This window comes from Lysinibacillus sp. FJAT-14745 (assembly GCF_001275675.1).
Lineage (GTDB): Bacteria > Bacillota > Bacilli > Bacillales_A > Planococcaceae > Lysinibacillus.
Genome location: NZ_LITM01000010.1, coordinates 1 through 97,624 on the forward strand (window position 1 = coordinate 1; position 97,624 = coordinate 97,624).

Genomic DNA, 97,624 nt, shown 5'->3' on the forward strand with positions numbered 1-97,624 from the left:
TTTCGTTCACCAACTCAAGGTTAGCTACTAAAAACTTTATTGATTACGTTTTGCTTGTTCAGTTTTCAAGGTTCATTGGTTCGTCACATTTAAGTGACTTTCTATACTTTAACACAAACGTTAACTCTATGTCAACTCTTTATGTTAGTATTTTTAAGTTGTTGTTTATGTTTCGTAACAACGTGTTTAAATATATCACTAATCTTCTAGTTATACAACCATATTTAAAAAGAAAAATAATTCCGTGAAATAAAATTCATAGAAAAATGAATCCTTTCCTATATAAATGTTTCTGTAAAAAAATTATTCTTCCCAACAAAAAAGCTGCTCACAAATATCGTCGAATCGAATTTGTGTACAGCTTCTATTTTATAAAGTTGCTAGATACAATAAGAAGATTACCGCGAAGACATACATAATCGGATTTACTTCTTTTGCTTTTCCTTTAATAATCATTGTTAATGGATAGAAAATGAAACCTACTGCAATACCAGTTGCAATTGAATATGTTAATGGCATCATGATCATCGTTAAGAATGATGGTACTGCGATTTCAAAACGATTCCAAGCAATTTGACCTAAAGAAGAAACCATTAAAACTCCTACTATTATTAATGCTGGAGCAGTAACAGCTGGAGTAACAACACCTAACAACGGTAAAAAGAATAGTGATAGTAAAAATAAACATCCAGTTACGATTGAAGCGAAACCTGAACGTGCACCAGCTGCTACACCCGAAGAAGATTCTACATAAGATGTAATAGTAGATGTACCCATAATTGAACCAATAATCGTTGCAATTGAATCAGAAATTAAAGCTTTACCCGCGCGTGGTAAACGATTATCTTTAACCAATCCTGCTTGGTTAGCTACCGCAATTAATGTCCCTGCATTATCAAAGAAGTCAACAAATAAGAAAGTTAAAATTACCGACAGCATTGATAATGTATAAAAGCTTGGGTCAGAGAAAGAACTGAATAGCGCTCCAAATGTTGGTGAAATGCTAGGTGGTGTTGATACAACTTTTTCAGGCAAATCAACTAGCCCTGTAAACATACCAACAATTGATGTTATCACCATACCGTAGAATACGCCGCCTTTAATACCACGGACCATTAAAATAACTGTCACTATAATACCGAAAATTGCTAGCAATACTTGTGGTTCGTGTAAATTACCGATACCAACTAAAGTTGCATCGTTTTTAACTATAATATGTGCATTTTGCATCCCGATAAAAGCAATGAATAAACCGATACCAGCACCTACTGCTAATTTTAGTTCCATAGGGATAGCATTAATTAATTTTTCACGTAAGCCCGTTAATGTTAATAATAAGAAAAATAGACCTGAAATAAATACTGCTGCTAGTGCATGCTGCCATGGACTACCGTTTACTAATACTACTGTATAAGCAAAAAATGCATTAAGCCCCAAACCTGGTGCTAAAGCGAGCGGATACTTTGCCAAGAACCCCATAATAAAACAACCAATTGCTGCTGACACAGCAGTTGCAACAAACACTGCTCCATAATCCATACGTAAAGCGTCTGGTAAATCCTTTACATTCGCTAATGTCAATGTTACTGGGTTTACCACTAAAATGTAAGCCATTGCTAAGAACGTTGTAAAACCACCAAGAACTTCGCGGCGATAATTAGTTCCTAATTCATCGAACATGAAATACTTTTTCATTTTAAAGAAATCCTCCGTATGGTCGTCTTCAATATCGAAAACAAAAAAGACACGCTGACTACTCTACTAGTCGCATGTCTACGATACATTTCATCACCGTTTTTGTGTGAAATTAATTAGTGTCTATACATTGATATATATATAACTAAAATCGTAGTCAAGTTATTTACGGTAACTTGGTAGAAACTCACGGGCCTTATCCCCGACATTATACGACGACTTATTTAATTTACAATCGTAATATATCATTTCACTTTTCAGATTTCAACCCTATTTCCGAACATTTTTTATAAATGTTACACGAAAGTTCGTGTAAAATTCTTATTTAATGTTCACATTTTAAGAAATCGTTGCATAAATAGGCCAAGACTGAACGTTTTAAAATAAAAAATCCCCTAGAATCCATTCGAATTCTAGAGGATTTTAACTTCTTTCAGCAGTGTTTTATGTAACGTAAGTGAAGGGGCAGTTACAAATGTTTTCTGTAACGAAAGCAAAGCGACAGTTACAATTATGCCGAGGCATAATTAATTACAGCGATTACAGGAGAACTCCCTTGATCGACATATGTTTAATTCATCACTTTACTTTGTAAGAGTTGAATTCTTTTTTCTAATTTTTGTTTCCAATCTTCCGCTAATGCATCAACCGCCTGTATATGTTTCATCGCAAGTGCGTCTTGGTTTTTAAAATACACTTCGTTGCAATGCAAAACCGAAACACGTGCAGGGTGTTTTTCCACTAATTCAATTTTTGAATCTGCACAGATTGTCCCTTCTTCCAGTACACGTGCAAGGAAGCCTGTATAACCTGTTTCAATTAAACGTTTGAGTAATATGTTCGCCTCAGTATATTTATCAATCGTACTACAAGGTACACGTCCTTGGGTAACTTGGATGACAGCATCACCTATTTTATAAATATCACCAATACAAATATTCGCTTCCAACATATTCGTTACTGTTAAGTTTTCACCGAATGCTGCTGTCGGCAACGGTTTACCAAGTTCCTGTTCCCACTGTATGTAATGCTCCGCAGGATATAAACAAACGGCACGGTCAGGACCACCATGATGTTTTTTATCTGCTACATCATCCCCCTCAAATCCATGAGCAGACAAATAAACTTCTTGTACTTTTCGTTTTTCAATTCCTGTAATCATTGAGCGCCCATTACTATAATGCAATTCTTTCGGCATACCAATAGCAAGCGTATGAATCATCGCTATATTTTTTTCCATTTCCATCCCCCTAAACTAAACAACGACATAGAGTCTTATTTATATTCATTAGTTTACTATATCTAACGCTTCGCAAGTATTACCTTTAAAAAAAGAATTTCAGTCCTCTACTTTCTAAACCATACCACCACTTTAACTTCTTTCAGCTACAGAAGTCTCCCACCTTTATAGATGATGAGATGAATGCGGTTTAAAGTCCCTTTTCATCAGGTATTCAAACATCCGCTGAAATAGACGAACTCAGTCTAAGAACGCCACGTCCTGTGGCAATTTATCTGTGCGAAAGCGCAGCGACAGCAACAACAACACCCAACATCATGCTGCTGTCGCTCCGTTTCACTACGCTTTCGCGCAAAAAAACATCTGCAGGCCTAAGCACAAAGCCGATTCCGGACGCAATTATGCCGAGGCATAATTGATTCGATAGGTACATAAATCGATGAATTCTTATATTCTCTCTTGAATTTACTGATTCAAACGAAAATCATCTATTAGTTCTATAATTTTAGATACAAAAAAACCCCCTTTCATTCGCAAAAACACGAATAAAAGAGAGTTTAATTTTCGTAATAAATAGTTGCACGTTAGTAATTTATTTCACTAACTAAGAACACACGTTAAGTATTGAGATAACAATATTTAAGCATGTGTTAGACCTCAACAATTCACAAGGTCTATTCCCACTCAATAGTTGCAGGTGGCTTAGATGTAATATCGTACAGTACGCGGTTCACGTGTTTTACTTCGTTTACTAGGCGTACAGAGACTTTCTCTAATACATCCCAAGGAATGCGTGCCCAGTCAGAAGTCATACCGTCGATAGATGTTACCGCACGGATACCGATTGCATAGTCATACGTACGTGCATCGCCCATTACGCCAACTGAACGGATGTCAGGTAATACCGTAAAGTATTGCCAGATGTCGCGATCAAGACCAGCTTTTGCGATTTCTTCACGTAGGATGAAATCAGATTCGCGTACGATTTCTAGTTTTTCTTCTGTTACTTCACCAAGTACACGGATTCCTAGACCAGGACCTGGGAATGGTTGACGCCAAACGATTTTTTCGTCTAGGCCAAGCTCTAATCCTAGTGCGCGCACTTCGTCTTTAAATAATGTGTTAAGTGGCTCGATTAATTTGAATTGCATGTCTTCTGGAAGACCACCAACGTTATGGTGTGATTTAATAGTTTGTGCAGTTGATGTTCCAGATTCAATGATATCTGTGTAAAGCGTACCTTGTGCTAAGAAGTCCATTCCTTCAAGTTTAGCTGCTTCTTCATCGAACACGTAAATAAATTCGTTACCGATAATTTTACGTTTTTGCTCTGGATCAGAAACGCCCGCAAGTTTATCCATGAAACGTTGACGTGCATCAATTTTAATAAGATTCATGTCGAAGTCTTCAGTGAATGTTTTCATAACTTGCTCAACTTCACCTTTACGGTTTAAGTTGTGGTCAACGAACATACAAGTTAATTGGTCGCCAATTGCTTTATGAATTAGAACTGCAACAACTGATGAGTCTACACCGCCAGAAAGCGCACATAATACTTTTTTGTCGCCTACTGTTTCGCGGATTTTTGCGATTTCAAGTTCAATGAAGTTTGCCATTGACCAATCGCCTTTTGCTCCACAAATGTCGAATACGAACTGACGTAATAAGTCGTTACCATATACAGAGTGACGTACTTCTGGGTGGAATTGTACTGCATATAGTTGACGTTCTACATTTGCCATTGCAGAGATAGGGCAAGCAGCACTTGTTGCGATTACTTCAAAACCAGCAGGTACTTCTGTTACATGGTCACCGTGGCTCATCCAAACGATTTGTTCAGTTGGTAAGTTACCGAATAACTTGCTTGAAGCTGTTACGTTAATTTCTGCTTTACCGTATTCACGTGTTTCAGCACCTTCAACTTTACCGCCTTGCGTGTGTGCCATTAATTGCATACCATAGCAAATACCTAAGATTGGTAAGCCTAATTCGAAAATAGCTGGGTCTACATGGAAGGCTTTTTCGTCATAAACAGAGTTTGGACCACCTGAAAAGATAATACCTGCTGCGTTCATATTTTTAATTTCTTCTGCTGTAATCGTATGAGGATGTAACTCACTGAAAACACCAAATTCACGGATACGACGCGTAATCAATTGGTTAAATTGGCTACCGAAATCAAGAACGACGATTTTTTCTTGCTCTAATAAAGGGCTAGCTGACAATATTTCCACCTCTTCTACTATTTTTAAAGGACTTTTCATATGTTCAAAGAAAAACGCGTATGAAAGTAAAAACTTCCTACGCGTTCATAAGCTCTTGATTTATAAAGGCGAATGCGTAGTAAAGAAAAGTGATTTACTACCCTTCTCACCTAACCAAAACATCCACCTTCATAGAGAAATCATTTACGGTGATCTCGTAGAAACATCCGAACCTTATTATCGAACTTATATGAAAGCAATCCTCATCATATATAATTTTTTTCATTTTACTCTTTGTACCCATCAAAATCAACTGATAGTGCGATTGATTAAATTTTCCCAACTTTCTTTCAGTTTCATAAAATCAACCTCTTGTTTGTCCTTACCATAAATATGTTGTTCATATACAGCGGTCAGTTTTTGCATCTCCTCTGTCTCTAGCGATGCATCTACTCTTGTAGCAAACGCTCGTAAAGTTTCACCATCTTTCCGGCGTAATCCAATACGAGATAATTGCTTCGTTAAAACATGATATGAAGCATCAAAATTTGTCCAGTCCGCTTCTTTTTTACGAAATGCTCGTACTTGCATTTTAGGTATCCACGTTTTACGTTGCATAAACAAAGCAATGCTACCGATGATCATCAAAATGACTAGCGCAATCCATACATAAGTAAGCTTTTTCACCCATGTCCATATAGAATCAAAGCTAGAAGACGTCGAGCTAGAAGTTTCTTTCTTCGGCGCTTGTTCTTCCTTCTTTGGTTGCTCTTGTTTTTTTTCTGGCTGCAGTACTTGCTCCTGCTGTGTAGTGTCCTGCTCAATATCATAATTGATATTCATATTTCCTGTAAAACCAATTGTCGGTTCAAACTCCATCCAGCCTGTTCCAGGTACATATGCTTCGACCCACGAGTGTGCATTATCATTTGTAATTCGATACTCTTGTAAACCATCTGACATTCGACCAGGCTTACCAGGCGCAAAGCCTTTCACCCAACGAGCAGGTATCCCTGCTGAACGTAGGAGGACAACCATTGATGTTGAGAAATTATCACAATAACCAACTTTAGTATCAAATAAAAACTGATCAACATAATCTTGACCCTCAGCCGGGATTGCTACTTCTTTTTTATCGTATCTAAAGCCATGAGATGAAAAATATCTTTCAACTGCTTTTATTTGATCATAAACCGAAGCTTTATCATGTGTGATTTCTTTCGCTAAATTCACTACACGTTGTGGAAGTGTGTTTGGTAATTGTAAAAAACGATCAAAAGACGAATCTAATGTTGCTAACGTGGATGTTTTAGACATTTGAAGCTGCTTCATGCTATATTCTGGCTCACTATAAGAGATCGTATAGTTAGATAATAATTTCGACTCGCCATTCTGTTGTTCTATTGCTATTTTTTCAGTGTGTTCATCCTGAATAAACAGCGGTGAATCTTGGGCAGAAACAGATATCATGCCATACGTTTGTAATAAAAATGGCATTGGAGTAGCAATGTCTATTTGAATTTGACGTTCTTTTTCAGGAGATCCAACTTGTAACGAAGTTTGGATAGGGGTATTGGTTTGGTAGACATTTTTGCCAAAGTTCCCCTTCGAAAGTATCCAGCCCTTCGAAGTATACGTATCCTTTGTATCTATACGCCAATAATGGCGATCACGGGAAGTTGCTGTAAAAATTAGTGTATTATCACCTTGAAACGGTCCTCCTAATCGGCTATCATCCTCGCTGTAACCAACTGTTTTTGTACCTGTTCCAACATTTCCTTGCCCTGCAACCCCTTTAAGAAAAGGCACTGGATCAGCCCAAGTCGGCCCTGTCTTAGGTAAAAAGAATGCCACTGAACTTACAAGCATTACCGAAACAATCATCGGAATAACCAGTTTCCACTTTCCTATTGCATTGCTCGGTGCATCTGTTTGAAGCCATAAGCGCTTAACAAATAGCAAGCCAGTCATGATTAATCCAAGCACGATAACTTTAACAATTGCTACCTTGCCATCATAGTCACTAAACGTATCTAGTGTAGCAATAAAGAATACAGTTAACGCGAAGAAATAGAATATATTTTTCCGCACAGTAATCCAGTGATGAATTAGGTATATTAACATCCAAATAAGCGCAAGGAAGAGCACCGTTCTAAATGAATCCGATACTTGTCCAAAATCGCCCGAAAGAATGGTCGTCATATTCCATTTCCATTCATGCATTAAAAATGGTAATGTCTGCCCTGAGAAAAAGGGACTTTCACTATTAACAAATACTATAAACCAAGTAATATAACCAAATTTCACTAACCCCGACAACAATGGATGTACTTGAAATAAGCTGAGTACCAATGATAGACCGATAAACACTAAAAATAAATGAAACAAGCCTGTATTTGTTAGCTGCATTACAGGAATAAGCCACTCACGTAAAATTAGAAAAATTATTACGTATGATATTGTTAATTCTATAAAATCTCCTAGTGATTTTTTCACGGCTTCATCACCTCCGTGAATAGATGGTAATAATCTGCTGGATTTACATGCACAACTTGAATTTGCTTATAACGCTTCGCCAGCTCTGTTTGCATAGGTGGTTGCTCCGCTACTACAAAACAAATACAGCTTTTCACCATATTGGCTAGAGAATGAAGTAATTCATCTGATACTTCACTCGTAACATATAGTAGTGTTGCAATATGCTTAAACACTTGCTGATCTCGTAATTGGAATTTAACAGTTTCAGCAGGTTTTATAGCAGCTAAATGATACATTACTTGATCTAGCTGCTTATTACCTTGGATAATCGGAAACACCTTCGTTTTAGAACCAGCTGAAACAAATGAAATATCTCCACGTTCTCCGACAATTGTTTGAAGCATCGATGCTACAAGCTCAATTTTTTCTTCAAATAACGGAGACTTTCCGGCATGGAGTGCCAACATTAACTCCTGTGATTGACGATCTTCAAATTCCTTAGATTGCAACGTTTGTGTTTTCGCAAATGATTTCCAGTGAATCCACGAAAAACGGTCACCTGGAACATACTCACGTAAACCAACAGCCATTGATGTATCCTTAACAATCGAATAAGGTGACATCATTGTACCAACATCAAATTTTGTTTGAAGTGCGGCATACCTCATCTCCCGTACTCTCGGGTAAACTAAAATGACTTGTTCCTTTTTTGCCGCAACTTGCTTTTTTGCCCAGCCAAAAAAATCACAGAAAACTATATTAACACCTAAGTAACGATGTTCGCCACGAGACATATTTTCCAATACGTAATCCCAGCTAAATTTTTTCCTGAAGCCAACGAACTTAATAACATTCGTTCCTTGCACCCTCGATTGAACAAGAGCTTCGCTGTTTACAAGTTCCTCCATCATCATATAAGCAAACGGAAAGCGTGTTTTTCGTGCTACCGTAATGGAAACCTTAGCAGATTGTCCACTCTCCACATGGGAGGGCTCAATTTTGCGTTCCACTAGTAAAATTTCTTCTTTCACCAGTAAGAAAATAAATGCGTATAACAAAAACGGACTAACCGAAAAAAATACAAACCAGCTGACAAACCCGCCTTGGAACATGGCATAACAAAACGTTATGATGATTAACAAAAATACTAATAAGAAATGTTTACTTTTCTCAATTAAAGCTCGCAATTTCTTCATTGCTCTGCAAACCTCTTTGTCGGCACAGGTGTTTTCGCAATAATACGCTCAATAATTTCCTGCGCCGTTACGTTATCATAACGGGCATCTGGTTTTAATACTAAACGATGGCTAAAAACAAATGGAACTAAATATTGAACATCATCAGGAGTAATATAATTACGTCCTTTTATAAATGCATAAGCTTGTGATGCTTTCATTAAAGCAATCGTTGCACGAGGACTTACGCCTAAATGTACATAGCTATTTTCCCTTGTTTGAGTCGCTAGTTCGACCATATAGTTTTTGACCGAATCTTCAACATGCACACCCTGTACAAGCTCTTGCAATTCATTTAATTGCGCAACTGTTAGCACCGCTTCAATTTTTTCAATTGGTTTACCATGTTCAGCGCGACGAAGAATTTCCACTTCTTGCCCTCTTGAAGGATAACCCATTTTTATTTTTAGTAAGAAACGATCCAGCTGTGCTTCCGGTAACGGATATGTTCCCTCATGCTCAATCGGATTTTGAGTAGCCATAACGAAAAATGGTTGATTGATTGTTAAGGTTTTACCATCAATCGTGACAGATGCTTCCTCCATCCCCTCAAGTAAAGCAGATTGTGTTTTTGGAGACGTACGGTTAATTTCATCAGCTAAAATGACATCTCCCATGATTGGACCCGGTCGAAACTCGAATTCCAACGTTTTTGGATTATAGATAGATACCCCTACAACATCTGACGGTAATAAATCAGGTGTAAATTGAATCCTTTTAAACTGTGCATCAAAGGATTTTGCCAGCGCTCGCACCATCATTGTTTTACCGACACCTGGTACGTCCTCAAGTAAGACATGTCCCCTTGCCAGCAAAGCTACTATGCTGAGTTCTGCAACCTCTCTTTTGCCTATCATTACTTTTTCTATATTTTCTAATACATCTTGTATTTGTGAATTCATAAATCAAAAAAACCTCCTATTTCATTCACAGCAATTGTTTGAATTGCATGATAACTTCTTTAAGAATAACGAAATATGTTTAGTAACACAATTATATGAAACGTTCCTCCATTGCTTTATCCCTATAGTTCGAGCACTTAGCGAGAAAAGTAGTAATACTTCAGCATGAAAAAGAAGGCTTGCCTGAATACAATTCAAACAAACCTATCTTTTAGTATAACGTCATTACCTATCAAAATGTTACAGATTTAATTTTTTTAACCATAAATTCTCTAACGAAGATGAATTTTCTTGTAAAAGTATTTCCTCTAATTCTCCGGAAATAAGTATGTTTCCTTCATGTAAAACTAACACATCGTCTGCTACTTCCTCCGCAAAAGCAAGCAAATGCGTAGAAAAAATTACAGTACAGCCCCTTGTTTTTTCCTCTAGCATCATTTTTTTTAGCTCTGCAATCCAAAAAGGATCAAGACCATTCGTAGGCTCATCTAAAATAAGCAAAGAGCCTTCACCAAGTAAACTTTGAGCGAGATTCAACCGTTGACGCATCCCCTTAGAGAAATGCTTCACTTTTTGCTTTCGAACATCCCATAAAGCAACGCGTCTCAGTACATCTTCCTGTTCCTTTTTGCCAATTTGCTTTAAAGAGGCAAGTAGCTGCAAAATTTCTGCAGCTGTTAACATAGAAGGAAAGTCCACATCGTCAGGCATGTATCGAATAGCTTGTGGCTTATGCCATATTATTTCTCCTGATTTTTGCTTTTCTTGCCCAGTTAGCAGGCGAATTAAAGTACTCTTTCCAGCACCATTTCCTCCTACAAGCGCTAAAATACGCCCAGCCTGTAAAGAAAAGGAGGCTTCATGAAGACCTCTATTATTATCATAGATATTCGATAACTGCTTTGTTTCTAATAGCATCATCTTCTATCCCCTTTCTTTAATAGTGAGCTAGTGTAAGCTAACGGACATACTATCCAAAGCAGTGTCACAGCTAAGTATACTACGTAACCTAGTGGTGACGAATAAAACTGCGTTACTTTAAAAAATGCTGGTCCAAGTACACTAGCCTGATCTGTAAAAATAAAGTAACCAAAACGCAGCCACTCCACAGGATTAATATGTATCGCTACAATCGTCAATTTTTGAAGAATATGCCCCGCCACGACAGTGCCAATAGCCATTAAAGCGTAAGAGATTAGCAATAAAAAAACGGACCACAAAACAAGTGATAACGACAATGCAAATAATCTTGTTTTTGCAAAGGCTCCCACTGCAATGGCCAATGACGCAAAGATGAAGATACATAACAAAGTTAGAACAATGAAGATAAATGGTAAACGCACGCCACCAAGAAATCCACCAAGCGCTAATATGACGCCAAACGCCACGACAACGACCAATAAAAAGGCAAGCACTGTGGCAATATACTTCCCTGCAATATATTGCGTACGTGTCATCGGATATGTCTTTAATAATGAAAACCAGCCTGATTCCACATCACCAGCAACACTCATACTACCTATCGTTAATATAAATAGAGGCAATAAAAACAACAATACATTTAAAAACGAGGCTGTCTGTCTTGTAAAACCCTCTACATCAGGTAATGCCATTTGCTGAATGACAATGATAGCTGTAAAAACGAATGTGAAAAGTATGCCTACAAGTTGCATCCAACGACTTCTAAGCATTTGCTTTAATTCTAGTTTAATAAGCATGCTATACATCACTTATGGATCCCCCATTTAAAATCGTGTAAATCCTTATAGGCAAGCAGCTGACCTTCTCCCTCTTTAGTCATCCACTCCTGTGCAGCTTCCTTCGAATCGAATGCAACCACCCCATAATTCATCGGAGTCCAATAATCCTTGTTGTATACATAAACAGCGTTAAAAACGTCAATCCATTCATTTTTTGCTGCATCTTTAATATAGGCTGCGCCAATCTCATCTTCTCCATTTGCTTTAATATGTTCCATTAGACAGCCAATGTCATCAAAAATTTCATAATCACCATTCTTCAACGCAATCTCACCAGCATATGCATTGTGAACTATACTCATATTGCAAATTTTACAAACATCGGTTTCACTAACGATTTCACGAGGCTCATAGTTTTTTTCACTACAGCCCATCAAAGCACCACAACATAGCATTACAATCATCATCCATTTTTTCATTCTGTTATTCCTCTTTTCCATAGCCATAAACTACTTAATGTCAAGAATAAGCCTACTAGCATTTGCACTACATTCATCCGGTTCTTCTCTTTTACATGCGTTATTGCCAATTTTGGCGTATTATCAACAAGCATGTTCTTTTCGATTTTATTGATTTGCTGATCTAGCGATGTTAGTAAAATGACGCTTGGAGATGCCACGAAATATTGATAAACAGGTTGGCGTACCATCCATTGACCAAAGCTCGACACAGCCACATATGGGACATCACCGATACCATTGTCTTTTAAGTCAATCCCTGAATAATCATCATAATAATTATTTACTAGTTGAAAGCCTTGCTTATCGGAGCGAGCCGTTAGAATATTACCTGTAAAGTTATTACTACTAGCCACCGTGTCGTCACTTACCTTTGTACCTTCAATGGCTGTTTGGTTCATTTGAAAATCATTTGTTTCAATTCGGATATTTGCACTTTTCTGCATGGCAATACCAGTTCGGTTATTTTTGATTGTGTTATGTTTAATTTTGGCTTGCTGCACATCATACAGCAGCATACCGTAGCCATTAAAATCAACATTATTAGTCACTCTATTATTCTCAAAGAATATTTCTGTTGTCATCATAACCATAAGGCCAGTCACATTCTGATCATATGTATTAAAAAGTACTTCAGCATCACTCGTATACATAAAATGCGTACCGTAACGACTACTCGTTACCTTATTATGTTGAACAACAATATGTTTGACCTCTTCTATATAAATTCCGTCCTGCACTTGCTCAATAGTATTGCCTTCGACGGTGATGTCCTCACTCTTAAAAACAGCCACCCCATTACCTTTTTTGGAATAATGACCTTCGATACCGGTCACATTGATATCTTGTATGCGTACATTTTTAGCGTGTTGTATATGGACACCTGTATGAACATCTTTAATTTTTAACTTCCGTAGCTCCAGTCCATCTACAGTACTAGCAACAATCGCTTGATTTTTCCCTGATAACGTTATATTTTCCACAGTGACATTAGCCGTGTTTTCAATTCGGAGTGCGGGGTTGTCTCTTTTACTGATAAGTTCCGTTCCCTCTTCACCTTGTAGCGTTATCGGTTTTGTCACAATAAAATTACCTTGGTAACGACCAGCAGGAATATGAACGACCTCCCCTGGATTTGCTGCATTAATGGCCTCCTGTACATCAAAATCGGCGTGCACTGTCTGACTCATAAATAGAAAAAATAATAAGGCAAACCCTATTTTTTTCACCAATCCTTACCTCCCAGTTAAGCGCGAAAAGACTAGAGGAATTTCCCCTAGTCCATTCTATTAATGACCATGTCCCTCAGGTTTCTTTTCTTCCATATGCATAGAATCAGATTCACCTTTGGCTTCTTTTTCAGCTTTTTCTTCCATTTTCTTTTTACGACGCTCTAATGCATCGTCTTTAATTTTTTGTAATTCCTCTACATGTGCAGTTGGATTGTCGGCGATATATTTGTCTGCATCAGCTTTATCTTTAAAATAAACATATCCCCAATTCATCGGAGATTTTAGGTCTGTTTTGACGATAGTTGCATCATCAACCTTTACCCAATCTTTTGTATTAAAATCACGTACAAATTTTTCGTTCTTTTCATTATTTGCAACCTCGGCATTTACTAAACAGCCGATGTCATCATAAAAGGCAATTGTTCCATCCTCTTTTATTGCTTGAGTAGAGAATTCACCCATATCTTCATCCTTCAAATACACTTTCATATTACACATTTCACACATTGTACCTTCTTTTGGTTCTTGTAAACGTGGATCCACTAAAGAAGCGACTTGTGTAGTTTTATCCTTTGCTTCTGCTTCACTTGTTGTAACCTCTTGCTTAGACTCTTCTTTCTTAACTTGATCTTTTTCTGTACCACACGCCGCGAGTAAAAGTAATGCTGCAAGTGAAGGTAACCATATTTTTTTCACAATTGCTTCCCCCAATATTTCTTTTTTCTTTTACTAATAACTACTTTACAGGCAAATTGTGAAATAAGTTAAAAATCGCTGTGAAGTATTGGAAAAATTACCTTGAATATTCATTGAACATCTTGAATTCAAATATTTTGAATAAAAAATATATAATTTCCATTTTCTATAACTTACATTCAGGATCAACGAAATTAAGGGCCTATTAATAGCTCTTCGGCACAACGAGGGGTTGATTCCCGTTCATGATTTCTTGGTCCACAAGAAAACGAATAGCTTGAAACGGAAACTACCCTCATTTAAAGTCCAATAAAAAACTCTCTACATCCAGAATAATGTAGAGAGCTTGATTTACGATATTATATAGAAGAACGGTAACTATTGAGAAGCTTCTTTTGCTTGCTGACAAGACTTAGCTTAACGGCAGTTTCATTTAATTCATTGCGTATTTGTAAATCGTAATCACCGTCCACATAGCTAGCCGCTATTTTATTTGGACGTTGCTGTTGAATTTGTCTAGTTTTACTAATATGCTTTTTATCTTTATTCTTTTGCAGACTATTTTTAAACTGTTGCTTCGGATTTTGTCCGAAATTATGGCTTAAATCCCCCGCATGTAGATACTGTTGTTCGTTACGAAATATACTACTAGTCGTCGCACTTACTCTAGAAGTCCTCATAAATAATTACCCTCCTTTACTTTTCATCTTCTTTATAGGTATATATATCGACATTATATGTTTGAACTTAATAATACAGAACCAAATTGCTTAAAAAAATAGAAAAGAGTTATAAGAAAAAGTGATAAACACTATTTCTTGTAACTCTTTCCCTAAATATTTGTTTACTCGCAACCATAAGTTGGAGATGATAATTCCATTGTATATAAGTTGATTGGAGTGGAGGCTGGGCGACTCCTCGGGGATCAGCAATAGAGGAACGAAGGCTAAAACCATCACATCCTGTGATAACGCCTTCGTGACCAACATCGGTGCCCAGCCGGAACGGAAATCAACCCCACGTTATGATGATAGCTAAACATCACTTCCAAAAATCATCAAATATTGTAATTGGCATATGACGTTTATGCTGTGAACGTAAATAATACCCTTCTAATGTTTTACGAGCATCTTCAGGGATTTCCTTGCCCTCTAAATAATCATCAATTTGGTCATACGTTAAACCAAGGGCTACTTCATCTGGTAATGAAGGACGATCTTCCTCTAAATCTGCAGTAGGTATCTTTAAATATAAGTGCTCCGGGCAATCAAGCGCAGCTAGCAACTGTTTACCCTGACGCTTGTTGAGACGGAAGATTGGCATTAAATCCGCACCACCATCCCCAAATTTTGTGTAAAAACCTGTAATTGCCTCTGCAGCATGATCAGTTCCTAGCACAACAGCAGTATTCATAGCAGCAATAGAATACTGCACCTTCATTCGCTCACGTGCCTTTTCATTCCCTTTAGCAAAATCACTTAGTTCAATACCCGCATTCGTTAAGGCTCTAACACTTGCATCGACTGCATCTTTAATGTTGACCGTATAAGTTTTCGTAGGTTTTATATAGCCGATCGCTTCCTGACAGTCCTTTTCATCTGCTTGCACACCATATGGTAAACGAACTGCCCAAAACGAGTATTTCGCTTCTCCCGCCTCAGCATTTAACTCGTCAACCGCAAGTTGCGTTAATTTTCCAGTTAACGTCGAGTCTTGTCCACCTGATATCCCGAGAACAAATCCCTCTACAAAGCTATAGCGACGTGCATATTCCTTTAAAAAATCAATGGATTTGCGAATCTCTTCCTGCGCATCAATAGTAGGTAATACACGTAATTCCTTAATGATTTCTTGCTGTAGTGTCATTTTGTCCTTCACTCCTTACGCTTTATAATCGATTGACCATTTCACTTACTTCTTCAATATTACGCATTTTATTATCCCAGCATTTTTGGCTTAAATCGACTGGGTATTCCTCAGGATTCATGGCACGTTTATATTCATCCCATAACAACTCTAAATTACTAGCTGCATAATCGCGCATTTCTTCCAAAGTAGGATTTTGATAATGTATTTCACCATTTTTAATCACATGATGGTGTAAATTCTTAGCTTCAAAGTTCGTTACAAATTTTGATACGAATGTATGGACAGGGTGGAACATTTTAATTTTTTCCTCTGATTTGGGATTTTCATCTTGCATCGTAATGTAATCCCCCTCCGCCTTGCCATTCTTTCTATCAATAATGCGATATACATTTTTAAGACCTGGCGTCGTTACCTTTTCAGCATTCGCTGAAATTTTAATCGTATCTTCTAATTGTCCATCGTTATTTTCAATAGCGACCATTTTATAAACAGCACCTAAAGCTGGTTGATCATACGCAGTAATGAGCTTTGTACCAATTCCCCACACATCAACTTTTGCACCTTGAGCCTTTAAGTTTAAGATCGTGTATTCATCTAAGTCATTTGATACGATAATTTTAGCGTTCTGGAAGCCTGCCTCATCTAACATACGACGTGCTTCTTTTGACAAGAAGGCTATATCCCCACTGTCTAGACGAATTCCAATAAAATTAATGTTGTCACCAAGCTCTTTAGCCACTTGTATCGCTGTTGGCACACCCGATTTTAACGTATTGTAAGTGTCTACAAGAAATACGCAATCACGATGACGTTTTGCATAGGAGTGAAAAGCATCATAATCATTTTTATAGGCCTGTACAAGAGCATGTGCATGTGTACCTGATACTGGTATATTAAAGAGTTTACCTGCTCGCACATTACTAGTTGAAGCAAAACCACCAATAAACGCCGCACGCGTTCCCCAAATTGCTGCGTCCATCTCCTGAGCGCGTCGTGTACCAAACTCCATCGCCACTTCATTTTTTATAATTTGTTTAATACGACTAGCTTTTGTTGCAATTAAGGTTTGGTAATTCACAATATTAAGTAATGCGGTTTCAATTAGCTGCGCTTCCACTAACGGCGCTTCAATGCGGATAATTGGTTCATTAGCGAAAACCGTTTCTCCTTCCACCATAGAGTACATATCCCCTGTAAAACGAATATTTTTTAAATACTCGATAAAATCCTCTTTATAACCAACCTCTTCACGTAAATACGCGATGTCTGAATCAGTGAAACGGAAATCACGTAAATACTCAAGAATTCTCTCTAATCCCGCAAAAATTGCATAACCATTGCCAAAAGGTAGTTTTCTAAAATATAATTCGAAAACCGCTTTTCTATTATGTATACCATCAGCCCAATATGATTCTGCCATATTGATTTGGTACAAGTCCGTGTGTAGCGCTAAGCTATCATCTGCATAATTTGATCTCACAAGAAACCCCTTCTTCCGCTTTGATAATTAGTCATAGTATACACTATATACCCAGATTCTTGCGTTTGAACATTCTCCCGTTTTAATGTTAGATTTCCTCACATTAATAATCAGAAAATTTCGAATCGTACACATTTTAGACACATTTTTTAGTACCGCTTTCATTCCTTCTATAAAAACCTTTTTAGCAAACTATTACGAAACGCGAAATATACGATGTAACAAAACGTAACATGCATTACAAAAAAATAATTGCACTGTTTTTTATGCCGTTTTAACATGTAAATTAAAATTACGACAAGGAGCTGGTAGTGATGAAAAAAATAGAAGCAATCATTCGTCCCGAAGTTTTCGGTGCTGTTAGGGACGGACTGGCACAGGAAGGAATTGCAGGACTGAGTGTTTCTGAAATTGCTGGTTGCGGAAGGCAATTAGGTCGGACTGGGTTATTTCGTGGAAATACCTATGAAATTGAATTTTTGCCGAAGTTGAAATTAGAAATGATTGTGGATGACGAAAAAGTAGATCCAATTGTAGAAGTTTTATTACGTGATGCTGCAACCGGCGAAGTTGGAGATGGTAAAATCTTTATTTATCCTGTAGAACAAGCAATTCGTATCCGCACTAAAGAAGTCGGATCAATTGCAGTAGAATAAGGGGGCGATATATATGGATGAAATAACATTATCTATAAATTTAGTTTGGATGATGCTCGGTACGATTTTAGTCTTCTTTATGCATGCAGGATTTGCGATGGTTGAAGCTGGCTTTACACGCTCAAAAAACGCAGTCAATATTATCATGAAAAACTTCCTAACTATTTCACTTGGCGGCATTGTCTATTTTCTCTGTGGTTACGCTATTATGTTTGGTGATTCAGTTGGCGGTATCTTCGGTACAAGTGGCTTCGCTTTAAACGGTGTAGATGATTTTTCTTTCTTTATCTTCCAAACAATGTTTGCAGCAACTGGAGCAACAATTTTATCTGGAACAGTGGCAGAACGTACTAATATCTTCGCTTATATCGGCGTTATTATTCTCATGTCATCACTTGTTTATCCTGTTGTCGGTCATTGGGTTTGGAGTGGTCAAGGTTGGTTAACAGATCTTGGCTTTGTTGACTTCGCTGGATCTACGGTTGTTCACTTATCAGGTGCAGTTGCAGCATTTATAGCAGCGATTATGGTCGGCCCCCGTCTTGGTAAATATGAAAATGGTCGTGTTAACGTTATTACAGGACATAGCATTCCACTAGGAGCTTTAGGCGTATTTTTACTTTGGTTTGGTTGGTTCGGCTTCAATGGTGCCTCTACATTAGCTGCCGATCCTAAACTTGTTCCTATCGTAATCGCAAATACATTTTTTGCAGCGGCTGCTGGAGTTGTCGCTACTGCCTTTTATACACAGTTTCGATATGGTCATATTGATGGCTCACTAACATTAAACGGTGCTTTAGCAGGGCTCGTAGCTATTACCGCCGGTGCTGCTAATGTTAGTATTATCGGTTCAATCATTATCGGTATGATCGCTGCTCCATTATTAGTTGAGGGCGTCCGCTTTATTGAATGGAAATTAAAAATTGATGATCCTGTTGGTGCAATTGCTGTGCATGGTATCTGTGGTGCTTGGGGTACTCTTGCAGTTGGCTTGTTTGATATTGGTGGTCAAGGATTATTTTACGGAGGAGGCTTTGGCCTATTAGGTGTGCAAGCCATTGGGGTTATCGCTACAATTGCCTGGGTTAGCGTTTCAGTAACAGCAGGTTTATTTATAATAAAAGCATTTGTGCCATTACGAGTTTCCGCTGAGGAAGAAATCGCTGGCTTAGATGTCATCGAACATGGCGCCCCTGCTTATGAATTTCAGGATATTTTCAAAGGTTCTGCTGTACGAGGAGAAACATTTGCTCAGCGTCTAACTCATTTCGGTAAAACACACACCAAGGTCCAAGAAGAACATGTATAGTGTTCAATGAGCTTTTATTCCTGTGCAACAAAGAACAAGAATCTGCACACGCCTTAAGCAGCATATGCAGATTCTTCTTTTTAGGCTCTCTCTAGCTCAAGTAAAAATTCTTTCATAGCTAGCCCACTACGAAAACCTGTTAGCTTACCATCTTTTCCAATTACACGATGACATGGAATAATCGCCAATATTGGATTGGCACCGATCGCACTCCCTACAGCTCTTACTGCTTTCGGATTACCGATGCGGTGTGCAATATCTGAGTACGTTGTCGTTGTACCATATGGTAGCTCCTTCAACGCATCCCATACTGCTAGTTGAAACGGTGTCCCTTTGACATGTATCGGCACATCAAATTCAGTAAGCTCTTTATTAAAATAAGCCGTTAATTGCTTAACATATTGCTGTAACTTTTCTTTATTCTCTTCAAAGCGATAGCCTTTAAATGACTTTTTTGCCCACACTTCCACCTCTTCAAATGGTGCTTTTGGTGTTCCGATATATACAAGTCCTTCATCTGAAGCAACGATATACATATTACCCTGTGCATTTGTTAATGTATCTACATATAATACATCCATTCTCTATCCCCCTTAGCTTAATTATTTCCTACTGTCTGTTAAATGTCTTTAGCTTCCCTTTGTTTCATGCTACAGTTATTTTACCTATTAGTATAAAGGAGTTTTAACTTTATGAATACATCATATGAGCCTGCTATTCATTTTCAACAAGTCACCTTTTCATCGAATGACAAGATGATATTAAAATCGATTACTGGTTCTTTCCCAAAAGGAAAAATCACTACATTAGTCGGCCCTTCAGGTGCTGGAAAAACCACTCTACTTAAATTGTGCAATGGACTACTATCCCCTACAGATGGTCAAATATTAATTGATAATCAAGGCATTTCTACATACGAGCCAACCGCTTTAAGAAGGCATGTGAGTATGGCTCTTCAAGCGGCTCCTATGATAGAAGGTACTGTATTTGACAATCTTGCACTTCCTCGTTCATTACAAGGAGAAAAGCTTACAGAGCAAGAAGCCATCCAATATTTACAAGATGTCGGACTCGATCAAAGCTTTTTACAACGCCCTACGAATAAATTATCAGGTGGACAACGACAAAAAGTTTCTATAGCAAGAACACTTATTAATCAATCCTCCATTTTATTGCTAGATGAAATCACATCTGCACTAGACCGTCAATCTGTGCAGGAAATTGAGACACTTATTGCTACAATCAATAAAAAGTTTAATGTCACAATCATTTGGATAACTCATAATTTACAGCAAGCGCTGACAATCGGACACTATACATGGGTCATGATGGACGGGGAGCTTATCGAAACAGGAAAAAGCTCCTTACTTAATGCACCTAAAAATCCACGTGTCGCTGAATTTGTACAGGGGGTGAATGTATGACGTATGCTTCGCTTTCCTTAACGTTAATTTTTGTGTTAATTCCTCTTCTATTGTCAAAAACCTTAAAGCTAGGACTTGAAAAAGATACACTCATCGCTACTATTCGTTCTATTATTCAACTACTTGCCGTCGGTTACATTTTAAAATTTGTCTTTGATGCTCAAAGCTATCTTTATATTTTCCTTATGGTTGCATTAATGATTATAGTAGCAACACTAAATGCTCGTAAAAAAGGGAAAGGCATTAAAGGTATTACATGGAAAATAGCACTGACTCTCATTGTAGTAGAATTTGTTACGCAAGGAGTATTGCTTGGTTTTGATATTGTACCTGCAACAGCGCAGTATATTATTCCAATTAGTGGCATGATGATTGGTAATTCAATGGTATTATCGGTTCTATTTTTAAATCGTTTTACATCGGAAATTGCAAGTCATCAGAATGACATAGAGTTAATTTTATCGCTTGGCGGCACACCAAAGCAGGCCATTCATCGACAGCTAATGAATGCGATAAAGGCAAGTATGATTCCTACAATTGAAAGCCAAAAAACAATTGGTCTTGTTCAATTACCAGGTATGATGAGTGGCCAAATAATCGGCGGAGCAGACCCTATTCAAGCGGTGCAATTCCAACTATTAATCATTTTCGCCCTGCTTACAGCAGCGACATTATCGAGCATAATGATAGGTTTTTTAAGCTATCCTGCACTTTTTAATGAGCGCATGCAACTACTTGAAGGGAAATAATTGTTATAGTAAAAACAATTATTTATTTTCTAAATTGTGCTATAATATAGAAAAAAGAAATGCAGTGAGGAGAATGACCATGTTATTACGCGATTTTTTCATCCATTTATCTGAAAACCAACTATTAAATAGTACTGCTAAAAAATACGGACTAAAATTAGGAGCACAAAGTGTAGTAGCTGGTACAAATATTGAAGAAACGATTGCGAGCATCAAAGAGCTTAACGCACATAAAATCTCTTGCACAGTAGATAATTTAGGGGAATTTGTTTCAACTGAAGAAGAAGCAACAAAAGCTAAAGAACAAATCCTTGCTGTTATCGAGGCTATTCATAAAAACGACGTTGATGCACATATTTCATTAAAGCCATCGCAATTAGGTTTAGATATTGATGTTGATTTTTGCTACGATCAGTTATATGAAATTGTAGAAAAAGCAGCAGCATATGATATATTCGTTAACTTTGATATGGAAGACTACGGTCGTTTACAAACATCCTTTGATATGGTAGAAGAGCTATCCAAAACGTTTAATAATGTGGGCACTGTTATCCAATCTTATTTTTACCGTGCTAAAGACGACATCGAAAAATTCAAGGACTATCGCCTTCGTATCGTAAAAGGTGCTTATAAGGAGCCTGTCGAGGTTGCTTTCCAAGATAAATTAGATATTGATTTAAATTTCATCGAGTTAATCGAATATCATTTACTACATGGTAAATTTACGTCCATCGCAACACATGACCATAATGTTATTGCACACGTAAAACGTTTTGTAGCTGACAATAATATTCCACTTGATAAATTCGAATTCCAAATGCTTTACGGCTTCCGTACAGAAATGCAAAAAGAGCTTGCAAAAGAAGGCTATAACTTCTGTGTATATGTACCATTCGGCGAAGATTGGTACGGCTACTTTATGCGCCGTTTAGCGGAGCGTCCTCAAAATCTTAATCTTGTTACAAAACAAGTATTTACGAAAAAAACGAATACAGTTCTTGCTGTAGCAGCAGGTGCATTCGTTCTTGGACGTTTAACAAAACGTAAAAAATAAGGTCCCACATAAAGAAGCCAGAAGCTTTATTGAATAAGCTTCTGGCTTTTGTTATGGATTTTCAAACTCTGATCTCTCAAACACTATTAAAAACGTGTCATAAAAATAATCAGTGGGGATGAAAAAAAGCCCCCACTGATTACAGTTTTATATTATTCGACATGTAAAGCGATGGCTGACACAATTGCTTCTGCTGCATTCTCCCATTTACCGTCAATAAGACTACCTAATTTTTGCCCAAGTTCTTGTATCATTTCGAGCGTAATCGGGATATCATTCTTTTGTGCTAATGTAGCAAGAAACGGAGCAGATAAACTTGTCCAACCTCCACGGTCAATTTTAATATCTACTTTCTTCACTTCTCCATTTTCTATATCAATACGGTAGTATAACTGATCATCCGGACGCCAGCTTAAGTGATGGGAAATCTGCCCATTTACAACTGTTAGATCATTCTTTTTCGAAATAGAAGCTGGTTTTACATTAAATTCATGACCTAGTACATTTAATTTTTTGATTTCAGGACCGACTAATGCCGCCTGAACAGCTAGATCCATACCACTTTGTGATGGGATAGATGTCTCCGTCTCAACTACTGGATTAACCATATCGTTGCTTGCAGCAAAAACAGCTGAAGGATATGCGCTAGTCACGGCAAAAGTTGTTGCTAATAATGCTGTTGAAGTAACTTTCATAATTTTTCCCATAATCATTGGCACCCTTCCTATTAAAATATTTATAGTTTTCTAAATATTATCATTAGTAGTCTAAAAAGACAATACCCTAATGTCTTTTTATCATGACAAAAGGCACTGAATTTTAAATTATCCAATGCCTTTTGTCTATATTCAACCCATACACGTTCTTAGGTATAAAGGTATTCATTATTTATTCCAGCCTTTTTCTTTAAAGCGTGCAATAGCTTCAATGCGATTCCCAACATTTAATTTTTCTAAAATTGTTGAGATATAGTTGCGAACAGTCCCTGCCGATAAAAATAATTCTGCGGCAATTTCTTTTGTCGTCTTCCCCTCTGCAACAAGTGTCAGTACTTGGCTCTCACGGTCAGTTAAAGGATTTTCACTATCATCCTCATAAACAAAATCAACGAGTTCAGGCGCATAAATTCTTTTGCCATCCATAATCGTGCGAATGGCACTGACCAATTCTTCTATTGGACTATCCTTTAATAGGTAGCCTCGAACGCTAGCCTTTCTTGCACGCTCAAAATAACCCGGCCTTGCAAATGTCGTTAATATAATTACTTTACAATCGGAATCAGAGTTATGCAGCTCCTCGGCAGCATCCAAGCCTGTTTTCAATGGCATTTCAATATCCATAATACAAATATCAGGCTGATACTCTTCTACAAGCGCCAATGCTTCCTCACCATTTTTCGCTAAGCCGACGACCTCCATATCATCCTCCATACTAAGTAAAGAACGAAGTGCACCTAATAGCATACCCTGATCTTCAGCAATTACAATTCGTATCATGTCACAATCCTCTTTTCTATATGTTCTTCAGATTTTCTTTGACCTTCTGATGCGTAATCGCCACTGGAATCGACACTGTTAATGTAGTACCCTCTTCACTTTCGATTTTAAAGGAACCGTTTATAAACTCTAAGCGTTCACGCATTCCCTTCAATCCGTTACCAGTCTTCCAAGCTTGTTTTTTCGTGATTCCATGTCCATTATCACGAACTACTAAATATACTTCCTTAAAATTTTGATGGAAGGCTATTTCGCATTTTGTAGCACCACTATGCTTAACGACATTATTAACGGCCTCTTTTAAGCACATGGATAATACATTTTCTACAAGTGGTGGAACTTGCAGTTTATCTTTATCTCCATCAAATACGAATTCCATTTCGGCCGCCTTTAATATTTGAGAAATACGCATAAGCTCATCCTCAAACCTAGCTGTTCGCATATCTGATACTAATTCACGCACCTCTTTTAATGCGATACTCGCCGTTTGACGAATATCCTTAATCTCTGTTAGAGCCTGCTGTGGATCACGTTCAATCAATCTTGAAGCTAAGTCACTTTTCAAGCCTATCATCGATAATTTTTGACCGAGCGTATCATGTAAGTCACGGGCAATACGTTGTCTTTCTTCAAAAACAATTAACTCAGCTATTCGTTCATTAGCAGTCTCAAGCTGACCCTCTAAATTTTCACGTTTATTTTTTGAATAAATCGTTAGTGGCATAAGCACCACCACTAAAATCGTTAAAACAACAAATGGTAGTTGTGATAAAAATAATTGTAGCTCAATAAAGAAGCCAACACCTGTCGAAATAACCGTAAAACCAATATGTAATCCATATATAATATAGAAGCCTACAGGTTTACGAATATTTCCTATGAAGAAAGCTGTAAAAATTGATAAATACACATAGCCATACAATATGGTCATAACGATATTTATGGCCATCCCAAAGCTAATCCACATATAAACAAGACCGCTTTTCGAATTCATGGAAAACCGATAAAAAATAAAATAGAGCATTAAAAATGTAATACCTATTGATATTTCTATATAGGATGATTTTCTAAAAATAAAGAAAAACGGCAGAAAACAAAAAATAATCCATAAATATATACTGAGCATTGGACTATTCGGAACAATACTATGCCATTTCCTCAACATAATCTCACGCTCTTTCCTACTTTTCCCTCATTATAACAAGAAAATTAATTTTGTGCCCAAACATGGTTTTAAGCGTGACAGCTGTACAATCGCATTTAACATAGTAATTACTTCATCTGCCATATACAACTCATTTATGTAAAACAGCCATCCCTTAGAAGAGATGGCTGAAAATTTTTTTACTAAGCAGCAAAACTGCCACTTGCTTTTCGTTTGATTATTTCATTAATGTCTTTAAAGGATACAAACCTACCTTGATCTTCATCATATAACTTGAAGCGTAATGATTCTAAGCTTTTACGTAATGTAATAGTCGTTGCAGTGTGTAATGGCGGTATTTCATTATGCGCCTGTTCAAGATTATAGTTCGGTACACGTGGAGCTAAATGATGTACATGGTGGAAGCCAATATTGCCTGTCATCCATTGTAATAGCTTTGGTAATTTATAATACGAGCTACCTTCAACAGCAGCCTTTACATAATCCCACTCTGATTCATGCTCAAAATAAGAATCTTCATACGTATGTTGGATAAAAAATAACCAAATGCCAAGAGAAGCAGCAACATACAATGTTACACCGTGTACTAATAAGAATGTTTGCCAACCCATAAAGTAAATTAACGCAACACAAATTCCTGTGATGACTACATTTGTTAAATAAGTGTTAAAACGTTCTTTCTGTTTAGCGTCATTACGATTACGACGGTTTAAAATTAACACCATAAATAGTGGTCCTAAGCCAAACATTACGAATGGATTACGGTAAAAACGATACCATAAACGTTGTCCTTTAGATGCTTGTAAAAACTCTTCCACTGTCATCATATCAATATCACCAATACCACGCTTGTCTAAGTTCGAGCTAGTTGCGTGGTGAATTGTATGCTCACGCTTCCATTTTTCATATGGGAATGATGTTAACACCCCAGTTACAAAACCAACCCAGTCGTTTGCTTTTTTATTTTTGAAAAATGAACCGTGTGTACAATCATGGAAAATGATAAATGTTCTTACGACAAAACCAGCAGAAATTATACTTAAACCAACTGTTAACCATGGTGAAATATCCACTAACATATATCCAGCTACCCATAGAGCGATTAACGGTACAATTGTATTGACCATTTGAAAAATACTTTTAGCTGTATCAGATTTCGCAAATGGTGCAACATCTTGGCGCAGCTTTTTTGTTTTTTCTTTATCTGTTGCCATCGTTTTACTCCCTCGTTTCCTTTTTCTTATGACCTCATCATAAAACAAGAATATAATCAAACACAGACGCAAACATCATAAAAAGGATATGACATTTGTCATATCCTTTCTACGCTTTTGGTCCAGTTAAATGTAGCTGATAGAACACAAGGTCTAGCCACTGTCCAAATTTATAGCCCGCATTTTTAATTGTCCCTGCATATTCAAAGCCTAGTTTTTCATGTACTTTAATGCTGTCAATGTTTTCACCATCAATGCCCGCTATGAGTGTCTTCACACCTTGCTCTTCTGCAATTCGAATAAGTTCATGCATTAACTTTGTAGCAATCCCCTTTTGATAATGATCTTTATGCACATATACTGAGTGCTCCATAGTGTGTTTATAGCCCGGATATGGACGGAACTGACTATATGTTGCGAAGCCAGCTACTGAGCCGTTTTCGTCAAAGACAAGTAGAGGATTGCTAGCTTTTCCCTGCTCCTTGAACCATTGCTTTTTTTCTTCTAACGATTGTGTTTCATATCGATAAACGGCTTTGCTTGTTAAAATAATGTCATTGTAGATGGTTAAGACCTCGGGCAAATCTTTCTCTTCCATTAATCGAATCATCATACTCACGTCCCAACTTTAAAAGGGCTAATTACTAATTACTATTACATAAGTTTACTACTTTTTCTTGCATCATACATTAAAATATCGAGCATCTGGATGTGCAAAGACGATTGCTGAAACAGAAGCTTCTGGTTCCATCATAAAGCCTTCCGTTAAATGCACACCAATGTCCTCTGGTTTTAATAAGCCAAACAATTTCTCTTGATCTTCTAAGTTCGGACATGCTGGATAGCCGAATGAGAAGCGCTGTCCTTGATATTTTGCCGCGAAACGATCGCGCATCGTAAATTCTGTCGCATCTGGGAAGCCCCACTGGTCACGAATTTCTTGGTGCATACGTTCCGCAAAGCCTTCCGCAAGCTCAAGGGCTGTAGATTGTAATGCATGACTTTCAAGGAATTTCCCTTCTTCTTTTAGCTGACGAGCCTTCGCCATAACCCCTTGTCCTGCCGTTACCACCATTAAGGCAATATAGTCCATTTCACCGCTTTCAACTGTTTTTAGGAAATCTGCAAGACATAAAAACGGTTCAACTTGCTGACGCGGGAAGGTAAATCGTTCAATTTCTGTTTTGCTATCCGCTGGATCATAAACGACTACATCATCCCCATCGGCTTGTGCAGGGAAAAACTGATACATACCTGATGGTTTCAATAGGTCACTTTTTAAATAATCGTCGACTAAATCTTTTAACTCCGTTGCTCTTGCATCGCCAGCATCAAGTAATTGCTGTACTTGACCCTTTAAACCTAGATGATGTCCTAGTAATGTCCGCATATTAACATATGGATATAAATGCGAAACAGCATATTCTCTTTTTACATGGCGTCGCACATCAGCTGGAAGATAGACAGACGCTCCCTTTACTGTGCGTACAGGCTTTATAATTACTTCTTTTGCAGGGCGAGCCGCTCTTTTCTCGTCGGCCTCTAAGCGTTTTTCCCGAGATTCCTTAATTTCAGCTAAGAAATCTGCACGTGTATCTGTCCCCATTAACCGATTTGCCTGTTCTAATCCTTGCATCGCATCCTTTGAATAAATGACAGGTCCATTATATTCGTCGGCAATTTTTGTTTCCGTAAAGCGACGAGATAATGCCGCTCCCCCTACTAAAATAGGTACGTCAATACCCGCTTCCTTGAAATCTTGAGCTGTAATAACCATTTGCTGGGCAGATTTTACAAGTAAGCCTGAAAGCCCGATGAAATCTGGCTTTTCTTTGCGAATAGCTTCTATTAATTGGGCAGGTGTTACTTTAATGCCGAGATCAACAACCTTATAGCCATTATTACTTAAAATAATATCGACAAGGTTTTTCCCAATATCATGCACATCACCTTTGACAGTAGCAAGTACCATTTTCCCCTTGCCAGCACTCTCTTCATCTTTCTCCATAAATTGCTCTAAATGTGCTACTGCTGCTTTCATAACCCCTGCTGATTGTAATACTTCTGCTACGATCAGCTGATTATCGTTAAATAAGCGGCCAACCTCTGCCATTCCATCCATTAAAGGTCCATTAATAATAGCAAGCGGTGTTTCGAAAATTTCACGAGCAGCCTCTAAATCCTCAATAAGCCCTTCCTTTGTACCTTCTAAAATATAGTAAGCTAAGCGACCTTCTACTGTTTTCGGAATATCTGCCTCTGTTTTTTCTTTCTTTTTATCACGATAGAAATCCGTGAAGACCGCTAATGTTTCATCATTTGTATGGAAGAGCAAATCATTTGCTAGCTTAATCTCTACCTCAGGAATGGATGCATAACGTTCTAGCTTCTCCGTATTCACAATTGCATAATCTAAACCAGCCTGTGTACAGTGATATAAATACACAGCGTTTAATACTTCACGACCTACTGGTGGTAATCCGAACGAAATATTACTTACACCAAGCACCGTTAATGTACGTGGCATTTTTTCTTTAATAAGGCGAATTCCTTCCACTGTTTCAAGCGCTGAGCCAATATACTGTTCATCTCCAGTACCTACAGGGAACATTAATGGGTCAAAAATAATATCTTCTGGAGCAATACCCCATTTTTCTGTTAACAATTGATATGAACGTTCAGCAATCTCTAGCTTGCGATGTCGATCAACTGCCATGCCTTGTTCATCAATTGTTCCTACAACTAAAGAGGCACCATATTTTTTCACTAACGGTAAAACTGCGTCAAAACGCTCTTCGCCATCTTCTAAGTTAATAGAATTAATGATAGCTTTCCCTTGAGAAAACTTAAGTGCTTCCTCAATTACTTTTTCATCTGTCGAGTCGATCACAAGAGGTACTTTTACTTTTTTTACAACCTCCTGCATAAAACCACGCATATCCGCTAGTTCATCGCGGTCAGGATTTGCTAAACAAATATCGATCACATGTGCTCCATTTTTCACCTGAGCGCGCGCGATTTCTGCCGCTTCCTCAAACTTCCCATCAATAATTAAATTTTTAAACTTACGAGAGCCGATTACATTTGTCCGTTCCCCAATAAATAATGGACGCATAGAATCGTCATACACTAACGGCTCTATACCTGATACTACATGACCATGTGTTGCATCTGGTAATTGGCGAGGCTTTTCGTCCTTTAGCACTTCTCGAATAGCAGCAATATGTGTCGGCGTTGTACCACAGCAGCCTCCAACAATATTCAACCAGCCCTTCTCTGCAAAGCCTTTTAGCTTCTGCGACAGTGATTCAGGTGACTCATGATAGCAGCCTTCCTCGTCAGGTAACCCCGCATTCGGATAACAGCTAATATAGCCTGTTGAAAGCTCTGCTAGTGAACGGATATGATCAGTCATAAACTCTGGTCCAGTCGCACAGTTTAAGCCCACTGACAATGGTTTAATATGCTCGATAGAAATGTAAAAAGCATCAATTGTTTGACCAGCCAGTGTCGTTCCCATCGGTTCAATTGTTCCCGATATCATCACAGGTAGCTCTTTTCCAGTTGCTTCAAAGGCACGAGATACCCCCAATGTTCCTGCCTTCACATTCAGCATATCCTGACTAGTTTCTAACAAGAGAACGTCTGCTCCGGCTTCGATTAATGCCTTTGCCTGAACATAAAAGTTTTTCTCTAACTCATCAAATGTAATACCACCCGTAACCGACAAGGTTTTTGTAGTTGGTCCCATAGCCCCCGCAACAAAACGGGGCCAATCGGATGTAGAAAACTCATCTACCGCTTTGCGTGCAATTTCCACAGCACGTCTATTGATTTCTTCTGCCTTCGCACCAAGATCATATTCATTTAATACAAGTGGCGTCCCTCCAAATGTATTTGTACAAATAATATCTGCTCCAACCTCTAAATATTTTTTATGAACTTTTTCAAGCACATCTGGTCTAGTTAGCACAAGATTTTCATTACAGCCATCGTAGTCCTCGCCGCCAAAATCCTCTGCTGATAAATTTTCATTTTGTAGCATTGTTCCCATTGCGCCATCAAGAATTAAAATTCGTTGCTCTAGTTGCTCTTCAATCAAGTGCTTAGCCATTTATACTTACCCCTTTTTTCTGTTCATCAAATTGCTCAATAAATTTCATTAATTCTAGTGTCATATCGTAGCGTAAAAATGGTGTAATAAGGTAAATACCATTGAAATATTCCGCTGCTACTTCTACTAATTCCTTAGCAATTGCAATTCCTTCTAATGTTGCGCGTTCCTTATCATCACCACAAGCCTTCATACGTGCTAACGCATCATCCGATAGTTTGATGCCTGGCACTTCATGATGTAAGAACTCCGCGCTTTTATAGCTCGTCACTGGCATAATACCTATATAAATTGGTGTTTCTAAATGCTTTGTCGCCTCGTAAATTTCCACGATTTTTTCTTTTGAATAAACAGGCTGTGAAATAAAATAATCTGCCCCATGTTCAATTTTCTTTTCTAATCGAGAGACCGCGCGATCCAGCACACGTACATTAGGATTAAAGGCAGCCGCTACAGAGAAATTCGCCTTTTTACGAAGTGGTTTCCCTGAAAACGATACACCTTCATTTAACTGTTTTATTAATTGGATGAGTTCCATTGAAGAGACATCATAAACGCTAGTGGCCCCTGGGAAATCGCCTACCTTTGTCGGATCTCCAGTAACTGCTAAAATATCATGAATCCCTAATGCATTTAATCCCATTAAATGTGATTGAAGACCAATTAAATTACGATCTCGGCACGTTATATGAGTTAATGGTCGTACCCCGTGCGTTTCTTTTAGTAAAGCACCCATTGCGACATTACTAATTCTTGGAGAAGCAAGTGAATTATCTGCCATCATGACTACATCTGCGCCAGCCTCATATAATTTTTTTGCACCTTCAATAAAGCCTTCGATTTCTAAATGTCTTGGTGTATCTAACTCCACTATTACTGAGCGTTCACGTTTTACTTTTACATGTAATGGCTCATAATTTGGTGGCTCTGCCTCACGTACAACCGCTACTTTTTCTGGTTTTGCATACTTTTCCTCAACCGGGGATAGCTCCTCTAAGTACTTTTTCGCTGCAGCAATATGCTTTGGTGTTGTACCACAGCAGCCACCAATTAAACGTACCCCCTGATCACGAAGCTCTACAGCTGCTCGACCAAAATAATCTGCCTCTGACTCATAAACGACACGGCCATCCTCCAAATCAAGAAGAGATGCGTTCGGATATGCTGACATAAATGCCTTCTTAGGAAGCTCTACACCTTCAAATGCTTGTATAGTATGGTAAGGGCCTAAGCGGCAGTTAACACCTACGATATCAGCACCTAGCGCTTCAAGTTCATGTAAGGCGTTATTTAAGCTCATTCCATTTTGCAAAACCCCAGGCTCGTGCATAGAAACTTGAGCAATAATCGGTAATTTCGTTTTACCTCGTAGCATTGTTAAAGTCGCTGTTAGCTCTTCAAAATCATAGTAGGTTTCAAGTAAAAGGCCATCTGGATTTCCTGCAAGTAAAACAGTTGCTTGCTCATCAACTGTTGCTAAAATTTCCTCTAACGTTGCGTCACTTTTACGAATACCACGGATTCCCCCAATAGTACCTAAGACAAATTGTCCACCATCTGCCGCTGCTCGTTTTGCAATCGTTATAGCAGCTTCATTAAACTGCTGCACACGAGATTCTAATCCATAGCGGGCTAATTTTATGGCATTAGCCCCATAAGTGTTCGTTTGAATAATATCAGCACCAGCTGCTATATATTCTCTATGAATCTTTTCAATTAATTCAGGTCTCTGTACATTCATTTCCTCATGGCAGTACTCCAAACCATAGCCATATAAAACCGTACCAATTGCACCATCTGCTGTAAGAACATGCGTTTTTAACCTTTCAAGCAATCCCATAAAACTAGCCTCTCTTCCATTATCGTTAAAATAAAAAAACCTTCTTTCACAAAAAAAGAAGGTTTTAACGTTTCGTAATTGTTTTCCTTCTCATCTTCGACACAACGGTCTTCTGGATTTAGCACCTGACAATAAGTTGGTTGCTGAAGCTTCATAGGGCCAGTCCCTCTGCTTCTCTTGATAAGAATTTAGTATGAATTTTTCAAATAATTAAAAGAATCATATCCTTTACGAACGATTGAGTCAAGACTATTTCACCGAACAAAGGGTAAATTTCACGAAAAAAATTTTTATATCAAACAATTACGATAGTTTTTCAGCAAGTTCCTCACCAATTTTTTTACCATTTTGAATACATGCACCTATGCCCACTCCAAAATAAGAGCATCCCGCTATTGATAAATTTGGATAGTTTTTCTCAAGCTCTTTTACGAGACCTTGCAACGCTTCACGATGTGCCAAGTCGTACTTCGGCATCTGGTCGATCCATTTAGTCACGTCAACAACAGTTGGTTTTTCCTCAATCCCCAAGCTTTTTCTTACATCATCTAGAGCAACAGCTGCTAATTCTTCATCTGTCATCATACGCAATCTCTCATACTCAGGGTTAATGCTCTTATAAAAAAGCCGTACAAGTAATTTCCCTTCAGCTGAGGTGTGTTTCCACTTGCGACTTGTCCACGTTGCTGCATTACAAATAACACCCGAATTATGTGACACAATATAGCCTGTTCCATCTGCTGGTAATCTATTATCGGGTACATCAAATCCTAAGTATATTGTAATTGCGGATGCAGTATTGAATTGTTCAAAATAATCGTTTAAAGATTCATCATGCAATAAGCTTTGTACCGATTCATTTGGCAGAGCCATTACAACATGATTTGCTTCCATCACTGTACCGTTTTCTAATGTAACAGAATATTGATTCCCCAGCTTTTTAACACTAGTAGTGGCAACTCCTTTTATAATTTCTACATCCGTTAATGTTTCTTCAAGTCGATCTATTAGTGATGATAAACCATTTTTAAATGAAATAAATTTTTTATTGGCCGCTTTCACAAATTGTTCTCTGTTTGCATCAAAACCTTTAATAATACTACCGTAATCATTTTTGTAATCGATTAAATAAGGTAAAGTGGAAGCAATTGAAAGTTGATGTAAATCTCCAGAATATACACCTGTAAGTACGGGCGCAATTTGGTTTTGAACAAGCTCCTCACCTAAATAATACGTTAAAAATTCTCCAATTGAACTTTCCTTTGTAAACTCTTCATTTGGCATTGTTAAATCCTTTAATGCTTCTTTTTTACCTTCCTCTGATACAAGCGTGCTTTCCTCAAGTGCTTGTAAGCTCATAGGAATACCGAACGTTGAGTCTGCTGGGATGGCATGTAACTCGTTATTTGTGTAAATATACGAAATACCTGTTTCGTTGTACACAAGATTATGTTCAAAATCAAGCTCCTTTACTAACTCCATGACACCTTTATGACGCGCTACAATAGAATCTGCCCCTGTTTCCATGATGAAGCCTTGTTCATATGCAGAGTGAAGCTTGCCACCAAGGTATGTATTTTTTTCAACAAGTACAAGTTTTACATCTACGTTTTTCTCCTGAACTTGTCGCTGTAAATAATGCATCGTACACAATCCCGTAATTCCGCCACCTAATACAACAACTGTTTTCATATTAACCGCCCCTATTTTTAGTTCTTTACTCAGTATAAACTTTTTTTCTCGAAAATTACGTTAAACCCTTTACAAATTTAGCAAAAATGGAGCTATCCAACGCATTGGATAGCTCCATTTTTTTCTATAGTATATATTCGCTAGAGGCTTTAATCTATCTAACGGAAATTATATATTAACAGTTGATATAGTGCTATTTGTGCCTAAAAGTGAGTAGCGCCTAAAAAAATAGGAAACAACAAATTTCTTTGCCTTTTGATTAGCTCTCCATTAATTTAAATTTTGTGCAAAGCTAGCTAATTTTTCAGCAGAATTTTTCACTTCATTAAAGGCAATACCTAATTCACTTAGTACTTCTACTATTGCTTGTACTTCTTTTTCCATCCGACCATTTTGATCTTTGGCTTCAGTCATAGCATCTAATATGTTAGTAAATTGTCCTTCTGTTTGAACCATATTTTCCTCACCAGAAGCTACCTCTTCTTGAATATTACTAAGCGAATGAACTAGTTTATCTGTTCGCTCATTCGTTTTATGTAGTAACGTTGCTACCGATGTGACAGATTCCTTTGTTTGAATCGATAGTTTCCGTACTTCATCTGCAACAACACTAAAGCCTTTACCCGCTTCTCCAGCACGAGCTGCTTCTATTGCCGCATTTAATGCCAACAAGTTTGTTTGATTAGCAATATTTGTCACAACATTCATAATCGATTCCATTTCCTTTGACATATCTGTCAACTGTGCAATATTTTCCGCTATATCATCAAGCGAATAAATAATATTACTCATATTTTGCGATTGACTCTTTAACCGTTCACGACCGTCTAATGCCTGACTCTCAGCCATAGTCGAAACTTGAAGTGATTTTTTCGCTAGTTGTTTAATCTCTTCTGATTGTCCACTTAAGCGATGAAATGAATTGTTCGTTTCCTGAGATATTGTGGCAAGACCTTCCGAAGACTCTACGATTTCTTGCTCTATCGCTTCTTTCCTACGTTCCATTTTTTCATGAAGTTGCTCAATTGTGTGCTCAAACGCCTCTAAAACTAACTGTTGCTCAAAATTAGAAATTTTTGAAATGGCTCGAATTGTATTAAGCTGATCCATTGGATGATTAATATGTTCTTCAACCAAATCAATAAATGATGCTGTTAAATCTTGAAAAGCACAAATATACCATTGTGTTTTAAGCCCGATATGGACATGTACTTTAGCAATTTTAACTCGCCTTTGATAAAAATCATCATCAATCGTACCATTAAACATTTCAATAATATGACGTCGTAAAGTAATTTTCAGCTTCTCTACAGAACTATGTTTATTAATAATGTCTACTAGGGTACGCTCAGTTACAATCATTTCATAAAATCGATTAACAATGTTATCAATATTGCCTTCTACAAAAGGTTGAAAGGCTTTTAAATATTGTAAATCCCGTTTTGTCAATTTAAGCAAATCAATTTGCTTTTTTATTGAATGGCGATTCGCTATATCCATTTTTACAATGAATTGCTCTAAATCTAACGCCGTTGTCTTTCTCTGTTTTTGAAAAATCACACATTTACCCTCTTTCATGCCGTGTACTTTTGAAAAGCTGAGAAAAATCTAATTCCGTTCATAAAATATAAGAGATCAGGAAGGCTCATCACATAATGTGGAGTTGATTTCCGTTCCGACTGGACGTCCCAGCCTCGACTCCAATCAACTTATATAGTATATGTTTATAAAATGTCATCCCCAACTTTTAGGATGTTGGTTAACCATTTTAATCTATTACCTAAAAATGGGCGTACATAAGCAAAAAATCCTTTTATCGGTCAAAATTAACCCTGTATTTCCCTATTTAATACCCGAGAAGAAAAGCACCATTATTTTCCAAAATATTGCGAAAAAACGGTATAACAAAATAACCTTATAATTAGCTATGGCTACTAACTACTCTTTCAAAATCCCACATATACCTTATACATTTTATAAATAGCTGTCAATTTTCATTTATACATTTTTTACCATAAAATGTACGAAAGTACCTATTATCTTATTTATTGTCCAAAGCAAAAAAAAAGCTACCACAATACTTTTGGGTAGCCAATTTACATCATCTCTGTTTTTTTTATGCTTATTTTTTCCTTGTTTTAGTTTGTAGTACTATCGCTTTATTATATTAATATTTTTACAATCAGTTAATTATAGTAATACACACCTATCCCATGTCCGAAAAACAGAACCTAAGATCTATACAGAAAAAGTTAATAATTGAATCTAAAAGCCTAGTATTTTTTAATAAAAAACACCTACATCCCTTTTAATTCTTGCAGTAAATTTGCAGCTTCCTCACTTCCCGCATTTGCTGCAAGTCCATACCACTTTATAGCCTCTTTAATATTTCTAGCTATTCCTTCCCCTTTATTGTATATGTGCCCTAGTTGTAATTTAGCCTCCAAATCACCTTGAAGAGCAGCCTGTTTAAACCAATGAATACCCTTTTCAATATTTCGTATACCTGCTAACCCTTGGCTCCAAATAAAGCCCAAATCATAAAAGGCATCGACATGATATTGCTCTGCAGCTCTTTCATACCAATATAATCCACGGTTCACATCTTTAGGTTGCCCTAAGTGTCCCTCTAAATAGATTCCTCCGAGCCTGTATTGTGCCTCAACATAGCCTGCTTCTGCAGATTTTTTATAGTAGCTACATGCTTGTTCCTCGTCTTTGTCGATTCCTAATCCCTGCTCGTAAATAATTCCGAGTGTAAACATGGCCTCTGCCACACCTTTTTGAGCGGCGAAGTCGAACCAATTCTTCGCAAGTACCAAATTTTCTAGTACCCCCTCACCGTTAAAATACATATCTGCTAAATTATTTGCAGCATCTGGATGCCCTTGCTTCGCTGCAGCTTCATACAATAAAAAAGCTCTATTATAGTTTTCTTGAACACCTATACCTTCAAAATAAAAATTACCAAGTGCATATTGTGCATCGGCATTACCTTGTGATGCTGCTAACTCAAACCATTTTACTGACTTTTCTGGTCGGAAATATTCGCCGTCAATTGCACTATAATATTCTCCAAGCTGAAATTGTGCATCGGCATCTTGTTCCTCGACGGCATCTTTGTATAAGTCAATGATTTCTTCATGATCTAGATCTTCTTCATCAAACGCCTCAATCTGTTCATTTTGGTGAACAAAATACCATTCCAATATATCAAGTACATCATCAACAACTTCATTGCAATTGGATAACTTCTCCAGCGAAGAAACTTGCCAAATGAAAATATAGATAGGGAGTGGAATTGCTTCACGCAATAAATCATCATATTCAGCTAAAAGTGTCAGCACATTCTCCTGTACAGACTGTGTCTGTTCTGGATGAATAATTTGCAAATGTCGTTGCTGATTTTTTTTCAAAAGTCCTCGCACAACTTGATATAATATTTTGTGCAAGGCTGCTAATTGTACTTCTTCGACTGTTATCAAATTAATGTTTTGTGCAAACCACGTATCTTGTGTTTGCGTGAGCTTTTGTAGGGCTCCAATTCGCTCTTTATTTTGTTTTGCTAAAAATTGCCCATACATACGTTTCCCCCCTTACACACTATCAATTTCGCCTTGGCGTAATTGTTGTTGCTGTCGCACAGACAAAAACTTTGTTGCTGTCGCTTTGCTTTCACACAGATAAAAACCTTGTTGCTGTCGCTTCGCTTTCGCACAGATAAAAACCTTGTTGCTGTCGCTTCGCTTTCGCACAGATAAACCTTGTTGCTGTCGCTTCGCTTTCGCACAGATAAACCTTGTTGTTGCTGTCGCTTCGCTTTCGCACAGATAAACCTTGTTGCTGTCGCTTTGCTTTCGCACAGATAAACACCTTGTTGCTGTCGCACAGATAAACCTTGTTGCTGTCGCTTTGCTTTCGCACAGATAAACCTTGTTGCTGTCGCTTTGCTTTCGCACAGATAAACCTTGTTGCTGTCGCTTCGCTTTCACTGCAAAAAACATTTACTAAATGAAGAAAAAAACTGCCTCACCACTATTATATGGAAGACAGTTTGAAATTGGTTACACATATGCTCTCAAGATTAATCCAATGAACAATGTAATGAACAAAAAGACAGTGACATGAATCCATTTATACATTTCTAATAAGCCGATAAATTCCCGAGTAAATGCATTAGGTACATAATAAAAGGCAGTCTTCGAACCAACACCTTGTGCATCAAGCTTCGCCTTTTTAGCATAAATACTTGCACGAAATACGTGAAAATTATTCGTTACAAATAAGGATCGATATTTTTTCCCTTGAGCATGCTTATCCATAATTTTTTTGGAGAATGCCATATTTTGTTCAGTATTTGTAGATTGATCTTCCATTAATACTTTTTGAGCAGGTATTTGATGTACGTCAACTATATATTTTTTCATGGCATATGCTTCTGATACTTCTTCATCATTTCCCTGTCCACCTGAGACGATAATATAAGGTCGTTCACCATATTTTTGAAATTGCTTTACTGCCTCGTCTAAGCGGCTAGCTAAAAGTGGTGGTACTTTATCTCCAATTAGTCCTGACCCTAACACAATAATATAGTTAGGCTCATAAAGGATCGGCGTAAAATGATATAGAGTAGCATAGGCCATTATGCTTGTATATAAAAACATTGTATAGCCAAAAACTAAAAACGCACCAAATTTCATGTTCGATATTCGTAAAAATTATAAATACATACCAAATCATCATGATAAAAAAGCTCAAGCCAAAAATAGCTAACAATAGATTACGAACTTTACGCCCTTCTTTTTCAAGTAAAACTTTACTATTAAAAAACGTAGCTATCGATAAAATAAACATCATACTCGGGAAACTTCCAAGTATGATGACTATACCCATTTTCGACACAATCCCCTGCTCATTCGGGAGAAATAAAGGATGACTAATTATTGTGCTTAAAATATACAACCCTAAAAAACCGAGAACTGCTGCATTGAGAAAACGCCTTTTTTCCATTATATATAACAGTAAAAAAATTAAAATTAATAGGAATAATGTTGAAATTATCGTCTCACTTCTTTCTTTTCATATACCCTGTTAAGCGCTTATCATCATAACGTGGGATTGATTTACGTTCCAACTGGGCGCATTTCTGGGGACGTCCAATCTTCATTATTAATCAACTCTATACAGAGCATACGTTATAAATACATGCAGCCTAGCTTTCGGTTATGGGCTCTGACACTACTTGTCCAAATTTGTCGATATACCTAAATTGATGGAAGCGTTTATTTTATTTTTCGAGATAGTTCATGTAAAATTACAATTAAGAACTAGTTTATGATAAAAACTAAAAATTATATTGGAGGAATGTCAGTAATGAAAAAAATCCTTGCTGCTCTTTTTGCAGCGACACTTATGTTTGCGTCTGTTGGTGCAACTTTATTCATCTCAGATACACCCACTGCAGAAGCTAAATCCTATAAGTCGGGTAAAAGAGGCTTCTCAAACAATAATCATAACAATAACTCAAATTTCCAAAAATCTCAGGATACAACTAAAGACCAAAATAATACAACAACAAATAAAAACAAGACAACTTCTACAAACAAAACGGATTCACCAGCTAAGAAAGGTGGCTTCTTCTCAGGCGGCCTTATGAAAGGCTTAATGCTTGGTGGCTTAGCTGGTTTATTATTCGGAAGTCTTTTCAGTGGTATGGGTATGCTTGGTAATATTTTAGGCTTATTAATTAACGTTGCAGCCATCATGGTTATCATAATGCTAGTTGTAAAAATTGTTAATATGTTTAAAGATAAAAAACGTAAAGAGGAAGCACAATGGCACAAATAATTAATGAGCAAGATATTATAAATGCAATTTGCTTATCACAGGCCTACTATAAAAACATCCGCCCTGAGGATGTACTTGTAGAACTAACATACGATGATGACACAGGCTTTGGTGCAGAAGTTGAAGTTAATGGTCAAATCGAAATGTTCAATACAGCAGCAATGATTGGCGCACTACGTGTATGGATTAAAGATGTCCTAAATGGTGACCCTTTTTCAACAGGCATCGAACTCGTCCTAGACGATGAGGAAGGCATTATTGCTAAACTATCGTAAAATAAGTAAAGAATAGCAGATCAATAAATCTTAAAGATTTATTGATCTGCTTTGTTAATTTTCGAGACGTTTTTTTACAGATATTCATCGCAATAAAAATAACATAAGTAAACGTTAAAAGGTAGAGGTGTCTATACACAACCTCTACCTTGAATTATTTCACTTTTTTAATAGACTACTAAAATTCACAAATATTTTTGCTGCATGGCTACGTTTTGTAGGAGCCTCAGGTGAAAATTTCCCTTCGTTACCTCTAACAATATCAAGCTCATATAACATTGTTATTGCATGTTTTGTTTCTTCATTGTAAGAGGTGATATCAGAAAATGGTGCTTTTCCTTCTACAGCATAAGGTTGCTTTTGTTGATGCTCATAAGCACGATTAATCATTAATGCTAATTGAGCGCGAGTAACCGGTAGTCCTGGATTAAACTTCCCATTCGTTCCCTTAACTAGCCCATATGCATAAGCTGCTGCAATTTCTGACTGAGTTCCGATATCATAGCTTGCTATGTCAGTAAATGGTGCATGTTCCTTCGTTGTTAAGCCTAGACTTCTAACAAGCATCGTAGCGGCCTGTGCACGAGTAACATTTTGCTCAGGTCTAAACGTACCATCTGCGTAACCTTTCATAATACCTTCTTCAGCGGCCTTCAGAATATTGTCCTTTGCCCAATGATTTTCTATATCTGTAAAACTTAAAGTTCTCCCTGTAGTAAAAGTAACTGATGGACTTTGAACACTTTCATTACCAGCTGCATCAACCGCTTTAACAGCTACCGTGTATGCTGTATTCTCTGTTAAATTATCCAAGGTTATCGCCGTTGTCTTAGCATTTTGTGTAAATGATAGCTTACCATTAACATATACTTTGTAATTAGCGACACCTATATTATCTCTCGCCTCCTGCCAGCTTATTTTTACAGTTGTACTATCTTTCATATTTGCTTGAATAGTTTTTGATACATCCCATAAAGAACTTGCTTTAATCGCTGGTAAAAACGCCTCGTTCGCTACTGCTAAATAGCCTGCTTCACTTAAATGAATATTTTCGGGATTTGGTAAATAGCTTGGAACATCTTTTGCTACAATATCGTAAGTCGGTACAAAAACGGCACCCGCTTTTTCAACAGTTGTTTTTATCGTTGCATTCATAACCTTTAATAGCATTTTAAATTGTGTTTGCAAATCCTCACTATAATACGGAAAAGAATTATAATACCCCATCACGTAAACTTGAGCATTCGGATTAAGCTTCTTCATTTCTTCTAAAATAGCAGCAATATTTTTTATTGCCTCTTGGGAAGCTTTTAACATCGCTGCTGCACTAATACCAGTTGTCTGAGACTCTTTTAAAATAGGTATTAAATCATTGGCACCAGCAGTTAAAGTAATGATTTCAGCCTCTTTAATAGATGTGCGAAGCTTTACTTTCTCACTTTGATAACCGAATCCTACCACTGGCTTTTCCACATTATTTTGTATATCTTCTAATACATCTTTCGTTGTATAGCCTGAATAAGCAAATCCTTTATTATAAGAAGTGATGAAACCATCTTGCTGTAAAGCTTGTGCAACAAAATCTGTGTAACCTAAGCCGATTATGCCAACGTCATTCATACCATGTGCTAAGGAATCACCCAGTGCTACATAATCTGCTTGAACTACCCAGCTTGGCGCTATGTAGTCTCTTTGTTCCTCAGCATTTACACCTATTGGTACTACTAGTTGTACTGCCAGAACGCTAGCCGCTAAAAACCGAAATTTCTTTGATAATTGCATACACTCTCTCCTCCAATTTTTACTAATTACTAGTTTAATATAAGGAGGATAAAAACGGGTTAAATAAGCTCCTCACCATAACGTGTGGTCGATCTCCGTTCCGAATGGGCGCTTTCCTTACGCTTTAACAAATTTCATCCACGACTTTGGTGATGAGCTAAAAACCGTGTTTTATTCCAGTTGAACCTTCCCATAAATGCCGCCACCACCAACTTCGATTGCCAATTGCCCGGTTCTTGCTAAATTGATCATCTTGGCAATTTTATGCGGCACGATTTGTTCGAGTTGTTCTAGAGTAACTCGATGCAAGATGTTCATCTCTGTACCGAATGCTTGTACTAATCGTTCCATCATTTTTGGCCCTAATCCTGGAATAAAGTCTAGTGGTACTTGATGAATATATGGTGGTCGTGCACGTTTATCTGTAACTTGCTCTGATAGCTCCTTAATACGTGTTGCAACACCTTTTATAATTTGCGTGCTTTCACAGTTTGTACAGATTGTGGCCGAATTGCTAAGCTGCTCGCCACATTTTGCGCAGACAGTCTGATGATATTTACCAAGTAAAGGATTTAAGCCATAATTGGCTGTTACAGCTCGACCCTGCTGTTCATGTAGCGCCATCTTTAATTCTGTAAAATTTGCATTAGATAGTCTTAATTTTTGATACTCACGTGCAATTTTCCCAAGTGAATGTGCATCAGAGTTGCTGACAAATGTATATGCTTGCAGCTCTTTAATGTTACTCACCATATCGGTATCAGAGCTCAAACCAAGCTCTATCGCATCTATCAGCTGCGGGTCAAATACTTCTGTTAAACTACGCTCTACGCCTTTACCGAACAAACTTTTAAACGGTGTAAAAACATGAGCAGGAATAAAAAGCCCACCTAATTCATGAACCTTTTGCTGGAGTGTTCGACCATCGCAATAAATTCGCTGAGAGCTTAAATGAATATTTTTCAAATGATTAGACATCCAATTTGAAAATTCCATCATGAGCAAAAGTGTTGGAAAATAAGCCAGTACATGAATTGGTCCAAGGCAATGATGATCATAAATCTCAATTTCAGTACCTGGAATAAGTGTTGTTTCTTGAAAACGAAGCCCTCCCTGTTCTAGCTCCTTCAGTTCTCCTTGTACTATCATCTCTGCCATTTCATCCATTACTTCTGGTGAATGACAATCAATAATACCGATAATATCTAGTCCCTTTCTTGCACTTGCAGTCTCTAAAACTCTTGCTAACGTTAACGTTTTACTGCCAGTAATTTTTACAGCACGTCCACTTGAAGTACGTCCAATATGAATATGTAAATCTGCATAGAAATCTTGCATCACTGTAACCACTCCTATTTTTTGATGACATAAAAAAGCCTCACATTGCTGCAAGGCATTTTATTCTTAATTATGATGGACGATTGCTATGAGTACTATTAATTGACTCAAAGGCACCTGAACCCTGTGATGGCATTGTCGAAGAATCGTATGCCACTAATGTCACTCCAATGTTCTTTTCTAGCTCATTAATTTTTTCAAGCTGTTGCTGATCTAGTTGTGCGATTTTTATCTCTTCCATTTTCATCAAATCCTTTCACGAATAAAGTTCCCTAAATAAGAAACATATATACAAGAAAAAATAATGACTGATTGTCAGTCATTTTCTTTGACTTTATTACAGCTATTTTGTAACATATTAAATAAGCAGGCCAAAAGCGAGGGATTTCATGTCAAAAGAAGAGAAAATTATTCAAGCTGCAATTGAAGTTTTCCGTGAAAAGGGAATTGAAAAGACAAAGGTTTCTGATATCGTAAAAGCTGCAGGTATCGCCCAAGGGACATTTTATCTTTATTTCCCATCACGTCTTTCAGTTATGCCAGCCATTGCAAAGGTTATGGTTGAGAAAATTATTGCTGCTATTAACGATGGTATTTCAAAACAGGAACCTTTTGCAAAGCAGCTAGAAAAAGTAGTAGATATTGTTTTTTCTCTAACAGAGGAATATCGAGATGTATTTGCTCTTATCTATGCCGGTATTACACAAACTGAACATATGAAAGAATGGGAAAATATATATGCTCCCTATTACGAATGGATGAATCATTTCTTAGATGAAGCTCAACAACAAGGAACGATACGCGCTTCTCTAAATACTACACGTTCTTCTAAACTTATCATCGGTCTAGTAGAATCTGCCGCTGAACAAATTTATTTGTATGACGACAGTGAAGAAGAAACAATTAGACTTCAAAAGCTTGAGCTCCTCGACTTTTTACATCATGCACTCGATTTACGTCACACATAAGTGACGTTCTCTTTTACATTAAAAATGACTGATTGTCAGTCATAATGAAAGAAAGGAATTTAACTATGCAAAAAGATTGGATTTATGTTGGATTAACTAGTTTGTTTGAATTATTTTGGATATTTGGTTTTAATGTTGCGAATTCATGGTGGCATTGGATTATTATTGTGACTCTAATTGCGATCGATTTCCATTTCTTATCGAAAGCTTGTGAGAACTTACCTACTGGCACAGTTTATGCGACTTTTGCTGGGGTCGGTACAATTGGTACTACATTAATGGACATTTTTATTTTTGACGGTGAGTTTAATGCTATTAAAGGAATTTTCATGTTTATTTTAATACTAGGTGTTATTGGTCTTAATTTAGCTGATAATCCTTCAAAAGATCATGTTGAAGAGAAAGGAGCTAATGCATAATGGGTTGGATACTTGTTTTATTAGCTGCAATTTCAGAAATTGTCGGTGTTGTAGGTTTACGCTTTTATAGTCAGGAAAAAAATATACGAAATTTATTAATATATCTAGGCGGCTTTGGGATGTCCTTTGTGCTTTTATATGCATCCTTTAACTATTTACAGTTAAGCATTGCCTATGTTGTTTGGGTTGGTATTGGTACAGTTGGTGCTGTTCTCGTGAATATTATATACTTCGGTGAATCTAAGAACCTGACTCGAATTATTAGTATCATCGCCATTGTCATTGGTGTGGCAGGATTAAAAGCAGTATCTTAATTCGGTTTGATTTCATTTCTTTATATTGTGGATATACCTTTTGAAATTAACTTTTTCGTTGAAACTTTATTTTATAACTATAGGTGTCTATTAAATAAAGTAGCTCTTCGGCAAAACGAGGGGTTGATTTCCGTTCCGACTAGGCGCTTTGTTGCTCCGCTACGTTAGCACTACGCTTTCGCACAGAAAACATTCGCTACGCTGCAGGGTCTCGGGCCAACACGATGTTGGTCACGAAGGCGTTATCACAGGATGTGATGGTTTTAGCCTTCGTTCCTCTATCGCTGATCCCCAAGGAGTCGCCCAGTCGTAACGAAGATCAACCACTTCGCTTAGCGTGTATCTTCTGGCATATCACTATAATTTATAGTGATAAACAATCCTCTAGATGCATTTATTTAAAAACTTATTTCAATATGTATCAATCATGTAGTTTCTAAAGCTTGCTTCGTGAATTGCTCTGGGATATACATTAAATATGGTTTACCTGTAAGTGGATGTGTTTGAATATCGGCATAAACACCAAATACATCTTGTAATAATGCAGGTGTAAGTACTTCTACTGGCGTTCCAAAACAAACAATTCGACCTTGCTTTAAAACATAAATTTGATCGCAATACATAGCTGCAATGTTTAAATCATGTATAGCAGCAACAACTGTTAAATGTAAGGTTTGGATTAAATCCATGAGCTGTAATTGATGCTGAATATCTAGATGATTTGTTGGCTCATCTAAAATCAGCACCTGCGCTTGCTGAGCGAGGGCACGAGCAACCATCACACGCTTTTTTTCTCCACCCGAAAGAGAGCTAAAGCTACGTTTCTCTAGATGAGCGATACCTGTTTGGTTCAGTGCATCTTTTACAATTTGAAAATCTCGTTCTTGATCAAGCTCCAATAATTTTTTATGGGGAGTTCTCCCCATACTCACTAAATCATGTACTGTAAAATCGAATAAGACTGGTGTTTCTTGACTCACAACTGCTAAATTTCGAGCAATGCTTTTACTCGATTGCTTTAAAATATCCTGTTCATTTAATAATACTGTTCCACTTTCTGGTTTTAATAAACGATACATATTCTTTAATAGCGTTGACTTCCCACTACCATTAGGACCGATTAGACCCACAAATTGCTTGTCCTTTATTCGAATACTTACTTCATGTAATATACGTGCATCAGAAATGGAGAATGATACTTGTTTCGCTTCTAATGTCATATGCTTTAATCCCCTTCACCGAATGAATAATTGTTACTACGGAGCAGCCAAATGAAAAATGGACCTCCGCAAAAAGCCGTAATAATTCCAATTGGCATTTCCTCAGGAGCAATTAAAATTCGAGCAAGTGCATCTGCCCAAACTAAGAATATCCCCCCTAATAATGCGCTAATCGGTATGACATATTTATGGTTTGAACCTACAATTAGCCGTACAATATGTGGAATGATTAAGCCGACAAATCCTATTGAGCCACTTACAGCAACAATCACACCCGTTAATAATGAAACTAATAAAATAAGCTGTATACGAAATTGTTGTAAGTTAACCCCTAATGTGACTGCTGCCTCTTCCCCAAGCAGTAATAAGTTTAGACTTCGATAGTGGAGCCATAACAAGGCAAATACTACAATAAAAATAATGATAGGAATTAAAAGATTACTCCACTTCGCGCCAGCAAGACTTCCTAGCATCCAAAACATGACCGCCTTCATTCCGCCCTCTTGCTTCGACATCATTAAAATAAAGTTTGAAATAGCAGATAAAATAAAAGACACCGCCATCCCTGAAAGTAAAAGTCGAAAGACGGAAATCCTACCTCCAACACGTGATAAGAAGAAAACTAACCCCATTGCTGTGAGCGAACCTAAAAATGCAGATACGGAAAGAGCATAAACGCCTAGAAATGAAAAAGCACCTAAAATGATGACGGCTGTAGCACCAACCGTCGCTCCAGAGGAAATCCCTAAAATATATGGCTCTGCAATTGAATTACGAACAAGTGCTTGAATGGCTGCTCCAGCAATTGCCAAGCCTGCTCCTACAATAGCGGCGAGTAATACACGCGGAGCTCGTATTTGCCAAATGATAATTTCCTGTGAGCGACTCCAATCTTCTTCGATTGAATTTTGTATAATCGGGATTTTAGAAAGGATAACCTTCCATACATAAAATGGCGTAACGGAAACTGATCCAACCATAATCGCAATTGTCATTGAAATGATAAGTACTAGGAAAAGAGTCATTGAGAGTAGCATAAATTTTTTATTCATCTGTTTATTTACTCCTAATCATTAAGATAAATGAAAAAAAAAGGGTATTCTATGCAAATGCGCATAGAAATACCCTAGATTAAACAACATCAGAAAGATTTCCTTCTACTATTGTCCGTAATTGCTTTCATCCTCGTGGGCATTACAGGAATTACTAATTGGCAGGTCTCCTGGCTTCGAATCAATGTACCTATGATTGCCTTCCCATTCTAGAACAGTGGCAAAATCATCATAGAACTCCTCTTTACAGTTGCGGGACAGCGTCGGATTTGCACCAACTTCCCTTTTAAGTGACACATTTACAAGATGTCACACCATTAGCATCGAATATTTAAAATTATGACGATTCTATCATATATTTTAATAGTTAGTCTATAACTATCCATTATTTATCAAGTTAAGTAGGAAAAACATTTTTACGTTAACCGTCAGTTATTATTAAGTTGACACAAAATCATTATTTTTTTACACTAATATTATCAACATTACTTTTTTAGGGGTGAAATAATGACAACAGTTACGGAACATACTCATCACAAATTAAGAACAGTCGATCTTGCATACATTGGACTATTTTCAACATTGATGATGATAGGCGCTAATATCACGTCTATTGTACCTTTCATGATGATTGGTGGAGTACCTATCACAATGCAAACATTTTTTGCTATTTTAGCAGGTCTTATTCTTGGTAGTAGAAAAGGGGCACTCGCTTGTACTGTTTATATGTGCATAGGTTTAGCAGGTGCACCTGTATTTGCCCGTTTCAACGGAGGCTTTGGACAAATTTTAAGCCCTACATTTGGTTTCATTGTTTCTTTTATAGTAGCTGCATTTGTCGCAGGTCTTATTGTAGAACGCAGTGGAACGAAGAAAAGCTATGTAGTTGCTGCATTAGTTGCAACTGCTATTAATTATTTACTAGGAACAAATTGGATGTACTTTGCCTACAAGCTATGGGCTAGTGCTCCTGATGCTTTCACTTATAAGATAGCGTGGCTTTGGATGATGCCTCCTTTACCAAAGGATATTATTTTAGCTATATTTGCGGGTATTTTTGCACACCGCCTTCAAAAGGTATTGAAAATAATTCCAATTAAATAAAGAGATAAAAAAACTGTCCAAAAGTATTTAGCATACTTAATTGGACAGTTTTTGGTTCATCACCAAAAGTTGTGGATGACTTTTGTTAAAACGTTTACTATGCAAATAGTTGATTGTAGTGGAGACTGGGCGACTCCTCGGGGATCAGCGTTTCAGATAAGACCCTGCAGCGAAGCGAAGCGGCTTATCGAACGCCCCCAGGAAGCTTTGCTCTGTGCGAAAGCGTAGTGCAACGTAGCGACAGCAACAAAGCGCCCAGTCGGAACGGAAATCAACCACACGTTTCGGTGATGATCCCATTTTTTTATTTTTAAACGTATTTTTTCATCCAGTTTAAGAAGTTATCAATAACTACATCTAGGAATTTGATAGTACCCTCATCTGTTAAATTGCCTTCTGTATCAAATTTAGTGTGTACTGCTCCAATATAAACATCATTACCATTAAGTAATGGTGAATTTACTCCAGGTGAGAATAAAATATCTCGTAAATGTAATTGTGCTTTAACAGTACCTAAGTTACCCATTGATGCTCCCATCATGAATGATGGCTTACCAATCATTACTTTATCAACGCGAGATAACCAATCGATGGCGTTAACCATAACACCTGGCACTGTACCATTATATTCTGGTGTTAACCATAGTACTGCATCTGCCGCTTTTACTTTTGCTTTAAAATCAAGCACAGGTTGTGGTGCTTCATTTTCGATATCTTGATTATACATTGGTAAATCTTTTAAGCTTAAGATTTCAAGATCAATTTTCTCTGCATAACGCTTTTGAACAAATTTCGCTAATTGCATATTATAAGATTCTTTACGGATACTTCCTACGATTACTATTACTTTCACGTTGTTTCCTCCTAAATGTACATTAACTTTAATATTTGTAAAGCAATTTTATTTTATACTTTACTAATAGTAGGTTGCAAATTCCTCAACTGGTTTACGATAACCACGTAAACGGCGACTACTTTCTTTTTCCTTACCTATTGTCATCATTAGTGCAATTTCATGTGTTTCTGGCACGTTAAAAAGTGCTCTCATTTGTTGTTGATCAAAGCCGATCATTGGACATGTATCCCATCCACGATTTTTGGCTGCCAGCATAAATAACATAGCCGAAAGTGAAGCGTTACGAATGGCTTCCTCCTTCATAAATTCCTCGCCACGTTCTTCATAAAATTTAGTATTTTCATCGACAAGATTTTCTAACTCACAAGCATTAATAATGCCTAAGTCTAGCATCCCTTGACTAAGGTTAGCTGTCTTTTTATAGGCCTCTTTATCTCCTAAAACAAGTATAACTGCTGAGGCAGAGTGCACTTTATATTGCCCGTATGCCGCTTCTCTTACTTTTTCTTTTTTTTCTTCATCTAATACAACGATGTAATTGGCATGTTGTAAGTTAAAGGCTGATGGAGCAAGCTTAACATCCTCCAAAATGGGACGTATATCTTCTTCGCTCATCTGGATACCCTCAATAAAATTATTTGCAGAACGTCGCTTATCTATTAGCTTTGTAAATTCCAACTAACTGACCTCCAATCATTTTTCTGTTAAGAGTATGTAATTTCCATTCGGGCAGAGACTTGTATATCTCTGCTGAATGGAATGAAAGGTATTACTCATATTCTTTAACGAACGTAATCGTACTTCTTACAGTGTCAATAGGGCGAACAAGCTTTTCAATTTGTGCACGCTTTGGCTCTAAAAATGGTGGCAACGATAATTTTTCACCTAAAGTTTCATAAGGCTCATCCCCCATAAATCCTGGGCCATCAGTAGCTAGCTCAAATAGAATTTGTGGTGCTACTCGTGTATAAAGTGATTCAAAGAAATGACGATTTACGTAACCAGAAGTATGGAAGCCAAAGCTTTCAAATCGTTCAGTCCATTCATTTAGTACAGCTCGATCCTCTACGCGGAATGCAGCGTGATGTACTGTACCGAAGCCTTGACGAGCTACTGGTAACACTGTATTAAGTTCTACAACGATTTGTGCACCGTTTCCGCCTTCACCAACCTCAAATAGGTGGAAATCCCCTTCTTCTGAAATTTCTTTAAAGAGCATCACTTTTTCTAGCATCTCTTTGAAATATTTAAAATTAGCAACTCTTATAAAAATCGGACCTAAGCCTGTAATTGCATATTCAAGAGGAATCGGTCCATCTTGCCATGGAGTGCCTGATGCAACACCTGTATTGTTTTCATCAGAAATAAGTTGGTATTGCTGATCGTCAAAATCGACGAAAGATAAAGTTTTCTTGCCAAATTGCTCTTTAATACTTGTATGTTTAACATTTAATCGATCAAAGCGTTTTATCCAATAGTCTAATGCTGCATCTGTTGGAACGCGGAATGATGTTTTGGATATTTCATTTGTTCCATGCACACCTTTTGGAATGTTTGGGAAATCGAAAAATGTCATATCGGTACCAGCGCTACCTTTATCATCTGCAAAGAACAAATGGTATGTTTGGATATCATCCTGATTAACCGTTTTTTTTACTAATCTCATCCCTAACACATAAGTAAAAAATTTATAATTCTCTTCCGCACTGCTTGTAATAGCAGTAACGTGGTGAATTCCTTTTAAATGATTCATTTTTTGCCCCTCCTATTTATCTCGATTTCGAGATATTTGTGTAAAATTTTTTATTTATTAACTGCGTTCAAACCAACCTTTTTCAGAAACATAATCATTGTGTCCATCTCCTGTTGATCTAATACTTCAAAAATCTCGTTAATTTTTTGTTCATGCTTTGGAAATATTTCTTCCATCAACGTCTGTCCTTCACATGTTAATAAAACATATGTGACACGACGATCCTTCGGGCAAGCACGTCGATACACAAAACCTTTTTGTTCGAGCTTATCAATAACATACGTAATACTACTACTTGCGATTAAAATTTTCTTTCCAATCACTTGAATTGGCTGCTCACCATGGTGATATAAAAACTCAAGTACCGAAAATTCGGTTTGATTTAATTCATATTGAAGTAGATCTCTCTTTGTTGCATCCTGAATCGTTTGATACGCCCGGAACAAGACCGTAAAAGCTTTTAAATTACGATTGTCTTCCCTCATACGACTCCCTCTTTTCATTTACTTCGAATTCTATTATCTTCAATTCGAGATAATAATAACATATAAAATTCTAAACAGCAATCCTTTTGTTTTTTACTGTAATCACAAAAAGGGCATCCCCTAAAATAGGAGATACCCTTTCATTTATAAATGATCGATTAATACTAGTAATTGCGGCCGCTGTTTTGTTCATAGGCAGCCTTTGCTAGACGAACTGTAGATATAGCCAAATCTGCATACGTCACTTTCTCAGTAGCATTGAATTTATTTTGCTGTCCATCAATTAGTCCCATTGCACTCGCTAAAGCAGCAAAACCTGCGTACGCTGGGTCAATTGAGCTTGCATCAGCAAAGTTTAATTTGTAAATGTCACTATGCTTAGCAGCATTCTCTAATTTTAGTACACGTACTAACCATTCTGCAAGCTCTTGACGAGTCAATGTTGTATCTACTGCAAATTGATCCGCCGGTTGTAAAATACCCATTCTTACAGCTTGTTCAACGATTCCGTATAATGGATGCTTTTTGTCAATATTCTCGAAGGATTGCGTATCGTTGCCTCTTCCATACGGACCACCAAAATCATAATATCCGTATGATAGTGACTTAACTAAGATTTTCAAAGCTTCTCCCTTTGTTACACCTGCATCAGCATTAAAGTTTGCTGGGTCTTTAACCTCTAATATATTTTGGCGTAGTAAATAAGTTAATTCTCCACCAGCTGTTGGATGTGAAATGGCTGGTTTTTCTTTAGAATCATCAATTTTGTGAAGCCATTCACCAGTGGTTGCATCAATACTATTGAACAAGATTCCATTATAAACTGGCGAGTATACTAAATCATATTGGTGATTATCCTCTCCATCCTGTTTTGCATACTGGAGCCCCAATTTTATCCCCTCATTAAACGTTGCTTTAGCTTTATCAGCAGGAATAGCTTTGTTTACAGAAGGCCAATTATCAATCTTGCGATTATTAATACCTAAAGAACCTAATTTCCCATCTGCATTGATACTAACAGAAATATCATCCCCTACTACGGCTATGCCATTGACAACACGTGGGAAGGAGAAGTAATACTGTTTGCTGTATTTGTCATATACTGTATCTTCTATTGGTTTTGAATAATTATGAATATATGACGGAGCCCACTCTTTTAAGTAGTCTATTGCCTTTGCTAACGCAGCATCTTTTGAAATTGGTTCTACTTTATCACCTGTCTCCATGAAGTCTCTACGCATATCCCAGTATTTTGTAATTTCACCTGTTGCCTTGTTCACTTCAAATGATGTGCCTGAGCCATGATCTCCAAAATCATACATATAATTCACTTCGTAAATTGTCTCGCCATTTTCATTTTCTCTTTCATTAACCGAATCAATTTGTAGCTTTACTTTGTCTGAATCAACTTTTAAGAAAGACTTAGCTAACTCTTCAACTTCTGCTAATGTAATATCCTTCTTTCTAGGCGCAAGTGGTTGCGATGCAAGTTTTTCTACACCTTTTGCCTTTGGTACTTGTGAAGTGAAACCATTCATTGTTTGCCACTGCCCATTTATTGCATGTACTCCATTGAAGTTTGTTGGCGGCATATACACAAGCTTAGCACTAGCTTCACCTGTCTGGAAGTTATAGTCAACCATGTAACGTAAATCAACTGACAAATTTTCGCGAACTTGTGTAAGTATATCTGACTCATTCTTTTTCTGTTCTAAGTTATCAAATGTTGCCTTACTAGTTGACTCAGTATTACGATACATACCTGTAACTTCACCATTTGCTAGAACTTCAATATTGATTTGCTGATTACTAAATGGCACACCATTGTGTGTAGGCGAATACGCGAATGAATACGTAATTGGCTCAGATAAAGGTCTACTAAAACTAAAACCAAAATCACTATAAATATTGTCTTCACGTAGCTTGTAATTCGCAGTATCCGGCAATTTCTTTAGGAAGTCTTGGGCAATTTTTTTTGCTTCACTCTCTGAATACTTCACTGGGTACAATGCATCCGCTATATTGGCAGGCTGATAGTGAAAATTCTCTAATTCTAAATTTTCGCCTTTAAAAGTAAAATCACCATAAACGTCTTTACCATTGATTGTCTTATGGAAGCTTAAATTATAGCGTATCGTTTTATCATCATTAAAGTAATGCGCTTCCCCCATTGAGAAATCTTTCTCTGTTACAAAATTGAACTTGTCTGGAAATAGTGTATTCAATTGCTTAATAAGCATACTTTTTGTTACTTTTGTTTCTGTTGAAGAAACTTGAATTGCAACTCTCTCTTGTGGTTCTTTTACATTTGCTGAAGCTTGTGCCATTGGTGAAAGTACACCAACAGAAAATGCAGTAGATGTTAGTATGATACCTAACTTTTTAAAGTTTACCAAAATATACCTCCTAGATTATCATTTGCCATAATTATAATATAGATTACCAGAAATGGAAATGATGTTTTCGAATTATTTATTTTTATTAGAAAATAGAATGGACATAGAGCTTCCTTTATTGCTCCTGAAGATTCTCATTTCTTTACTACATCAAAATTTGACCCGATTAATAACCAATTTTGCGGGAATGGTAGACCCAACTTCCAATAGCCTACCCCTCGAAGTTTGTACTGTTTGATTAAATTGAACTTCGCTTGAATGGACCTTGCATCCTCGAACCACACCACATGTGCTTTACCTTGCTCATCATAGTATTCAAAGAATGGTGCTTGAGATCTTAAATCAAACTGAATAGCAGCATTATATTTCTTAGCAATCTCGATAGCCGCTTGTGGACTAACTGCTTTTGCATATGGTCCCCCTTGTACAAAAGGCAGTGTCCAGTCATAGCCATATAAATTTTGTCCAAGTAAAATTTTGTTCCGAGGTATCTCACTAACTGCATATTTTACAACTGCCTCTACCTCTGGAAGTGGCGATACTGCCATAGGGGGCCCTGCAGAATATCCCCATTCATAAGTCATTAACATAACAAAATCCACTATTTCTCCATGTGCTTTATAATCATGCCCCTCTGTCCACGGACCTCGCTGACTAGCACTTGTTTTAGGAGCTAGCGCTGTCGATACGGTATATCCCTGTGGATGGAATCGACTCACAGCTCTCCTTAAAAAGTTGTTATACGCTTGTCGTTGATCGCCCGGCAAATTCTCAAAATCAAAATGAATATCTTTAACGGTTCCTAAGCGCTTGGCCTCTTCAAGAATATTGTTAAAGAGCAGATCCTGTACTGCTGTACTTTGAAAAATATCTTTCGCCAAATCACCACTAAAACTAAAATTCTCCAAATTTGAGACAACCATCGCTAGAGAAGCACCTGTATCATTTGCAATTTGTGCCACACCTTGACTCGGAGGTATCTTAAGCGTCCCATCTCGCCTTGCCTCATAGCTAAATAGAGCAAAATAAGTTAAAAATGGACCGGCTTCTCTTGCTTGACTCAGTAATGCCTCACTAACGAATGTCCCTTTCGGTTCTAAATATGCCAATGTTTCTGCCCTTGTTTTTGGTTGAGGTGGAATATAAAGTCGCATACCAATCGATAAAGGTTGACTCGGACTAATATTGTTCACCTGAGCAAGTGTTAAATAATTAATGCCAAAGCGTTGGCCAATTGAATATAGACTATCTCCTGACTGCACATAATAGAAGTTTCCGACAATCGGTATCACAAGCGCTTGCCCTATAACTAATCGATTTGGTTCAGGAATTTGATTGGCATCTACAATACTTTGAACTGTTGTCCCATATGTCTGCGCAATACCCCATAAGGACTCCCCTGCCCGTACAACATGTATTTGAATGTCAGTGCCTCCTTCTAGCTTGATAAAATCACACCTGTAAAGCTTATGAATTAGGCAATGAAAAGATGTCATTGCTCAGTAAGAACAGATTCCCTGTAAACAAAAAAGGTCCATCGCTTATTCTAGCGAATGGACTTTATTTTCTTTGATTTTCTTAAAATATTCATTACATGTTCGACAAAGGTTTATAAATAACAAAGATGAAAGCAACTGAAATAAAGAACCTATAAAATGAACATTTCCCCGCATACTCGCATCAAAGTTTATTGAAAATGCCTGTATGACGAAGCCGCAAAGCATAAATGCCATGAACTTCTGGTATGTTTTAAATGTTTTAGCTTCAAGAGGTTTATTATTATGAATGTGTAATAATAGTTGAAAAACCCAATACATAAAGACGATGAATAAAAATTGCATAAACTGTACACCAATTTCCCCTAATATCTGATAACCTAGCCATTGATATAGCTCCACGAAAAATGACATTATCATTAAAATAATGGCAAAATTCTTCGACCAACGCTTTAAGTTATGAAAAGACGGCAACAGATGGATACCGTATGCAAAGAGTAGATAGCCAATGAAATCTGGTAATATATCAGGTAATCCAAAAGCATTTAAATCTATAAAAACAAAACCCATGCCACTAAGTAAATACTCGTAAGGATTTTTCATTACTTTATACCTCCCTCATTTGTTTTCATCAAGTAACTATCCTGTTTCTGTTGAATTTCATCGATATTGTCTCGCTTACTCTTATAATCGTAGGATTCGCTATAGCTTGGTTGCACAATAGTTTCATCAATGTTTCGATGCTCTGCATATACTAAGTTCCCTATCCATGCAAAAAAAGACAAAGAAAAAGTCATGTAGACAAGTCTTCCCTTCGTAAGCCCCTTGAAATAAACGAACAAAATAAATGACGAGAGCGCAAGCATGAGGAAAATGCACACTATAATGGTAAGGTCTTTTTCCCATTCGGTAGTTAATTGTGCTGCATTTTTCAATTCGAACGATTGCCCCGTTCCAATCATAAATACAAATAGAAGAACAGCCAGTGTCACCGGAACGGTTAGTATTGTTGCAATAGAAAATCTTGTTGTCTTCTTTAGATGCGTCTTTTGGAGTTTTTGACGTATTTCATTTGAGAAATCTACATCTGGCTCTTTATCAGGGCGTTTTTTTAGTGCGTCAAATAGATCGTAATCACGTTCTTCCATCAATCATCCCTCCCTACCTTTTTTCGAAGCCTCGCCATTGCTCGGTGAAAATCAACACGTACCTTGACTTCCGAGATACCTAAAATCACAGCTGTTTCTTGTATCGTGTAGTCTTTTAGCATTCTGCAAATAATGATTATCCGATCATGTGATTTTAATGTCATTAATGCTTCTTGTACTGTTTGCCATTGCTCATTTTTCTCCACAATCTCTAAAGGCTTTGGCACTTCTTTCAATACGGGCTGCCAGCTAAGTTTTTCTGTTATTAAACGCTTTATCTTCTGTCTTCTATGTATATCTACTGCTGTATTCCGTGCAATTGAAAAGAGCCAAGTTTTTACTTTATCGTTATCCTTTAATTTATCTAATTGCTTCATCGCCTTAAAAAACGTTTCTTGCGTAATATCCTCTGCCTCTTGTTTACTATTTGTATAATAAAGCGCAAAATGATACACATCTCGATGATAACAATCGTACAAATGTTCTATTTTCGGTATATCTTGATGCAAAACTTCACCCCACTTTCTACACTCACAAATAAGTCGTCGTAACCAATTATTTGTTACACTTTTCCCAATTTTTTTTACGCAACTAGCGTAAAACGCCTCATTCTTTTCACTGTTTACTCTCTTGTATAATGAAATTACTGTAAGGAGGTGTTCGATTGCGTTTATTTTACCAACAGAAGACAATCGGCAAAAAATCGCGTAAACTTCAAAAAATCCCATTTACGATTGAAGAGCCTGTCCATACTTTAAAAGATTTGCTTACGCAACTTGTTACACAAGAGGTCCATAATTATAACGAAAAGGCCTTGGATACTCCGCTTCATATTTATATAACTGATCAGCAGCTAGAGGAGGCAGCACAGCACGGCAAAGTACATTTTGGTGAGAAACAAAATGCCACAAAGCAGTCTGTAGAGCAAGCAATAGCCACAGTTCTTCAAGCCTTTGAAGACGAGCTTTTTTTAGTATTACAGAACGAGGAGCAGTTAAATTCACTAATTGCACCTTTAGCAATACGAGAAGATGATGTTTTTACATTTATTAAACTGACAATGCTAGCAGGACGCATTTGGTAAGGAGTGATTCCCATGACACTATCAAACGATCAAAGAAACCATTTTCAAAGTACAATAGATACTGCACCAATAGCTATTCAAGCAATAGCTACAGCATTACTTCAATATATGGATAAACGCGATTATGCCATTGAACAGCTAATTGCTGATTTGAAGATCACGACACTTGAGGAGCTATTTACTGGACCTCTTTTCGATGTACTAACACTATTTTCATCACAAGAGCGTGCTTTGAACATTAAGAAATTGGCATTACATTACGATCACACAATGTTTCAGACTGACATTATGCGTAGATCATTTCGATCTGCACAACCCGTACAGGACCACCTTTTTCAATGCTTACAATTAATTGAAGAAATGCTGACATTTGAAGAAATGAATCTACAGGAATTATTGATGAATCACAATCAATATGAGCATGGTTCATACCCTAACTACAGCTCCTTTGTGGTTAAAAATGAAAATATGAAGGTAATGTCTTTTCATGTTTTTGAACAAATGCTTGCTGAAGAACTGTCATTAGAAAACTCTGCTATGGAAGAAGCCGTTGAACATATATTATTTGACGAGCATCAAGGTAGCTTTTTTGGATATCCACTAATAAGAGGGATTTTCAAATCGACGAATGCTCGTCTACATGAGGCACTCGGTAAACTATTAGTTGCTGCTGCACGACAAGAGGGACTACGCCAAGCCATTGTTGAAAATATTGACCATGGCACATTAGAGGCACAGCTTACCATTATGAAGCTTATTCAGGAGCATCAGCTAACTCGTTTCTCCTCAGTTATTCGCGCAATCGATACATGGATGGGGCTTGGCTACAATAGCTTTGAAAATCAAAAAGTAACGGAGGAAGTATTGTCGTTAGCCATTCGAGCAATTGAAGACGATTATTTCACCCTTGAGCTATTAAAAAGTGAACGAACGATTGATATTTACGTAGCACTATGGACAATTTCAACGAAGGATTATTCGAAGCTCGATACAATTTTGCCAGAGTTATTACAACGCGAAAAGCATATCCAGCTGACAACGCTCGCATTTTTGAAAAATCTAGGGAAAGTTTCCTTCACTGCTCCGTTTGTTAAGGGTATCATTTTAACAACGAAGGATATTGAGCTATTTACATTTGCTTGGGGAAATTTCCTAAACGCAAATAACTATATTAATAGTGAATATGCTTGGGATAACGATTGGATAACGGATTTACAAAAGTTCTTGCAGGAAAATACCCAGCTACAAGGCATTGAATACCTATTATTTGAACAGCTTGAATGGGCAAAAAGTGAGCTTCCGAAAGATGGTATAACGATTGCAGGAAAACCTTTATCATTCGTCTATGCACACTTGTCATTAGAAGATTTAATTTCCACACAAATAATTTTGTCCCATCATTTACAAGATGAAGAGCTATTTCAACGTATAATTGCGAATGCAGATTCTTACTCTCCTACAAGTAGAATCGGCCTTCTTAATATTTATTGTCTTGATAATACTACGCAAGGAAAACGTGATTTTCTATTTTGCGCTTTACGAGATCGAAGCTCCATTAATCGTTCCCTGGCATTGAAAAAGATACAATCACTAACACCTACAGACGATGAAATTTTAAAAATTGAGGACCTTTTAGCGAATAAATCAGGTTCACTTCGTAAAGAAGCTATTTCACTCTTAAAGCTACAGTCGCAAGAGAAAACATTGCAAAGTTCCGAGCGACTTATACAGGACAAGAAACAGTTGAAGCGACTTGGTGGACTAGAACTATTACTGGAGGCCTCTAAAGAATATCACCTAACTAGTGAGCAAATAACCGCATTATGCAACCAGCTTCCAAAAATAACGAAGACTGAGCAAGTGCTGTTAGATCAATTGTTAACAAGTGATGTTCCAGAATATAACGAGGACAATGGCTTTGGTTTATATACGCCACACCCTCCTATTCAATACGACAACATCACTAATATTGATATAAAGATGAATGACGTGGAAGCATGGCAGCAGCTTGTTCCATTATATTTACAAGAAACAATGCCGCTAGAAAAATTCTTTGCTTATGATGTAGAGAAGCTTTTGTTAAAGCTTGAGCAGCTTATTCAGCTATTAGATGTGAATGCCCACTATGAATACGAGACATATCGATGGGATGATACGCCGTTCACAACAACATTAGGACAAACATTTAATATCGTCGCTTCGAAAACAGAAAATAATCGAAATGCAAGTCTCGATGTATATCCGATACCAGATGACATTCTCCAGTGGATAAAGACGTCCAAATTCAGTGGAGAGGATTTAGCTTATTTTAACTTTTATAACAATCTATCTGAAACGGTACATGAACTGAGCGAAGCAGCACAAGCTTTAATCGCTCCACTCTTTAATTATGCAGAAATAAAAGAACGTGTTACTAAGTTTAAAAACTTAAAATATCAGCGAACATTGGAACGAATTTTCACTGTACTCTCGCAAGATTTAGCTAATATTTCTGGTGAGCAGGAGCTTCATAAAGAGGCTGTCGCATTACTAGAACAGCATGCTCCAGAGTTTAATGCTTTTGAACAGGTAATCGGTATTATGCTTCAACTTTTAACACAAATACCAGCAGATCAGTGGAAGCTTGATGTACGAGAGAAGGACTATTATTATTATCGCTCTACTTCAACTATAGTAGATTTAGATGTTATCGATGCTTTTGTAGATTTATGTTTCTCTCACTATACGACTTACGGTGAATATGTCAAAATGCTTGCCATCAATGAAGAGTTAACAAAGAGAATGCAGAAAGAACAATATAGCCCAACTATATACAATCTAAATCTATTCCAATATTTAGATGCTTTTAATGCAGGTTTATTCACTAAGGATCATTTATTTGAAACCATCTTCACGAATACATTAGCCTCTGAGATACTTGTTGCACCAAACAAATTAACGGAGCGTTATCAAGAGTCATTTGAAGACTTATCGAATTTCTTTGCTGTTCGTGAGCAGGCCATTGATCGCATTTTAGAAATAGAGCTTATGCGTGGTGATATTCCTACAGCAGTAACGAAACTCGCTAGTAGTATTTCTTATATAGAGGGTATTGATTATTTCTTAAAGATTTTACAAGCACTAGATGGTGAAAAGCTTGCTCGTGGCTATATTTGGCAAGCGGAAACGAAGAAGGATGTTTTTTCTCGTCTGCTCGCAAGCTGCCATCCTAAAAAGGATGAAACTGCTCAGCAATTAAAAAATGCATGGGAAAAAACAGATATTTCAAAAGAGCGCCTAATTGAAGCAATGATGTATAACCAGCATTGGTTAGACCTTGTTAGTGAAGTGATTGGCTGGGAAGGATTAAAAGAATCCGCATGGTACTTTATCGCCCATACAACCGACTATTTATCAGACTTTGCTAAAGATCAGATTGCTCTTTTCTCAAGTATTACTGCTGATGATTTCCGTGATGGTGCCTTTGATTTAGCTTGGTTCCAAAGTGCATATCAAACACTAGGTGCTAAACAATTCAAACTCGTCTATGATGCAGCAAAATACGCATCGGAGGGAGCTAACCACCGTCGAGCACAGCTTTATGCAGATACAGCAATAGGTAAACTTAGCCCTAAACCGTTAATGGAAGAAATTCGTGATAAACGTAATAAAGATAAATTACGCGCACTCGGACTTATTCCATTGAAAAAATCGGATCCAAAGGATGCATTAACACGCTATCAATTCATCCAGCAATTTGTAAAGGAAAGCAAACAATTTGGCGCACAGCGTCGTGCGAGTGAAGCACGTGCAGCCAGCATTGCGCTTGAAAATTTAGCGCGAAATGCAGGAGATGGCGAAACAACACGCTTCACATGGCGTATGGAGCTAGCAGCCTTTACAGATATTAAGCATTTATTCGATGCACAACAGATCGAACATATTACTGCACAGCTACAAATTGAAGAAGATGCAAGTGTCACGATTATCGTTGAAAAGGATGGAAAACGACTGAAAAATATTCCTGCTGCACTGAAAAAGCAGGAGCAAGTTTTAGCATTACAAGAGGCGAGAAAAGAATTGCTGGAGCAATATAAACGAGCACGCCCAGCTCTTGAACAGGTGATGGAGCTTGAAACTAAATTTTCTGCCGAAGAGCTGATCAATTTATTAGAGCATCCGATTTTAGCACCGCTTCTTCAAAAACTCGTCTTTAAAAATAACGAGCATTTCGGACTACTAACTGAGGATGGTTTAAAGCTACTATCGAATGAGATAGTATCACTTGCTCCGACAGCAACATTAACGATTGCCCATCCTTATCACCTACTTGAAAGCGGTCAATGGCGTCAATGGCAAGCTTCTATGTTTGAACAGAAAATAAAACAGCCATTTAAGCAAATTTTCCGCGAGCTGTATGTGATGAATGCGGATGAAAAAGGGCAAAAAAGATCATTGCGCTATGCGGGACATCAAGTCAATCCATCCCAAACAGTTGCACTCCTAAAAACACGAGGATGGCAAATTAGTTATGATGAAGGACCACGAAAAGTGTATTACAAGGAAAACATCGTTGCCTCGTTGTATGCGCAAGCAGATTGGTTTACGCCAGCAGAAATCGAAGCACCAGCTATTGAAGGCGTCTATTTCTATAATCGTTTAACAGGTAAAGACATAGCATTAGACGATATTCCTGCAATGATATTCTCTGAAGTGATGCGGGATATTGACCTCGTTGTAAGTGTTGCACATGTTGGTGGTGTCGATCCTGAGGCAAGCCATTCTACAATTGATATGCGCAGTGTCATTGTGGAAGAATTAGCGAAATTATTAAAGCTAACGAATGTTGAAGTGAAAAAACAACATGCACTTATTGAAGGCAAACTTGCTAGCTATACACTGCACTTAGGTAGTGGTGTTGTCCATCAAGTGGGCGGCTCAATGATTCCAATAATCGCCGTACCATCTCAGCATCGTGGACGCATTTTCTTACCAATGGTAGATGACGACCCACGCACAGCCGAAATCATGTCAAAACTTTTACTGTTAAGTGAAGATACAAAAATTAAAGATCCTGCTATTTTAGGACATATTCGCAGCTACGAGCAAATGCGCTAAAGACTCCTGTGCATAAAAAACGGGAAAGTCGAAGAGTTATACTATGACACCTTAATTTCAGTGAAATAATAGTCAACATCTATGCCCTCCGCTAAGAACCGGAGGGCATTTTAATGTACATCTGATTTAATCATTTCAAATAATAACGGTACATTCGTTCCGCGCTGTAACGAATTACAGCCCTCCATTAAAAATGACCAGCTCATTTTCATTTTTTCTTTATACGAAAGCTCTGAATTAACTGGGAGATATTCTTTTAAAAATTCTTCTATGGAACTCGGTAAACTTTCCATAAATTCATCAGCCTTTTGTACCTTTTCCGTTGCTACTTCATTGCGCTCATTCCATAGTACATGCTCTAAGTTTGTAGAAAAGTAGAATAGCTGATACGGTATTTTTAATCGATGAATGCTAAAATGATCATTCGCCATAAGGATTTTGGCATTATTGGCCTTCATTTCATTTCTTTGTTCGATTTGCTCCTTACGCTTCTCTGATTTCACTAATATTGCATCTTCTGTATAGAATAAATTTTGCTCAATATCCTCCTTCACTTGGACAAATTCAGGAGCAATAAAACAGCCGTCTGCATCAGTAATATGAACGACTGCGGTTAAATCCTTCGCTAAAAACTTATACTTCTCCAAATAGCTCTGAATCACTCGCGTAACACTATTTTTAATATTAGGTATCCGTTTATTAGCATCCCACTTCGTTAAAATATCCTCCCGTTGTACATCGAAGCGAATCGTAGAATTTGCAAAATGTTCATCTAGATAATCTTCTAAAACAATTTGCTCCGTCTGCCCCTCTACAATGATTAAAAGAACCTTTTTAGTCATGCTTGACACCCGCTTTTCTAAAGGCACGCTTAATTTTAAAGATCTTCGTTTCCTTATAAACCTCTTCATCCTGTCCGCCCAACTGAATGGCACGTAAATAAACATCTCGAGCATTGTTTACCTCTTTAATACCCTTTAGCTGCATATAACGACGATCCTCATTCGTTGTCGTAAACCATAAGTTTTTAATAGCTAGCACCTCTAACACACGTAAATTGTGAGACGTGAAAATAAGCTGGCCTTTTCCGTCCTCATCAATCACTGTTAACAACTCGCCTAACAAATATTCAAAAACACCAGAATCTAATTCATCAATCACTACACAAGCATTTGGGTTATTATAAACTGCAATGAGTACACTAAGTACAGAAATAATTTTTAAAATTCCTTCTGACTCTGTCCGTAATGGTAATTCGCGTTCCCCTCGCTGCGATAAAAATTCGAAACGGATTCCTTTTTCCCCATTATCCATAGTTTGTTTTGTTAGTACATTAATCTTTATAGACAGACCTGGAATAATCGCTGATAATACTTGATTACTTTGCTCTATTACTTCACATAACACGTAAAACGCGTCCTCTGGCAATAACGCTGGCCCCTTCAAATTGTAAGGGATAGAACCACGAGTTTTTTCAAGATGGATACTAAAGGGCATACTGCGCTCTTCAAACAATGGTGCGATATTTTGATTATTAACGACATGTAAATCTCGATTAAAATCTATTGCTAAATTATGAAGCAATTGCATTTCTAGCTCTGACAACCTGTCCTGTAATAATGGCTTTAAATCTTTGTGAAAGACAAAGGACATATATTGTTTTTTAGATAATTGATGAATGACTAATAATTGGATACGCGTTTTTTCATTCATATCAGAAAGATTTGCTTTACGTAGTTGTATGTCTTCCTCTGTCACATTAATTAGAATCTTTGAACGCTTCCCTTTCTCGTTTTCTCTGTAGGCTATACGTTCAACCGTTGTGTACAGTCTATTTTCATCTTCTTGTAACTCTACATAATAATTGAGAAAAAATGTGCCAAATTGATTTTCTACAAGAAACTCGAACTCAATACTTGCCGTATCCTCCCCTGCCATAATTAATCTCTTTTCTTGAGATGGTAATTTAATTTCAGCAATCCAGCCGGAGATCAGTGCCTTTAACAAGCCAAATGCATCAACAATAGTTGTTTTCCCTGAACCGTTTTGTCCGTATAAACCTACAACATTTGCCTTGAAAAACGTCTCGAAATTCACCGCTAACACAATTTCACCATGTCGTACATTTCGTAAATTTCGTACTTTTATTTTCTTGATTTTTATAATGGCCATTTATTTAAACACCCTTCAATGATATTTCCTTCTATTATAATTAAATTTGATATATTTTATAACATTTTCTATTTTAATAAATTATACCCTTATCAATCATTCAGCTAGTTTAATGCCTATGACAAACATAATAGTGGGCATATGTTAGAAAAGAAAAAGAAGAAAGGTGTGTTTCATTGTTCAATCCTAGATTAAATCCCGAAGATGTAGATGTTAACATTCCGTTCCACCCTACCATGCCTTCAGGTAGCCCGTATCCACCACGTCCTCCGCAGCCATATCCACCACAACCATATCCGCCGCGCCCTCCGCAGCCATATCCGCCACAATCATATCCACCGCGCCCTCCGCAGCCATATCCACCACAACCATATCCACCGCGTCCTCCGCAGCCATATCCGCCACAACCATATCCACCGCGCCCTCCGCAGCCATATCCGCCACAACCATATCCACCACGTCCTCCGCAGCCATATCCGCCACAACCATATCCACCACGCCCTCCGCAGCCATATCCGCCACGTCCTATGCCATTTCCTGGCGGGCAATATCCCGGCTTACCAGGTTTACCAGGCTTCCCTGGATTAAATCTACCTGGAATGTAGTTTTGTCACCTGACATATTTGGAAGTCCAAAATAAAAGACCTTAGCAACAAGGCTATCCAGAAGTTCAAACACGAACTAGTGGATAGCCTTGTTATTGTTAAAACTAAGGAAGTGGAAACATGTCTATAAAATTTTCAGCAATGCTACATATTTCCTCATTTAATGAGCAAAGTATATAGAGAGGTGAATCTATGTGTAACGTAAAAAAAATAACTTTATGTATGATTAGCCTAATATTAATTAATTTGAGCATTGTATCTTCTTTCGATGCAAAAGAATCAAATAAAGTTAATGGACTTAAAGCACAAATAAAAGGCTTAGAGAATCGTTTGAAAAGCCTTGAGCCGATAAAACCCCAAACAATTGCTGACCCTCCTTTTCCAGAATTATCTCTCCCATCAAAATTTGTTACACTTTCACAGGTGATAGAGAATGGCACTACTATTCCTTATGACGTTATCGTCAATAATCCTGGCTATAAGAGACCTGCTTATGAAGTATATTGGCATAGCACAATCGGTCGGTGGAGCTATGTTCCAACTAGAATTCATTATGCACTGCATCGACTATTTACGAATTACGATGTTGCTCTTTCTGAATGGTACGACTTTGAACAAAATATGGGGTTCACGATTCCAATGTTTCAAAATAAAACTGATTTAGATTTATATATTGTCGCGTTCCAATCTGATATTACAGCAGTTTACACATTGGGGAATCAGGTGGTCGTTGTTGGAAATCCAAGAAGAACCGGTGTTCAAGTGATTACTATAAAAACAAGCGCTATACATCCCACAAATACCGAAGAATCTTTACTTGTGCAATTATCAACTCAAGCAGGAGAAGAAATGGATTATGCTCTTATCTCTTATATTTCTCCTGATTTTAGATTGAAGCAAAAAGAATAACTAAATAGCTCCATTTTCGAAGGTTTTTATTAGCGGGTTTGTTATCTTTATCAGCGGTTATTGGAGGTTTATCAGCGGTTTTGCTACTTTTATCAGCGATTGTTGGAGGTTTATCAGCGATTTTGCTATTTTTATCAGCGGTTATTGGAGGTTTATCAGCGATTTTGCTATTTTTATCAGCGATTGTCCATGTTTTATCAGCGACTCACAGAAAATTATTCGCTAAAGTATAAAAAAACCACTTCTCAAATTTAATTAGAGAAGTGGTTATTATTTGGCTGGAGCCGTGGATTACATCATTCCGCCCATGCCGCCCATACCGGACATATCTGGCATTGCTGAAGCTGGTTCTGGAATGTCTGCTACTACTGCTTCTGTTGTTAGGAATAGAGCTGCGACAGATGCTGCGTTTTGTAGAGCTGAGCGAGTTACTTTCGCTGGGTCTACTACGCCCGCTTCCATCATGTTTACCCATTCGCCTGTTGCAGCGTTGAAGCCTACACCGATTTCTTCGCGTTTTAGGCGATCCACGATAATTGAGCCTTCAAGACCAGCGTTGTTTGCGATTTGACGAACTGGCTCTTCTAAAGCACGTAGAACGATTTTCACACCAGTTGCTACGTCGCCTTCTTCTGCATCTGCAACTTTTTCAACTGCTGCATATACGTTAAGAAGTGCCGTACCACCACCTGATACGATGCCTTCTTCAACTGCTGCACGAGTTGAGTTAAGAGCATCTTCAATGCGTAGTTTGCGTTCTTTTAGTTCTGTTTCTGTTGCAGCACCAACTTTGATTACTGCTACACCGCCTGCTAATTTTGCAAGGCGCTCTTGTAATTTTTCTTTATCGAATTCTGAAGTTGTTTCAGCAAGCTGAGCACGGATTTGACCAATACGGCCTTCGATTGTATCTGCACCGCCAACACCTTCTACGATTGTTGTATTGTCTTTTGTCACAACAACTTTCGCAGCGCGACCAAGTGATGTAATATCAGCTGATTTAAGGTCTAAACCTAATTCTTCTGTAATTACTTGACCACCTGTTAAAATTGCGATATCTTCAAGCATTGCTTTACGACGGTCGCCAAATCCTGGAGCTTTAACCGCTACAGCATTGAATGTACCACGAAGTTTGTTCACTACAAGTGTTGCAAGAGCTTCACCTTCAACATCTTCAGCGATGATTAATAGTGGACGACCTTGTTGTACCACTTGTTCTAATAGTGGTAATACTTCTTGGATGTTTGTAATTTTTTTATCAGTAATTAAAATGTATGGGTTATCTAATACCGCTTCCATTTTATCTGTATCTGTTACCATGTAGTGTGATGCATAACCACGGTCGAATTGCATACCTTCAACTACATCAAGCTCAGTTGTAAAGCCTTTAGATTCTTCAATTGTAATAACACCATCGTTACCCACACGTTCCATTGCTTCTGCAATTAATTGCCCTACTTCATCATCAGCTGCAGAGATTGCCGCAACCTGTGCGATTTCCTCTTTATTGCTTACTGGGCGAGAAATAGCGTGTAATTCCGTTAGAGCTGCTGCAACTGCTTTGTCGATCCCTTTACGAATGCCTACAGGGTTTGCACCAGCTGTTACGTTTTTCAAGCCTTCACGAATAATTGCTTGCGCTAATACTGTTGCAGTTGTTGTACCGTCACCAGCGATTTCGTTTGTTTTAGAAGCAACTTCTGCTACTAATTTTGCACCCATGTTTTCGAATGGATTTTCTAGCTCGATCTCTTTTGCAATTGTTACACCATCATTTGTAATAAGTGGTGAACCGAATTTTTTTTCTAACACTACGTTACGACCTTTAGGCCCTAAAGTAATTTTTACTGCGTTTGCTAATTTATCTACACCTTGTAGCATTAATGAACGCGCGTCTTCTGAGAATTTAATATCTTTTGCCATTTGAATTTACCCTCCTGAAATGGAATATTCGTTAAGCTTCATCAATATATTTATAGAAATTTCGCCTTACCGTCATTGCCACCTATCTATTTGTTTATCTATGACAATCACTAAAGGCATTTATTTTAAAAGTATTAATTTATTCAATAATTGCAAGAATATCGCTTTCGCGTAAAATTAGGTATTCATTACCTTCATATTTAACTTCTGTACCAGAGTATTTAGAGAAAATAATGCGGTCGTCAACTTTTACGTCAAGCTCTACACGTTGTCCGTTCTCTAAAATACGACCCGTCCCAACTGCTACAACTTTACCTTCTTGCGGTTTTTCTTTTGCAGAGTCTGGCAGTACAATACCGAATGCAGATTTTTCTTCTACCTCGATTAGTTCGATTACAATACGATCTCCTAGTGGTCTTAACAAGTGAAACAACCTCCTATTAATAAAATATATGTTGATACTTTATTAGCACTCTATCTAGTCGAGTGCTAATACAATTATTATGATAATCAATCACACTTTCATTTGCAAGTCAGAACTACGAAAAATTTTGTTTTCTTTCCATATTCCTCTACAATAGAAAGGTAGCATAATGAATGGAAAGGATTTTGACTGTGAACAATTCTCAAAAAATAATTAAACATAAAAAAACAGCCCTTTATATTTTATTGATCTATATCCTCATGCAACTATCAGGGAAATGGCTGGCACAACCGTTTCACAAGTTTGTTATGAGTACAACTGGTTTACCTAGTGAGCAAGCTGCCCCACTTACGCAAGGCTGGTATATTGCACTTAGCTTTGCTATTGCATTAATTCTAAGCTTAATCATAACATCTCGCGATAAAGCGTTTTGGGATATTTATCAAGGAAAAAAAGAAACGATACCATTGTCAATTATGTGGGGAATTATCGGTTTCTTCTTAGTTTTCATTGGCCAAATGATTGGCGCAGCTATCGAAATGGGTGTATTTGGTATCCAAGGTGGATCGCAAAACACAGCTGATATTGTAGCTATTGCAAAAGGTGCTCCTATTGCGATATTAGCGATTGTCGTATTTGGACCAATATTAGAAGAGTTCGTCTTCCGCCGTGTTATTTTTGGATCGCTTGTCCAAACAACCAATTTCTGGGTAGCCGCTATAGTAAGCGCCATTTTCTTTGCACTTATTCATAACGACTTCTCACATATCCTGCTTTATACAATTTGTGGCTTGATTTTTGCCTTCTTATATCACAAAACAAAACGCATTTGGACGTCCATTATCGCCCACGTTATGCTGAACGGTTTTGTGACACTTGTACAATTGTATGCAGAACCATTGCAAAAGTTTCTTGAACAACTAGAAAAAATGCAATAAAAATTCAGTGGGAGTTTTTCTTCCCACTGATTTTTAGTTGAACCTCTATATACGACGAAAAAGCCCGATGCTAGTAATATGCATCGAGCTTCTATTATTATTGATTTGATTCTTCGATTTGACGTCGCTGTTGTTCAAGTGCCTCTTCGACCTGGCGTTTTTGCTCAGCTTCTTGTTCTTCCTTCATTCGCATTTCCTCTGATTTTAAGTATTTCTTATAGCCAATACGGGAAATCATAATGCTAATTTCATAAAGCATAAATAACGGTACTGAAACCATTAAGTGTGAAGCTAATTCAGGCGGCGCAATTAGAGCTGCACATACAAATAAACCAAAGTATGAGTACTTACGAATACGAATTAGTAACTCAGGCGATAGAAGCCCAATACGCGAAAAGAACAAGACTACTATCGGCAATTGGAAAAGGAAACCAAAAGGTATTGTAAGCTTAAATAAAAACGAAAAATATTCATGTATTCCAATCGTTTGTTGAATTTCCAATTCGTTTGATAAATTCATCATAAACTTTATGACATAAGGGAATAGTAAAAAGTATGAAAAAGACAACCCTGCTAAAAATAATAAAAACGAATACGGTATATAACTTAAAGTTGCTTTTCGTTCTACTTCCCTTAATCCCGGGCTAATAAAAGCCCACAATTGATACATCAATACCGGCGAAGATAGGATAAATGCTATTAAAAAAACGACTTGGATATAAATTGCAAGCGGTGTTACTACATCAAACGCATGAAGTGTTATATTGTAAGACTCTCCAGTAATTTGAAGGTATTTAACTAGCGGCTTCGCAACAAAAAAGCCACCCGCCATAGCGAGAACAAAGAAAACGGCAACAATGAAAAGCCGTTTTCTTAATTCTTCTATATGCTCAATGACAGTTAGATCTTTTGGATTCATCCTCAAACATCCTAACTTTACTTATCTAGTTCTTTCTTTTTCTTGTCATCATCATCTTCGTCGGCTAATCCTTTAGTAGCATTTTTAAATTCACGTAATGTTGAACCAAATGCCTTACCAAGCTCTGGTAACTTCTTAGGACCAAAAATTAGTAATGCGACAATTCCGATAATAATGAGGCTCATAGGACCTATACCACCCATTACAGCCACCTCCTCTTTATATCCATCATTTTAACGCATATTTCGCCATTTTGCTAACTAATAATATGTGAAAGTTTTTCGTCACTCTCTCATTTTACTTCATACTTCTATTTGACAGAAACTGTGAGCTATACTTAAAGTATGTACAATTATCACTCTTCCTGATTACGAATTAAATAAATGAGTGCCTGCAATTCTACCGACAAATCGATTGTTAAAAGTTGCATTTTATCTGGTACAGTAATACGCTCCGGTGTAAAGTTCAAAATTCCTTTTGCATTCATTGCTGCTAATCTATCAGCCATTTTCTGTGCAGAGCGTGGTGAAACTGTTAAAATCGCAAGCTCTGCTCCATATTCTGCATACTTTTCTTCCAATAAATCAGGATGAAAAACAGGAATATTGCTAATCATCTTCCCGTCCTTTGGGGCCTTTGAATCAAACGCCACAACGATATGGGTATTATGATTTTTTTGGAAATTATATTTTAATAAAGCACTACCTAAATTCCCTACCCCAATTAACGCTACTTTTGTCGCTTCATGTTGATCGAGCGTTTGACTAAAAAATTTTAAGAGATGCTGCACATCATAGCCATATCCCTTTTTCCCTAGAGCACCAAAATAAGAAAAATCACGGCGAATAGTTGCAGAATCAATTTTCATCGCTTCACTCAGTTCTTTCGACGAAATACGTTCCATTCCTTCTTGTGCAAAGTTTTGGATAAATCGATAGTAAAGAGGAAGTCTTTTCGTAGTGGCTTGTGGAATTTTTAATTCTTGTTTCAAACTTTTTCCTCCTTATAGAGTATCAAATCTATTTATGATACACGCTTAATTCACTATTTCTAATTTTATAATTTTCACTGGAGTATTTCTCTTTAGTTAATGGCGCTTTTACGCCACTAACTAAAGAGAAATCGTTTCAATCTTACATGACCGCTTGGAATAAGTAAAGCAACGACATTGCAAGCCAATCGCTCTTCTATTACACTAAGGAAGAATTGAGGTGTCAAGAATGATTGTTTTACAGGTCAATCAACTATATAAATCCTTCCTTGCAGATGAAATTTTAAGTGGCGTAAAATTAGAGATTCAACATCGTGACCGCGTTGCATTAGTAGGTCGTAATGGTGCTGGTAAGTCTACTTTACTTAAAATAATTGCTGGTCAAATGTCATATGACTCTGGCGATATTATTATCCCTAAAGGTATACAAATTGGGTATTTAGAGCAGCATGCTGGATTAAACTCAACATTGTCGATTTGGGATGAAATGATGACAATTTTTGAGCCACTTATTGCCCAAGAACAAACAATCCGATCATTAGAACAACAAATGGCAGATCCAGCTGTTTATGAAGATCCTACTTTATATGCAAAAATAATGTCCGAATACGATCATTTGCAGCATAATTTTAAGGATGCAGGTGGCTATCAATATGAATCGGATACACGTTCTGTGCTTCATGGCATGCAGTTTTATCCTAATGATTATGAAAAACCAATTAGCTCACTATCAGGGGGACAACGGACTCGGTTAGCGCTCGCTAAGCTTCTGTTAAGTAAACCTGACCTATTAATACTCGATGAACCTACTAACCATTTAGATATTGAAACCCTCTCTTGGTTGGAATCATATTTAAAAGGCTATGAAGGGGCTATTCTAATTGTTTCCCATGACCGCTACTTCTTAGACCAGGTTGTTTCCATTGTCTACGAAGTCTCTCGTCATCGCGTCACAAAATATACAGGCAATTATAGTGCCTATTTAGATGAAAAAGCGAAAAATTATGAGCGTGATTTGAAGCTTTTTGAACGTCAGCAAGATGAAAAGGCAAAACTTGAGGAATTTATTCAAAAAAACATTGCTCGTGCTTCTACTACTAAAATGGCACAAAGTCGTCGTAAAATGCTTGAACGAACAGAATGGATGGAATCCCCTGATGGTGATGAAAAGTCAGCAAGCTTCGGTTTTACAATTGAGCGTCAAAGTGGTAACGATGTATTGTCTGTTGATGACTTAGCAATAGGTTATGGCGATAGGAAAATATCAAGCGGCATCACATTACGCACTTTCCGTGAAGACCGTATTGCACTTGTTGGACCAAATGGCGTTGGTAAATCAACTTTATTAAAAACCATCGTCAAAGATTTGCTACCACTCTCAGGAGAGATTCGCTATGGTACAAATGTTCAAATCGGTTATTATGATCAAGAGCAGGCAAAGCTGTCTAGCAATAAAAGTGTGCTAAAAGAGCTATGGGATGAATGGCCTTTAATGAATGAAAAAGATATTCGCACGGTGCTAGGCCGTTTCTTATTCAGTGGCGATGATGTAGATAAAATCGTGTCATCTTTATCTGGTGGAGAAAAGGCTAGACTTGCATTAGCTAAGTTAATGATGCAAAAGGCCAATTTCTTAATTCTCGATGAGCCTACCAATCACTTAGACTTAGATAGTAAAGAGATACTGGAAAACGCACTGATTGATTATCCTGGAACGCTCTTATTTGTATCGCATGACCGATATTTCATCAATCGAATCACTACAAAAGTAATCGAACTATCTGGCGATGGTTCCTTTGAGTACTTAGGTGACTATGATTATTATCTTGAAAAGAAACAAGAGCTATTGGAACTTGCGCAAATGAAGGCTGCCTCTCAACCGCAAGTACAAGCTGATATACTTGAGAAGACCTCTACTTCTAAAATTGATAAAGAGGCTAAAAAACGGGAGCGCCAAATTAGACGTGTACTTGAGGAACTAGAAGGGAAAATGCAGCAAGTAAATCTTGAAATTGCTCGCTTAGAAGAAGCTCTTTGCGATCCCGAGATTTTCACAGACCACGAAAAAATTACACAGCTTCAAGAGGAATTATCAACTGCTAAGGAACAGTATGAGTTATTCGAAATGGAATGGCTTGAGCTAAGTGAAGAACTTGAAAATATTATTTTATAACATCCTCTTGAGGTGGAATAAAACTTGTAAAGCCATGTGCCTTGTCGCATGGCTTTTTACTTTACTCGCGTTTATTTTTCATATATATTGGTCAAGTGCTATTTTTCGACAAAAAATGCCCACAACTTTATACACACTATAAATCTAGTAATACCAACATATCAACAGACTTTTCCACATTGTCCACAATTCAAAAATATTTTATTCACATCATCCTGTGCAAAATAGGCTACTATATATTGAATAATCACAAGTTATGCACAAGTTATCAACATTTTGTGCATAAGTACGGATGTTCGCTGTTTTATTTTTACCTTACCTGTGGATAATTTTCTGAAAAATTTGTCAACTGATCGGATTCAAATTTTCTTATAGACACTGTTTTCTCAACAATTTTTTCACAAAAAGCAAAAAAGAGGTATTTTAGAATCAAATCTAAAATACCTCTTTTTCTATAATCAATTATGCCTCAGCATAATTACGTCCGAAATCCGCTTTGTGCTTAGGCCTGCAGATGTTTATTGCACGAAAGCGAAGCGTCAGCGGCAGATGTTTTTTGTACGAAAGCGCAGTGCTAACGTAGCGTCAGCAGCAACAACACGAGGGCCAACACGATGTCGGCCATTTCGATAATGCCACAGGACGTAGCGTTCTTAGACTAAGTTCCTCTATTTCAGCGAGTGTTTGGACACCCGCTGAAATAAGTTAAACCCAGGATTTTAACTCCATTCCAGGGCGACCATTCATAGATAAATTGCCTCGAATGCCTGCTTCAAACATAGTCGTTGCTACTGCCCCAATCATAGCAGCATTATCTGTACATAGCTTTAATGGCGGCACGAAAAATGGGATGTCTTCTTCAACAAATACCTTCTCAAGTGATGTACGCAAGCCCTTATTAGCCGCTACACCCCCAGCTGCAATAACCTGTTTCACTTTATATTCGCGAGCTGCCCGTAATGTTTTCGCTGTTAACACTTCCACTACACTTTCCTGAAATCCTTTGGCAACGGCAGTCGGACAAATTTCTTCACCACGTTGGTCCATGTTATGTTTATAATTAATAACCGCTGATTTCAAGCCGCTAAAGCTAAAATCATAAGAATCTTCCTCTAACCACACTCTTGGGAAGGATACAGCCTCATCTCCCTCATGTGCTAATTTATCAATTCGCGGACCACCTGGATACGGTAAGTCTAAAACACGCGCAACCTTATCATAAGCTTCACCAGCTGCATCATCTCTCGTCTCACCGATCACTTCAAAAGAGCCATGTTCTTTCATATAAACTAGCTCTGTATGGCCACCTGATACAACAAGCGCTAACAATGGAAATTCCATTGGCTGCACAAGTGCATTCGCATAGATATGTCCAGCTATATGATGTACACCTATAATTGGTAAATTATTAGCAAATGCAAAGGCCTTCGCGGCATTAATCCCGATTAACAATGCACCCACAAGACCAGGACCTTCAGTAACTGCTACAGCATCTAAATCATCTGGTGTCATATGTGCCTGTGCTAATGCTTCTTCTATAACCACTGTAATTTGCTCAACATGATGACGAGATGCAATTTCAGGTACAACCCCACCAAATCGTTTATGACTTTCTATTTGAGATGCAACCACATTTGAAACAATTTCAGAGCCATTTCGAATAATCGCTGCTGCTGTTTCATCACAGCTCGATTCTATTGCTAATATCATTCGATCTTCCATCATAAATTCACCCACATGACAAGGGCATCCTCCCCGTTATCTGTATAATAGCCTTTACGTATGCCACCATCTTGGAAATCAAGTTTTCGATAAAGATTTTGAGCAACTGTATTTGTTACTCGTACCTCTAAACTCATGACTTCCATACTATGCTCTCTAGCAATACGCATTGCCTCTCGCATTAAACCTTCACCAATTCCGCGACCTCGAGCAACCTCTATAACGGCTACGTTCGTAATTTGCGCCGCGTCTATTACCATCCACATTCCACAAAAACCGATTATGCTATTATATTCATCTATAGCTAGCACATAATGTGCATACTGATTTTCATGCACTTCATAATAAAAAGAATCTAACGTCCATGGTGTAGGAAATGTAGCAAGCTCAATTTCATATACTACTGGAACATCATCAGATACCATTTTACGATATGATACATTACTACTCATGTGCCTTCTCCTTTTGTTCCTTCAGCCAATTCGCCTCCGCCTCTGCAATACGTTTGTATTGCGGGACAAAATGATGAACTGCATCCACACTTGGTAGTTCCACTTTCGTCGCTAATCGAACCGTTTCACTTGCTCGTGGCAAGTCATGACTATATGGGATGCGTAGCGCATAATCACCTAGCACCTCTACGATTTTATGCCAAAAAACATCTACATCTACTCCAACAAATAAAATCGGTGCTTCTAAAGCCTGTAAACGCTCTAACAAGCCATCAATATGATCGTGATAATCATCTATAATTGTTTCAAGTTCACAACCTTTATAAACGGCCGTATAAACATTGCCTCTTCGCGCATCAAAAATAGGACAAATAAACCCATCATATAGTGCTGCATTTGCGGCCAATGACTTTAAACTAGAGATTCCAACTAAAGGCTTTTTCAACGTCCATGCTAATGTTTTAGCAAGTGTCACACCTATTCGTACACCGGTATAAGAACCAGGTCCTTCTGATACAGCAATCGCATCCAACTCACTTGGCTTGATGCCTGCCTTTGCTAGCACTTCTTCAATGGCTGGCATAGCACCTGCCGAATGCGTTAATTTTATATTTTGTACAATCTCTGCGATCACTTTTCCATCTCTGATTACAGCTATAGAAAGTGGTGCATTCGCTGTTTCAATTCCTAACCAAATCATTTCATTAGCTCCTCACATAATGCCTCATATCGCTTGCCAAGAGGTGTTAATACAAATCGTCGTTGATTTTCTCCGATTCGGTAAATTTCTATTCCAAGACGCTCCTGTGGTAAATCCTGTTCAATCAAATGAGCCCACTCGACAACTGATACCGCATCACCATAAAATAGTTCGTCCCATCCAAGATCCTCATCACTTTCTGCTAAGCGATAAACATCTAAATGATTAAATGGTAAACGCCCCTCATATTGCTTTACAATCGTAAATGTCGGGCTATTGACCGTTCTCTTCACGCCAAGTCCCTTCGCTAATGCTTTCGTAAATGTCGTCTTACCGGCGCCCAAATCACCCTCTAATGTAATTGTATCCTGGGCTTCTAGTAAGCTTGCTAGCTTCAACGCAAAATGCTCAGTATCTTCAAGTGAATTCATTATTTTTTCATACATCATCTCTTTTTCCTCTCCTAGCTCCATTACCTCTAGTTTACCGAAACAAGCGTAAATGTTCAAAACATCCAATGTATTTCAAAAAAACAATTACACCTTGGTGTAATTGTTTCAGCTTGTCGATAAAATATTAATTGCTGTGTATCTAATAAACAAAGGTATTTTCGCTCCAAGTAGGTACTCGTTATGGGGTGAATCGTAAGTTGAATCTACTAATCAATTATGCCTTGGCTAAATCGCCGTTAGCGTTATTAAACTATGTCCTGAATAAAGATAAAACACGCTTATTTTTTATGCCCCTTTGCCTCAACAACTTTTTTATCAACCAATTTATCATCTTTAAATCGTATTAAATATGTTTTTGTCATAAGTATTTCATCATTCCAGCTGTATTGATCTTTTTTTACTATGTGCCCTGCTCCTCCTGCAATTTTTACCACTTCCATATATGACATACCTTCTTTTAATTCCCCAAATTCTGCTTCATTCATATTTTTCTGCCAGTGGTACGAATTGGACTCCTCTATGTCTAAAATAGGATCTCCACAGCCTGCTAGTATTACTATAGCACCTATAAGTAAGCTTATATTCAGACGTTTTATGTAAAAATAATTTCGCATGCTAACACCTCCAAATTCTTCATATGAGAGGAATCGATAATATAGTCTCTCTCATTAACGAGCAGTAGTGTATCTGTACCAAAAGCGAAGCGTCAGGTACAAGACTAGTTCAGCGAAAGCAAAGAAAGTTAGATGGGGGATTAATCGCCCGTAAAACCTGAATATTAATCTTTATGTTTACTGCTCTACTTGTTTCCTCAAGCGGTCTGGTAACTGACTGCAAGCCTTCTCAGTTTGTTTACACATACAGCTAGGGCCTTTGCTAACGAGTTTTCAATATGAGTGTTGGGGCATAAACTTTAATCTAAAAATCTATGGATACCCCCAACAAATATTATAGAACCAATTTTATTGATATCCACTTTTTTCCTTATATTAACAATAAAAAAAGTTCTTATGATTTAAAAGCATCATAAGAACTATATTATCGTTTATAATGGCGGTCCCGACCGGGATCGAACCGGCGATCTCCTGCGTGACAGGCAGGCATGTTAACCGCTACACCACGGGACCTCTTTAAGACATTTATAAATATATCATAAAAAACTGTAACATGCAATATTTTTTTCATATTTTTTTAGATTTCCACCAAAAGTTGTGGATACATTTGTTAAAACGTATGTCATGTATATAAACTGATCTTCGTTCCTGCTAGGCGACTCCAACTCCTTGAGGATTAGCAATAGAGGAACAAAGGCTAAAAGCATCACTTCCTGTGATAACGCCCTCGTGACCTACATCGTGTTGTTGTCGCTGTCGCTACGTTAGCACTACGCTTTCGCGCAAAAAACATCTGTCGCTGTCGCTTCACTTTCGCACAAAGAACATTTGCTGCTGCCGCTACGTTGGCACTTCGCTTTCGCTCAAAAAACATTTGTTGGCCCAGGCAGCTCATCTGACGCCCCCAAGAAAGCTCCAGTCGGAACGGAAATCAACCAAACGTTATGGTGATGAGTCAATTCTTCAATTATCTCCCTTCTTTTGGCATCGATTTTGCAAATAAATTAAATAGATTTTACAAACTATTTCATAAGGAGGTCGTTTCAATGATTCGGTACATCTTTACTCGAATCGGCTACATGATAATTACGTTATTTATTATCATTTTGCTTTCATTTTTGCTAATGAAGGCATTACCCGGTTCTCCATTTAATGATGAACGCTTACCTGAAACACAAAAAGAACTACTTTACAAAAAATACGGGTTAGATAAGCCGGTACCTATTCAATTCGGTATTTACTTAACAAATCTTGTACAAGGAGATCTAGGTATTTCATTTGTTTTGGATAATCGTCCGGTTACTAAAATTATTCAAGAGCGTATCGGTGCCTCTGCCATTCTCGGATTTCAAGCTGTTACTGTCGGTACTTTAATAGGCTTACTATTAGGTATCGTGGCGGCGCTAAGGCATAACACTGTTATAGATTACGGTGCTACTGTTTTAGCTGTGCTCGGTATCTCCATTCCATCCTTTGTATTTGCAGGTTTTTTACAATATTGGGTTGGTGTCAAACTAGGCTGGCTACCAATCGCCTTTTGGAATGGTTTTGAATACTCAATATTACCAACAATCGCGTTAGCGGTCGGTGTTGTTGCAACAATTGCCCGCTTTACACGGATTGAAATGTTGGAAGTGCTCAATCAAGAATACATCTTAACAGCGAGATCAAAAGGACTGTCGAATTCCGTTATTATTACAAAGCATGGTATTCGAAATGCACTAATCCCAATCATTACAATTATCGGACCATTAACTGTTAATACGATTACGGGCTCACTAGTTATTGAAAAAATTTTTAGTATCCCTGGGTTAGGAGAGCAATTTGTTAACTCCATTATTACGAATGATTACCAGCTTATTATGGGAACAACAATCTTTTATGCTGTTTTATTTGTAAGCGTTATCTTAGTTATTGATATTTTATACGGATTCATCGACCCTCGGATTCGTGTCATAGGAGGCGAGTAATTTATGACAACAGAAGTAACCGACAATGCGACGGTAAAAAAATATCCTCCTGATTTGTTTGAGCCTGCCTCTCAAAGTGAATTTGTTGATAATTTTACGTATCGTCCCGAACAATCATTTTGGCAAGATGCATGGCTTGGTTTACGCAAAAATAAAGCAGCTATTGTTGGCTTATGCATTATTATTCTAGTTATTTTACTAGCTATTTTCGGTCCATTTATGAACAGTCATGGCTACGATGAACAAAATCTTGCGCGTACAAATTTACCACCAAAAATCCCTGTTCTTGAGAATATTTCATTTTTAGGTTTGAACGGTGTTGATAGTCGTGGCGTTGACCAATACGAAGCAAAAGGTATAAGTGAAGATTTTTGGTTTGGTACAGATGAATTAGGTCGGGATTTATGGACACGTATTTGGCAAGGTACACGTATCTCTCTTTATATTGCTTTTTTAGCGGCAACGATTGATTTAATTATAGGGGTTGCTTACGGTGCTATTTCAGCATTTTATGGTGGTCGCACTGATAATATCATGCAACGTATTATTGAAGTGTTAGTTGGTATCCCTGGGCTAATTATTAATATTCTTCTCATTCTTATTTTAAAACCAGGAATCATTTCTATTACTATTGCGATGGTTATCGTCGGGTGGATTAGTATGGCTCGTATCGTACGAGCACAAATATTAAAGCTAAAAACATATGAGTTTGTTCTTGCTTCTAGAACGCTCGGTGCTAGTAACCAACGCTTGATTTGGAAACATTTAATTCCTAATACACTAGGTCCGATTATTGTAGCTACTACTTTTACCATTCCAGGAGCTATCTTTACTGAAGCATTACTAAGTTTTATCGGCCTAGGCCTACAGCCACCAACTGCTTCCTTAGGAACGATTGTTAATGACTCTTATAAATTATTACGTATTTATCCACATGGCATGATTTTTTCATCCATTGTCATTAGCTTAATTATGATTAGCTTTAATCTACTAGGTGATGGACTGCGTGATGCATTCGATCCAAAAATACGTAAATAAGGAGGGGTGCGAATTGAAAAAAATATTAGAAGTTAAAAATTTAAGTATTTCATTTAATACGCAAAATGGTGAGGTTCAGGCTGTACGCAATGTATCATTCGACTTATTTGAAGGTGAAACACTAGCAATCGTTGGCGAGTCGGGCTCTGGAAAATCAGTTACTTCTAAAAGCCTATTACGATTAAACCCTGCTGAAACAACAATGCTGAAAAACGGTCAAATTTTATACAATGAAAAAAATATTTTAACGTGCAGAGAGCAGGAAATACGTGCAATTCGTGGGGCTGAAATCTCAATGATTTTCCAGGATCCCATGACTGCATTAAACCCCACGATGACAATCGGTAGTCAAATTGCAGAGAGCATAAAAAAACATTCAACATTACGTGGTAATCAAATAACAGAACGAGTGCATGAACTATTACAACTTGTTGGCATTAAAGAAGCAGATAAACGATATAAACAATATCCTCATCAATTTTCTGGAGGAATGCGTCAGCGTATCGTTATCGCGATGGCACTTGCTTGCGAGCCTCGTATTATTATTGCCGATGAACCTACCACAGCTCTAGACGTTTCGATTCAAGCACAAATTCTAGAATTGCTAAAAAACATTCAAAAAAAGATGAATCTTTCAATTATCTTTATTACACATGATTTGGGTGTTGTAGCAAAAATGGCTGATCGCGTTGCCGTGATGTATGCTGGAAAAATTATTGAAATTGGCTTAGTTGATGAAATTTTTTACCATTGTCAGCATCCATATACACAAGGTCTACTCGCTGCTATGCCAAACCCAGATATTGAAACCAACACACTGTACGCTATTCCAGGAACACCACCAAACTTACTGCAACCGCCGATTGGAGATGCCTTCGCTGCTCGTAATAACCAAGCACTCAAAATCGATTTTTTAGAGGAGCCACCAATGTTTAAGGTCAGCGACACACACTATGCAGCTACTTGGTTATTGCATGAGCAAGCGCCTAAAATGATACCTATTCATCAACAGTTAGCCCAAGCTGAACGCAAGGAACGTGAAAAAGCACCTGTATTTGATACAACCAAACCGTATTTAACATTACAAGGAGTAAAGCAGCATTTTAAATTAGATAAAAACGCTATAAACAAAGCTGTAGATGGCATTACTTTTGATATTTATAAAGGAGAAATCTTCGGTTTAGTTGGAGAATCTGGCTGTGGTAAGTCCACGACAGGGCGCTCGATTATCGGACTCAATATACTAACAGATGGGGATATTCACATCGACGGTAGGAACATTAATGAAGCAAAGACGAAGCAAGAAAAATTAGCCTTTAATCGCAAGGTGCAAATGATTTTTCAAGACCCTTATTCTTCCCTAAATCCACGTATGAAAATTGCTGACATTATTGCAGAAGGTCTTGCTATTCATGGCGTACCGAAAAGCGAATGGAGGGCAAAAATTTATGAGCTATTAAATATAGTAGGTTTAACGAAAGAATATGCGAATCGCTATCCTCATGAGCTTAGTGGCGGGCAACGTCAGCGTATAGGTATTGCACGCGCACTTGCTGTAGAGCCTGAACTAATCATTGCTGATGAACCGATTTCTGCATTAGACGTATCGATCCAAGCACAAATCGTTAATTTATTGAAAAAGCTACAAAAGGAACGTGAACTGACATATCTATTTATAGCACACGACTTGTCGATGGTGAAATATATTAGTAACCGTATCGGCGTCATGTATCGCGGGAAAATTGTCGAGCTTGCAGAAAGCCATGAGCTCTATGATCACCCTATTCACCCTTATACAAAGGCATTATTATCTGCTATACCACTGCCTGACCCAAAACTAGAACGTGAACGACAACGTATTATTTTTAATGAAGCTGAATATAACGCTACTAATAGAGAAAGTGAAAGCTTTACTGAAGTACGCCCGGGCCATTTTGTCATGCTAACAGAAGAGGAGCTTACCCAATACGATCAAGTAAACAGTGAGAGCATACCACTATGAAATTAAAAACAACTATATTGTTTACTGGTTGCATTTTAATATGTTCCCTTCTCTATACATTACTCTTAAAACAATCGATGACCATGCTGACAATGATTAATCATACTTTTCTTGCTTCACTTGCTTTTACAATCGTTGGAGCAATATTGTTTGTTGTGCAAGGTGGGCTTTTTAATGGTATCGCTTATAGCTTTAAACGCTTTTTTGCACGTGTCACTAAAAACGGTACCTACGCATATGAGTTAGATGGTGACTTGGAATTCGTACAAGCGCCATCCTATACCTTTACCTATCCACTGCTACTTGCAGGTTTGATTGGCTGTATTATCACCACGATTTTATCTCTTGTTTTCTATTTATAGATGGCTTATTTCAACATAACAAGGAGTTGATTTCGCCTTGTCCCAACTTTTGGTGATATCCTTATAGAAAAAACAGATGCTGCCTATCAATGTAGGCAGCATCTGTTTTTACTTTACAATTTCAACCCATTTATAGCTAATGTCCGCTGAAAACGGATGTTCATATAAATTTTTTACATATGGCTTCGTCAAACGACTTATACCTTTTTGGAAGGTCGGCGCAAATGCAAAATCATCCATCATAATCTTTTCAGCTTGTTGCATTAATTTCCAACGTTCAGAAACATCAGAAGTTGTTTTAGCTTTTTTAATTAATGCATCAACCTTTTCATTTTTATAGTGAGATTGATTGTAGTACGCAGTTGATTCAAATAACTCAATATATGTCATAGGATCTTGATAGTCTGGTCCCCAACCGCCATAGTCTAAATCATAGTCAACAGCCCCTTCTAATGCTAACTTTTGCTTATTAGGCTGCATATTGATTGTTAGCTCTAAGCCTTCAAGATTTGTTTCTAATTGATTTTTAATAAATTCTGCAGCTTTTTTAGATTCTGCACGGTCGTATGTTAAAAACTCTAGTTTTACTTTATCTACCCCTAGCTCCTTTAAACCAGTAGCCCATGCTTCCTTCGCCAATTCAACATTAGTTTTATTCATATCACCATTACCTTCACGGAAATCAACACCTTTTTCATCTGTTGATAATCCAAGTGGTACTAAATAATAGGCTGGAATAGAGCCATCCTGTAAAATCACATCTGCAAAGCCTTGTTTATCCCAAGCCATATCGATTGCTTTACGAATGTTCTTATTCGATAGAATTTTATTTTCATGGTTCATTCGAATAAAATACGTATTTGGTTTTAAGAATGTTGAATACTCTGGGCTATCTTTGTATTGAGCTACATACTCACTTGAAAGCTCAGCAGTGTCGATCTCTCCCGCTTCATATAGATTTACTGCTGTTGCTGTATCTTTCACGATTTTTTGTGTAATTTTTGTAAGCTTCACACTATCTTTATCCCAATATTTTTCATTTTTTACGAATGTCCAGCCTTGACCATGCTGCCATGATTCCAATACGAATGGACCATTATAAATCATATTTGCTGCTTCTAACGCATATTGATCACCTTGTGCTTCTGTAAATTCTTTGTTTAGTGGAAAGAACGGTGCATACGTTGTTAAGCTTAGGAAATATGGAATTGGAGCATTTAGTTGGACTTCCAATGTGTAATCGTTTAGCGCTTTAACGCCAATTTCATCTACCTTACCATATAGTGGATCGCCCTCTTTTTGAACACTAGCCGCATTTTTTATATCTAGCATTAAATAAGAATAAATTGCTTGCGTTTTAGGATTGATAGCTCTTTTCCAAGCATATTCAAAGTCATGTGCTGTAACAGGTGTGCCATTGCTCCACACAGCATCTTGGCGTAACTTAAATGTATATACAGTTCCATCCGCTGAAGCTTCATATGACTCTGCTATTCCTGGCACTGGTGTATTTTCTGGTCCGATACGGTATAATCCCTCAAATACAGAGTTCATTGCTGTAATTGCAAGTGCATCTACACTCCCTAATGAACTCATTGTTGCTAAATCCCCTCCCGCTACTAAATGTAGTTCCTGTCCAACAGTTGTGTTACCGTCAGTAGTAGACTCTTTGTCCGTACTATTGCCACCAGTTGGGCTACCAGAAGATTTATCCTCCTTGCCGTAGCAGCCAACTAATACAACTAGCATCAGCCCTAATAACACGACTAACCATTTTGTCTTTTTAGTCATTGTCATTTCCCCTTTGATTTTATTGCACGATAGCTACCGTGCAACAAAACATATATGCAATATTCATGCCGACACCATATTTGCTCTAAAATTTTGGCACAAATCTTGCAGTATATTAAAAAAGGGGGAATTATAACATGTCACTACTAGAACAATTACGTGTAGCATTACGAGCTCAACAATCGGATGTACTCATCATAACGAGTAATCAAAACCGTCGTTATTTAACAGGATTTACAGGCAGTGCAGGTACAGTAGTAATTACACCAACTCAAGCACTTTTACTCGTAGATTTCCGTTACACACAGCAAGCTACAAACCAAAGTAAAGAATTTGATGTTCGTGAAATCGATCGCAGCCGTTTATATGAAACTATCCAAGAAATTTTAGACACAGAATCTATCCAAACAATTGGTTTTGAGCAACAACATGTTACTTATGAGGTATATCAATTAATGGCTAGTAAATTAACAGCAACATTAAAGCCGCTATCTAATATTGTGGAAAATTTACGCATGATAAAAACACCAGAAGAAATTGAATTGATTAAGAAAGCAGCGTGGATTTCAGATGAGGCATTTAAGTATATTTTGACATTTATTAAACCAGGAGTGTCAGAAATTGATATCGCAAATGAATTAGAGTTTCATATGCGTAAAAACGGAGCTACTGGAGCTGCATTCGATATAATTATTGCTTCTGGCCATCGTTCTGCACTTCCGCATGGTGTTGCATCTGACAAAATAATTGAAGAAGGCGATATGCTGACACTTGATTTTGGCGCCTATTATCAAGGCTATCGTTCAGATATGACGAGAACAATTGCAGTTGGCGAACCACCTGGTAAACTAAAGGAAATATACCAAATCGTTTATGACTCATTACAAATAGCTCTATCTAATATGAGGGCTGGTATGACTGGAAAAGAAGCAGACAGCTTTTCACGAGAATTCATAAAAGCTAAAGGCTATGGAAAAAATTACGGACACGGTTCGGGGCACGGTATCGGCTTAGATATTCATGAAAATATTTTTATGTCTCCAGTATGCGAAGACATTCTAGAAGAGAATATGGTGCTTACTGTTGAGCCCGGTATTTACATTCCTAATTTAGGCGGAGTACGTATAGAAGATGATGTCATCGTTACAAAAAACGGTGTTGAAGTTATCACACACTCACCAAAAGCGCTTATTATTTTATAAAGTAACAGGCGTGTTGATTAGGAAAAAACAAGTTTATTATTGAGCGATAAAAGGATTTTTTCGTTACCACTTTGCCAATATATTTCCATTTTAACTGATTGTAGCGTAGGGCTACTCGACTCCCGCGGGAAAGCGAGACAGACGAGACCCTGCACGGAGCGAAGCGGAGGAAGCGGCTCGACGCTCGCCCGCAGGAAAGCGAGTAGCCCGTAGCGGAAATCAGCCTCTTTGGATGTATAAAAATGGTTAATCAACACACCTGATAAAGTAACCTTTTAATTTTGAAAAAGTGTATTGTTGGTATGAAAGCCTATGGAGCGGAGGGAGGCTCGGACCACGTCAAAGGAAAGCGTCTCCCGGAATGAAATTCGTAGTCAAGTACATATATTGGTGAAGAGCCCTTTTTCATTATTTATACACACTCATAATAATGTTCATTTTTTTGACACATTTTAAATATCTTTATATTAGACATTTATCACTAAAGCTCCTTTTTACTTTAGTGATAAATGTCAAAAATTATTGTCACTATTACTCAATAGCATCATTTTCTATAGATTTAAGTACTTAAATGGAGAATGGAGGTTTTAAAATGCAGCTTTCTATTAAACAAACTCAAGATTTGAATTTAGTGATGACTGCACAACTTCGTCAAGCCATCGAGTTACTACAATATTCTACACTAGAATTAGAACAGTATATTCGTGAACAAGAGCTCGAAAATCCATTAGTAGAGTTAAGTGAACCGACATTTCAAGAACGTACACATTTTTCAAAAGGTGTTAGCCGTCACACAAATATTTTGGAACATGTAACTAAATATGAAAAAAATATTCGTGATGATTTATTTGAGGAAATTAAGCTAACCTTCCATAAAGATCAGGACATTAAACTGCTTAAACATATTATTTATCATTTGGATGACAACGGCTACTATGAACAACCAATGACACCGACTTATCAAGATCACGAAATCGAAAAAGGCATTCACTTATTACAAAACATTGGGCCACTTGGTGTTGGGGCACGGAATTTGAAAGAATGCCTGCTATTACAAACAATGTATTGTAAAAATAGCCCTGCTCACGCAGAAACAGTAATTTCCTTTTATCTTGATGAACTCGCTAATCAAAAATGGAAGCGTATTTCCAACGAGTTAGATATATCACTTTATGAATTACAAGGAATTTATCAATTCATCCAAACTTTGCAGCCTAAGCTTAGCTCACTTTTTCATCAGGAAGCTATACATCATCATACACCGGATATTATCGTTGAGATTGTTGATGGCGCCATCACTTTTTCATTAAATGATTATTATTTACCTAAAATCAATATACATGCGGACTATGCACCCTATATTACTGCCCATTCCTCTGAAAAGAGTTATTTTAAAAAGTATTTATCAGACTATCAATGGCTAGTTAACAGTATTGAGCAGCGCCGAAATACAATTATTAAAATCACGAAGGCACTTATTGAAAAGCAAAAAGCCTTTTTTACACATGGCTTTGATGCTATAGAGCCTCTTACTTTGCGTGAAATTGCTGAACAAATTGAAGTACATGAATCGACAGTTAGCCGAGTGACAACAAATAAATATGTACAAACGGCTTTTGGGACATTTGAACTTCGAGATTTATTCACTTCTAAATTACAAACAGCAAATGGTAACAGTGTTTCACAAATAAAGGTAAAATCACTTTTGTCAGACTATATTAAAACTGAAAATAAAAAGAAGCCTTTCTCAGATCAAAAAATTGCCGAGCATTTCAACATCACACTTGGTATTGAAATATCACGTCGTACAATTGCAAAATACCGTGAAGAAATGAACATTCCGTCATCTGCAAGACGCAAAATGATTCAATTTAATTAACTATTTTAAAAGGAGCTACTCTTAATTTGGTAGCTCCTTTTCCTATAGATGAAGGCTTACCAGGTTGATTGCCGTTCTGACTGGGCACTTCCCTAAGGCATACGATGAGCCCAAGGAATCGGCTTAGTTTTGCTTCATATTTACGAAGACACTTTTAACTTCCGTATAGTTGGACAAGCCATATTCGCCGCCCATTTCGCGACCAACACCCGATTGCTTGTAACCTCCGAATGGCATCGTTTCCCATTCTAAACCAAAATCATTAATCCATACCGTTCCTGCTTGTAGCTTACTAGCGATATAATGTGCTTTTTTCACATTTTCAGTCCAGATACTTGCTGCGAGTCCATACTTACTATCATTTGCACGAGTAATCACCTCTTCTACTGTGTCAAATGACAAAATAGACATAACCGGTCCGAAAATTTCTTCACGAGCAATTGTCATATCATCCTGTACGTCAGCAAATACAGTTGGTTGTACGAAATACCCTTTGTTAAATTCACGCTCCCCGCCTGCTACTAGGCGCGCACCTTCTTCTTTTCCTTTTTCAATGAAACCAAGTACTGTATTCAATTGTTTTTGTGAAACAAGTGGCCCCATATCTGTTTCTGAATCTAGCCCTGGTCCTAATTTTAATGCTTTTGCTTTTTCGGCAAGTCGCTCAACAAACTGATCGTATAAGCTACTGTGTACAAAGACCCTTGTACATGCACTACAATTTTGTCCGTGATTGTACATTGTCCCAGCAAATGTTCCTTCTATTGCCTCTTCTACGTCTGCATCTTGTAAAACGATTGCTGGAGATTTACCCCCAAGCTCCAATGTTACACTTTTCACATCGTCTGCTGCTTTTTTCATAACGTGAATTCCAGTTTTTGTGGATCCAGTGAATGCTACCTTGGCTACACCTTTATGTGTAACAACAGCCTCACCTGCTTCACCCGTGCCTGGTACGATGTTCACAACACCATCTGGGAAGCCAGCTTGTTTCATTAATTGACCTACGTACAATAACGATAATGGCGTTTCCGCTGCCGGCTTAATAACAACTGTACAACCTACCGCTAATGCCGAGCCTAATTTCCAGGCAGCCATTGCAAGTGGAAAATTCCATGGAATGATTTGCCCTACAACCCCTACTGGCTCATGGACAATGTAGTTTAAGTAATCCTTTGATACTTGCACCGTTTTTCCTGTTATTTTTGTTGCCCATCCTGCATAATAACGGAAATGTTGAACAGTACCGTCCACATCATCAGCTAAAGCCGTTTTGTATGGCTTACCGTTATCTAATGATTCTAGCTGTGCAAGTTCTTCTCGATGCTCCTCTAGTAAATCTGCAAATTTATAAATAATACGTGAGCGTTCTGCTGTATCCATGATGGACCATTCATTATCAAATGCTTTTTGTGCAGCCAGTACAGCTATATCGATATCTTCAGCTTGTGCTTCATGTACTGTTGCAATGACCTCTTCGTTTGCCGGGTTTAATACTTCAAATGTTTTACCCGATTGAGAATGTACATATTCACCATTAATATATAAACCAATTGTCGATTGTAAAAATTCCTTCACCCTTGGTTTCAATGTTAATAATGCCTCCATATTTGACACTCCTTTTCTCATAAATATTATTTATGTTCCGCTATCAGTACGTCTAAGTCAGCCATGATTGCTTTTAGTTGTGCATCTTCTTCCTCTGTTAATGGAAGACGCGGTAAACGGCAAGGTCCGCCCGCCCAGCCCTTTAATTCCATTGCACGTTTTGCAATTTGTACGTATTTACCTGATCCTTCTAAAAACGCACATAATGGTAATAAACGATCATAAATAGCCCACGCTTCATCCAGATTGTCGTCCTTTACATTGTTATACAATTCCGTTACAAGTTCAGGCACGATGTTTCCTGATACAGAAATCCAACCAACACCACCAACAAGGAATGATTCAATTGCTAAATCTTCTGAACCACAGAACACTTTAATGTTGTCTCGTCCTTGACGCACAATATCACGCGCTTTGCCGATGCTACCGCTTGATTCTTTAATATGTGTAATGTTTGGTACGTCTCGGCCTACTTTTAATATTGTTTCTAAGCCAATATCCACACCAGAAGTGAATGGATTATTATAAATCATAATTGGGAAGCTTACTGATTCTGCAACTGATTTAAAATGTAAATAGATTTCTTCATCTTTTGGATGTGCGTAATAAGAGTTAATGAGCAAAGCTGCATCCGCTCCTGCTTGTTCAGCCTGTTGTGTATACGCGATTGCCTCCGCTGTTGTTTCTGCAGCCGTACCAACAATTAATGTAATACGACCTTTAATTTGATCAACCGCTACTTCTACTGCTTTAAAGCGCTCTTCTTTAGATAAACTTACGAATTCGCCTGTACTACCGTTAATGGCAATACCTGTTACGCCAGCTTCAATAAAACGCTCGATGTTTTGACGGAAGCCATCCCAATCGATGTCTGTTTGGTTTAACATTGGCGTTACTAATACTGGAAATGAACCTTCTAATTTTTTCATACTTCTTTCCTCCTAAGTAATTCAATTATATTTACACAATGACAAATCCTTGTTGTAGCGGATCTTCACTGTCTACTACAAATTGATGGTTTCCTGTGATATATCCTGTTAATGCAATTTCGTAGCCAACCTCATGTTTGTTGACAATTTCAATACTGCTGCAAAAAATACTGTTATTTTTTTGAACAGCCTCATCGCCTAAGACTGCTAGTAATGCAAGTGTACTATCTACACTTGGCGAGCGAAGAATATAGCCATCACGTTCAAATGTTACTGAACGTACTTCACCGTCTACTTTTTCATACACAATGACACCATCAGCTGCACTATATTTTGTACTTTCGTTTACTCCCCAAGTACTAATATCTGCTAACTCATCAAGGACAAGTGCCTTGAATTGTTGTGGCTTTTCTAAAACAATATAACGTCGCTCACCATCTACCACTACAAACTCCTCTTCTACTAGCGCTGGCTTCACTGTCAGTTGAACTGATAGTACTTCATCCTTTTTCTCCGAAAGTTGTACATTTACTTTGTAAATACCTTTTACTGTTTCAATCGTATACATATCATTCTCTGATACTTCAATTGTTCCAAGCTCTATTAATGCTGTCGTCGTAGCTACAAGTGCCTCATACTTAAAATCTGTAGAGGCATCGTGCTGGAAAAATAATAAACGGAATGATGCAACAGTTGATGGCAAGATAATGCATCCGTTCATACCACGATGCCCACGTGGTTCGTTTAATAGAAGTTGTTTTGTATTTTCAAATTGTGTATTTAATGCATTAGCCGCTTCCACAATATTTTCCTGAGAAATTGCGATAGGCGATTGCACGACTATGCGAAAAGCTTCTCCAACTACCTGTGTATCAATCGTTTGAAAAGACTTATGATAGTTCATATATCTAACCTCCTTTAGTGATTCATTGGTGGAATCATCAGGTAGCCTTCTTTTAACGGGTCCTGATCATTGTAAAAGAATCGATGCATCCCCATTACCCATGCAGATCCTGTTATTTCTGGGATAACGGCTGTTAAATCGCCAACAGCTACTTCCTCTAGTACACGCGCTTGAAACAATGTACCTACAATACTTTCATAAATGAACGGTTCATTAATAGAGAGCTCATTTTTCGTGTACAGTGTCGCAATTTTTGCTGAAGTACCTGTACCACATGGCGAACGATCAATGCCGCCCGGCGGTACAACGACTGTATTTTTTAAATCTGCTAATTCATTTACTGGATCTGTATAAAACTCGATATGCGTTAACCCATGAATAAACGAAAACTCAGGATGTACGATCTCTTCCTTGGCATTCACGGCATTGCGAAGACGAATACCTGTATTAATAATATTCGTAGCATTTTCTACTGATAAATCGAGATCTATTTTTCTAGCATCAATAATGCCGTAAAAATTACCTCCATACGCAATTTCACATTCAACAATACCGAGTGCAGGGTCTTCAATTTCAACTGTCTTTAATAGAAAAGAAGGGACATTTTTAAACGTTACTTCCTTGGCCATGCCCTCTTCTACTTTAATCTTTACATCAATTAAACCTGCTGGCGTGTCTAATTTAATATGAGTATAAGGGGTTTGAACCTCAATTAAATTCGATTCAACAAGTGCTGTGCAAACGCCAATTGTGTCATGCCCACACATCGGTAAGTAGCCACCAGTTTCAATATAAATCACACCTAAATCAGCTTCTGGATGGCAAGGGTCCGTAATAATAACGCCTGACATGACGCTATGTCCTCGAGGCTCGTTCATAAGAAATTTTCGGATCCAGTCAAAGTGCTTTTGCATATAAAGCATTTTGTCAGACATCGTTTCACCTTCAAGCTTCGGCATGCCACTAATGAGTGAACGCGTTGGATTTCCACCTGTATGGGTATCAATTGTTGTAAATAACTTTTGAAATTTCATTTGTGGAGTACCCCTTTCTTAAATCTATTAATATTTACTGGCTCAGTAGGAATACATGTATCTTTGTGTTGTAGCAATTCTTGCACAAGCTTTCCTGTGACTGCCGCTAAGCTAATACCGTCCCCTTCATGGCCTGCCGCTATGTAGAAGCCTGGTACCTCTGCTACTTCACAAATAATTGGTAAATGATCCTCTGTCCATGGTCTTAGCCCCGCATATGTACGAATAACCGACATATCAGCGATTTTCGGATAAAAGCGCACTGCACGTCTGGCAATCATTTTCACGACATCATGATTTACTTTCGTATCAAAGCCAACAAATTGGCGACTACTCCCTATTAAAAAGTTTTGTGCTTCTGTCGGTTCAAATACTAAAGCAACCCCATATTTTTCGATATCCGCATCCACCATACGCTCTCCACCGAATTTAGAAATCAAATAACCGAATTCCATTACCTTTCTTAGACCTACTGGTTGCTGACGTGATGCAACGATAATATGACCTTTACGTGGTTTAATAGGTACGTCAACGTCGAGCATTTGTCCAATAATCGGTGCCCAAATACCACAAGCATTAATAACTTTATTGGCTGTCATTATCCCTTCGTTAGTCTCGATTAAAAACGTGCCACTTGGTTGTTTCTTTATGTTTTTTACTTCTGTATGCTTTCGTATTTTTGCACCAAATTTTTCTGCTGAATGGAACATAGAAAATGTCAGCATATAAGGATTTACTGTGGAATCTGTTTTACACTCCAATCCACCATACAAATCATCTGCAAAAAATTTTGACTCGTTACGCAAGTCTGCGCGATCTAACATATTAAAATCTAAACCCGCTTCTTGTTGACGAGTTACCCATTGCTGAGCGGCTTCCATTTCTACATCACTTTCACAAACAAGAATACTTCCAGGGTTGCGATATTCAAATTTAATGTCCAAATCTTTATCTAACTCATGTACTAATTGTTGGCTTACTAATGACATCTGGCTATCAAAACCCGGATCCTTATCTATAGCTAAAATATTGCCATCACAGCGAGAAGACGTACCACTCGCCAATTCATTTTTTTCGAGTACCATTATTTCTAGACCCGCCTTTGCACAATAATAAGCAATTGCCCCGCCAATAATGCCACCGCCAATAACTACGATATCATGATGAGATTTCTGCAAGACTCTCCCCCCCTTTTGCTAGCACTTAACATTCTGCAAAAAACGTGCCAATCTATCTATTCGAAATTTGTTTGATAAACTATGTAGTATGTGTCAAAATTATTTATATTATTCAAAAAAATTGGACGAATGATTGACGAATGATTAATGAAGGGGGCCTTATTTTGCATCCATACCATTTAATTATGAATAAAATGTTAAAACGGAATTTGGCTTTTATCCCAATAGAGAATGTTGTGACTATACTTAACGATGACAAGATACAGTACTTTGTCATTGAAAATGATAAACCTTATGCAGTGAAACGAGGGAAAAGAAAAAGTGATTTTGAATATATAGCCTGTCAAATTGTCCGCACGGATTGTCCAATCAAAACAGCACTTGATTATTTGGAGGAATATGAATTCTTACTTATACGTGATGAAACAAAACAATATATAGGATATTTATCGAAAGATTCCTTGATGTACGATCTCGCGTATGAATTAGAGTGTATAAACGCTTATTTAAACACCATTTTAGAAACGATTAATGAATCGTGTACTGTCATTGATCGTCAGCAAAACGTGATTTATTGGACTAAAGGAGCGGAAAGTATTTTTTCTGTATCTGGGGAAAATATTATTGGAAAGCCAATTACAGATTTCTTTAAAGAAGATCAACTTGAAATTTTACATACATTGCAGCATAGAAAATCCGTTTATCAACAACAGCATTTTCCGCGTGAAGATCTAGTTGTAATGATTAATTCCAACCCTGTTATGTTAAACGATCAAACGATAGGCGCAGTCGTTGCCGAAACAGACATTACCCATGTAAAAAAATTAAACGAAGAGCTTCATATTACTTCTGAAAAATTATTGAATTTAGAGAAACAGATGAATACGAACGGCTTAGCCTTTGACCCATTTACACTTATTCGTGGTAATAGCCCCACACTGAAAAAGGTGCTCGAAAAAGTAAAAAAGGTCGCAAAAACCGAGGCAAATATTTTAATCTATGGAGAAAGTGGTGTCGGGAAAGAGCTTTTCGCACGAGCAGTCCACGCAATTCGTGAAAAACCAGATGCCCCATTTGTAGCCATCAACTGTGGGGCCATTCCAAGTGGCTTATTCGAAAGTGAGATTTTTGGTTATGAAAAAGGAGCCTTTTCTGGAGCACATCAAAAAGGAAAAAAAGGAAAAGTTGAGCTTGCACGAGGAGGTACACTGTTTTTAGATGAAATTGGAGAAATGCCTTTAGATATGCAAGTAAAGATTTTACGATTGCTGCAAGAAAAAACATTTTATGCAGTAGGCGGCACAAAAGAAATGGATGTCGATTTTAATTTAGTAGCCGCTACTAACAGGGATCTGAAGCAATTGGTGGAAGAAGGGAAATTCAGAGAAGATTTATATTATCGTTTAAATGTCGTAAATTTCACGGTGCCACCACTACGAGAACGGGCTTCAGATATTTTGGAGATTAGTAACTACTTCTTATATGAAAAATCCATTAAGTACAATCGGCCCATTCAAGGAATTCCGCCTGAAATTTCACAGATTCTTTTGCAGTATCAATGGCCAGGAAATGTTCGTGAACTAGGTAATGTTATAGAACGCCTCGTTGTTTTTTCTGATGAAGGGGCAATTCATATAGAAGATTTACCTGCAGATATTTTAGCAGCTGTTCCAAAAAGTGAAAAGCTTGATGTACGAAAGGATTTTCCACAAGGGATGGAACTAAGCAATCAACTTGAGCATTATGAGCGTGAAATTATTTTAGAGCAGCTTGCTTTAGTAAATGGCAATAAAAAAATATGTGCCAAAAATTTAGGCATTACTCGAGCAACATTATACAATCGATTAAAAAAATTAAACATCGATGTCTAATTTTTTGAAATGAGTGTCAATGTTTTTATACACTTTTCTTTCAATTTGCATTAAGCCATTAATGTACTTCTAAAAACACTTCATGGCACAGTTTTTGCAGTAACTAATATGTAAATAAAATTCCTTACTTAGGGGTGTAGTTATGCAAAATAAATCTATGATTGTATGTCGCTGTGAAGAAGTTAGCTACGATGAACTCGTAGAAGTAGCATCTAAAAATAATTGCTCTGCTCGTGAACTTAAGCTACGAACGCGGGCAGGTATGGGCTATTGTGGTGGTCGTACTTGTCGTACAATGGTTGATCAAATCGCACACAAACATCACCCACGACCAGACTGCGAAATTTCATTAAAATATCAGGCACCCATTCGTCCTGTGCGGTTTGCCGATCTAGGGGAGGTTTAATAATGACTGATCGTATTTTGAGCCACCCTGTTTTAGGAGTTTTACCTTCAAAGGAAAAAGTGTCTTTCACTTTTGATGACCAAGAATATGAGGGATACAAAGGTGAATCCTTAGCAGCTGCCCTACTTGCAAATGGTATTCGCATCTTACGTGTCCATGAAGAAACAGGTCACCCCCGTGGCATCTACTGTAATATTGGTCACTGCTTTGAGTGTCGCGTCAATGTCAACGGTTTAGAAGGAGAGCGTGCATGTATAACACCTGTCTCTGATGGCATGGTTGTGAAAAGTGGTAAGACACTTCCTACGTCGGTCCGTGACTGGAGGAAAAACAATGGAAAATAAAGTGATTATTATTGGTGCTGGTCCTGCTGGGCTCTCTGCCGCTATTACATTAGCAGAAAAAAATATAGCTGTTCTTGTCATTGATGAATACTTATATGCAGGAGGACGCTTACTTGGACAATTATATGAAGAAAGTCCAGGAAAATGGTGGAATGGCATTGTAGAATCCGAGCGTTTATTGGAACGTGCAAAAGCTCTCGATGTCGAACTTTTACTACAAACGAGCGTTTCAGATTTAGAAAAAATTGAGCAAGAGTGGGTCGTCCATACAAATAAAGGTGTATTTCGTACAAGGCAGCTTCTGTTAGCTACAGGTGCCGCTGAATCGCCATTCCCAATTCCAGGATGGACCCTTCCTGGCGTAATGTCTGTAGGGGCTGCACAAGTAATGACAAATGTACATCGTGTAAAGCCTGGCAAACGTGGGGTCATTATTGGCGTTAACGTACTTTCCTCAGCCATCGCGATGGAATTACAAATCGCAGGCGTTCAAGTAGCAGCTATCACATTACCCGCTACTAACTTATTAACAGCGGATAGCGGAAACCCTCTAGAGGTCATGAATTCACTACTACATGTATCTCATATGGCCCCCTCTCCCCTTGTTAAAATCGGAAGTAAGTTTATGAAAAATGAATTTATGAAAAAGTTAGGCATTACCTTCTATCCAAAAAACGGAGTAAAAATGTGGGATATTCCAATCATGTTACGAAAAGCAGTCGTTGAAATTGTTGGCAAAGATCAAGTGGAAGGTGTAGTCATTGCAACAGTAAATACTGACGGCTCCATCGTTCCCGGCAGTGAAAAACGCATAAAAGCGGATTTCGTTTGTATCGCCGGCGGATTATACCCTTTAGCAGAACTTGCTTCTTTAGCAGGTTGTCCATTCCATTATATTGAACAATTAGGTGGATTCATCCCGTTACATAATGAGCAAATGAAAACCAACTTAGAGGGGCTACATGTTGCAGGCAATATTACAGGAATTGAAGGAGCGAAAGTTGCGTTAGCACAAGGGAAAGTTGCTGCGCTTACAATCGCACATAAATTAGACACTGGCACTACAAAGCAAGAAATTCAACGCGCTATTAAAGATGTCGAGACAACAAGAGCAAACGCACATATTCAATTCCATCCAGAAGTTTTAGCAGGTCGCCAACAATTGAAAAAAATCTGGATAGAGTCATATCCAAAGGTTACCAAATAAAACTGTCAGTATTTTAGACAAAACAAAAAAGTGTATAACATTTGGAAATAAGTAATATTACACACTACAAGCATTCGAGTCAGCATAAACAACAGAACAACCTAAGCAATTCTGCCAAGGCATAATTGCTTCCTTAACGGCTTTGTGTTTGCACAAAGCCGTTTCCGTGACATCTGCCAGAGGCTTTAGGCCAACAGATGGTTTTTGCGCGAAAACGAAGTGGCAGCGGCAGATGGTTTTTGCGCGAAGCGAAGCGGCAGCGGCAGATGGTTTTTGCGCGAAAGCGAAGCGGCAGCGGCAGATGGTTTT

The 97,624-nt window shown here is 37.6% G+C and carries 87 protein-coding genes, 1 tRNA gene and 4 riboswitches; of the genes, 27 read left to right on the top strand and 61 right to left on the bottom strand.

Features of this window, described 5'->3' with window-relative positions:
- Positions 1-369: 369 nt before the first annotated feature.
- The 14 genes from AMS59_RS18010 to AMS59_RS18075 all read right to left on the bottom strand — a co-directional run bounded on the left by AMS59_RS18010 (position 370) and on the right by AMS59_RS18075 (position 17,249).
- Positions 370-1,695: an NCS2 family permease gene (locus tag AMS59_RS18010; protein ID WP_053485125.1), complete on the bottom strand. Its 1,326-nt coding sequence runs from the start codon at positions 1,693-1,695 to the stop codon at positions 370-372.
- Between the two features lie 134 nt (positions 1,696-1,829).
- Positions 1,830-1,931: riboswitch (purine riboswitch) on the bottom strand.
- Positions 1,932-2,266: 335 nt separating this feature from the next.
- Positions 2,267-2,935, bottom strand: a complete 669-nt coding sequence (locus AMS59_RS18015) for an MOSC domain-containing protein (RefSeq protein ID WP_053485126.1) — start codon at positions 2,933-2,935, stop codon at positions 2,267-2,269.
- 674 nt (positions 2,936-3,609) lie between these two features.
- A complete protein-coding gene (guaA, locus tag AMS59_RS18020; protein ID WP_053485127.1) occupies positions 3,610-5,160 on the bottom strand; it encodes a glutamine-hydrolyzing GMP synthase in 1,551 nt (516 codons plus the stop codon).
- A gap of 151 nt (positions 5,161-5,311) precedes the next feature.
- A riboswitch (purine riboswitch) is annotated at positions 5,312-5,413 on the bottom strand.
- Positions 5,414-5,448: 35 nt separating this feature from the next.
- Complete coding sequence (locus tag AMS59_RS18025; RefSeq protein WP_053485128.1) at positions 5,449-7,635, bottom strand: transglutaminaseTgpA domain-containing protein; 2,187 nt, start codon at positions 7,633-7,635, stop codon at positions 5,449-5,451.
- Positions 7,632-8,813 (bottom strand): DUF58 domain-containing protein, encoded by a 1,182-nt coding sequence (locus AMS59_RS18030; protein ID WP_053485129.1) that lies wholly within the window; start codon positions 8,811-8,813, stop codon positions 7,632-7,634. The genes AMS59_RS18025 and AMS59_RS18030 overlap by 4 nt, the downstream gene beginning before the upstream one ends.
- Positions 8,810-9,754: a MoxR family ATPase gene (locus tag AMS59_RS18035; RefSeq protein ID WP_053485130.1), complete on the bottom strand. Its 945-nt coding sequence runs from the start codon at positions 9,752-9,754 to the stop codon at positions 8,810-8,812. Before AMS59_RS18035 ends, AMS59_RS18030 begins: the two co-directional genes overlap by 4 nt.
- Positions 9,755-9,994: 240 nt before the next feature.
- The gene (locus AMS59_RS18040) at positions 9,995-10,675 is read right to left on the bottom strand and encodes an ABC transporter ATP-binding protein (RefSeq protein WP_053485131.1); all 681 of its coding nucleotides are present in this window, start codon (positions 10,673-10,675) and stop codon (positions 9,995-9,997) included.
- Positions 10,672-11,481: an ABC transporter permease gene (locus AMS59_RS18045; RefSeq protein WP_234007845.1), complete on the bottom strand. Its 810-nt coding sequence runs from the start codon at positions 11,479-11,481 to the stop codon at positions 10,672-10,674. Before AMS59_RS18045 ends, AMS59_RS18040 begins: the two co-directional genes overlap by 4 nt.
- Positions 11,481-11,933, bottom strand: coding sequence for a nitrous oxide reductase accessory protein NosL (locus AMS59_RS18050; protein ID WP_053485132.1), 453 nt, complete (start codon positions 11,931-11,933; stop codon positions 11,481-11,483). The genes AMS59_RS18045 and AMS59_RS18050 overlap by 1 nt, the downstream gene beginning before the upstream one ends.
- Positions 11,930-13,201: a right-handed parallel beta-helix repeat-containing protein gene (locus AMS59_RS18055; protein WP_234007840.1), complete on the bottom strand. Its 1,272-nt coding sequence runs from the start codon at positions 13,199-13,201 to the stop codon at positions 11,930-11,932. Before AMS59_RS18055 ends, AMS59_RS18050 begins: the two co-directional genes overlap by 4 nt.
- Before the next feature lie 60 nt (positions 13,202-13,261).
- Positions 13,262-13,900 (bottom strand): nitrous oxide reductase accessory protein NosL, encoded by a 639-nt coding sequence (locus AMS59_RS18060; RefSeq protein ID WP_053485134.1) that lies wholly within the window; start codon positions 13,898-13,900, stop codon positions 13,262-13,264.
- A gap of 359 nt (positions 13,901-14,259) precedes the next feature.
- A complete protein-coding gene (locus AMS59_RS18065) occupies positions 14,260-14,580 on the bottom strand; it encodes a hypothetical protein (RefSeq protein WP_053485135.1) in 321 nt (106 codons plus the stop codon).
- A gap of 361 nt (positions 14,581-14,941) precedes the next feature.
- The gene (gene nadE, locus AMS59_RS18070; protein WP_053485136.1) at positions 14,942-15,766 is read right to left on the bottom strand and encodes an ammonia-dependent NAD(+) synthetase; all 825 of its coding nucleotides are present in this window, start codon (positions 15,764-15,766) and stop codon (positions 14,942-14,944) included.
- Positions 15,767-15,788: 22 nt separating this feature from the next.
- Entirely contained in the window at positions 15,789-17,249 is a 1,461-nt protein-coding gene (locus AMS59_RS18075; protein ID WP_082337571.1) for a nicotinate phosphoribosyltransferase, read from the bottom strand.
- A 314-nt stretch (positions 17,250-17,563) separates the two neighbouring features.
- On the opposite strand from AMS59_RS18075, the gene AMS59_RS18080 reads away from it, so the two are divergent.
- Together AMS59_RS18080 and AMS59_RS18085 are read left to right on the top strand one after the other, a co-directional pair.
- The gene (locus AMS59_RS18080; protein ID WP_053485137.1) at positions 17,564-17,905 is read left to right on the top strand and encodes a P-II family nitrogen regulator; all 342 of its coding nucleotides are present in this window, start codon (positions 17,564-17,566) and stop codon (positions 17,903-17,905) included.
- Positions 17,906-17,918: 13 nt separating this feature from the next.
- Entirely contained in the window at positions 17,919-19,214 is a 1,296-nt protein-coding gene (locus tag AMS59_RS18085; RefSeq protein WP_053485138.1) for an ammonium transporter, read from the top strand.
- Positions 19,215-19,294: 80 nt separating this feature from the next.
- Here the strand turns inward: AMS59_RS18085 and AMS59_RS18090 are convergent, their stop codons facing one another.
- Positions 19,295-19,795 (bottom strand): methylated-DNA--[protein]-cysteine S-methyltransferase, encoded by a 501-nt coding sequence (locus tag AMS59_RS18090; protein ID WP_053485139.1) that lies wholly within the window; start codon positions 19,793-19,795, stop codon positions 19,295-19,297.
- 111 nt (positions 19,796-19,906) lie between these two features.
- Between AMS59_RS18090 and AMS59_RS18095 the strand changes: the two genes are divergently transcribed.
- The 3 genes from AMS59_RS18095 (at position 19,907) to AMS59_RS18105 (ending at position 22,441) form a co-directional block, all read left to right on the top strand.
- Entirely contained in the window at positions 19,907-20,638 is a 732-nt protein-coding gene (locus AMS59_RS18095) for an ATP-binding cassette domain-containing protein (RefSeq protein ID WP_053485140.1), read from the top strand.
- Entirely contained in the window at positions 20,635-21,387 is a 753-nt protein-coding gene (gene fetB / locus AMS59_RS18100; protein WP_053485141.1) for an iron export ABC transporter permease subunit FetB, read from the top strand. The genes AMS59_RS18095 and fetB overlap by 4 nt, the downstream gene beginning before the upstream one ends.
- A gap of 79 nt (positions 21,388-21,466) precedes the next feature.
- A complete protein-coding gene (locus tag AMS59_RS18105) occupies positions 21,467-22,441 on the top strand; it encodes a proline dehydrogenase family protein (RefSeq protein ID WP_053485142.1) in 975 nt (324 codons plus the stop codon).
- Between the two features lie 152 nt (positions 22,442-22,593).
- Here the strand turns inward: AMS59_RS18105 and AMS59_RS18110 are convergent, their stop codons facing one another.
- The 12 genes from AMS59_RS18110 to AMS59_RS26425 all read right to left on the bottom strand — a co-directional run bounded on the left by AMS59_RS18110 (position 22,594) and on the right by AMS59_RS26425 (position 38,662).
- A complete protein-coding gene (locus AMS59_RS18110; protein WP_234007841.1) occupies positions 22,594-23,148 on the bottom strand; it encodes a methyltransferase in 555 nt (184 codons plus the stop codon).
- 177 nt (positions 23,149-23,325) lie between these two features.
- Positions 23,326-23,937 (bottom strand): response regulator transcription factor, encoded by a 612-nt coding sequence (locus AMS59_RS18115; RefSeq protein WP_053485144.1) that lies wholly within the window; start codon positions 23,935-23,937, stop codon positions 23,326-23,328.
- A 16-nt stretch (positions 23,938-23,953) separates the two neighbouring features.
- Positions 23,954-24,904: a sensor histidine kinase gene (locus tag AMS59_RS18120; protein WP_053485145.1), complete on the bottom strand. Its 951-nt coding sequence runs from the start codon at positions 24,902-24,904 to the stop codon at positions 23,954-23,956.
- 380 nt (positions 24,905-25,284) lie between these two features.
- Complete coding sequence (locus AMS59_RS18125; RefSeq protein WP_053485146.1) at positions 25,285-26,316, bottom strand: fatty acid desaturase; 1,032 nt, start codon at positions 26,314-26,316, stop codon at positions 25,285-25,287.
- Between the two features lie 109 nt (positions 26,317-26,425).
- A complete protein-coding gene (locus AMS59_RS18130; RefSeq protein ID WP_053485147.1) occupies positions 26,426-26,926 on the bottom strand; it encodes a GNAT family N-acetyltransferase in 501 nt (166 codons plus the stop codon).
- A gap of 72 nt (positions 26,927-26,998) precedes the next feature.
- Positions 26,999-30,430 (bottom strand): methionine synthase, encoded by a 3,432-nt coding sequence (gene metH, locus AMS59_RS18135; protein ID WP_053485148.1) that lies wholly within the window; start codon positions 30,428-30,430, stop codon positions 26,999-27,001.
- On the bottom strand, positions 30,423-32,270 hold the full coding sequence (locus tag AMS59_RS18140) for a bifunctional homocysteine S-methyltransferase/methylenetetrahydrofolate reductase (RefSeq protein WP_053485149.1): 1,848 nt from the start codon (positions 32,268-32,270) through the stop codon (positions 30,423-30,425). The genes metH and AMS59_RS18140 overlap by 8 nt, the downstream gene beginning before the upstream one ends.
- An 87-nt stretch (positions 32,271-32,357) precedes the next feature.
- A riboswitch (SAM riboswitch) is annotated at positions 32,358-32,457 on the bottom strand.
- A gap of 116 nt (positions 32,458-32,573) precedes the next feature.
- Positions 32,574-33,962 (bottom strand): protoporphyrinogen oxidase, encoded by a 1,389-nt coding sequence (locus AMS59_RS18145; protein ID WP_053485150.1) that lies wholly within the window; start codon positions 33,960-33,962, stop codon positions 32,574-32,576.
- Between the two features lie 270 nt (positions 33,963-34,232).
- Positions 34,233-35,522 (bottom strand): methyl-accepting chemotaxis protein, encoded by a 1,290-nt coding sequence (locus AMS59_RS18150; protein ID WP_053485151.1) that lies wholly within the window; start codon positions 35,520-35,522, stop codon positions 34,233-34,235.
- A gap of 737 nt (positions 35,523-36,259) precedes the next feature.
- On the bottom strand, positions 36,260-37,546 hold the full coding sequence (locus AMS59_RS18155; protein WP_053485152.1) for an SEL1-like repeat protein: 1,287 nt from the start codon (positions 37,544-37,546) through the stop codon (positions 36,260-36,262).
- 12 nt (positions 37,547-37,558) lie between these two features.
- Entirely contained in the window at positions 37,559-37,954 is a 396-nt protein-coding gene (locus AMS59_RS18160) for a hypothetical protein (RefSeq protein WP_234007842.1), read from the bottom strand.
- 72 nt (positions 37,955-38,026) lie between these two features.
- The gene (locus AMS59_RS26425; RefSeq protein ID WP_234007843.1) at positions 38,027-38,662 is read right to left on the bottom strand and encodes a YdcF family protein; all 636 of its coding nucleotides are present in this window, start codon (positions 38,660-38,662) and stop codon (positions 38,027-38,029) included.
- Positions 38,663-39,335: 673 nt separating this feature from the next.
- Here AMS59_RS26425 and AMS59_RS18170 point away from each other — a divergent pair.
- Both AMS59_RS18170 and AMS59_RS18175 read left to right on the top strand, forming a co-directional pair.
- Positions 39,336-39,809: a hypothetical protein gene (locus tag AMS59_RS18170; protein ID WP_053485154.1), complete on the top strand. Its 474-nt coding sequence runs from the start codon at positions 39,336-39,338 to the stop codon at positions 39,807-39,809.
- Positions 39,797-40,084: a DUF2653 family protein gene (locus AMS59_RS18175; RefSeq protein ID WP_053485155.1), complete on the top strand. Its 288-nt coding sequence runs from the start codon at positions 39,797-39,799 to the stop codon at positions 40,082-40,084. Before AMS59_RS18170 ends, AMS59_RS18175 begins: the two co-directional genes overlap by 13 nt.
- Before the next feature lie 159 nt (positions 40,085-40,243).
- On the opposite strand, the gene AMS59_RS18180 is transcribed toward AMS59_RS18175, so the two are convergent.
- From AMS59_RS18180 to AMS59_RS25945, 3 genes are all read right to left on the bottom strand, one after another.
- Entirely contained in the window at positions 40,244-41,866 is a 1,623-nt protein-coding gene (locus AMS59_RS18180; RefSeq protein WP_053485156.1) for an S-layer homology domain-containing protein, read from the bottom strand.
- A gap of 171 nt (positions 41,867-42,037) precedes the next feature.
- The gene (locus tag AMS59_RS18185) at positions 42,038-43,204 is read right to left on the bottom strand and encodes an endonuclease Q family protein (protein WP_053485157.1); all 1,167 of its coding nucleotides are present in this window, start codon (positions 43,202-43,204) and stop codon (positions 42,038-42,040) included.
- Positions 43,205-43,274: 70 nt separating this feature from the next.
- A complete protein-coding gene (locus AMS59_RS25945) occupies positions 43,275-43,445 on the bottom strand; it encodes a hypothetical protein (RefSeq protein WP_199777786.1) in 171 nt (56 codons plus the stop codon).
- A gap of 148 nt (positions 43,446-43,593) precedes the next feature.
- Between AMS59_RS25945 and AMS59_RS18190 the strand changes: the two genes are divergently transcribed.
- The 3 genes from AMS59_RS18190 to AMS59_RS18200 all read left to right on the top strand — a co-directional run bounded on the left by AMS59_RS18190 (position 43,594) and on the right by AMS59_RS18200 (position 44,905).
- Positions 43,594-44,172, top strand: coding sequence for a TetR family transcriptional regulator (locus AMS59_RS18190; RefSeq protein ID WP_053485158.1), 579 nt, complete (start codon positions 43,594-43,596; stop codon positions 44,170-44,172).
- A 65-nt stretch (positions 44,173-44,237) separates the two neighbouring features.
- Positions 44,238-44,591: a multidrug efflux SMR transporter gene (locus tag AMS59_RS18195; RefSeq protein ID WP_053485159.1), complete on the top strand. Its 354-nt coding sequence runs from the start codon at positions 44,238-44,240 to the stop codon at positions 44,589-44,591.
- Positions 44,591-44,905, top strand: coding sequence for a multidrug efflux SMR transporter (locus AMS59_RS18200; RefSeq protein ID WP_053485160.1), 315 nt, complete (start codon positions 44,591-44,593; stop codon positions 44,903-44,905). The genes AMS59_RS18195 and AMS59_RS18200 overlap by 1 nt, the downstream gene beginning before the upstream one ends.
- A 425-nt stretch (positions 44,906-45,330) precedes the next feature.
- Here the strand turns inward: AMS59_RS18200 and AMS59_RS18205 are convergent, their stop codons facing one another.
- Positions 45,331-46,125: an ABC transporter ATP-binding protein gene (locus AMS59_RS18205; RefSeq protein WP_053485161.1), complete on the bottom strand. Its 795-nt coding sequence runs from the start codon at positions 46,123-46,125 to the stop codon at positions 45,331-45,333.
- A gap of 5 nt (positions 46,126-46,130) precedes the next feature.
- Positions 46,131-47,177, bottom strand: a complete 1,047-nt coding sequence (locus AMS59_RS18210) for an iron ABC transporter permease (RefSeq protein WP_053485162.1) — start codon at positions 47,175-47,177, stop codon at positions 46,131-46,133.
- 142 nt (positions 47,178-47,319) lie between these two features.
- A riboswitch (cobalamin riboswitch) is annotated at positions 47,320-47,511 on the bottom strand.
- 173 nt (positions 47,512-47,684) lie between these two features.
- Between AMS59_RS18210 and AMS59_RS18215 the strand changes: the two genes are divergently transcribed.
- Positions 47,685-48,281 (top strand): biotin transporter BioY, encoded by a 597-nt coding sequence (locus tag AMS59_RS18215; protein WP_053485163.1) that lies wholly within the window; start codon positions 47,685-47,687, stop codon positions 48,279-48,281.
- Between the two features lie 310 nt (positions 48,282-48,591).
- Here AMS59_RS18215 and AMS59_RS18220 read toward each other — a convergent pair whose 3' ends face one another.
- The 9 genes from AMS59_RS18220 to AMS59_RS18260 form a co-directional block, all read right to left on the bottom strand.
- A complete protein-coding gene (locus tag AMS59_RS18220) occupies positions 48,592-49,134 on the bottom strand; it encodes an NADPH-dependent FMN reductase (protein WP_053485164.1) in 543 nt (180 codons plus the stop codon).
- 63 nt (positions 49,135-49,197) lie between these two features.
- Positions 49,198-49,815 carry a nitroreductase family protein gene (locus tag AMS59_RS18225; RefSeq protein ID WP_053485165.1) on the bottom strand — a complete coding sequence of 206 codons (618 nt, stop codon included), beginning with the start codon at positions 49,813-49,815 and terminating at the stop codon, positions 49,198-49,200.
- Between the two features lie 91 nt (positions 49,816-49,906).
- Positions 49,907-50,890, bottom strand: a complete 984-nt coding sequence (locus AMS59_RS18230; RefSeq protein WP_053485166.1) for a ring-cleaving dioxygenase — start codon at positions 50,888-50,890, stop codon at positions 49,907-49,909.
- 50 nt (positions 50,891-50,940) lie between these two features.
- Entirely contained in the window at positions 50,941-51,375 is a 435-nt protein-coding gene (locus AMS59_RS18235; protein ID WP_053485167.1) for a MarR family winged helix-turn-helix transcriptional regulator, read from the bottom strand.
- 164 nt (positions 51,376-51,539) lie between these two features.
- Complete coding sequence (locus AMS59_RS18240; protein ID WP_053485168.1) at positions 51,540-53,771, bottom strand: YcdB/YcdC domain-containing protein; 2,232 nt, start codon at positions 53,769-53,771, stop codon at positions 51,540-51,542.
- Between the two features lie 134 nt (positions 53,772-53,905).
- Complete coding sequence (locus AMS59_RS18245) at positions 53,906-55,195, bottom strand: glycoside hydrolase family 18 protein (protein ID WP_053485205.1); 1,290 nt, start codon at positions 55,193-55,195, stop codon at positions 53,906-53,908.
- Between the two features lie 117 nt (positions 55,196-55,312).
- Complete coding sequence (locus tag AMS59_RS18250) at positions 55,313-55,870, bottom strand: hypothetical protein (RefSeq protein ID WP_053485169.1); 558 nt, start codon at positions 55,868-55,870, stop codon at positions 55,313-55,315.
- Positions 55,870-56,415: a hypothetical protein gene (locus tag AMS59_RS18255; protein ID WP_053485170.1), complete on the bottom strand. Its 546-nt coding sequence runs from the start codon at positions 56,413-56,415 to the stop codon at positions 55,870-55,872. The genes AMS59_RS18250 and AMS59_RS18255 overlap by 1 nt, the downstream gene beginning before the upstream one ends.
- Complete coding sequence (locus tag AMS59_RS18260) at positions 56,415-56,924, bottom strand: RNA polymerase sigma factor (protein ID WP_053485171.1); 510 nt, start codon at positions 56,922-56,924, stop codon at positions 56,415-56,417. The genes AMS59_RS18255 and AMS59_RS18260 overlap by 1 nt, the downstream gene beginning before the upstream one ends.
- A gap of 155 nt (positions 56,925-57,079) precedes the next feature.
- On the opposite strand from AMS59_RS18260, the gene AMS59_RS18265 reads away from it, so the two are divergent.
- Positions 57,080-57,499, top strand: coding sequence for a hypothetical protein (locus tag AMS59_RS18265; protein WP_053485172.1), 420 nt, complete (start codon positions 57,080-57,082; stop codon positions 57,497-57,499).
- A gap of 12 nt (positions 57,500-57,511) precedes the next feature.
- A complete protein-coding gene (locus tag AMS59_RS18270) occupies positions 57,512-62,596 on the top strand; it encodes a DUF4132 domain-containing protein (RefSeq protein ID WP_053485173.1) in 5,085 nt (1,694 codons plus the stop codon).
- A gap of 110 nt (positions 62,597-62,706) precedes the next feature.
- Here AMS59_RS18270 and AMS59_RS18275 read toward each other — a convergent pair whose 3' ends face one another.
- The 3 genes from AMS59_RS18275 to AMS59_RS25950 form a co-directional block, all read right to left on the bottom strand.
- Positions 62,707-63,438, bottom strand: coding sequence for a hypothetical protein (locus AMS59_RS18275; RefSeq protein ID WP_053485174.1), 732 nt, complete (start codon positions 63,436-63,438; stop codon positions 62,707-62,709).
- Positions 63,431-64,768, bottom strand: coding sequence for an AAA family ATPase (locus AMS59_RS18280; protein ID WP_053485175.1), 1,338 nt, complete (start codon positions 64,766-64,768; stop codon positions 63,431-63,433). The genes AMS59_RS18275 and AMS59_RS18280 overlap by 8 nt, the downstream gene beginning before the upstream one ends.
- 231 nt (positions 64,769-64,999) lie before the next feature.
- Positions 65,000-65,281 (bottom strand): hypothetical protein, encoded by a 282-nt coding sequence (locus AMS59_RS25950; protein ID WP_053485176.1) that lies wholly within the window; start codon positions 65,279-65,281, stop codon positions 65,000-65,002.
- A gap of 284 nt (positions 65,282-65,565) precedes the next feature.
- Between AMS59_RS25950 and AMS59_RS18290 the strand changes: the two genes are divergently transcribed.
- Positions 65,566-66,282, top strand: coding sequence for a hypothetical protein (locus AMS59_RS18290; protein WP_053485177.1), 717 nt, complete (start codon positions 65,566-65,568; stop codon positions 66,280-66,282).
- A gap of 38 nt (positions 66,283-66,320) precedes the next feature.
- Positions 66,321-66,515 (top strand): hypothetical protein, encoded by a 195-nt coding sequence (locus AMS59_RS25450; protein ID WP_156304713.1) that lies wholly within the window; start codon positions 66,321-66,323, stop codon positions 66,513-66,515.
- 58 nt (positions 66,516-66,573) lie between these two features.
- Here the strand turns inward: AMS59_RS25450 and groL are convergent, their stop codons facing one another.
- Both groL and groES read right to left on the bottom strand, forming a co-directional pair.
- On the bottom strand, positions 66,574-68,205 hold the full coding sequence (groL, locus tag AMS59_RS18295; RefSeq protein ID WP_053485178.1) for a chaperonin GroEL: 1,632 nt from the start codon (positions 68,203-68,205) through the stop codon (positions 66,574-66,576).
- Between the two features lie 139 nt (positions 68,206-68,344).
- A complete protein-coding gene (gene groES, locus AMS59_RS18300; RefSeq protein ID WP_049667833.1) occupies positions 68,345-68,629 on the bottom strand; it encodes a co-chaperone GroES in 285 nt (94 codons plus the stop codon).
- Positions 68,630-68,802: 173 nt separating this feature from the next.
- On the opposite strand from groES, the gene AMS59_RS18305 reads away from it, so the two are divergent.
- A complete protein-coding gene (locus tag AMS59_RS18305) occupies positions 68,803-69,567 on the top strand; it encodes a CPBP family intramembrane glutamic endopeptidase (RefSeq protein WP_053485179.1) in 765 nt (254 codons plus the stop codon).
- A 97-nt stretch (positions 69,568-69,664) separates the two neighbouring features.
- Here the strand turns inward: AMS59_RS18305 and tatC are convergent, their stop codons facing one another.
- The 3 genes from tatC to AMS59_RS18320 form a co-directional block, all read right to left on the bottom strand.
- Positions 69,665-70,486: a twin-arginine translocase subunit TatC gene (gene tatC, locus AMS59_RS18310; protein WP_053485180.1), complete on the bottom strand. Its 822-nt coding sequence runs from the start codon at positions 70,484-70,486 to the stop codon at positions 69,665-69,667.
- 17 nt (positions 70,487-70,503) lie between these two features.
- Positions 70,504-70,689 (bottom strand): twin-arginine translocase TatA/TatE family subunit, encoded by a 186-nt coding sequence (locus AMS59_RS18315; RefSeq protein ID WP_010857065.1) that lies wholly within the window; start codon positions 70,687-70,689, stop codon positions 70,504-70,506.
- A gap of 152 nt (positions 70,690-70,841) precedes the next feature.
- Entirely contained in the window at positions 70,842-71,477 is a 636-nt protein-coding gene (locus AMS59_RS18320; protein WP_053485181.1) for a redox-sensing transcriptional repressor Rex, read from the bottom strand.
- Positions 71,478-71,706: 229 nt separating this feature from the next.
- Here AMS59_RS18320 and AMS59_RS18325 point away from each other — a divergent pair, with 229 nt between their 5' ends.
- Complete coding sequence (locus AMS59_RS18325) at positions 71,707-73,650, top strand: ABC-F family ATP-binding cassette domain-containing protein (RefSeq protein ID WP_053485182.1); 1,944 nt, start codon at positions 71,707-71,709, stop codon at positions 73,648-73,650.
- 705 nt (positions 73,651-74,355) lie between these two features.
- Here AMS59_RS18325 and tsaD read toward each other — a convergent pair.
- The 6 genes from tsaD to AMS59_RS18355 form a co-directional block, all read right to left on the bottom strand.
- Positions 74,356-75,372: a tRNA (adenosine(37)-N6)-threonylcarbamoyltransferase complex transferase subunit TsaD gene (gene tsaD / locus AMS59_RS18330; RefSeq protein WP_369814339.1), complete on the bottom strand. Its 1,017-nt coding sequence runs from the start codon at positions 75,370-75,372 to the stop codon at positions 74,356-74,358.
- Positions 75,372-75,824 carry a ribosomal protein S18-alanine N-acetyltransferase gene (gene rimI, locus AMS59_RS18335; RefSeq protein ID WP_053485183.1) on the bottom strand — a complete coding sequence of 151 codons (453 nt, stop codon included), beginning with the start codon at positions 75,822-75,824 and terminating at the stop codon, positions 75,372-75,374. The genes tsaD and rimI overlap by 1 nt, the downstream gene beginning before the upstream one ends.
- Complete coding sequence (tsaB, locus tag AMS59_RS18340) at positions 75,817-76,524, bottom strand: tRNA (adenosine(37)-N6)-threonylcarbamoyltransferase complex dimerization subunit type 1 TsaB (RefSeq protein WP_053485184.1); 708 nt, start codon at positions 76,522-76,524, stop codon at positions 75,817-75,819. Before tsaB ends, rimI begins: the two co-directional genes overlap by 8 nt.
- Positions 76,521-76,970, bottom strand: a complete 450-nt coding sequence (gene tsaE, locus AMS59_RS18345) for a tRNA (adenosine(37)-N6)-threonylcarbamoyltransferase complex ATPase subunit type 1 TsaE (protein WP_199777790.1) — start codon at positions 76,968-76,970, stop codon at positions 76,521-76,523. Before tsaE ends, tsaB begins: the two co-directional genes overlap by 4 nt.
- Before the next feature lie 284 nt (positions 76,971-77,254).
- The gene (locus AMS59_RS18350) at positions 77,255-77,590 is read right to left on the bottom strand and encodes a hypothetical protein (protein WP_053485186.1); all 336 of its coding nucleotides are present in this window, start codon (positions 77,588-77,590) and stop codon (positions 77,255-77,257) included.
- Between the two features lie 437 nt (positions 77,591-78,027).
- Positions 78,028-78,103, bottom strand: a tRNA-Asp gene (locus AMS59_RS18355).
- A gap of 533 nt (positions 78,104-78,636) precedes the next feature.
- On the opposite strand from AMS59_RS18355, the gene AMS59_RS18365 reads away from it, so the two are divergent.
- From AMS59_RS18365 to AMS59_RS18380, 4 genes are read left to right on the top strand one after another with little or no spacing between them, the layout of a single operon-like run.
- The gene (locus tag AMS59_RS18365) at positions 78,637-79,560 is read left to right on the top strand and encodes an ABC transporter permease (protein WP_053485188.1); all 924 of its coding nucleotides are present in this window, start codon (positions 78,637-78,639) and stop codon (positions 79,558-79,560) included.
- Positions 79,561-79,563: 3 nt separating this feature from the next.
- Complete coding sequence (gene opp3C, locus AMS59_RS18370) at positions 79,564-80,598, top strand: oligopeptide ABC transporter permease (protein WP_053485189.1); 1,035 nt, start codon at positions 79,564-79,566, stop codon at positions 80,596-80,598.
- Positions 80,599-80,611: 13 nt separating this feature from the next.
- Positions 80,612-82,600 (top strand): ABC transporter ATP-binding protein, encoded by a 1,989-nt coding sequence (locus tag AMS59_RS18375; protein WP_082337572.1) that lies wholly within the window; start codon positions 80,612-80,614, stop codon positions 82,598-82,600.
- Positions 82,597-82,962: a DUF3899 domain-containing protein gene (locus AMS59_RS18380; protein WP_234007844.1), complete on the top strand. Its 366-nt coding sequence runs from the start codon at positions 82,597-82,599 to the stop codon at positions 82,960-82,962. The genes AMS59_RS18375 and AMS59_RS18380 overlap by 4 nt, the downstream gene beginning before the upstream one ends.
- A 108-nt stretch (positions 82,963-83,070) precedes the next feature.
- Here AMS59_RS18380 and AMS59_RS18385 read toward each other — a convergent pair whose 3' ends face one another.
- Positions 83,071-84,753 carry a peptide ABC transporter substrate-binding protein gene (locus AMS59_RS18385; RefSeq protein WP_053485190.1) on the bottom strand — a complete coding sequence of 561 codons (1,683 nt, stop codon included), beginning with the start codon at positions 84,751-84,753 and terminating at the stop codon, positions 83,071-83,073.
- Between the two features lie 137 nt (positions 84,754-84,890).
- Here AMS59_RS18385 and AMS59_RS18390 point away from each other — a divergent pair, with 137 nt between their 5' ends.
- Together AMS59_RS18390 and rpoN are read left to right on the top strand one after the other, a co-directional pair.
- On the top strand, positions 84,891-85,955 hold the full coding sequence (locus tag AMS59_RS18390; protein ID WP_053485191.1) for a Xaa-Pro peptidase family protein: 1,065 nt from the start codon (positions 84,891-84,893) through the stop codon (positions 85,953-85,955).
- 592 nt (positions 85,956-86,547) lie between these two features.
- Positions 86,548-87,834: an RNA polymerase factor sigma-54 gene (rpoN, locus tag AMS59_RS18395; protein WP_053485192.1), complete on the top strand. Its 1,287-nt coding sequence runs from the start codon at positions 86,548-86,550 to the stop codon at positions 87,832-87,834.
- A 123-nt stretch (positions 87,835-87,957) separates the two neighbouring features.
- On the opposite strand, the gene AMS59_RS18400 is transcribed toward rpoN, so the two are convergent.
- The 5 genes from AMS59_RS18400 to AMS59_RS18420 are packed head-to-tail and all read right to left on the bottom strand — an operon-like array spanning position 87,958 to position 93,487.
- Positions 87,958-89,442 (bottom strand): aldehyde dehydrogenase family protein, encoded by a 1,485-nt coding sequence (locus AMS59_RS18400; protein ID WP_053485193.1) that lies wholly within the window; start codon positions 89,440-89,442, stop codon positions 87,958-87,960.
- Positions 89,443-89,468: 26 nt separating this feature from the next.
- Positions 89,469-90,371, bottom strand: coding sequence for a 4-hydroxy-tetrahydrodipicolinate synthase (gene dapA / locus AMS59_RS18405; protein ID WP_053485194.1), 903 nt, complete (start codon positions 90,369-90,371; stop codon positions 89,469-89,471).
- A 31-nt stretch (positions 90,372-90,402) separates the two neighbouring features.
- Positions 90,403-91,275 carry a proline racemase family protein gene (locus AMS59_RS18410; protein WP_053485195.1) on the bottom strand — a complete coding sequence of 291 codons (873 nt, stop codon included), beginning with the start codon at positions 91,273-91,275 and terminating at the stop codon, positions 90,403-90,405.
- A 14-nt stretch (positions 91,276-91,289) separates the two neighbouring features.
- Positions 91,290-92,309: a proline racemase family protein gene (locus AMS59_RS18415; RefSeq protein WP_053485196.1), complete on the bottom strand. Its 1,020-nt coding sequence runs from the start codon at positions 92,307-92,309 to the stop codon at positions 91,290-91,292.
- Positions 92,306-93,487 carry an FAD-binding oxidoreductase gene (locus AMS59_RS18420; protein WP_053485197.1) on the bottom strand — a complete coding sequence of 394 codons (1,182 nt, stop codon included), beginning with the start codon at positions 93,485-93,487 and terminating at the stop codon, positions 92,306-92,308. Before AMS59_RS18420 ends, AMS59_RS18415 begins: the two co-directional genes overlap by 4 nt.
- Before the next feature lie 164 nt (positions 93,488-93,651).
- On the opposite strand from AMS59_RS18420, the gene AMS59_RS18425 reads away from it, so the two are divergent.
- The 4 genes from AMS59_RS18425 (at position 93,652) to AMS59_RS18440 (ending at position 97,315) form a co-directional block, all read left to right on the top strand.
- Positions 93,652-95,358, top strand: a complete 1,707-nt coding sequence (locus tag AMS59_RS18425) for a sigma-54-dependent Fis family transcriptional regulator (protein WP_053485198.1) — start codon at positions 93,652-93,654, stop codon at positions 95,356-95,358.
- A gap of 142 nt (positions 95,359-95,500) precedes the next feature.
- Positions 95,501-95,764: a (2Fe-2S)-binding protein gene (locus AMS59_RS18430; RefSeq protein ID WP_053485199.1), complete on the top strand. Its 264-nt coding sequence runs from the start codon at positions 95,501-95,503 to the stop codon at positions 95,762-95,764.
- Positions 95,765-95,766: 2 nt separating this feature from the next.
- A complete protein-coding gene (locus AMS59_RS18435) occupies positions 95,767-96,108 on the top strand; it encodes a (2Fe-2S)-binding protein (protein WP_053485200.1) in 342 nt (113 codons plus the stop codon).
- A complete protein-coding gene (locus tag AMS59_RS18440) occupies positions 96,098-97,315 on the top strand; it encodes an NAD(P)/FAD-dependent oxidoreductase (RefSeq protein ID WP_053485201.1) in 1,218 nt (405 codons plus the stop codon). The genes AMS59_RS18435 and AMS59_RS18440 overlap by 11 nt, the downstream gene beginning before the upstream one ends.
- Positions 97,316-97,624: the final 309 nt, after the last annotated feature.

What these genes read in the sequence shown, in the direction of transcription:
- AMS59_RS18010 (WP_053485125.1), bottom strand. Translation starts at nt 1,695, where the DNA reads ATGAAAAAGTATTTCATGTTCGATGAATTAGGAACTAATTATCGCCGC.
- AMS59_RS18015 (WP_053485126.1), bottom strand. Translation starts at nt 2,935, where the DNA reads ATGGAAAAAAATATAGCGATGATTCATACGCTTGCTATTGGTATGCCG.
- AMS59_RS18030 (WP_053485129.1), bottom strand. Translation starts at nt 8,813, where the DNA reads ATGAAGAAATTGCGAGCTTTAATTGAGAAAAGTAAACATTTCTTATTA.
- AMS59_RS18035 (WP_053485130.1), bottom strand. Translation starts at nt 9,754, where the DNA reads ATGAATTCACAAATACAAGATGTATTAGAAAATATAGAAAAAGTAATG.
- AMS59_RS18040 (WP_053485131.1), bottom strand. Translation starts at nt 10,675, where the DNA reads ATGATGCTATTAGAAACAAAGCAGTTATCGAATATCTATGATAATAAT.
- AMS59_RS18045 (WP_234007845.1), bottom strand. Translation starts at nt 11,481, where the DNA reads ATGTATAGCATGCTTATTAAACTAGAATTAAAGCAAATGCTTAGAAGT.
- AMS59_RS18050 (WP_053485132.1), bottom strand. Translation starts at nt 11,933, where the DNA reads ATGAAAAAATGGATGATGATTGTAATGCTATGTTGTGGTGCTTTGATG.
- AMS59_RS18065 (WP_053485135.1), bottom strand. Translation starts at nt 14,580, where the DNA reads ATGAGGACTTCTAGAGTAAGTGCGACGACTAGTAGTATATTTCGTAAC.
- nadE (WP_053485136.1), bottom strand. Translation starts at nt 15,766, where the DNA reads ATGACACTACAGCAAGAAATCATTAAGGAATTACGTGTATTACCTACT.
- AMS59_RS18080 (WP_053485137.1), top strand. Translation starts at nt 17,564, where the DNA reads ATGAAAAAAATAGAAGCAATCATTCGTCCCGAAGTTTTCGGTGCTGTT.
- AMS59_RS18085 (WP_053485138.1), top strand. Translation starts at nt 17,919, where the DNA reads ATGGATGAAATAACATTATCTATAAATTTAGTTTGGATGATGCTCGGT.
- AMS59_RS18090 (WP_053485139.1), bottom strand. Translation starts at nt 19,795, where the DNA reads ATGGATGTATTATATGTAGATACATTAACAAATGCACAGGGTAATATG.
- AMS59_RS18095 (WP_053485140.1), top strand. Translation starts at nt 19,907, where the DNA reads ATGAATACATCATATGAGCCTGCTATTCATTTTCAACAAGTCACCTTT.
- fetB (WP_053485141.1), top strand. Translation starts at nt 20,635, where the DNA reads ATGACGTATGCTTCGCTTTCCTTAACGTTAATTTTTGTGTTAATTCCT.
- AMS59_RS18105 (WP_053485142.1), top strand. Translation starts at nt 21,467, where the DNA reads ATGTTATTACGCGATTTTTTCATCCATTTATCTGAAAACCAACTATTA.
- AMS59_RS18110 (WP_234007841.1), bottom strand. Translation starts at nt 23,148, where the DNA reads ATGGGAAAAATTATGAAAGTTACTTCAACAGCATTATTAGCAACAACT.
- AMS59_RS18115 (WP_053485144.1), bottom strand. Translation starts at nt 23,937, where the DNA reads ATGATACGAATTGTAATTGCTGAAGATCAGGGTATGCTATTAGGTGCA.
- AMS59_RS18120 (WP_053485145.1), bottom strand. Translation starts at nt 24,904, where the DNA reads ATGTGGATTAGCTTTGGGATGGCCATAAATATCGTTATGACCATATTG.
- AMS59_RS18125 (WP_053485146.1), bottom strand. Translation starts at nt 26,316, where the DNA reads ATGGCAACAGATAAAGAAAAAACAAAAAAGCTGCGCCAAGATGTTGCA.
- AMS59_RS18130 (WP_053485147.1), bottom strand. Translation starts at nt 26,926, where the DNA reads ATGATTCGATTAATGGAAGAGAAAGATTTGCCCGAGGTCTTAACCATC.
- metH (WP_053485148.1), bottom strand. Translation starts at nt 30,430, where the DNA reads ATGGCTAAGCACTTGATTGAAGAGCAACTAGAGCAACGAATTTTAATT.
- AMS59_RS18140 (WP_053485149.1), bottom strand. Translation starts at nt 32,270, where the DNA reads ATGGGATTGCTTGAAAGGTTAAAAACGCATGTTCTTACAGCAGATGGT.
- AMS59_RS18145 (WP_053485150.1), bottom strand. Translation starts at nt 33,962, where the DNA reads ATGAAAACAGTTGTTGTATTAGGTGGCGGAATTACGGGATTGTGTACG.
- AMS59_RS18155 (WP_053485152.1), bottom strand. Translation starts at nt 37,546, where the DNA reads ATGTATGGGCAATTTTTAGCAAAACAAAATAAAGAGCGAATTGGAGCC.
- AMS59_RS26425 (WP_234007843.1), bottom strand. Translation starts at nt 38,662, where the DNA reads ATGAAATTTGGTGCGTTTTTAGTTTTTGGCTATACAATGTTTTTATAT.
- AMS59_RS18170 (WP_053485154.1), top strand. Translation starts at nt 39,336, where the DNA reads ATGAAAAAAATCCTTGCTGCTCTTTTTGCAGCGACACTTATGTTTGCG.
- AMS59_RS18175 (WP_053485155.1), top strand. Translation starts at nt 39,797, where the DNA reads ATGGCACAAATAATTAATGAGCAAGATATTATAAATGCAATTTGCTTA.
- AMS59_RS18180 (WP_053485156.1), bottom strand. Translation starts at nt 41,866, where the DNA reads ATGCAATTATCAAAGAAATTTCGGTTTTTAGCGGCTAGCGTTCTGGCA.
- AMS59_RS18185 (WP_053485157.1), bottom strand. Translation starts at nt 43,204, where the DNA reads ATGCAAGATTTCTATGCAGATTTACATATTCATATTGGACGTACTTCA.
- AMS59_RS25945 (WP_199777786.1), bottom strand. Translation starts at nt 43,445, where the DNA reads ATGGAAGAGATAAAAATCGCACAACTAGATCAGCAACAGCTTGAAAAA.
- AMS59_RS18190 (WP_053485158.1), top strand. Translation starts at nt 43,594, where the DNA reads ATGTCAAAAGAAGAGAAAATTATTCAAGCTGCAATTGAAGTTTTCCGT.
- AMS59_RS18195 (WP_053485159.1), top strand. Translation starts at nt 44,238, where the DNA reads ATGCAAAAAGATTGGATTTATGTTGGATTAACTAGTTTGTTTGAATTA.
- AMS59_RS18200 (WP_053485160.1), top strand. Translation starts at nt 44,591, where the DNA reads ATGGGTTGGATACTTGTTTTATTAGCTGCAATTTCAGAAATTGTCGGT.
- AMS59_RS18205 (WP_053485161.1), bottom strand. Translation starts at nt 46,125, where the DNA reads ATGACATTAGAAGCGAAACAAGTATCATTCTCCATTTCTGATGCACGT.
- AMS59_RS18210 (WP_053485162.1), bottom strand. Translation starts at nt 47,177, where the DNA reads ATGAATAAAAAATTTATGCTACTCTCAATGACTCTTTTCCTAGTACTT.
- AMS59_RS18215 (WP_053485163.1), top strand. Translation starts at nt 47,685, where the DNA reads ATGACAACAGTTACGGAACATACTCATCACAAATTAAGAACAGTCGAT.
- AMS59_RS18230 (WP_053485166.1), bottom strand. Translation starts at nt 50,890, where the DNA reads ATGAATCATTTAAAAGGAATTCACCACGTTACTGCTATTACAAGCAGT.
- AMS59_RS18235 (WP_053485167.1), bottom strand. Translation starts at nt 51,375, where the DNA reads ATGAGGGAAGACAATCGTAATTTAAAAGCTTTTACGGTCTTGTTCCGG.
- AMS59_RS18250 (WP_053485169.1), bottom strand. Translation starts at nt 55,870, where the DNA reads ATGAAAAATCCTTACGAGTATTTACTTAGTGGCATGGGTTTTGTTTTT.
- AMS59_RS18255 (WP_053485170.1), bottom strand. Translation starts at nt 56,415, where the DNA reads ATGGAAGAACGTGATTACGATCTATTTGACGCACTAAAAAAACGCCCT.
- AMS59_RS18270 (WP_053485173.1), top strand. Translation starts at nt 57,512, where the DNA reads ATGACACTATCAAACGATCAAAGAAACCATTTTCAAAGTACAATAGAT.
- AMS59_RS18275 (WP_053485174.1), bottom strand. Translation starts at nt 63,438, where the DNA reads ATGACTAAAAAGGTTCTTTTAATCATTGTAGAGGGGCAGACGGAGCAA.
- AMS59_RS18280 (WP_053485175.1), bottom strand. Translation starts at nt 64,768, where the DNA reads ATGGCCATTATAAAAATCAAGAAAATAAAAGTACGAAATTTACGAAAT.
- AMS59_RS25950 (WP_053485176.1), bottom strand. Translation starts at nt 65,281, where the DNA reads ATGGCTGCGGAGGGCGTGGTGGATATGGTTGTGGCGGATATGGCTGCG.
- AMS59_RS18290 (WP_053485177.1), top strand. Translation starts at nt 65,566, where the DNA reads ATGTGTAACGTAAAAAAAATAACTTTATGTATGATTAGCCTAATATTA.
- groL (WP_053485178.1), bottom strand. Translation starts at nt 68,205, where the DNA reads ATGGCAAAAGATATTAAATTCTCAGAAGACGCGCGTTCATTAATGCTA.
- AMS59_RS18305 (WP_053485179.1), top strand. Translation starts at nt 68,803, where the DNA reads ATGGAAAGGATTTTGACTGTGAACAATTCTCAAAAAATAATTAAACAT.
- tatC (WP_053485180.1), bottom strand. Translation starts at nt 70,486, where the DNA reads ATGAATCCAAAAGATCTAACTGTCATTGAGCATATAGAAGAATTAAGA.
- AMS59_RS18315 (WP_010857065.1), bottom strand. Translation starts at nt 70,689, where the DNA reads ATGGGTGGTATAGGTCCTATGAGCCTCATTATTATCGGAATTGTCGCA.
- AMS59_RS18325 (WP_053485182.1), top strand. Translation starts at nt 71,707, where the DNA reads ATGATTGTTTTACAGGTCAATCAACTATATAAATCCTTCCTTGCAGAT.
- tsaD (WP_369814339.1), bottom strand. Translation starts at nt 75,372, where the DNA reads ATGGAAGATCGAATGATATTAGCAATAGAATCGAGCTGTGATGAAACA.
- rimI (WP_053485183.1), bottom strand. Translation starts at nt 75,824, where the DNA reads ATGAGTAGTAATGTATCATATCGTAAAATGGTATCTGATGATGTTCCA.
- tsaB (WP_053485184.1), bottom strand. Translation starts at nt 76,524, where the DNA reads ATGATTTGGTTAGGAATTGAAACAGCGAATGCACCACTTTCTATAGCT.
- tsaE (WP_199777790.1), bottom strand. Translation starts at nt 76,970, where the DNA reads ATGTATGAAAAAATAATGAATTCACTTGAAGATACTGAGCATTTTGCG.
- AMS59_RS18350 (WP_053485186.1), bottom strand. Translation starts at nt 77,590, where the DNA reads ATGCGAAATTATTTTTACATAAAACGTCTGAATATAAGCTTACTTATA.
- AMS59_RS18365 (WP_053485188.1), top strand. Translation starts at nt 78,637, where the DNA reads ATGATTCGGTACATCTTTACTCGAATCGGCTACATGATAATTACGTTA.
- opp3C (WP_053485189.1), top strand. Translation starts at nt 79,564, where the DNA reads ATGACAACAGAAGTAACCGACAATGCGACGGTAAAAAAATATCCTCCT.
- AMS59_RS18380 (WP_234007844.1), top strand. Translation starts at nt 82,597, where the DNA reads ATGAAATTAAAAACAACTATATTGTTTACTGGTTGCATTTTAATATGT.
- AMS59_RS18385 (WP_053485190.1), bottom strand. Translation starts at nt 84,753, where the DNA reads ATGACTAAAAAGACAAAATGGTTAGTCGTGTTATTAGGGCTGATGCTA.
- AMS59_RS18390 (WP_053485191.1), top strand. Translation starts at nt 84,891, where the DNA reads ATGTCACTACTAGAACAATTACGTGTAGCATTACGAGCTCAACAATCG.
- rpoN (WP_053485192.1), top strand. Translation starts at nt 86,548, where the DNA reads ATGCAGCTTTCTATTAAACAAACTCAAGATTTGAATTTAGTGATGACT.
- AMS59_RS18400 (WP_053485193.1), bottom strand. Translation starts at nt 89,442, where the DNA reads ATGGAGGCATTATTAACATTGAAACCAAGGGTGAAGGAATTTTTACAA.
- dapA (WP_053485194.1), bottom strand. Translation starts at nt 90,371, where the DNA reads ATGAAAAAATTAGAAGGTTCATTTCCAGTATTAGTAACGCCAATGTTA.
- AMS59_RS18410 (WP_053485195.1), bottom strand. Translation starts at nt 91,275, where the DNA reads ATGAACTATCATAAGTCTTTTCAAACGATTGATACACAGGTAGTTGGA.
- AMS59_RS18415 (WP_053485196.1), bottom strand. Translation starts at nt 92,309, where the DNA reads ATGAAATTTCAAAAGTTATTTACAACAATTGATACCCATACAGGTGGA.
- AMS59_RS18430 (WP_053485199.1), top strand. Translation starts at nt 95,501, where the DNA reads ATGCAAAATAAATCTATGATTGTATGTCGCTGTGAAGAAGTTAGCTAC.
- AMS59_RS18435 (WP_053485200.1), top strand. Translation starts at nt 95,767, where the DNA reads ATGACTGATCGTATTTTGAGCCACCCTGTTTTAGGAGTTTTACCTTCA.
- AMS59_RS18440 (WP_053485201.1), top strand. Translation starts at nt 96,098, where the DNA reads ATGGAAAATAAAGTGATTATTATTGGTGCTGGTCCTGCTGGGCTCTCT.